Annotated in this window: 84 protein-coding genes and 2 tRNA genes (2 of these 86 cut by a window edge); 53 read left to right on the top strand and 33 right to left on the bottom strand. The window is 39.4% G+C overall.

Annotation, left to right across the window (positions count from 1 at the left end; all coding sequences use genetic code 11):
• A protein-coding gene (nirB, locus tag I6F50_RS00470; protein ID WP_197175020.1) for a nitrite reductase large subunit NirB crosses the window boundary here: on the bottom strand, positions 1–2082 show its 5' portion. The gene continues 492 nt to the left of window position 1, outside the view; the window shows 2082 of its 2574 coding nt (coding positions 1–2082); its start codon is at positions 2080–2082; its stop codon lies beyond the left edge, outside the window.
• A 394-nt stretch (positions 2083–2476) separates the two neighbouring features.
• On the opposite strand from nirB, the gene I6F50_RS00475 reads away from it, so the two are divergent.
• Positions 2477–4630 (top strand): pyridoxamine 5'-phosphate oxidase family protein, encoded by a 2154-nt coding sequence (locus I6F50_RS00475; protein WP_197175021.1) that lies wholly within the window; start codon positions 2477–2479, stop codon positions 4628–4630.
• A 38-nt stretch (positions 4631–4668) separates the two neighbouring features.
• Here the strand turns inward: I6F50_RS00475 and I6F50_RS00480 are convergent, their stop codons facing one another.
• From I6F50_RS00480 to I6F50_RS00490, 3 genes are all read right to left on the bottom strand, one after another.
• On the bottom strand, positions 4669–4839 hold the full coding sequence (locus I6F50_RS00480) for an acetyltransferase (protein ID WP_165727793.1): 171 nt from the start codon (positions 4837–4839) through the stop codon (positions 4669–4671).
• Between the two features lie 279 nt (positions 4840–5118).
• On the bottom strand, positions 5119–5967 hold the full coding sequence (locus I6F50_RS20460; RefSeq protein ID WP_197140232.1) for a DUF2971 domain-containing protein: 849 nt from the start codon (positions 5965–5967) through the stop codon (positions 5119–5121).
• Positions 5968–6182: 215 nt separating this feature from the next.
• The gene (locus I6F50_RS00490) at positions 6183–6806 is read right to left on the bottom strand and encodes a glutathione S-transferase (protein WP_197175022.1); all 624 of its coding nucleotides are present in this window, start codon (positions 6804–6806) and stop codon (positions 6183–6185) included.
• A gap of 116 nt (positions 6807–6922) precedes the next feature.
• Here I6F50_RS00490 and I6F50_RS00495 point away from each other — a divergent pair, with 116 nt between their 5' ends.
• The gene (locus I6F50_RS00495) at positions 6923–7840 is read left to right on the top strand and encodes a LysR family transcriptional regulator (RefSeq protein WP_197175024.1); all 918 of its coding nucleotides are present in this window, start codon (positions 6923–6925) and stop codon (positions 7838–7840) included.
• Between the two features lie 87 nt (positions 7841–7927).
• Here the strand turns inward: I6F50_RS00495 and I6F50_RS00500 are convergent, their stop codons facing one another.
• Positions 7928–8779: a universal stress protein gene (locus I6F50_RS00500; protein WP_197175027.1), complete on the bottom strand. Its 852-nt coding sequence runs from the start codon at positions 8777–8779 to the stop codon at positions 7928–7930.
• Positions 8780–8789: 10 nt separating this feature from the next.
• Positions 8790–10280, bottom strand: coding sequence for a SulP family inorganic anion transporter (locus I6F50_RS00505; protein WP_007585195.1), 1491 nt, complete (start codon positions 10278–10280; stop codon positions 8790–8792).
• Positions 10281–10861: 581 nt separating this feature from the next.
• On the opposite strand from I6F50_RS00505, the gene I6F50_RS00510 reads away from it, so the two are divergent.
• The 15 genes from I6F50_RS00510 to I6F50_RS00580 all read left to right on the top strand — a co-directional run bounded on the left by I6F50_RS00510 (position 10862) and on the right by I6F50_RS00580 (position 34285).
• Positions 10862–11260, top strand: coding sequence for a type IV pilin protein (locus tag I6F50_RS00510; RefSeq protein ID WP_165721814.1), 399 nt, complete (start codon positions 10862–10864; stop codon positions 11258–11260).
• A complete protein-coding gene (locus I6F50_RS00515) occupies positions 11251–11703 on the top strand; it encodes a prepilin-type N-terminal cleavage/methylation domain-containing protein (RefSeq protein ID WP_007585191.1) in 453 nt (150 codons plus the stop codon). The genes I6F50_RS00510 and I6F50_RS00515 overlap by 10 nt, the downstream gene beginning before the upstream one ends.
• Positions 11697–12107 carry a prepilin-type N-terminal cleavage/methylation domain-containing protein gene (locus I6F50_RS00520; protein ID WP_007585189.1) on the top strand — a complete coding sequence of 137 codons (411 nt, stop codon included), beginning with the start codon at positions 11697–11699 and terminating at the stop codon, positions 12105–12107. The genes I6F50_RS00515 and I6F50_RS00520 overlap by 7 nt, the downstream gene beginning before the upstream one ends.
• Positions 12104–12616, top strand: coding sequence for a PilW family protein (locus I6F50_RS00525; protein ID WP_007585188.1), 513 nt, complete (start codon positions 12104–12106; stop codon positions 12614–12616). Before I6F50_RS00520 ends, I6F50_RS00525 begins: the two co-directional genes overlap by 4 nt.
• A complete protein-coding gene (locus tag I6F50_RS00530; protein WP_197159479.1) occupies positions 12617–14539 on the top strand; it encodes a PilX N-terminal domain-containing pilus assembly protein in 1923 nt (640 codons plus the stop codon). It abuts the gene before it with no gap.
• Positions 14540–15263: 724 nt separating this feature from the next.
• Positions 15264–17690, top strand: coding sequence for a glycoside hydrolase family 42 (locus I6F50_RS00535; protein ID WP_197159478.1), 2427 nt, complete (start codon positions 15264–15266; stop codon positions 17688–17690).
• Positions 17691–17763: 73 nt separating this feature from the next.
• A complete protein-coding gene (locus I6F50_RS00540; RefSeq protein WP_197159477.1) occupies positions 17764–18654 on the top strand; it encodes a family 16 glycosylhydrolase in 891 nt (296 codons plus the stop codon).
• Positions 18655–18832: 178 nt separating this feature from the next.
• Positions 18833–20356: a sulfatase-like hydrolase/transferase gene (locus I6F50_RS00545; RefSeq protein ID WP_197118739.1), complete on the top strand. Its 1524-nt coding sequence runs from the start codon at positions 18833–18835 to the stop codon at positions 20354–20356.
• 69 nt (positions 20357–20425) lie between these two features.
• Positions 20426–21868: a sulfatase-like hydrolase/transferase gene (locus I6F50_RS00550; RefSeq protein WP_197118738.1), complete on the top strand. Its 1443-nt coding sequence runs from the start codon at positions 20426–20428 to the stop codon at positions 21866–21868.
• Positions 21869–21893: 25 nt separating this feature from the next.
• Positions 21894–23765, top strand: a complete 1872-nt coding sequence (locus I6F50_RS00555) for a CRTAC1 family protein (RefSeq protein WP_197118737.1) — start codon at positions 21894–21896, stop codon at positions 23763–23765.
• 107 nt (positions 23766–23872) lie between these two features.
• A complete protein-coding gene (locus I6F50_RS00560; protein ID WP_197159475.1) occupies positions 23873–25003 on the top strand; it encodes an SMP-30/gluconolactonase/LRE family protein in 1131 nt (376 codons plus the stop codon).
• Positions 25004–25583: 580 nt separating this feature from the next.
• Positions 25584–29294 carry a TonB-dependent receptor gene (locus I6F50_RS00565; RefSeq protein ID WP_197175029.1) on the top strand — a complete coding sequence of 1237 codons (3711 nt, stop codon included), beginning with the start codon at positions 25584–25586 and terminating at the stop codon, positions 29292–29294.
• Between the two features lie 62 nt (positions 29295–29356).
• Entirely contained in the window at positions 29357–31144 is a 1788-nt protein-coding gene (locus I6F50_RS00570) for an Ig-like domain-containing protein (protein ID WP_165739240.1), read from the top strand.
• A gap of 156 nt (positions 31145–31300) precedes the next feature.
• The gene (locus I6F50_RS00575) at positions 31301–32344 is read left to right on the top strand and encodes a family 16 glycosylhydrolase (protein WP_165739242.1); all 1044 of its coding nucleotides are present in this window, start codon (positions 31301–31303) and stop codon (positions 32342–32344) included.
• A gap of 12 nt (positions 32345–32356) precedes the next feature.
• The gene (locus I6F50_RS00580; RefSeq protein WP_165739244.1) at positions 32357–34285 is read left to right on the top strand and encodes a CRTAC1 family protein; all 1929 of its coding nucleotides are present in this window, start codon (positions 32357–32359) and stop codon (positions 34283–34285) included.
• 70 nt (positions 34286–34355) lie between these two features.
• Here the strand turns inward: I6F50_RS00580 and I6F50_RS00585 are convergent, their stop codons facing one another.
• Positions 34356–36896: a TonB-dependent receptor gene (locus tag I6F50_RS00585; RefSeq protein WP_165739246.1), complete on the bottom strand. Its 2541-nt coding sequence runs from the start codon at positions 36894–36896 to the stop codon at positions 34356–34358.
• Positions 36897–37240: 344 nt separating this feature from the next.
• On the bottom strand, positions 37241–39376 hold the full coding sequence (locus I6F50_RS00590) for a multiheme c-type cytochrome (RefSeq protein WP_197175031.1): 2136 nt from the start codon (positions 39374–39376) through the stop codon (positions 37241–37243).
• Between the two features lie 344 nt (positions 39377–39720).
• On the opposite strand from I6F50_RS00590, the gene I6F50_RS00595 reads away from it, so the two are divergent.
• From I6F50_RS00595 to I6F50_RS00640, 10 genes are all read left to right on the top strand, one after another.
• On the top strand, positions 39721–41142 hold the full coding sequence (locus I6F50_RS00595; protein ID WP_197175033.1) for a sulfatase: 1422 nt from the start codon (positions 39721–39723) through the stop codon (positions 41140–41142).
• A 19-nt stretch (positions 41143–41161) separates the two neighbouring features.
• Entirely contained in the window at positions 41162–42325 is a 1164-nt protein-coding gene (locus I6F50_RS00600; RefSeq protein ID WP_197175035.1) for a mandelate racemase/muconate lactonizing enzyme family protein, read from the top strand.
• A 17-nt stretch (positions 42326–42342) separates the two neighbouring features.
• Positions 42343–43218 carry an SMP-30/gluconolactonase/LRE family protein gene (locus tag I6F50_RS00605; protein WP_165739252.1) on the top strand — a complete coding sequence of 292 codons (876 nt, stop codon included), beginning with the start codon at positions 42343–42345 and terminating at the stop codon, positions 43216–43218.
• Between the two features lie 201 nt (positions 43219–43419).
• The gene (locus I6F50_RS00610; RefSeq protein WP_197175037.1) at positions 43420–44991 is read left to right on the top strand and encodes a sugar porter family MFS transporter; all 1572 of its coding nucleotides are present in this window, start codon (positions 43420–43422) and stop codon (positions 44989–44991) included.
• Between the two features lie 11 nt (positions 44992–45002).
• Positions 45003–45782, top strand: a complete 780-nt coding sequence (locus I6F50_RS00615; protein ID WP_197175038.1) for an SDR family NAD(P)-dependent oxidoreductase — start codon at positions 45003–45005, stop codon at positions 45780–45782.
• 1 nt (position 45783) lies between these two features.
• Complete coding sequence (locus I6F50_RS00620; RefSeq protein ID WP_197175039.1) at positions 45784–46767, top strand: hypothetical protein; 984 nt, start codon at positions 45784–45786, stop codon at positions 46765–46767.
• A 123-nt stretch (positions 46768–46890) separates the two neighbouring features.
• The gene (locus tag I6F50_RS00625) at positions 46891–48318 is read left to right on the top strand and encodes an NAD-dependent succinate-semialdehyde dehydrogenase (protein ID WP_197175040.1); all 1428 of its coding nucleotides are present in this window, start codon (positions 46891–46893) and stop codon (positions 48316–48318) included.
• 10 nt (positions 48319–48328) lie between these two features.
• Positions 48329–49492, top strand: coding sequence for a mandelate racemase/muconate lactonizing enzyme family protein (locus I6F50_RS00630; protein ID WP_024594150.1), 1164 nt, complete (start codon positions 48329–48331; stop codon positions 49490–49492).
• Between the two features lie 18 nt (positions 49493–49510).
• Positions 49511–50518 carry a 2-dehydro-3-deoxygalactonokinase gene (locus I6F50_RS00635; RefSeq protein WP_197175041.1) on the top strand — a complete coding sequence of 336 codons (1008 nt, stop codon included), beginning with the start codon at positions 49511–49513 and terminating at the stop codon, positions 50516–50518.
• Positions 50509–51129 carry a 2-dehydro-3-deoxy-6-phosphogalactonate aldolase gene (locus tag I6F50_RS00640; RefSeq protein WP_197175042.1) on the top strand — a complete coding sequence of 207 codons (621 nt, stop codon included), beginning with the start codon at positions 50509–50511 and terminating at the stop codon, positions 51127–51129. The genes I6F50_RS00635 and I6F50_RS00640 overlap by 10 nt, the downstream gene beginning before the upstream one ends.
• A gap of 102 nt (positions 51130–51231) precedes the next feature.
• Here the strand turns inward: I6F50_RS00640 and I6F50_RS00645 are convergent, their stop codons facing one another.
• The 3 genes from I6F50_RS00645 to I6F50_RS00655 form a co-directional block, all read right to left on the bottom strand.
• Positions 51232–51966, bottom strand: coding sequence for a FadR/GntR family transcriptional regulator (locus I6F50_RS00645; RefSeq protein WP_197175043.1), 735 nt, complete (start codon positions 51964–51966; stop codon positions 51232–51234).
• Between the two features lie 68 nt (positions 51967–52034).
• Complete coding sequence (locus I6F50_RS00650) at positions 52035–52772, bottom strand: FadR/GntR family transcriptional regulator (protein ID WP_149605834.1); 738 nt, start codon at positions 52770–52772, stop codon at positions 52035–52037.
• Between the two features lie 172 nt (positions 52773–52944).
• Positions 52945–55776: a TonB-dependent receptor gene (locus I6F50_RS00655; RefSeq protein WP_166109293.1), complete on the bottom strand. Its 2832-nt coding sequence runs from the start codon at positions 55774–55776 to the stop codon at positions 52945–52947.
• Positions 55777–55965: 189 nt separating this feature from the next.
• Here I6F50_RS00655 and I6F50_RS00660 point away from each other — a divergent pair, with 189 nt between their 5' ends.
• A complete protein-coding gene (locus I6F50_RS00660) occupies positions 55966–56727 on the top strand; it encodes a 2-keto-4-pentenoate hydratase (RefSeq protein ID WP_197175044.1) in 762 nt (253 codons plus the stop codon).
• Positions 56728–56824: 97 nt separating this feature from the next.
• Here the strand turns inward: I6F50_RS00660 and I6F50_RS00665 are convergent, their stop codons facing one another.
• The gene (locus tag I6F50_RS00665) at positions 56825–57553 is read right to left on the bottom strand and encodes an NUDIX domain-containing protein (RefSeq protein ID WP_166419481.1); all 729 of its coding nucleotides are present in this window, start codon (positions 57551–57553) and stop codon (positions 56825–56827) included.
• Between the two features lie 364 nt (positions 57554–57917).
• On the opposite strand from I6F50_RS00665, the gene I6F50_RS00670 reads away from it, so the two are divergent.
• From I6F50_RS00670 to I6F50_RS00710, 9 genes are all read left to right on the top strand, one after another.
• Positions 57918–59273, top strand: coding sequence for an MFS transporter (locus tag I6F50_RS00670; protein WP_197175046.1), 1356 nt, complete (start codon positions 57918–57920; stop codon positions 59271–59273).
• 62 nt (positions 59274–59335) lie between these two features.
• Positions 59336–60403, top strand: coding sequence for a glycoside hydrolase family 43 protein (locus I6F50_RS00675; protein WP_197118762.1), 1068 nt, complete (start codon positions 59336–59338; stop codon positions 60401–60403).
• A gap of 388 nt (positions 60404–60791) precedes the next feature.
• Positions 60792–63821: a TonB-dependent receptor gene (locus I6F50_RS00680; protein ID WP_197175049.1), complete on the top strand. Its 3030-nt coding sequence runs from the start codon at positions 60792–60794 to the stop codon at positions 63819–63821.
• 185 nt (positions 63822–64006) lie between these two features.
• On the top strand, positions 64007–64750 hold the full coding sequence (locus tag I6F50_RS00685; RefSeq protein WP_197118761.1) for a SapC family protein: 744 nt from the start codon (positions 64007–64009) through the stop codon (positions 64748–64750).
• Between the two features lie 10 nt (positions 64751–64760).
• On the top strand, positions 64761–65771 hold the full coding sequence (locus I6F50_RS00690; RefSeq protein WP_197175050.1) for a cupin-like domain-containing protein: 1011 nt from the start codon (positions 64761–64763) through the stop codon (positions 65769–65771).
• A gap of 22 nt (positions 65772–65793) precedes the next feature.
• Complete coding sequence (locus tag I6F50_RS00695) at positions 65794–67278, top strand: tryptophan halogenase family protein (RefSeq protein WP_197175052.1); 1485 nt, start codon at positions 65794–65796, stop codon at positions 67276–67278.
• Positions 67279–67283: 5 nt separating this feature from the next.
• On the top strand, positions 67284–68039 hold the full coding sequence (locus tag I6F50_RS00700; RefSeq protein ID WP_197175054.1) for a DUF6445 family protein: 756 nt from the start codon (positions 67284–67286) through the stop codon (positions 68037–68039).
• Between the two features lie 7 nt (positions 68040–68046).
• On the top strand, positions 68047–68874 hold the full coding sequence (locus I6F50_RS00705) for a ThuA domain-containing protein (protein WP_197175056.1): 828 nt from the start codon (positions 68047–68049) through the stop codon (positions 68872–68874).
• A gap of 212 nt (positions 68875–69086) precedes the next feature.
• Positions 69087–70367: a glycosyl hydrolase family 8 gene (locus I6F50_RS00710; protein ID WP_197175058.1), complete on the top strand. Its 1281-nt coding sequence runs from the start codon at positions 69087–69089 to the stop codon at positions 70365–70367.
• A 167-nt stretch (positions 70368–70534) separates the two neighbouring features.
• On the opposite strand, the gene I6F50_RS00715 is transcribed toward I6F50_RS00710, so the two are convergent.
• The gene (locus tag I6F50_RS00715) at positions 70535–71509 is read right to left on the bottom strand and encodes an SMP-30/gluconolactonase/LRE family protein (RefSeq protein WP_197175060.1); all 975 of its coding nucleotides are present in this window, start codon (positions 71507–71509) and stop codon (positions 70535–70537) included.
• 115 nt (positions 71510–71624) lie between these two features.
• On the opposite strand from I6F50_RS00715, the gene I6F50_RS00720 reads away from it, so the two are divergent.
• The 3 genes from I6F50_RS00720 to I6F50_RS00730 all read left to right on the top strand — a co-directional run bounded on the left by I6F50_RS00720 (position 71625) and on the right by I6F50_RS00730 (position 76893).
• Positions 71625–72776 (top strand): endo-1,4-beta-xylanase, encoded by a 1152-nt coding sequence (locus I6F50_RS00720; RefSeq protein WP_197175061.1) that lies wholly within the window; start codon positions 71625–71627, stop codon positions 72774–72776.
• 572 nt (positions 72777–73348) lie between these two features.
• Positions 73349–75571 carry an endo-1,4-beta-xylanase gene (locus I6F50_RS00725; RefSeq protein ID WP_197175063.1) on the top strand — a complete coding sequence of 741 codons (2223 nt, stop codon included), beginning with the start codon at positions 73349–73351 and terminating at the stop codon, positions 75569–75571.
• A gap of 464 nt (positions 75572–76035) precedes the next feature.
• The gene (locus I6F50_RS00730; protein ID WP_165727813.1) at positions 76036–76893 is read left to right on the top strand and encodes a TIR domain-containing protein; all 858 of its coding nucleotides are present in this window, start codon (positions 76036–76038) and stop codon (positions 76891–76893) included.
• Between the two features lie 122 nt (positions 76894–77015).
• Here I6F50_RS00730 and I6F50_RS00735 read toward each other — a convergent pair whose 3' ends face one another.
• On the bottom strand, positions 77016–77474 hold the full coding sequence (locus tag I6F50_RS00735; RefSeq protein WP_197118752.1) for a cupin domain-containing protein: 459 nt from the start codon (positions 77472–77474) through the stop codon (positions 77016–77018).
• 169 nt (positions 77475–77643) lie between these two features.
• On the opposite strand from I6F50_RS00735, the gene I6F50_RS00740 reads away from it, so the two are divergent.
• The gene (locus I6F50_RS00740) at positions 77644–78792 is read left to right on the top strand and encodes an endo-1,4-beta-xylanase (protein ID WP_197118751.1); all 1149 of its coding nucleotides are present in this window, start codon (positions 77644–77646) and stop codon (positions 78790–78792) included.
• A gap of 96 nt (positions 78793–78888) precedes the next feature.
• On the opposite strand, the gene I6F50_RS00745 is transcribed toward I6F50_RS00740, so the two are convergent.
• The 6 genes from I6F50_RS00745 to xylB form a co-directional block, all read right to left on the bottom strand.
• Complete coding sequence (locus tag I6F50_RS00745; RefSeq protein WP_197175065.1) at positions 78889–79863, bottom strand: aldose epimerase family protein; 975 nt, start codon at positions 79861–79863, stop codon at positions 78889–78891.
• A gap of 13 nt (positions 79864–79876) precedes the next feature.
• Positions 79877–80260 carry a hypothetical protein gene (locus tag I6F50_RS00750; RefSeq protein WP_197118749.1) on the bottom strand — a complete coding sequence of 128 codons (384 nt, stop codon included), beginning with the start codon at positions 80258–80260 and terminating at the stop codon, positions 79877–79879.
• Positions 80261–80359: 99 nt separating this feature from the next.
• On the bottom strand, positions 80360–82378 hold the full coding sequence (gene tkt / locus I6F50_RS00755; protein WP_197175067.1) for a transketolase: 2019 nt from the start codon (positions 82376–82378) through the stop codon (positions 80360–80362).
• A 58-nt stretch (positions 82379–82436) separates the two neighbouring features.
• Positions 82437–83375: a transaldolase gene (gene tal, locus I6F50_RS00760; RefSeq protein WP_197175069.1), complete on the bottom strand. Its 939-nt coding sequence runs from the start codon at positions 83373–83375 to the stop codon at positions 82437–82439.
• A gap of 39 nt (positions 83376–83414) precedes the next feature.
• On the bottom strand, positions 83415–84734 hold the full coding sequence (xylA, locus tag I6F50_RS00765; RefSeq protein WP_007375167.1) for a xylose isomerase: 1320 nt from the start codon (positions 84732–84734) through the stop codon (positions 83415–83417).
• Positions 84735–84764: 30 nt separating this feature from the next.
• Positions 84765–86222: a xylulokinase gene (gene xylB / locus I6F50_RS00770; RefSeq protein WP_197175070.1), complete on the bottom strand. Its 1458-nt coding sequence runs from the start codon at positions 86220–86222 to the stop codon at positions 84765–84767.
• Between the two features lie 162 nt (positions 86223–86384).
• On the opposite strand from xylB, the gene I6F50_RS00775 reads away from it, so the two are divergent.
• Entirely contained in the window at positions 86385–87341 is a 957-nt protein-coding gene (locus I6F50_RS00775) for a Gfo/Idh/MocA family protein (RefSeq protein WP_197175071.1), read from the top strand.
• Positions 87342–87423: 82 nt separating this feature from the next.
• Here the strand turns inward: I6F50_RS00775 and I6F50_RS00780 are convergent, their stop codons facing one another.
• Complete coding sequence (locus I6F50_RS00780) at positions 87424–89034, bottom strand: glycoside hydrolase family 43 protein (protein WP_197175073.1); 1611 nt, start codon at positions 89032–89034, stop codon at positions 87424–87426.
• Between the two features lie 211 nt (positions 89035–89245).
• Here I6F50_RS00780 and I6F50_RS00785 point away from each other — a divergent pair, with 211 nt between their 5' ends.
• The 3 genes from I6F50_RS00785 (at position 89246) to I6F50_RS00795 (ending at position 95093) form a co-directional block, all read left to right on the top strand.
• Entirely contained in the window at positions 89246–90286 is a 1041-nt protein-coding gene (locus tag I6F50_RS00785) for a LacI family DNA-binding transcriptional regulator (protein ID WP_007375163.1), read from the top strand.
• A 61-nt stretch (positions 90287–90347) separates the two neighbouring features.
• Positions 90348–91757: a sugar porter family MFS transporter gene (locus I6F50_RS00790; RefSeq protein ID WP_331458695.1), complete on the top strand. Its 1410-nt coding sequence runs from the start codon at positions 90348–90350 to the stop codon at positions 91755–91757.
• Positions 91758–92336: 579 nt separating this feature from the next.
• Entirely contained in the window at positions 92337–95093 is a 2757-nt protein-coding gene (locus I6F50_RS00795) for a glycosyl hydrolase family 8 (RefSeq protein WP_197175077.1), read from the top strand.
• Positions 95094–95855: 762 nt separating this feature from the next.
• On the opposite strand, the gene I6F50_RS00800 is transcribed toward I6F50_RS00795, so the two are convergent.
• The 4 genes from I6F50_RS00800 to I6F50_RS00815 all read right to left on the bottom strand — a co-directional run bounded on the left by I6F50_RS00800 (position 95856) and on the right by I6F50_RS00815 (position 98955).
• Positions 95856–95932 (bottom strand) — tRNA-Val (locus tag I6F50_RS00800).
• 435 nt (positions 95933–96367) lie between these two features.
• Positions 96368–96444 (bottom strand) — tRNA-Val (locus tag I6F50_RS00805).
• Between the two features lie 113 nt (positions 96445–96557).
• Positions 96558–97604 (bottom strand): DUF3080 family protein, encoded by a 1047-nt coding sequence (locus I6F50_RS00810; protein ID WP_197175287.1) that lies wholly within the window; start codon positions 97602–97604, stop codon positions 96558–96560.
• Entirely contained in the window at positions 97585–98955 is a 1371-nt protein-coding gene (locus tag I6F50_RS00815) for an MATE family efflux transporter (protein WP_197175079.1), read from the bottom strand. The genes I6F50_RS00810 and I6F50_RS00815 overlap by 20 nt, the downstream gene beginning before the upstream one ends.
• A 128-nt stretch (positions 98956–99083) precedes the next feature.
• Here I6F50_RS00815 and I6F50_RS00820 point away from each other — a divergent pair, with 128 nt between their 5' ends.
• The gene (locus tag I6F50_RS00820; protein WP_165739270.1) at positions 99084–99710 is read left to right on the top strand and encodes a riboflavin synthase subunit alpha; all 627 of its coding nucleotides are present in this window, start codon (positions 99084–99086) and stop codon (positions 99708–99710) included.
• A 1-nt stretch (position 99711) separates the two neighbouring features.
• Here I6F50_RS00820 and I6F50_RS00825 read toward each other — a convergent pair whose 3' ends face one another.
• Both I6F50_RS00825 and I6F50_RS00830 read right to left on the bottom strand, forming a co-directional pair.
• Positions 99712–99915, bottom strand: a complete 204-nt coding sequence (locus I6F50_RS00825; protein ID WP_197140288.1) for a CPXCG motif-containing cysteine-rich protein — start codon at positions 99913–99915, stop codon at positions 99712–99714.
• A 140-nt stretch (positions 99916–100055) separates the two neighbouring features.
• A complete protein-coding gene (locus tag I6F50_RS00830) occupies positions 100056–100916 on the bottom strand; it encodes a fructosamine kinase family protein (protein ID WP_197175081.1) in 861 nt (286 codons plus the stop codon).
• A 125-nt stretch (positions 100917–101041) separates the two neighbouring features.
• Here I6F50_RS00830 and I6F50_RS00835 point away from each other — a divergent pair, with 125 nt between their 5' ends.
• From I6F50_RS00835 to I6F50_RS00850, 4 genes are all read left to right on the top strand, one after another.
• Positions 101042–101734: a DUF445 domain-containing protein gene (locus tag I6F50_RS00835; RefSeq protein ID WP_197175089.1), complete on the top strand. Its 693-nt coding sequence runs from the start codon at positions 101042–101044 to the stop codon at positions 101732–101734.
• Positions 101735–101857: 123 nt separating this feature from the next.
• A complete protein-coding gene (locus I6F50_RS00840; RefSeq protein WP_024590332.1) occupies positions 101858–102643 on the top strand; it encodes a hypothetical protein in 786 nt (261 codons plus the stop codon).
• Between the two features lie 100 nt (positions 102644–102743).
• Positions 102744–104126 (top strand): amidohydrolase, encoded by a 1383-nt coding sequence (locus I6F50_RS00845; protein ID WP_197175090.1) that lies wholly within the window; start codon positions 102744–102746, stop codon positions 104124–104126.
• Positions 104127–104138: 12 nt separating this feature from the next.
• Complete coding sequence (locus tag I6F50_RS00850; protein WP_197175093.1) at positions 104139–105380, top strand: amidohydrolase family protein; 1242 nt, start codon at positions 104139–104141, stop codon at positions 105378–105380.
• A gap of 138 nt (positions 105381–105518) precedes the next feature.
• Here I6F50_RS00850 and I6F50_RS00855 read toward each other — a convergent pair whose 3' ends face one another.
• The gene (locus tag I6F50_RS00855; protein WP_197175095.1) at positions 105519–107741 is read right to left on the bottom strand and encodes an NADP-dependent isocitrate dehydrogenase; all 2223 of its coding nucleotides are present in this window, start codon (positions 107739–107741) and stop codon (positions 105519–105521) included.
• Positions 107742–108265: 524 nt separating this feature from the next.
• Positions 108266–108484: a cold shock domain-containing protein CspD gene (cspD, locus tag I6F50_RS00860; RefSeq protein WP_002962500.1), complete on the bottom strand. Its 219-nt coding sequence runs from the start codon at positions 108482–108484 to the stop codon at positions 108266–108268.
• 209 nt (positions 108485–108693) lie between these two features.
• Here cspD and clpS point away from each other — a divergent pair, with 209 nt between their 5' ends.
• Together clpS and clpA are read left to right on the top strand one after the other, a co-directional pair.
• Positions 108694–109002, top strand: a complete 309-nt coding sequence (gene clpS, locus I6F50_RS00865; RefSeq protein ID WP_007585109.1) for an ATP-dependent Clp protease adapter ClpS — start codon at positions 108694–108696, stop codon at positions 109000–109002.
• A gap of 94 nt (positions 109003–109096) precedes the next feature.
• The gene (gene clpA / locus I6F50_RS00870) at positions 109097–111358 is read left to right on the top strand and encodes an ATP-dependent Clp protease ATP-binding subunit ClpA (RefSeq protein WP_197175097.1); all 2262 of its coding nucleotides are present in this window, start codon (positions 109097–109099) and stop codon (positions 111356–111358) included.
• Positions 111359–111571: 213 nt separating this feature from the next.
• Here clpA and infA read toward each other — a convergent pair whose 3' ends face one another.
• From infA to trxB, 4 genes are all read right to left on the bottom strand, one after another.
• Complete coding sequence (gene infA, locus I6F50_RS00875; protein WP_002962494.1) at positions 111572–111790, bottom strand: translation initiation factor IF-1; 219 nt, start codon at positions 111788–111790, stop codon at positions 111572–111574.
• Positions 111791–111880: 90 nt separating this feature from the next.
• Positions 111881–112585, bottom strand: a complete 705-nt coding sequence (locus I6F50_RS00880) for an arginyltransferase (protein WP_197119355.1) — start codon at positions 112583–112585, stop codon at positions 111881–111883.
• Positions 112578–113294: a leucyl/phenylalanyl-tRNA--protein transferase gene (gene aat / locus I6F50_RS00885; RefSeq protein WP_197119315.1), complete on the bottom strand. Its 717-nt coding sequence runs from the start codon at positions 113292–113294 to the stop codon at positions 112578–112580. Before aat ends, I6F50_RS00880 begins: the two co-directional genes overlap by 8 nt.
• A gap of 97 nt (positions 113295–113391) precedes the next feature.
• Positions 113392–114342, bottom strand: a complete 951-nt coding sequence (gene trxB, locus I6F50_RS00890; protein WP_008168643.1) for a thioredoxin-disulfide reductase — start codon at positions 114340–114342, stop codon at positions 113392–113394.
• Between the two features lie 287 nt (positions 114343–114629).
• Between trxB and pssA the strand changes: the two genes are divergently transcribed.
• On the top strand, positions 114630–115343 hold the 5' portion of the coding sequence (pssA, locus tag I6F50_RS00895) for a CDP-diacylglycerol--serine O-phosphatidyltransferase (RefSeq protein WP_024590327.1). It continues 612 nt past the right edge of the window; 714 of the gene's 1326 nt are visible here — the first part of the coding sequence; its start codon is at positions 114630–114632; its stop codon lies off the right edge, out of view.

Here is a 115343-nt window from a genome sequence, read left to right on the forward strand (position 1 = left end):
GGTGGCTATAATGCCAATATCTTTACTTTGTGCTTCGGCGCATTCGCGGGTACAACCCGATACCGCCATTTTAAATTTATGCGGTGCACGCAGTCCTTTATAGCGGTTTTCTATTTCTATTGCGTGTCCAACGCTGTCTTGCACACCATAACGACACCACGTACTACCCACACACGATTTAACCGTCCTAAGAGACTTACCATAAGCATGACCGGTCTCAAATCCGGCTTCGATCAGTCGCTCCCAAATAACAGGAAGCTCTTCTAAGCGTGCACCAAATAAATCAATACGTTGACCACCAGTGACTTTGCAGTATAGGTTAAAGTCTTTGGCTACTTGTCCAATTACAATGAGTTTGTCGGGTGTTATTTCGCCACCAGCAATACGCGGTACAACAGAGTACGAGCCATCTTTTTGCATATTTGCTAAGTAAGTATCGTTAGTGTCTTGCAAGCCAACATGGGCAGGCTCTAAAATAAAGTCATTCCATGTTGAGGCTAAAATAGATCCAATTGCCGGTTTACATATTTCACAGCCATGACCGCTGCCGTGTTTAGTTAGTAAGTCATCAAAGCTTTTAATGCTTTCTACTTTAACCATATGCAGTAGTTCTTGGCGTGAATACGCAAAGTGCTCACATACATGGTTGTTAACTTCAACACCACGGCTTGCTAATTCGTTATCAACAACTGATTTTAATAACGCGGCACAACCGCCACAGCCACTTGCTGCTTTAGTGCATGATTTTACCGAGGCTAAATCGCATGAGCCGCCATCAATTGCACCTACAATGTCGCCTTTACTCACATTGTGACACGAACAAATAGTGGCGGTGTCGGGTAGGGCGCTGCCCGATAACGACGGCGCACCACCGCTGTCTGGCAAAATTAAGCACTCAGGATTTTCGGGTAAGTCTATGTCGTTAAGCATGTACTGTAATAAAGTATCGTAATCGCTGGTGTCGCCAACAAGTACAGCGCCCAGTAATTTATCGCCTTTTTCACTTAGTATGATTTTTTTATAACAGCCGCGAATAGCGTCTTGGTATATAAGTTCTTTACAGTCTGGCGTTTTGGCGTGAGCGTCGCCAATTGAGCCTACTTCTACGCCTAATAACTTAAGTTTTGTGCTCATGTCGGCACCTAAAAACTCAAGCTCGCCACCACTTAATTGGCTCGCTGCAACGCGCGCCATGTTGTAACCTGGTGCTACTAAGCCAAATAGTTTTTTGTCCCACAGGGCACATTCGCCAATAGCTAAAATATCAGGATCTGATGTTTGGCATTGGTTATTAATAATAATACCGCCGCGCTCACCCAGTTCTAAGTCGGCAATTTTGCCAAGCTGGTCGTACGGGCGAATACCGGCAGAGAACAAAATTAGGTCTGTTTCTAAAAATGTCTCGTCCGAAAAATTTAATCTAAAGCGGCTCATTTCGCCTTTTACTATTTCGCTGGTCGCTTTTGATGTATGTACCGTTACGCCGAGTTTTTCTATTTTATTTTTTAGTAGCGTACCGCCTTGCCCATCAAGCTGAACAGCCATAAGCTGCGGCGCAAATTCTACTACGTGGGTATCAAGCCCTAGTTGCTTAATCGCGTTTGCAGCTTCAAGCCCTAACAAACCACCGCCAATAACTACACCGCTTTTACTTACAGCGGCACTGGCTTTTATTTGTTCTAAATCTTCTAATGTGCGATACACCAAGCAATGGGGTTGGTCGTTACCTTTTATAGGCGGCACAAACGGGAACGAACCGGTTGCAAGTATAAGTTTGTCGTACGGGTATTGCTCACCCGTTAGCGTGGTCACTACCTTTGCTGTTCTATCAATGCCTTCAACCCACTGGCTTGTATGCACATTAATATTGAGCTGTTTGTAGTTGTCGTGGGTGGTAAGTGCTAAATCGGCAGCCGTTTTACCATCAAATACACTTGATAAGTACACGCGATCGTATGCAAGATTTGCTTCTCCGCAAAGTACAGTAATGTCTGCGTTGGCATCGCTTTGGCGCATTTGCTCAACAAAGTGGTGTCCGACCATACCATTACCAATAATGAGTATTTTTTGCGAGGTTTGCATAGGGCATTCCTTAAAGTGACGGTTTAAATACAATTAACAAAAAAGCCCGCCACAAATACGCATTATGCATAACTGTGTGCGGGCTTCTTTGCCGATGGTTGCTAATAGCTAGTGTGTTCACAACCTAAATTTTTGCCGTAAGTAAAACAGGCTTGTTAATAGAATGTTTGCAAAAACACAGCCAGTTTTATAACTTATTGTTTAAAAGGCATTTAATGTGTTTTTAGAGTGAGGATAAAACCAGTTTTGTTATATGTTGGTGCGCGCCTGGCACTAATAGGGTGCAAGTATTGTCATTGTTTTGTGCATTATCAGTCAATAAAACACCCATTATCATTTATTGTGTATTGAGTTAAATTTAACCCATAAAATACGCACACAAATTACGAGCGAAATGACTAACACAAACTCAATAGATGCTTCACCTTTTCATGAAGGCGAGCTGGCAATACAAGACAAACTCGGTAAACGAGAAATAATGGCAACATTTGGCAAGCGTGCTGTGCGCTCGTTTATGCCAGAGCAGCATCAAGCATTTTTTGAGCAGTTACCGTTTGTGGTTGCAGGCAGTGTTGATGAAAACGCAGATGTGTGGGTATCTATTGTTTCGGGGCAGTCAGGCTTTTTAAGCGCCCCAACTCCTACGTCGTTATTAATGACCCATGCGGTTGATAAAAACGACCCTCTACATAACACGTTAAAAATTGCCGGCTCGCCAATTGGTTTATTAGGCATTGAGCTAAGCACGCGTAGGCGTAACCGTTTAAATGTGCGTGTAGGTGAGGTAATTAGCGATAATAAGGTGAGTTTTAATGTTGATCAATCCTTTGGTAATTGTCCGCAGTATATTCAAACGCGCGACTTAACGTTTAATAGAGATCCCTTACTTAAAAGTAATACGGTACAAAAAGTTGAATTTAATACACTTGATAACGCAGCAGTTGCGTTAATTGACACCACCGATACATTTTTTGTTTCAAGCTTTATAACTGCTAAAAACAATCCAAAAATTGAAGGGGTTGATGTTTCTCACCGTGGTGGGTTGCCGGGTTTTGTAAAGCGCGAAGGTAATACATTAACGATTCCTGACTACGCAGGTAACAATTTTTTTAATACCATGGGTAACTTTTTATTAAACCCAAAAGCAGGTTTGTTATTTCCTGATTTTGATACGGGTAATGTATTAATGCTTACCGGCAGCGTTGAAATTTTATGGGATGGGCACCCAGAGCTTAAAGGTTTTATTGGTGCAGATCGAGGCTGGAAATTTACCCTCACTAAAGGAATGTGGCTTAAAAATTTACTCCCGTTTAGTGCTAAATTTGATTCTTACTCACCTAACACTAAAATGACGGGTACGTGGCTTGAGGCTGATAAAAACAACCAAGCCGAAAAACTCAAACATACTTGGCAGCCTTTAAAAGTAACTAAAATAATTAAAGAGAGTGATGTAATTACCTCCTTTTATTTAGAAGGGCACAACAATACAACCTTGTTACCGTTTAAAGCTGGGCAGCACTTAACCGTACAAATACCAAGTAAAAATAGCGACAATAACAACAGTAATAGCAAACCTGTTACTAGAACCTACACCGTTTCATCAAGCCCGCATGAACTCTTTTATCGGTTATCGATTAAAAAAGAGCTCAGTGGCGAGGTGTCTAACTACTTTCATAATAACGTAAAAGTAGGCGACGTTATTTTAGCTAAATACCCACAAGGGCAGTTTTTTATTGACCCCACCAGTACCAAACCTGCGGTACTTATTGGTGGTGGAATAGGGATTACACCTATGATCTCAATGGCTAAACACATTGCTCATGAAGGTGTAAGAACCCGCTATACACGCCCTTTGCATATTTTCCACAGTGCTAAAAACGCCCAACAGCGTGCGTTTTACAACGAGCTGAAAACGTTAGCAGATACGAGTGGCGGGGCAATTGATTACTATTCACTTTTATCGCAGCCTGTGCTTGATGAAAAGCAAGGCGGTGGTTTTAACTTAAAAGATGAGAGCTTTAATTTAAAAGACGAAAGCTTTGATTTAAAAGGGCGAATAAATGCTGATGTGTTTAGGTATTATTTACCACTTGATGATTACGAGTTCTTTTTATGCGGACCTGATGCGTTTATGCAGCACGTATATAATGAGCTTTTATTACTCGGTGTGCAGGATAAAAACATATTTGCTGAAGCATTTGGCCCCTCCGCTATTAACCGCAAAGTACTTAACACAAACGAAGCGCCTACTAAAAGCAAAGAAATGAGCGTAGAAGAGGCTGAAAACACCGTAATTAAATTTAGTAAATCGGGCTTTGAACAACGCTGGAATAAAGGCGATAACACTATACTTAATGTAGCCGAAGCCCATGGTTTAGAACCTGAGTTTGGTTGTCGAAACGGCAGCTGCGGCAGTTGTGCAGTTAAAATAAATGCAGGGAGTGTGGTGTATCGCAATAACGTCAGTTACCCGGTAGAGACAGGGCAGGCGCTAATTTGCTGCGCTGTACCGGCTAAAGGCGTTGATGAGCTTGATTTAGAGCTATAAAGCTTACGTTACTTTAGTTTTGAGTCACCTTATCGTCATTACATGCGAGCTAATTTAGTAAATGTTTTTTTATGTGTTTTTAAAGCTAACTTAGCTTCAGATATTACAATTTGCTTACCTGCTTCACCCGATAAATCTAAAGTTTTAGTTGCTTTAATCTTAGGTCTATCAACGGATGAAACGCCGTAAGCTTCTACTTTTTTATTCATTACAACGACCTTTTGATAACGTATTAAGTTAAGTATACGTCTATATTATGAAAGAGAACATGGCGAGGTTGTAGAATAACTCCAACAGCTAAAATTAAGTAAAAAATGAGCTTATGAAATTATCTTTAAGTGCTTTATAAAAAATTAGGTATTGCTATGGAGTTGAATCGTTACCAACGTCAACGTGATGTTTGAGTACGGATCCTTAACCAAAATATTCAATTCAAGAAAAATTTAGGATAGATGTCACGTTTATTCATGAAGTTAAGTTGAATCGAACTAACTATTTAAATTCTTTTTTAATATTTTTTTTGCAACAATTTTATATGATGATTTATCTATTTCTATTAGGTATATTTCAGTATTTGGAAAATATTGGCGAATGATAGCTATAAGTACCTTTCGCTTATTTAAAGGCATTTTAAAACCAATATATACTTTATCAAGGTCATTAGAAGAATAACGGTGCAAACCGCTGGTACCACTTATAAAGCGTAACTCACCTTCATATCTCCACTGCTCGTGCTTAAATCTTACAGCACTGAAATATTGTTCGGTAATGAAAGGAGCATAATCAATTGGATTAACTACATATGACGCGGTTATATAATCAACTTTACAATACCCAATTTTGCTATCGGGGTTTAATTCTTCAATCGAATTTAGAAAATTTGACGCAGAAAACTGCAAACAGAAACCAGTAAAACCCGCTCCATAATGTGACCACATCAGCATATTTTCACTGTGCGGCGAATCGTCTGGTAAATCTAAAGAAGTTGAAAATATATTCAGAGAACCTAACAAAGTCGAATGTTCGTTCTTAACATGTTCGATACCTAATTCAAAGTCTTTACAAAATACTTCAGGATTTTGTTGATAGGCTTTGTTAGCTAGTTCGAAAGCTTCAGCTTTAGAAATATTTAAATTTTTTTCCATATAGATTGCAGTAGCATTTAAGTATTGAACAATTTTATCACATTCTTTTTTAGGAACTTCATATCTGACAGATACTTCAAATGGATCATTCAAAGAATCCAAATCAGAAAACCAGGCAGTTTGATCAGCTAAAGCGGATAATGAATTTTCATTGAATGAAGAGAATTTATACAATCTATCTGTTGGAAACACCATACTTACCTCAAAGAATCTAGCAGGTTTATCAGAGAACCTTTCCTTATTTTTACATGAAAATGTCCTCATATTGTTAATTTATATTAATAGCAAACTCTGTAAGTTATTGCCAATTATAAATATTATGCACTAGCTTTTAGATTCCATTTAAATAAACACACAAAAAAAGAGGCTAAATAGCCTCTTATAAAACAGTGTTTAAAGCTTAAAAACTAAGCCAGTAAACCTGCTTTTGTTTCAGGCATTGCTATAAAGCCATCAAGTTTACGAACGTTGCTTAGCCATTTTAAAATATTTGGGTATTGCTCAAGTGATACGCCGCCCTCTGGTGCGTGTGCTATGTACGAAAAGTTGGCAATGTCGGCAATAGTTGGCTGAGTGCCTACTAAGTATTCGCGGTTTTGTAAGTACGCATCCATGGTTTTAAATAATGTGTGGGCGATGTTTATCGCGTTTTGATGATCAAGCTGCGCGCCAAATACAGTAACTAAACGCGCTGCAGCAGGGCCTGAAGCCACAAGCCCCGCAGCAACACTCAACCAGCGTTGAATGTGCGCTTGAACCGTAACATTTTCAGGGTACCAGGTTCTGTTAGCATCAAATTTTTGTGCCAAGTACACTAAAATAGCGTTTGAATCGTTAATAATATCGTCGTTATTTTTAAGTGCCGGTACTTGTCCAAAAATATTCATTTTTAGAAAGTTAGCTTGCTTTTGTGCGCCGTTTTGCAGTGCCACATCAACCATATTTACATCAAGCTTTAAAAGCGATGTAAATAGCTCTGCGCGGTGTGAATGACCAGATAAAGTAAAACGGTATAGCGTTAGGTTGTTCATGGGTAGTCCTGTTTTTAATTTTGAATAGTGATTTTTAGTAACGCTATTCTTTCATTATTATTAGTTTTGAAAAACCGAGCTAGCAAGGAATTAATGTCAATGCTATATTGACAATCATGGATACTATTATTGGCATTAAAACAATCATCGCGGTTGTTGAAACAGGCTCTTTTACAGCCGCAGGCGACAGACTAGGGCTTTCAAAGGCGTTGGTCAGTAAATACGTGGGCATTGTAGAGCAAGACTTAGGGGTTAGATTATTTAACCGCTCCACGCGCAGAATTTCGATTACCGAGGCGGGGCAAAGTTATTACGCAAGCGTAGTGCCTGTAATTGAAAGCTACAGCGAAATGCTCGATAACTTATCGGGTCAAACAGCGCTTGCTAGCGGCAAGCTTAGGGTGAGTGCGCCGGTGTCGTTTGGCGAATCAAATCTTGCGCCGTTAATGCCTGAGTTACTGAGCCGCTACCCTGATTTAAGTATTGATTTAGTGCTTTCAGACAAAACAATCGATTTGCTAGAAGAGGGGGTTGATTTAGCAATAAGAATTGGCAGTGTGTCTGACTCTAATTTAATTGCGCGGCAAATTACCAGTTACCCTTTAATTTTATGTGCATCAGCCGAATACATTCAGCGCTTTGGCGCACCAGCGAGTGTTGATGAGCTTGAACAACACGCCACAGTGATTGATAGCAACTTTAAAATAGGTCGCCATTGGCCACTTGTTTCACCTACTGGTGAGGCATTAACGGCAAACGTAAACTCGCGTGTTTCGGTTAATAATCCGCAAGCAGTAAAAGAGGTGGTTGTAGCGGGTGGCGGTATTGGCTTAATCCCTGAAATAGTGGTGAGAGACGATATTGCATCGGGTAAGCTTGTACAGGTTATGCAAGGTTATAAAACCTTTGAGTTTGGCTTATTTGCTATTTATCCGCATAGAAAGTTTGTGGCTCAAAAGGTTACGTCGTTTATTCAGTTTTTATTTGAAAAGTTTGAAGCTAAGCCAAAAACAAAAAAGCCTAAAATCAGTTAAGTGATTTTAGGCTTTTTAAAATGGGTCATTAAAATATAATTTAAAACAGTTGCTTACTTAAAAGTTGCGCTTACTTAAAACAACCACTTACTTTAATATAATAACTGGCACATCGTTGTTTTCGAGCATTTTAATGGTATTACTGCCCACAAAAAACTGCCTTAACTTCGAATGCCCAAAAGCCCCCATAACAATCAAATCAATGTTATTTTGCTCTTTGTATTGCATTAACGAGTCAAAAATATTGCCCTCTAAAAAGCTTGCAGACACTTCAAAACCCATACTACTAAGTTTAAATTGAGCGTTAAGAAACTTCTCTTCTAAGTTCTTCTCATTATTATTAATACTCACTAAATGACAATGAAGCCCATGTAATAAACCGCCATCAATAACTTGTTGCAGTGCTTTGTCGGCTGTTTCGCGGCCGTCGTACGCAATCATAAATGATTTAGGCTGCTTAAACTTTCTAGAAATAAGCAATATTGGTTGCGAGGCGCTACGCACGAGCGTTTCGATGTGTGAACCAAGTGCATTTAAATCAACACGATGATCAACACCATTTCGACCAATAACGATTAAGCGAGTATCATCTTTAAAATCAATAATAGCGTCGATTACATCACCGTGACGTTTAATTAATTCATAGTTTTGAATATGAGCAATTTTTGCTTGTACAGCAACCGAGTTGAGTAATTCATCTGCTAGTTTTAAAGAAACTTTACTACGGTGTTCATCGAGTTTTGTCATTTCTTCAAGCAAATCCGATTGGGCACCTAAACCAATTGTACCGGTGTAGTTACCTACATTAGTTTGTTGTATTTTTTCAAGCATATGTATAAATCTAATTGATTTATCTAGCTTTTTTGAAGCCCAAATAGCAGCTTCGGTTACAGCGTGTGTAATGACAGAGCCATCGATACAGGTAATTATTTTTTCCATTACATTCTCCTTAATGACCGCCAAGTAGTTTATCGACTTCTTTAGGGTCGTTATGTACGCCAAACTTATCAACAACTGTTTCGGTTGCGCTATTCATACCAACAATATTAACTGTTGCACCTTCGCGTCTAAATTTAATAACCACCTTATCGAGTGACGATACACCGGTTATATCCCAAAAGTGGGCATGGGTTAAATCTATAACAACATTTGTTACCGCACTTTTAAAATCGAACGAAGCAATAAATTGCTCTGCTGAGGCAAAAAATACCTGACCTACAACTTCATAAGTTACTAGGTTTTTAGTTTCATCGTGCTTAGTTGTAACAACCATAAAGCGACCAATTTTGTTTGCAAAAAACAACGTAGCTAACAACACGCCAACTAAAACGCCAATGGCTAGATTATGCGTGGCAACTACTACAATAACGGTGGAAATCATCACTACGTTTGACGAAAGCGGGTTCTTTTTTAAATCCTTAACTGATGCCCACGAAAACGTACCAATCGATACCATAATCATTACTGCAACTAATGCCGCCATAGGAATTAAACGCAGCCACTCATCTAAAAACACCACCATGATGATTAAAAATAAACCAGCAATAAAGGTTGAAAGTCGTCCACGACCGCCCGATTTAACGTTAATGATTGACTGTCCAATCATGGCGCAACCCGCCATACCACCAAATAAACCTGCGCCAATATTGGCAATACCTTGACCTTTACACTCTTTATTACGATCGCTCGTTGTATCGGTTAAGTCATCAACAATAGTGGCGGTCATCATTGATTCAAGTAAGCCCACAACCGCAAGACCAATTGAATAGGGTAATACAATTTGCAGCGTTTCGAGTGTTAGCGGTACATCTGGCCATAAAAATATAGGCAGGGTGTCTGGCAGTTCGCCCATGTCACCAACGGTTCTTATATCAAGCCCTAAAAACAGTGAAACCAGCGTAATAACAACAATACACACTAAAGGAGAGGGGAGTATTTTGCCAATAGTTGGAATATACGGAAATAAGTAAATAATACCTAGGCCCGCTGCGGTCATCGCATAAACATGCCAAGTAACATTAGTCAGCTCAGGTAATTGCGCCATAAATATTAAAATCGCCAGCGCGTTTACAAACCCTGTTACAACAGAGCGCGATACAAACCGCATTAACTCACCAAGCTTTAAAAAGCCTGCAAATATTTGCAGTACACCGGTAAGTAAGGTAGCAACCAGTAAGTATTCCAGACCATGATCTTTAACCAGCGTTACCATTAACAGCGCCATTGCACCGGTAGCAGCCGATATCATGCCAGGGCGTCCGCCTACAAAGGCAATAATAACCGCAATACAAAATGAGGCGTATAAACCCACTTTAGGATCAACACCCGCAATAATAGAAAAGGCAATAGCTTCCGGTATTAGGGCAAGCGCCACAACAATACCAGCAAGCACATCGCCACGAACATTAGAGAGCCAATCTCTTTTTACGTGATCAAACATGTAATAAACCTAATTAGTTAGTTTCCCAGAGTATAGGGGAGTATTTTATTTAAATAACAATGATTCTCGCACAGATGGCGATTAAGGTTGCACGTAACGTGCTGATGAAAAAGGGAGTGGTTGCCTAGGGCGGCGTAAGTTTCAAGTAAAAAGCTCCTTTTTGATTAATTAATTTACTAGCTACGTGAAAATAACATAAGAAAAAGTTTGTTTCTAGCGAATAGAAAAATAGAAGGTTACGGCTGATGAATAAAAGCCTAGTTACATTTTAGAAACATATACAATAAATAAGTTATTAATTATATAAAATAACTTAGTATATTAACAGTGAGCTATTAAGGTAATTATAATACTATGTTATTTAAAACACTCGTTATTTGCACTGTTTTAGTGCACTCAAACGTTTTTTTATTTAATCTGGTGCGTAACTGGAGTTAAATAAATGCTTCTGTATATTCTAACGTTATATTGTTGACAAGATGTAACTTGTCGCTATTATACATTCTTCAAAAAACTCCAAATTACTTTTTATTTTACGTAAAAATAAAACATGTTTGATATAAATAATGGAAATTAAATAAGTGAAAACGGAGCAATTAAGGATACCTTACGGTTTTACCCTTATTGAATTAATGATAGTAATTGCTATTATCGGGATTTTATATGCAATTGCACTTCCAAGTTATACGAGTTACATACAACAAAGTCGAAGAGCTGATATCCAACAGGTTTTACTACAGCAAACAGCTGTTTTAGAAAGGCAATACACTCGTGTTGGTGGTTACCCAAATACATTTACTTTTCCTACCTCAGATTATTACTCCTTTAGCTATACAACCGATGCAACTACAGGCGCTTCAAATGGGTCTGAATTTACAATACAAGTTACACCTAAAGGTGCTCAGAAAAGTGATGAGTGTGGCAAGTTGTCTGTAAATCAAAGTGGTACTAAGTCAGCAGATAAATCTAAATGCTGGTAAAAAAAAGCCTTGGTTTTACTTTACTCGAAGTTTTAATCACGATGACCATTATTGGTATTTTAACTGCAGTTGCGACTCCTTCGTTTATTACTTTTATAAAGCGGGATAGATTAGTTACAAATTCGAATCAACTGCACAGTGTTTTTAAATTTGCGCGTAGTGAAGCCATTAAAAGAGATCAAAGTGTTTCTATCAAAACGTTGAATAAACAATGGCTAGTAAAAACTGCTATTAATTCGACGCAAACCACGTTAAATATTTTTGAAACTACACATAGCAGCATTTCTGTAGATTTAAAGAATATTAATATTTCAAGTACGGGTGAATTAGGCCAAATGTATCAAATCTTGGTGAGCGATAAGGACAGTACAACTGGCGACTTTACTTTATGTATTTTACAAAGTGGACAAAGTTGGTTAGTTGAGGCCCCAGAGACATGCTAATAAATTACAGCAAAGGATTTTCTCTTTTAGAAGTTATGGTTGCTTTAATTGTCGCGACGGTTGCATTGTTAGGGCTTGCTTCAGGTCAACTAAAATCATTGCAATATATTACAAACAGCTTTAATTATACGGTGTCAATAATTGAGGCTAATAATGTTTTAGAGCGTATTTGGCCTCATTTATGCGAGCTACAACAAACAGATCCAAGTTTGTACAACGATACTGACTTTAGAAATTATTTATCCCCACAAATTGATGCATATACACTCACTCTACCTGCTAACTTTTCAAATGATTTATCGGTTGAAGTAACCTGGCAAGATAAGCGTTTGACTGACAATTTAGAAAATCGCGTTGTAATTACAGGAAGCTTCCCAACACTACCTGATGGTTGCACGCCATGAAACATCTAATAAATAAACATAAAGGCTTTACTTTAATAGAGCTTATGGTTGCACTTGCTGCAGGTATGTTTCTATTAGGCGGTGTGAGTCTGGCTTATTCTTCAATTAATAGCAGTACCAGCACAGCAAAAGATTTAGAAAATGCATTAGATGTAATCCGATTTAGCAGTAAAGTATTTACACGAAGTCTAAAACAAACCAACTCAGTCCCTACTTACACAAATAATATTCTAAGTGTTGAGCAAGAGATGGGGTCATCTGCTTGTACTGGCTTAACTATTAGTGCGCCATTTATCGAAAAATATAGCCATGAAGATGACTCATTATTTTGTGATGTAGGGAATGGAAAAGTAAAAATATTAAAAGGTGTTAATGCAATTAGCTACGTAATTGATAACAACGTAGTGAGTGTCCTTGTAGAACCTACAAACTTACCAAGCCAATTCAATAACAGCTTAGTGATTGATATATCTTTGTCGCAAATGGTAATGAATAAGGCATTTCAATAAATGAAAAATACATCTGGTTTTACACTTGTTACTGTACTTATTTTAACATCTATGGCTTCAATTGTTGTACTTAGTACTCTTAGAGATAGTGTGATCCAGGAGCGCTTGAGTGGTAATTTTCAGAAAAAATTGAACGCAAGGTTGATGTCTGAGAAAGGGGTATTTTCAAGTATTGAAAAACTAGAAACAGCAATGCTTGCAGATCCGACTATAAATATTAACGATTTAATAGCCCATAATAGTGAAGTTTCTGGTACAAGTTCGCTTGAATCTAGTATATACAATGCAACCATTGAGATTGACAGTAATGGCGATATTTTAATTTCTAGCGAAGGTACTCGCTTTGAAGGTGAGAACCAAATGCAAGCTATATTCGAATATGTAGCTGGTGGGGGCGGAACGACCAGCAGTGCCTCAGTTTTTTCTAATGGAATTACAGGGTGTTCTGGTGTTGCAATTAGTGGAAGTGGCTTAATTGATAGCTATGATTCGTCTTTAGGGGATTATAACGACACACTAGCTGATGGTAACAAAAATACATCAGAAGAATCTTTTGTTAATACAGTTAACGACTCTGGTGATATTACGCTCAATGGTAGCGGTACAATTGAAGGTAATGTTCTATCCTCTAGTAATTTATCAATTATTCAAGGCGCTGATATTAAAGGCAATATTCATAGTAATGGAAATTTAATACTCTCTGGTGGCGTGGTCGTTGGAGGGGATGCATCGGCATATCTAAGTTTCACACAAAGTAGTGGTACTGTTTCAGGTAGTATTTCAGCAAACCAATCTATATCAGTAAAGCAAACTCCAGTTGGTGGTGATATTAGTTCATCAGGTCCAATTTCTATTACAGGTAATGCAGTCCAAGGAACAATTCGTTCATATGATTTAGTCGCTCTTAATCAAACAACAATACGGCACGGCGTTTATACCTCCGGGAATTATGAGCAAACAGGGGGAAGTGTATACGGTGGAGTGCGTGTTCAAGGTAATGTGACGCTTAAACAGTGGGGCAGTACTATTGATAGTAAAGACCTTAGATACGCAGGTAATGGCTCTTTTAAGGGCGACACACCAGAGTATGCTTTTTCACCTTATAAAGTATCAAGTCCAGACATATCAATACCAACTATTGAGCCAGTTGAAAAAATAACACCAGAAAGTGAAAATAATAGAGGGTTAACTGCGTGTGATCCACTTGATATTGCAACAGCAATTGATGGTGTGTCAGTCAATACGGCAAGCCCTGATCTTTTTATAAATAATAATAGCAGTGCAGGTGACTTACTCGAATTAGAAACTAATGAGGCTAACTTTTTAGTAGATTTTGGAAGTACTCCAGATGGTGCCATCACTGCTAAAGCTGCAGCTTTTCTTGATTCAGCAACTCAAATATTTTATTTTGATGACGTGAAAATTAAGGGGCGAATGCAGGTAAAAAGCAACCACAATGCGGTTATGTTTGTAGATGGTGATTTTACAATGAATGGCGCAAGTTCGCTAACGATCCCTGATAACAGCAGTTTAACTATAATAATTAAAGGAAAACTTAAGATAGGAAATGGGGCACAAGTTTACGCACCAGATAATGGAGTTACAAATGAAGGCCGACCCGTTTTTAGTATTTATAGTTCATACAGTGGAAGTGACACTGGGATAGAGTTTTCAGGTGGTACACGAGAGCTTTACGCTGTTATATACGCACCACTTACACAAGTTAAAGTTACTTCAGCTGTCGGTTTTAAAGGTTCTATTTTAGGAGATACCGTTATTGTAAGCGGCGCCGGTGGTATTCACTTTGACACGGCATTAAATGAAGCAAGTTTTGGTGGCTCTTCATCTGGTGGTAATGGATCAACAAGCAAATTAGTTTTTAAAGGGTGGCGCTTTACACCCATTGAACAAAGTAATGAATAAAAAATACTGCTAATAAGCTTATTTATATAAGAGAAGCTATTAGGCTTGCTAAATTAATTGCTCTTATTAATATTCTAAAATTTAAAACTCGAACGTAAAACCAAACGCTCTTAATTTTTCATATACGTTTATGTCAAAACGGTAAAAATAGGAGCTCGGGAGCCACGTTTGTTTTTCTTTGCAGTTTCTTAGCAATTTCATGGTGGCAGTGGTGCTACATTTTGGAGCGAATTTGAAACCTACTATACTAGTGGATAGCTAACTTTTTAATTACCGGATTGTTCAATGTAATGCTTATAGACATTAGTTTAGCTGCTTTTGCCGGGTTTGTTTCAGTGATATTTTTATTAAATTTTTTATATGAAACAAAAAGCTTGTACCAATAACAGAGTAAATACTATCCTTTTTAATAAGTGCAAAAACCATAGTAACGGGTTTGGCGCATATTATTAATTTCAAGTCCAATAATATAAATTTAAGATCATTCTCCTTCAATACTTTCATTTTTAAATCCTTATAGTTTTTATCAATTAGGATCGCCATCATAAAGACTAAAAAGCATTCACATTTAAGTTAGATAAGTATGTGGTGCTATCATGAAATATTTCACTTTCCAGAAAGAAAAGGAATTACAAATATAAACATATGATGTATGTTGTCGATATTAAATAATAACAGCAGTGCAAAAACCTGTTAACACATAACGACCTCAACGGGAGAAAATATGAGACAACATCTATTAGGCTTCACACTAGCCCCCTTATTTCTACTTACAACAGCATGCTCGCAGCAAGAAAGCGTAGCTAAAGTTAATAGCACAGAAACACTAAGCGCTTCTCAAAATAGTTACGAGCAATCTGCTCTTTTAAAAATCAGTAAACTTAAAAAGCTGATGGAACAAGCTCAAACAAAACAGATTGATGTGACTCGTGAAGAAAGCGTAGTTTGGTTTGCAGAGCAGTTTTTAAAATTTGCTAACTGGGATGAAAATAATTACGACGCGGTTGTAAAGCTTTTTGGTTACGAGCGCCACTATGCAGCGGACAAGGAAAGGTTAGCAAAAGAGTTACCAAATTTTGAACGCGAAAAAGTAATTCAAATTTTAGATAAAGGTATTGATGACTTGTCTAAAGAGCTTGCAGGCGAAATCAAACGCCGCCCTGTAAATAAGGTTGATTGGCAAAATACTAAAGCACAAGACAATATGTTTGTTAGTAATGGCAAGCCTATTTTTTTATATGACTATTTTTCAAAGAGTGTTGGTCAGCCACTTACAAATAAAGATGTTTATAACGATCATTTAGGCGCGCTCTATCATGGCGGTGAAGATCTATACCCGGTAGATCACGACCGTGCCATTAATTCATTTTTAGTGCGTGAAGATGGCACTTTTGACGAAGAGTTAATGAAAGAGCTAACGCGTATCCCTGATACCAACATTGGTTTTTTAGTTTACTGGTTAATGGGTATTCCAAAGTGGGTTGAAGAGCAAGAGCCAGAAGTTAGAAAAGGCCGTTCGTTATTTACAGGATTCGATATTGATAACCCATTAGCGCGAGATCTTTGGGGTAAAATAATTCGTAAAACGGGTGAGCTTACTAAAGGCAAAAAAGTAACTGAAGTTGGGTTTGTGTTAGCTAACGAGCCGCATTGGTACGCCGAAAAAGGCCATTGGACACAAAAATATGAAGAAATGACCAGCATCTCTTCATACACACTAAATAAGTTTAGAAGTTGGTTAGATAAAAAATACCAAGGTGATATTAACGAGCTAAATGAAAACTGGGGAACGCATTTTAGCCAGTTTACAGATGTAGCTATTGAGATACCTATTGATCCTGCGATTAAAGGCGAGCCTAAGTGGTACGACTGGACGCGTTACAATATGGACAGAAGTACTGACTGGTTTACTTACGTTCAAAACGAACTGCATTCTGTAAATGAAGACGCTGATACCCATATAAAAATTATGCCGCGCATGTTTATGGACGATTCACGCTCTGGCGGTATTGATACCGAAGCTTTAGCTGAGTTAACAACCATGGTAGGGCACGATGCTAAGTCGTTTGGTAGCGAAAATATTCGTCCTGGTAAGTCATCTAAGTGGATTGAAAAATACGCGTATAACTGGGGCATAGTTACTATGTTTCATGACTTTATGGAATCAGTTGCGCCTAATAAAATTAATGTAAATTCAGAGTCTCATTTTTTATCATCTGGTCAGTGGCGAGATTTAGACACACGTACAAGTTATGTACGTAGTGTTTATTGGCTTGCAACTTTACTTGGTATGGATGCCAATATGGGCTGGTTTTGGGCGCGTGATCCAGATGGTTCACCAGAGGATCGTTTAGAAGGCGAACTGGACTTTTTTGACCCAGGTCTTGGCGGTGCATTTGCGGGTTCTAACAATATGCAGCCACATGTAACTAACGAAGTTACCCAAGTAATGTTTGATCTTAATAGTTTTTCTGAGGAAATTGTTGAGCTTAGAGAGCAGCGTCGTCCACTTCGTTTGTTTTACTCTGAAACAACAGCAATTAATACAAACGACTATATGACAAAGGGCTACACACTTTACGAAAATTTATTTTTTGAAGGCTTCCCGCTTGGTTTTGCAACTAAAGATGTAATCGAAAAGCAAGACAATAGCAACTGGGATGCAATACTGGTTTATCGCAATAACTTTGTTACAGATGAAGAGTTTAAAGCGCTTCAAGGGTATTTAAACAAAGGCGGTACCGTTATTTTAGATTCAGCGCAAAGCTTGTCTTTAGACGAGTATGGGCATCCGCGTAAGGCTAAGTTAGTTGCCAGTAAAGGTAAGCTTATTGTTATGCCAAAAGGCGCAGACGTTGAAGCTATTAAACAAACTGCACTTGCAGAGGTTTCGGGTAGTACGCCTGATGTTGTTGTAAAAGTAGATAATGGTGAGTCATTTAAAACCACAACATGGCGTACTGTTAAGCAAGACAATGGTAGTTACCTGGTTAATATTTTAAATTTAGGCCACACAACAGCAACCGTTGATCTGTCGCTTAAAAATGGTAAATCTATTCATGTTAAAAACTTAATGACGAGCAATAAAATGAACACCAGCTTTGATATTCCTTCTGAGGGTGTCTTGCTTGTTGAAGTTGCAGCTCAATAAATAGTTTTTTAGCGAGTACATACCTATGTGCTCGCTTTTCAATTAACACGATACATTAAGTTGTGGATAGCAAATGAAAACAAATAATAAGGTTAAACTAATAGCAATATCGTTGAGCTTAATCCTTGGTAGTGCAGGGGTTAATGCTCAGCCGATGCCTCATATTGCGCAACCAGGCGAAAATTGGGTTTTACAAACCGATCGCTCAGATGAGTTTGATATTAAAGATGCTGAAAAATGGAATTTTCAAACAGAAAACTACGGTGTTTGGTCTTGGAAAGATGAAAATGCCAGTGTTTCTGAAGGCATATTAAAACTAACCACTAAACGAGAAACGCATTTAAGAACGTTTTGGGATGGCTGTAATAAAACAAAAGTGCCTAATTATAGGTTGTTTTACACTTCGGGAGTTGCTAAATCTAGAGCAACAGGGAGTTACGGATATTATGAGGCACGTATAAAGGGTGCGGATAAATTTCCGGGAGTGTCACCTGCATTTTGGATGTACAGCAAAATAGATCGTACTTTAACGAATGAAGGCGATGTGCAATATAGTGAAATAGACGTAGTTGAGTTAACTCAAAAACAGACGCTTCAGGAGTCGGACCACGACCTACATAATATTGTTATAAAAGATGGCGCACCAAAGTGGATGCGACCTGGTAGCTCGCCAGAAACAAATCATAATGGCTATCACTTACCATTTGATCCCAGTGAAGACTTTCATACTTATGGGGTTAATGTAACCAAAGACGACATTACATGGTATGTAGATAACGTTCAGGTTGGCTATAAAAAGAATTTGTACTGGCACCGCGAGATGAACTTAACATTGTCGCAGGGCTTACGCGCACCGCATACACAATGGAAATGTAATCAATTTTATCCTTCAGATAATCAGTCAGCACAAGGTTTTCCAACATCAATGGAAATTGATTACGTGAGAACGTGGTTAAAGCAATAAAAACCTTAAAACCCATTCTAATAAAGTGTAAATATTAGCCAAATTAAATTTATTTGTTGTCAACTTAAACATCATATGTTTATATTATTAAAATCAATTTTATACTTTTATAATAAAGTACAGGCAGATTGCTAAAACACTGACGTAGCAATTTTTAGTTGTTTAAAAGGACACACACATGAACTTATTTAAAATAAAAATGGTGATGCTGTTAGGGTGCTGCACATTATTTGCTCCCAATTTATATGCAAAAGATGCCGAGCTGAAAAACTCTGAAGCCAAAAAGCCAAATGTGCTTATTTTACTGTTTGATGATATGCGCTTTGATACGTTTTCTTATCGTAATGGTCCAGTTTCAACGCCAAATATTGACGCATTAGCAAACGAAGGTACACGTTTTGATCAAGCGATGACATCTACTGGCTTATGTTCTCCTTCGCGCGCGGCTATGTTTACTGGGCGGTGGGGACATAAAACAGGGCTTGACGATAACGTGGGGCTTTATCATTCTCGCCTTTCGGAGTTATCACTTAGTGAAGGCAGCGTAATTAAACGTGCAACAAGCGTAGGTTACGATGTTAGTTATGTAGGTAAATGGCACTTAGGCGCACAAGGCCCAGCACTGCGCGGTGCAAACTTTATGTGGGGGCACGATAAAGATGAAGAGCGTAATGGCCGTCCTTTTACGCCTTATGGAACACAAAAAAATGTTGCCCGTATGAATGCAGGTGAACGCGATAAAAACGGCGAAAAGCACGATTACTACAAAACACTTCCGGGTACATACGCAGATACAGTAACAGCTAAAGAAGTAAACGAAGGCAAATTAATGCTGCAAAATGCGGCCAAATCAGACAAACCATTTTTTGGTATTGTTAGTTTTGAGCAACCTCATCCGCCGTACCGCGTACCAGAACCTTACGCCAGCATGTACGACTACAAAGATATAAAACTTCCTAAAAACTTTGGTATAGAACGTAAACATAAACCAATGGCGCAAGATGATATTTGGTGGCCTTGGCACGATGTAAGCCACATGACTGAAACCGATTGGCGCAAAGCGCATAGTTTTTACTATGGTGCCATTGCCATGATTGACCACGCAGTTGGCGAGCTTATTAATACCGCCAAAGAAGAAGGTTTATACGACGACCTACACATTATTTTAGTAGGCGACCAAGGTAGTATGCTAGGCGAGCATAACCTTTATGACAAAGGCCCATATGCGTATGACGAATTAATGCGTATGCCACTTATTATTCGTGACCCTAGCCTTGAGCCTAAAATAATTAACCGCCAAGTGTCTATGCTAGACATAGCACCAACACTTCGCCAGTGGATGACACTCCCCCTTGATGGCGATGAAGATGGACGTTCACTTTTACCATTGATGAAACAAGGCGATAGTGCCGATGCTGATAAAGATGATATTTCGTTATATGCCTACGAATGGTACAACGGTGGATGGTTTGGTATTAGAGCTATACGTACCCCTGAAATGAAATTTGTATGGAATCCAGGCGACAGCCGCGATGAATTATACGACTTAAAAAATGATCCGTACGAAATCACAAACCAAATAGATAATCCTAAATACAAAAAACAGCTTACTTATTTAGTGCATAAAATGGCAGGAGAGCTTAAGCGTATTGAAGACCCATCATTAACTAAATTTAATCACCACATGAAAGCTTTTTTATAGCCGAGTAATGCCCTTTGGTGGGCCTTAATTGGCCTGCTATTTTTTATTATCAAAATTGAGATTGGCACTATGAAAACACACACAAAATTATTGAGCGCTTTATCATCGCTTGCCTTATTAATTGGCTCTGCGGGCATACACGCAAGTGAACAAAAACCCAATATTATTCTTATTGTTGCAGATGACCTAGGTTATGCAGATGTTGGTTTTAATGGCTCTAAGGATATTATTACCCCAAATATTGATGATCTTGCTAAATCGGGTACTTCCTTTTCAGACGCTTACGTAGCGCACCCGTTTTGTGGCCCAAGCCGAGCGGCATTAATGACCGGTCGATATCCACATAAGATTGGCTCACAATTTAATTTACCGACACGCGGCTCAAACGTAGGCGTGCCTACTGACGCTAAGTTTATTAGTAAACTATTAAACGAAAATAACTACTTTACTGGCGCTCTCGGTAAGTGGCACTTAGGTGATGCGCCGCAGTATCATCCAAATAAACGTGGTTTTGATGAATACTATGGATTTTTAGGCGGTGGGCACAATTATTTTCCTGACCAATATCAACTTCAGTATAAAAAGCAAAAGGCACAAGGCTTAAAAAATATTTTTGAGTACATAACTCCGCTAGAGCACAACGGCAAAGAAGTAAAAGAAACGCAGTACATTACTGATGCACTTTCGCGCGAAGCCGTTAATTTTGTAGACAAAGCAGCGGATAAAAAAAATCCATTCTTTTTATATTTAGCTTACAACGCACCGCATGTGCCATTGCAAGCTAAAGACGAAGATATGGCGATGTTTCCTGATATAAAAAATAAAGACCGTAAAACATACGCAGGTATGGTTTACGCAGTTGACCGCGGCGTGGGCAAACTAGTAGAAACCCTGAAAAAAAATAATCAGTATGATAATACGCTTATCGTATTTATGAGTGATAACGGTGGCAAATTAAGTAAAGGCGCTAATAACTTCCCACTTAAAGCAGGTAAGGGCAGTACACAAGAAGGCGGTTTTAGAGTTCCTATGTTGTTTCATTGGCCTAAACATGTACCTGCGGGCAAGCGTTTTTCGCATCCTGTATCGGCACTTGACTTATACCCAACATTTGCAGCTTTAGCGGGCGCTAAAGTTGAAGAAAACCAACATTTAGATGGTACAAATATGTGGCCTGCATTTATTAAAAATGAAAACCCACATAAAGATGAGCCTATTTATGCACTTCGCCATCGTAAAGGTTATAGCGATGCTGCAATTCGTATGAACCAATGGAAAGCATTAAAAGTTAACCAGCAACCATGGCAGTTATTTAATATCGAAAACGATATTTCTGAAAAACACGATGTAAGTAAATCTAACAAAGCACTGTTAACCGACATGGTTCGCGAAATGGAAAAATGGAGCTGGGATAATCAACAACCAAAATGGTTTCACGAAACGGCTGAAGGTGCGAACTGGCGATTAGATGCCATGCCACGATTCGATAAAACGTTTAAAACAACTAAGTAAGTTTTATCAAATTCATGGAGGCTTTATGAAAGTAAAAACTATTGTATGGCATGTTTCTTTGTTATGCATGGGCGCAAGCTTACTAGGTTGTCAACAAGCGAGTGCTCTAGCGGGTGCTCAGCTAACACCGGGCAAAACATTATTTACTGAGCAGCACCAAGCAATTAAATTAGAAAACAAAAATCGCCGTAAATGGGATAACGCATTAATAAGCGATTTAGACCAAGATGGTTACCCAGATTTATTACTTACCGATCATGGTTATACCATTCGTTTGTATTGGAACAATAAAGGTGTTTACGACAAAGGGCGCGACCTGATTGTGGGTGATATGCACGGTATTGGCGTAGGCGATTACGACAAAGATGGCAAAATGGATATTTTGCTTTCGCGTGGTGGTGGCTCTGGCGATAACGCGCGTAATGCTAAGTTATTTCACTTTAACAAAAGAGAAATTGTTGAAGGCGGTGAGTTTTCACCCAAACTGCCAACGTTGCGTGGGCGCACTAGTAAGTTTTTTGATGCCAATAACAACGGTCATTTAGATTTATTACTAATGGGATTCCCGCAGGCTAATAGCGGTAAACAAACCAGTAATTTTATTTATAAAAACGATGGTAGCGGCAATATAACTCACGCAAGTGATTTACCAAAAACTAATCGAGATGGTCAAAAAGTCCTTATTACAGATTTTAATAACGATAAAATTGACGATTTAGTGATTTACGGCGACGGTGCTTTACGTGTTTTAAAAGGCAATGGCGACTTTACCTTTAGTGACGTAACCGCCAATGTTTTACCTAATAAAATAATGGATGCGACGGGTGTTAGCGAAATCGATTTTGATAATGATGGTGACTTTGATTTATATATAAGTCGTGCTAACCCATTACAAGCAGGCGATACGTTTTTTGATGCTAAAAGCCACACATTTGGTTTTTACACCAAGCGTGGACCATTTAAATATGATGACTTACTTATTGGCGATACGCTTAATTTAGTTAACTACCAGTCACCTTATCCAAACCAAGATGTATTTGTAGGCGAAGGCACTTATAAATATAAATTTGAAGGTGAAAGGCACAGTGGTCAAAACGTCAATATTGTTAGCAGTAATGGCCTAGGCTGGGCCGATACCCAACCTAATAAAGGCTTATATGTTGGTTATATAGGCAATGATAAATGGCGTATGGCGGGTAATACTTTTTCACCTACAACGGGTGTTGTAACCGGTGTTAAACATTATACGGTAAATAAAAAACCAATAGCTCCATCAGATTTGTTACTTAAAAATGAAAGTGGAAAATTTGTAGATGTGAGTGCTAAAGCTGGCATTAAAACAAATTTAAATACGACCGGCGTAAGTGTGGGAGATTTTAACAACAACGGCTACCAAGATTTGTTTGTTGTTAAACAAGGCAACTTGGTAACGCCTACATCGCAAATACTGTATTTAAATAATGGCGATAACACATTTAGCCAAGCGACTCATTCGGGATTAATAACAAACACCTTAGGTACCATTGGCTCAGGCGCAAATGTATTTGATTACAACTTAGACGGCCAGGTCGATATTATTATGAATAACGACAGAGGTCAGTGGCACTTATTTAGTAATCAAGCCAATAACAGTAATCACTATGCATTACTGCGTATAAGTAATTCACTTAAGCATAATGCAAGCCCCATTGGCGCTATAGCGACACTTAAAGGCTGTGGTAAAACCCTTACAAGGCGCGTGTCGCCTGATGCCGCACCTTATACACAATCATTTGATAACGTGGTTCATTTTGGTTTAGGCCAGTGCAACGAAATAGATAACGTAAGTGTGCGTTACAGCAATGGCGAAGTAATCAATAAATCTAAGGTTGGGACAGATCAAGTAATCAATTTTTAATTACAACGTTTGATTACGACAAAGTTAACTATGAGAGGTAAAAAGCAAGGTTTGGTAACAAGCCTTGCTTTTTTTTCGCAAAAAATTAAGAGTAAAAGAGAGCAATAATGAATAAAAATAACATCACTCATCTTAAAAATAAATTAGCGGGTTTAGTGTGCTTATTTACTGTGTTTGGTTGCAGTACCCACACGGCTCAAAGCAATAATAAAAATATAAATAAAGGGGGCGAAAGTGCATCTTTAGCGTCTGTTAAAACGTCTAATACACTGCTTGAGAGTGCGAGTTTATTTGCATCACTCCCTGATTATTGCCCAACCCCAGACGCTTTTGCTGTCTCTCCTTCAGGAGAGCTTACTTTATCGTGTGTTAACTATGCCAATAAAGGGCTACAAGCGGGTGTGCTGGTTAATATTAATAATGATAAAACGTTTACTAAAATAGCCCAGTTATCGGGGCCAAACAATAAAGGGAAGGGCCGTCCTATGGGGCTTGCCTATGCCCCCGATGGTGCGTTATTTATAGCCGATAACCAAGGTGCTGGCAAAGCTCGATTACTTAAACTCACCTTAAAAAATAACAAAGTCATCAATACTCAAATAGTAGCAAAAGGCATGAGTTCGCCAAACGGTGTGCGCTATCAAAATGGCTATATTTACGTAACTCAACTGCGTGTGCCAAGTAAAAATAAGGCCGAGACTCTCAGCGGGATATATCGTTTTAAGGCCACAGATACCAATATATTAGTGACTAACAGTACAGATGATCCGCATTTATTGTTTTTGGCTAAAACAGCTAATAAGCAACGTAAATTTGGACTTGATGGCTTAGTGTTTGATTCACAGGGCAACTTGTTTGTAACCAACCTAGGTGACGACTTAATTTATAAATTAACGTTTGATACAAACAACAACCTGCTTAGCCAAAGTACCTATGCAACACTTACAAAAGGAAGTGGACCTGATGGCTTAACTATAGACCCTCAAGGTAATTTATACGCCGCAGGTTTTTTAAATAATCAAGTTATAAAAATTGATACAAACCAAAATGTAACCGTTATTGCATCGTACCCCGATAACAATTCAGAAAATGGTGAATTAGACCAACCCGCCGATATTATTTATTATAAAGGCTCTTTGCTTATGTCGAATTTTGACTTGCTTACAGGCCCAGGCATTACCAATACTGGGCATGGCAAACCTTATACGGTAAGTGAAATTAAGTTACATAATAAGTAAGGTTTTAATTTAAGTTAAGCGCTTAAATTAGGTTCTTAAATTAAAATCGTGTGTATTGCCGTGTATGTTTGAGCTTTAGATTTATGGGCAATACATTTGGTTTACCGCTTTCAAAACTGCTGATTGGCAGCTTTTGATCGCTGTAAATATTCTAATGAGCATAAGTTAATATTATAAACCCTCGTAAATTTCTTTCTGAACAACTCAATTTTGATCATTTTCAACAACATATTTTATTTATTAATGGGGATTTTGAGTCTCTTTTTTTGTTTTGTATAAAAAATAAAAATATCTACATCACTTTCACTTAAATATTAATGAATTTAAATTGTTTAAAAACAGCGATTTAAATTACTTCGTTTAAAAAAGAAACAAAAATGTAAAAATCAAAGTAAACGACTTGTAAATATAAACATCATATGTTTAACTTGATCGCAAGTTAAGCAACGCTCTGAAACGAAATTAGGATACCAGGACGTTCATTCATTTTATCTGTGGCGCTTAACTAACAATAAAAACAGACGACATCATCACACACTGGCATTGAGAAAAACGATGCCGATAAACAGGAGAGCACACAATGCAGCATAACTTTAGGTTATCAGCAGTCTCTGCAGCTATTATTGCTTCGCTTATTTCATCATCTGCTTTTGCACAAGAAGATGAAGAAAAAGAGAAAATAAAACTACAAAAAGATATCGAAATAATTGAAGTCCAAGGAATCAAAAGTAGCTTACGAAAAGCGGTAAACGCAAAGCGCTTTTCCGACAACGTAAGTGACTCAATTCATGCTGAAGATGTAGGTAAATCAACAGATCAAAACATCGCTGATGCACTATCTAGAGTAACCGGGGTGAGTATTCAAGAAGAGGGCGGTGAAGGAACACGTATATCAATTCGTGGTGCCGGACCTTCTTTAAATCAAATATCAATGAATGGTGTAGCACTTACCGGCGGACTAAGTACCGATGGCTCTAGTGTGGGTGCTACTAACGATAACAGTGTTGATTTAAGCTCTTTTTCGTCAGATATATTGTCATCTATCGATGTAATTAAAACATCTTCTGCTGATAACGATGAAGGCTCACTCGGCGCAAGTGTTGTGCTTAGAACTGTAAAACCGTTAAATTTAAATAAACCACGTCGCTCTTTTACGGTTGAAGGGCGCTACAACGAGTTTTCTGATGAAAGTGACTCACGCATTAATTTTAGCTTTTCTGATAAATACTTCGACGACACCTTTGGCTTTATTATAACGGCCTCTAAAGATACCCAAAAAACACGACAAGATCGTATCAATACCGATTGGGCTAACGGCGCAATTCCTATTGTTGATTTAGATGATGCAACTGGTCGTACAGCACATGACACCGTTACAGGCAAAGCAATCAGGGTACTTGGCAATCAACGTGATGCTGATGGAAATAAGCTTTTTGGTGAAAATGGAGAAGCATTATTAAATCCACTGAGTTCACTTAATAATTACGACCCTGAAACGCAAATATTACATGAAGGTGATTTATTTGTTTTAGCGCGTGAGGTTATTGATTTTACATTGAATAATGACCAACGAGATCGCTTGTCAGTGTCTACAGGTTTTCAATACCAACCAACAGAGTCACTCGATATTCAGCTAGATGTAACTCATACAGAGCAAGATGTGTTAACCGACAGTCAACGACTGCGTTTGAACATGGGGCCTGTAACACCTTTAATTTATGCCGGTGACGATAATACAGCACTAAACGGGGTTGATTTATCGACCAATACCTTGCAGCAATCAAGTAGCCGCTCTACAGGTGGTAACTTTGTTCGCTCCTACGGACTTAGAGAAATTGATACTAATGTAGCGTCACTCGATATTGATTATCAGGTAACCGATTCATTAAATATGAATGTAAGAGCTGGTTTTTCTAAAACGACAGATGAAACACCAAATGATGATGAGAAAGACCGTTACATCTCTATTAGTACAGCTACATGGGGCACGGCAGGTCGTCAAATAGTTGAATCAATGCCCGATGGCAGCCACGAAATGGTTGGCTACGACTGTGGCGGCAATGGAGAATGTAGTTACTCAACAGGTGTTACTCCAGGGGAGTTTGACGCCTTTGATGGTACGTCTAATGCGGTATACAGCCGTTTTAATCCGTATGACATGCAGCACAATCACTTAGGTAGTTTAGTGCTTCGTAAAAATAAATTAGCGGATACAAACAAGTCGCTTTTTGTTGATTTTGACTATGCGCTTGATGGCGACTTTCTTAGATCGCTTGAATTTGGAGTTAAGTGGTCAAATCGTAAAAAAGATGTCTCTATTCAAAATAGAGCAACCACAAATGGCAGTGACTTAATAGATTTAGAAGACCCTGATCAAGCGTTTGAAGTACGTGGGCTTGGTACAATTCGCTTAGCCGATATAGTGGCTGATAGCGCCTATCCTTACGATAATTTTGGTGAAGATATTCAATCAGACCGCTCTGCACAGTTTTTTAATGGCTGGCCGTTACTAGATGCCGAAAAAGCGCTTGAAATTGTTTCAGGTAAAGATGCAGGCGAAGTAGGTATACGCGAAACCATTACAGGCAGTCGTAATATTGAAACCGAAACAAAAGCCGCTTATTTTAAAGCAAACTTTGAGCTGATGGATGGCAAGCTAACAGGTAACTTAGGCCTTAGGTATGTAAAAGATGACACAACAGCAACAGGCGTAGGCGGTATTAACTTTATTCGTAATCCGCAAATGGTTGATGCGTACAATTTGTTAGTTGAACGTGGTTTAGCAAATACAAATTTAGATGCCTGCCCGGCAGCTGTTATGGGGGTCTCTGACACGGGTCAGGCTGATCATCGTTACACACCTACAAACGATGCTGAGCTACAAAACTGTTGGGCATGGCAAATCACTCATGCGTATAACCGCTCAAACCCAGCTACTTTCCCTGTTGATCCGCAAACGGGTCAGTTTGTAATTCCCGGTGCTGATGGCAACACTGGGCTGGGTGTAAATCAGCAAGTGTTTGTAGATGAAAATGGCAACATTATAGCTAACAATGCATTACCTTCTTTAATTTACGACAGCAACGGAAATTTAGTTCCAACGTCAGCTAATGCATGGGCACACTTTGCAAGTAACGGACAAATTTGGCCATTTTTAGACAGAACAACCTCATTTACAGGGCCACAAGGTAGCGGACGTGAAGTACAAGACCGCGTTGCATGGGTTACTAAAAAAGGCGGACATGACGCTTATTTACCTAGCTTAAACTTAAATTATGCAGTTAACGAAGAAATGATTGCACGTTTTGCTGTTAGTAGAACAATGACGCGTCCTCGTTTTGATTCATTAAACCCACGTACACAAATTTTTGAGCAACAATGGGACTCTGCTAATGGCTCAGCAGGTAATGCAAATTTAAAACCGCTTAAATCAACCAATCTCGATTTGTCTTATGAGTGGTACTTTAGCGATTCAGGCTTGCTGTCGGCAGCGTTTTTTTACAAAGATATGAAAGACTTTGAAGAAACGGTGGTTGTTCCGTATCACTACAAAGACGTTAGGACTGAATACGATTTACAAACAGCCGATTTATTACTTGATTACGATGAGAATAGAGCACCAGGTAGCGAAGAAGATTGTATGCCACTTAGGCAAGTTGCGGGATTTTTTGACCAATGGCGCATTGAATGTGACGTTGTAAACGTAACCACAGTAACCAATGGTAAAGGCGCCGATATTAAAGGTGTTGAACTAGGTTACAACCAAAACTATGACTTTTTACCAAGTTATTGGGGTGGCTTAGGTTTAAACATGAACTATACCTACCAAGATTCAGAATCTGATCGTCAGCAGGTAGGTAATACCGATATATTTTTAAAACCACTACCACAACCTTTCACTCCAAAGCATTCCCTAAATACAACACTGTATTGGGAACAAAAAGGGATTCAATTACGTTTAGCGAGTCGCTACACAGGGGATCAATTAGTTAACCGAGGTTTAGTTGGCGGCGCTACATGGCAAGAGGCAACCCATCGTTTGGACTTTAGCTCAAGTTATAAAATTAATAAAAACTTTAGCTTAACTTTTCAGGCACTTAACTTAACTGATGAAACTAACCGAATTTATTACACCAGTTCATTTAGTCGTAATGCGTTTGAAGCTAACTCGCAAGAGGTTGTGCTTGATGAAGGTAATGCAATTGAAGATAGCAGTGTGACTACTTCGCGTACAGCATCAGTTTGGAAAACAGGTCGTCAGTTCCGTGTTGGTCTTCGCGGTACCTTTTAATTGAGAAACTATTAGCAGCGGGCCACGTTAGGCGCGCTGCCTTACAAATCTTGGAGAGTAAGATGAAACATAACTTACTAATAAAAACAGCAATTAGCAGTGTTATATTTTCAGTATTAACAGGGTGCGGTGGAACGGATGAAGGTTACGATCCGCAGTTTAAATCTGATTTAGCACTTGTAATCGATACCGCAGTAATCACGAGCACATTAAATGAAGAGTCCGGAGTTCAAGAAATTGATTTACTGCAAGGCGTAACAATCGACGGTAAACCAGCCTCTGAGTCAGGTGCAACCATAAACGTAAGTGAGTTAGAGTTTGTGGTTAATAATAATTTCACTACCCCACAAACAAGTGCTAATACCATTGCATCACACCGAATTTCACCTTTTACACAATCAAGTGATAGCACTAAATTAGTTATAAATACCGATGCGTTTTCGGCGGCATTAAGACAATGCGACCAAACCGATATAAGAGGCGCTTTAGATGGCGGTGGTAATCCTATTTCTGATGGTAACTTAGATTTTCCGAACCAAGTTATTTATAACATTACATATTCTATCAATAATGGTGCAGCTGTTGAACCGAGCGGCGCACTGCCTACACGTACATTACAATTAACTGTCAATGCGATTGATGATGTTGTAACTGAGGTCAGCGTCTCGCCGATTGAAATTCCTGCTGGTGGTCAAGCAAGTGTATTCGCATCAGCGATACCAAGTTACGCGTGTAACCCCGCACTTATTTATTCAATTGCAGATGAAGATATTGCAACCATTGATGAAAATGGCCTTATTAGCGCTAAAAATACCGGTGAAACAACTATTACAGCCACAAGTGTTGATAACCCCGATGCTTCAGCAAGCGCCACACTTACAGTGACAGGTGCTTTTAGTCTTGCAATAACAAACGACGATAAAAATGAGCTAGGCGCTTCTTCAGGTAACAAGGACGTTCCAATCTGTGTGGCCAGTGGTGTAGAAGTACAGCCGGCTTTACTAAACGCAGAGTTAAGCGGCGAATATACTTTTGATTGGACACTTAACGATGAAGTTTCATTTACGAAAAGCTTAACCGCAAAAAGCGGCTTTGGAGAAGTACTTGCCGTTAAAGCACCTACAACAATAGATAGCTCAAATACGGTAACGGTTGAACTTATTGATGGCGATACAGCAAGTACACCTTTATCACTTATTTCGCAAAAAAGTATTACGGTCAATACCGTTAATAACCAAATGTGTGAGCCGGGTGTGTCTGAACACGAAGCAGGCTTTAACACCGACTTTAACCTCAATGGTGAAGGCGCACCTTATAAAGGCAATGCCACTTATAGCGTATCGGCAACCTCTGTGTCGGGTAATGGTCGTTCGCTTGAAATTACAGCGGGTACTGCAACTCAAGGTGAAGCGAATACACCGTACTCTTTTGCAACTCAGCAAGTTTGGAATAAACAACGTAACTGGTATAGCGCCAACTATGGACGTGGTGCCGAGTCTGTTGATAAAACATACCGTTATGCCGTGTGGGTTAAGTTAAATCAAGTGCCTGTTGAACCCGTTACGTTGCGCCATGTTGTTGTACCGTGGGTTTATGACGGCATACCTGAGGATGCAAATGGATTTACAGGTCGTTACTCAGAAGCGGGCTTATTTAGCGCAGCACTCGCAGCTACTACGCAGTGGCAATACATCGAGTTTGTAGAGGATTCAACTAATAAACGCGACTGGGCTATTCCAGCAACATGGAGCTCAGTAACTGATGTGTTTACCCTTTGGGAAGTGTACGGACTGCCAACGGGTGATTCAATCTTGATTGACGATTACGCCGTTACGCGTACCGATATTTAAGCGAGTACTAGACGCATAACATAATATTAATTAAAGCGGCTTTAAACTAAATAGGTTTAAAGTCGTTTTGTTTGCTTATAAGCCACTAAAAATCTATTTATTTACGTATTAATTTTTAACTTTCACACAAACTTACATACAAAATAATGAGACATCATGAACAACACGCAAAAAAATATAAAAACACATAAATTGACGCTCACAGCAGCATTATTGTCGGTAATAACCATTGGCGGTTGTAGCAGCGATGCGACGACTAACACGCAAAAGCTTCCCCAAACTAAAAATAACTTATTGCCTTTAACAGATCCGCAAAACACCGGTAAATGGGTACTTAACACTCAAGTAAGTGACGAATTTGAAACCAGCACTATCAATGAAGAACGTTGGTACATTGTGGGTAAACTTGAAAACGGTAAACCTGTTTATAAGCATCCAGATAATCCAAATAAAAAAGTATGGAAAGGCCGCGCACCTTCGCAATTTTCGGGTAATAACTATCGCCTAGAAAATGGCAAACTAAAACTTGAGACACGTTGGGAGCCTGACTTTCCTTTTGAACAAAAAATACATAAGCCTGTGTTTGGCGATGCACTTAAATACGAAAACCTCACAACGGCATGCTTTATCGGCAGAAAGTCTTTTCAGTACGGATACATAGAAATTAAAAGCAAAGCCGCTGATGCGCAAGTGAGCAGTGCATTTTGGTCGATGGGCGAAAAGTTAGAAGTTGATTTTTTTGAATTATATGGCGACTCACTTGATCCTAAAAAAGATCACATAGACAGTGAATTATGGTGGTCAATCCGCGATTGGAATAAAAAAGTAAAAGGCAAGCCAACTTATACAGAGCGCAAAGATTTAGGCTTTAGAGTAGCAGATGACTTTCATGTTTATGGAATTGACTGGAGCGCCCAAGGAATTAAATATTATGTTGACGGTAAATTATTTAGCGAAGTATCTGCAGCACAAGCTGATGCCTGGGCAAAAGAGCATCGCGGGGTTGATACAGGCTATGTAGCCACTAAACCACTGTTTTTATGGCTTGATCAGGAGACTTTTCCTTGGCATGGCGTACCAAAAAGTAAAGAAGAGCTTGAACGTAATAGCCCTGAGGGCAAAAAAGATGATGGTGTAGTCGACTTTGAAATTGAATACATCCGTGTGTGGCAGCAAAAACCATTACAGTCAGTTAAGTAAGGAGTGGGTTAAATGAAAAAAAATAGTAAGCCAGCAAACACGTTATTTTGTTTATCACTGATCGCTACAAGTATTCTGCTTTATGGATGTAACACCACTCAAAGGGCAAGCAATGAAACGCTAAGCGACAACAGCAGTAATAAATTAATGTTTAGCGAATCGCACAATATTATACCTTTTGAGCCGCTATCGCGTCGTAAATGGGATAGCGCGCTGATTGCAGACTTTGATAAAGACGGCTATCAAGATGTATTAATTACTGAGCATACCCACGCAGTAAAAATTTTTTGGAATAACAAAAACAATACCTTTTCAGCACCACAGATAATTATTAAAGGCGACACACACGGCGTGGCTGTTGCTGATTACGACTTAGATGGTCGTATGGATTTAATAATAGCCCAAGGCGGTGGTGGAGGCCTAAAACCGCGTTTACCTGTATCGTTTCAAATAAATCATGACCGGACTGTTGAAGGCGGAGAAACGTTTAATAATTTTGAACGTACACGCGGACGTGCGGTTAAATTAATTGATGGCAATAACAGTGGCACTTTAGATTTAATGCTCTCTGCTTTTCCGCTTAAAAAGCAAAAAAAGGGAGCCAACCATATATATAAAAACGAAGGGCATAATCAGTTTAAGTTTGTCGATTACTTACCTACTGCAAAATGGCTTGGATATAAAGCCTTAGTTAGTGATTTTGATAATGACGGGCACAGTGATTTATTTTTTTACGGTGGAGATGACATTGTTGCAGCGCAGAGTAAATCTGATTTAGGTTATAAAAATAAAAGTAAGGCTGTACTAGGAAATAATCGCAATATTAGCCATGTAAGCAGCATGACCGAAATCGATTTTGATAATGACGGTGACTTTGATTTATTTTTAACTCGCGCTAAACACCAATTTGAGCAACACACCTTTTACGATGCTCAATCTCAAAACTTTGCTTTTTTCACTCGTAACGAAGCATTTAAATTTGAAGATTTTAAAATCGAAGGTGACTTTGAAATAGAAAACCTGCAAATGGCTTACCCCCATTTTAATGTGTTTATTGGTAAAAATAGTGCGCCTTTAGCATTACAAGGGCACGGCGGCAGTGAACGTACGGTAAAGGTAACAAAAGAGCAAGCTGCTGGCTGGCCTAAAAAGCTACATAAAAAAGGTTTATATATAGGTTACTTAGGTAACGATACTTGGCGCGTAGCGGGGGATACTAAATCACCTACAGCCGGTGTTATTAAAAGAGTGACTAATTCACCCAAAGTAAAAGGGCTTGAGCCATTACCAGCGGTATTATTAGAAAACCAGCAAGGAAAATTTGTTGATGCAACAGCCAAGCTAAATATTAATCTTAGCGAACCCACAACCAGTGCTGTAGCCGGAGATTTTAACAACGATGGTTGGAGTGACTTATTTGTATTACGTTATGGCAATCCAGCAAAAGCCAACGAGCAGCTACTGTATTTAAATCAGCAAGGTAAAGGCTTTAAGGCTTTACAAAATCATGGTGTTATTTCAACTGAGCTTGGAGCAACAGGGGGCAGCGCACAGGCCTTTGATTATGATAATGACGGCGACCTTGACTTAATTTACTCAAACGAGCGCGGCCGTTGGCATTTATTTACTAATAACACAGCTTTAGATACGCAGCATAATTTTTTAGTCACTAATATTGGTTACTCACCTAACGCTGGTGTGTCGGCATTGGGAGCTACTGCGACTATAAAAGCGTGTGGGCAAACTTATAAACAAGTTGTAGGCGCGACAGGTGCTGGCTTTTCACAAAGCGAAAATAACAAGTTACACGTTGGTTTAGGTACGTGTACACAGATAAATAATGTATCGGTTCGTTGGAGTAATAATGAGCATGTAGATATTAACAATGCAGTTATAAATGACGCTAACGGGGAGTTAGTTGGAAGAAAAGAGCCGCTGTAAGTAATTAAATGCAGATATAAAAATAGCGCTTATTAAGCGCTATTTTTTTGTATTTAGTTTTCGTTATCTATTAAAAGCTATATTGAACGCTTGCACCCACATAACGACTCCAATCTCGAGGGTAGAATGCTTCCCCAAACCCTTCAGAGTTTATACGTTGGCGGGTAGTGTACGACTTATCAAATAAGTTTTTAATGAATACACTAAACTTTAGGTTATCTTTGCTTACGCTTAAATAACCATCCCAAATGCTTGACGATGGGTTAGCTGATTCGCCAAAGGCAAGTTCGTTAATTGATTGCGTGTGGCTGCCATTATAACGCCAAACTGCACGTGTATTAGCATTCCAGCCTGTATCAGCAATTTGTGTATTATATGAAATAGTACTTAAAAATTGTTGCTCAGCATTATTAGGGAAAGATAAACCCGTTTGATCAAAGCTCTGATTGCCTGTTGAATCAGTTGTACAACGAGAAGCAAGTAAACCACCATCACCAGCAGGACAATTGATAGGTGTATCAGCAAAGTCCTCGTAGCGTGCATCAAAATAAGCGTAGTTAAATGACCACTTTAATTTATCTGATATTTTAACCACCACATCGGCTTCAATACCGGTTGAACGTGCTTGTGCTGCGTTTACATAGCCTGCAAAAATAATGTTATTTTCTTCATCTATTACACGGCTGGCACGTACTTGATAATCGTCAACTCTCATATCAAAGTACGTAAAGTTAAACAGTAAATCGTTATTAAAATACGCTGAACGCAGACCTACTTCAAAGTTTGAAGAGTTTTCAGGATCGGTAGGGAAGTTGTCTGCATCGGCAGGGTCGGTATTTGTTGTTACAAAGTAAGATGCCCCTTTATAGCCGGTAGAATAATTTACATAACCGCGAATATCATCAGTAAAGTCATACCCTACAACCGCTTTGTATATAAAGGCGGTGTCTGAGTTATCAAATTTAGTTGGCGCGTCTTGGCGTAAAATAAGCGATGGATCTGTTTGAGCAAGTTCTAATACTTCATTGAATGTTTCCATTCCAACACCTGTAGAAGGTGTTGCCAAATCTGTACGAGCAAAGGTTGCATCACTTTTTTCGTGTAATAATCTAAAACCAAAAGTAGCATCTAATTGCTCAGTTATTTGGTATTCAAGTTGTCCAAAAATAGCGACGTTTTCAAAACCAGTTGTAAAATCACCACTATTTAGTAAGCGAGAAGGCGTTAGTAATGAGCGGTCGTCATCGCCAGTAGTTGCATAGTTAGCTAAAAAAGCATCGGTAGATTGCTTTGAATAACACCCTGTTAATTTGCCGCCTTCAATAAAGCCACGGTTACCTGCAATACAGCCGTCACGTATTTCAGAGCGCTGACCGTCGGTATCATGGTAAAAAAGACCTAATACCCAATCAAATTTTTCATTATTAAATGACGAAATACGAAACTCTTGTTGAAGCACATCTACTGATTCGTTACCACCAAAAGCGGTTCGCTCTACAGGAAAATTAATAGTGAAAAATGCTGAACTGTTATATAAATCAAAATCTCTGTAGCTACCATTATAGCTAAGTGTAATTTCATCATTTAGGTAGTAATCAGCCGATATTGAAAAGCCAAAATTTTCTGTTCTACCAAAGTTACCTTCTGCATTACGCGATGTAACTGGGCCGCCGGCTTCTTCAAAAGTAGACTCAGGATTTACACGGTTATAGGTTGTGCCTTCAATAGTGCCATCATCTTTTACATTAACGATTGGACGAGGGCCAAAATCTGGGTTTATTCCACCTAAACGAGTAAGAGAACAACAATTTGTGTCTGTCTCTGAATATTCTAAGCGAAATAGTACGTTTAGTTCTTGGCCGTTATCGTACAAAAGTTGGCCGCGACCAGCTTTCGTTGTTTTTGCGCCTATGGTGTAATCTTCTTCACCAGGCATGGTGTTTTTTATCCAACCATCAATATCACTGTATTGCGCGTTAAATCGAGCTGCCCAGTTTTCGTTAAGGGGTACATTTACGGTGCCGCTAAAATCAGTGCCATCAAACTCAGTAACTTGTGCTCTAACCGTGCCTGAAACTCGGTCATCTAGTTGCGGCTTTTTAGTTACATAATGCAATAGGCCTGTTGATGTGTTTTGGCCAAATAAAGTCCCTTGTGGGCCGCGCATTGCTTCTACACGCTGTACATCTGAAATAGGTAAGTTAAGCATTGATTGGCGAGGTAATACTTCGCCATCTATAACGACTAGGTTTGAAGACTGTAAGCCAATTGAATTTGTAAAAGTGCCTATACCACGTGTTTTTAATGTTGTAGTTCGTATTTCACTGCTGTCATCAATGCCAAAACCAGGTAAGTAGGTGACTAGATCAAACCCATTATCTATACCAATTTCTTGAATTAAATCACCGCTTAGCACTTCGATTGAAGAGGGAACTTCTTTTAATGCTTGATCGCGTTTTTGTGCGCTCACTAAAATAACTTCAAAATCGTCTGAATTGCTTTTAGCTTGCTTTGCGGTTGTTTCTTCTTGTGCATATGCAGTGTGTGTGAAAGCTGATAAAGAACAACATGCAAGTAATATTGCTGTATGCAATTTACTGTGTTTAAGCATTTTAACCACTCCGTTTCTTCATAATTACTGTGTGTGCAGATAATGCAACGGCAGTATCTGTTATTTAGAATCAGGCTAATTAAACAGCGACTCTTAATTGCGATAAAGCTATAAGCAATCAAGAAGTGTAAATAATCACGAATGATTCATTCTAACAATTTAAACATATGATGTTTGCAAGTGCAATGTGTTGATTACTTGTTTATTAAATGTTGCTTGTAATATTGAGCTTATAACCTTGTATTACCGTTTAAGTAACACAAGATTATTAAGTTAAGTGGTTGAATTTTAATCTCTAATCTAAATTACAAATTTAGAATGAAAAATAATTCAATTTTCAAAAATTATTTTAAACGAGCAAAAAAGTGGTAATTCTCAGCATTTTTAAGCTTTTGAGCAAAGCTCATCCCTAAGTTTTTGAGCTGCTGCGCATTATTATAAGCACCCATTTTGAGCTTTAACTCACCCATGGCCTGCGCTGTTGAGCCAATGCTATCTAGCGCTAAAAAATACAAATAAGCGTATTGCACGTTATTACTCTCAAGTGTCATTGCGTGTTTAAACGAGTTAACCGAAGCGGGTTTGTTACCGCTTCTAATAAGCGCCATACCGTTTGCATAATGTAGCGGCGCAGAGGTAGGTACTGCTTTTAAACCACTATTTAATGTGCTTTGCATTTTTGCTGTTTGACCAAGGCGATAATAAATATCGGCTAAATTTACATAACTTGCATCAAAGTAAGGGTCAACGCTAATGCCTTTTTGTAACGACTTTATAGCACCGTTTATGTCTTGTTTATTAAGCGCGAGCATACTTTGATTTATGTTACCTTCACCGCGCCATGTATTGACAGTATTAGCGTGTGCAAGCTCTATAATTGATTGATTAAGCCCGTTTAACTGCGCTGTTGTTTGGCTTAGGTTTTGCGCAGCAGCAACACGCACCGACTTTAATTTGTCGGTTAATAGTTGCTTATAGCTTTTTAAGCGCTCTGCTTCGGGGAGTAAAAAGCCCACTTTAGCAATCGCTAAGCGAATAAGCGGAAGCGGCGAGTTAACCCAACTTTTTACTGTGGCATCGTTTAGCTCAGCGCCCGAATTACCTAAATAGGCAATTGCACTGGCGCGGTCTATTTCATTTAACGAAAAGTCATTAATTAAGCGCATATGTGCATTTTGCGATATCGCTTTTAATGAGCGCAGTTCAAGCATACTGTGGTCGCTTGCACTTAATGGCGGTGCTTTACCATGCCATTTTTCAAGCGTGCTTGCTGCCCATTCGTTTGTTTGACCGTCGTGGCATTGCACACACGCATTGGGTGTATCGTATTTTATTGATATGTCAGGGCGCGGAATTTTAAAGCTGTGGTCGCGCCTGTCATCAACGCCCATGTATCTGTTGGTTGGCATGTGGCAGCTAACACATTGTGCACCGGTTGATTGTTCTTTATGGCGATGATGCTCGGGTTTGTTGTATTCGCTGGCACTGTGGCACTGTAAGCACAGCCCATTTGTTTTTGTTTTAACTTTCATGGTGTGTTTATCGTGGCAGTCAACACAGTTAACTCCGGCTTTGTACATTTTACTTTGTGTAAAAGAGCCAAACACATACACTTCTTCTTTAATTTGGCCATCGGCGTGATACAAATTTGGTTCTAAAAATGAAGGGCTAAATTGATCCAAAAACGCTTGGCTGTTATTAAAGCCATCGGTTAATGGGCTTCGAAGCGAATGACACGCATAACAGCCTTGCATAAAGCTGTTATCGCGCGGCTCACCTTGCCAGGTAGCAATGGTGTCATCACCGATTATTTTCCACTGCGACATATTGGTAGGGCTTGTTTGAGCTGTCTTTATTATTTTTTTAGTTTTATGTTCATCCGTTATATCGCTGTGGCACGATTTACAGCCCACATTTATGTTTGAAAAGTGCGTATCAAAGCGCTCCTTTTCACTATTGAAATTACGCTTTAAATTATCAGAATGGCAATCGGCGCACATGCCGTTCCAGTTTTGCAGAGGTTGCAGCCAATGGAGACGGTCGCTGGGTTTTACATCTTCGTTAGTGTAGTTGGCATACCAACGCTGACCGCCTAGTGATTTAGCGCGACTATCCCATGCAAAGGGAAATACTTGGTATTTGCCTTTTTCAACTTCAATTAAATACTGTTGCAGTGGGTCAAAGCCAAATACATAACTTACGGTGTACGTTTTTTTTGTACCTTGCTCGGTCAAATCAATTAAAAAGGCCTCTTTTTCTTTATAAAACACGGCTTTTTGAGAAAAGTGGGTCGCGGTTATATTACTAAAATCACCAAGCACGGTACCTTTATTGGCTAAAGCCATTGAACTTGCATGGTCTGACTGCTTCCAATCGTAGGTTTGTTGTTGATGGCAAGACTGGCACTCATCATTTGCAACCGCTGAAAAACAGCTGCATAAAAAAAGAACAACAAAAAGGCTGTTTTTTATATTTATCATTTTAGAATCCACCTTTAATAGCACACTAATGCATACTTAAAACTAAATAACGGGCCGCAGCTAAGTACACAGTAAATAGGCTTTGCCTTTAAACTGACACTGTTATTAGGCTTAAGTAATAGTGAGAAATTGAAAAATTAATTTCAAAATATCATACATCATATGTTTGCAATATTGTTATGTTTTGTTTAGTGTAGCGATATTGTGATTTATAAACGCATTATTTACAACTCAACCATTAAATTAACTAGCCGTAATAGTCTAATATAACCAATATGTTAGCTATGGTGTAATTAATATTTTTTAGCTATGTGCTTAACTATTATATTAAATAGGAAACTGTGATGAATAAGCTACTTGTTCTTCTTTCTGTATGTTTAGGCTTTTGCGTTAGTGCTAATGCAATGGCAAAAGCACAAACAGAAAAACCTAATATTGTTTTAATTTTTGCTGATGACGCAGGTTTTGGTGATTTTGGCTTTCAAGGTAGTACGCAGCTTAAAACACCTAATTTAGATAAACTTGCCCAAAGCGGTGTCCGTTTTACTCAAGGTTACGTAAGTGATTCTACTTGCGGTCCTTCACGTGCAGGTTTAATGACGGGTAAGTACCAGCAACGTTTTGGTTACGAAGAAATTAACGTACCAGGTTTTATGAGCGATAACTCAGCACTTAAAGGTGCAGATATGGGCTTGCCATTAGATCAAAAAACAATGGGCGATTATTTTAAAGAGCAGGGTTATAAAACAGCGGTATTTGGTAAGTGGCATTTAGGGGACGCCGACAGGTTTCATCCTTTAAAACGTGGTTTTGATACCTTTTTAGGGTTTAGAGGTGGCGACAGAAGCTACTTTAACTATTCAGAACAAGAAATGAAAAACGGAAACAAACATTTTTTTGATAAAAAATTAGAACGCGACTTTGGCAATTACGAAGAGCCAAAAGAGTACTTAACCGATGAGTTAGGTAAAGAAGCCGCTAAATACATTGAACAAAACAAAGACGAACCCTTTTTTATCTACCTAGCTTTTAACGCAGTACACACTCCGCTTGAATCAGATCCTAAAGATTTAGCTAAGTTTCCAAACTTAACGGGCAAACGTAAAGAGCTTGCTGCAATGACCCTAGGGTTAGACAGAGCCAGTGGTTATGTAATTGATAAACTTAAAGAGCTAGGCTTGGATGAAAATACTATTGTGGTTTTTTCAAACGACAACGGTGGCCCATCTGATAAAAACGCATCAAATAATGCACCACTTGCAGGGACTAAATCAAACCAGTTAGAAGGGGGCATTCGTGTACCATTTTTAATTAGCTGGCCAAAGCATATTGAACCAGGTTCGACTTACGACTACCCAGTAAGCACACTAGATCTACTGCCTACTTTTTACAGTGCCGCACAAGGTAAGGCGTTAGGTAATGATATTGATGGCGTTGATTTACTCCCTTATATTCAAGGTAAAAACACAGCACGCCCACATAAAGTGATGTACTGGAAAAAAGAAAACAGAGCTGTAATACGCGATAACGATTGGAAACTTATTCGTTACCCAGACCGCCCTGCAGAGCTATACGACCTAAGCACAGACATTAGTGAACAAACAGATTTAGCAGCAAAAAATCCTGAACGTGTTAAAACTATGTTTAAATCATTGTTTGAATGGGAATTAACGTTAGAGCGTCCGCGCTGGTTATTAAAAAGAAAATACGAAAAATACGATATAGACCGCATGGATAAATACCGTTTACCAGCAACTCAACCTTAATAACGCATAGGTAATAATAATGAAAATAGAATCTGTTGAAGCGCTTTTAGGCTGCGTAGGGAAACGTAATCAGCTATTAGTAAAAGTAGTAACCGAATGTGGCATAGTTGGCTGGGGCGAATCGGGCTTATCAAATCGAGAGCAAGCAGTTATTGGCGCGATACATCACTTTGCTGGATTTTTGAAAGGACAAGATCCACGTAAAATTGGCCGTATTTGGCAAGAACTATACCGCAGCCATTACTTTGAAGGGGGCCGTGTAATTACGGCTGCTATTTCAGCGATTGATATTGCTCTTTATGATATTTTAGGTAAGTCACTACAAGTGCCTGTTTATCAGTTGTTAGGGGGCAAACAACGCGAGCACATAGAGTGTTTTGCGTGTTGTTATACAGAGGCCGATCCTGATAAATTTGACGATTTAGTTAAAGAAGTAAAAGCACTTATAGCGCTAGGTTGGACAACAATAAGAGTCATACCGAGTCGTTTTGACGATTTACAGTTTTTTGAACCACAAGAATCTATAACGCGCACAGCTCGCTGCTTAAATGAGCTGCGTAAAGTACTCGGGCCTGATATTACACTTGGTATTGATTACCATCACAGATTAAGCGTGGCTGAGGCAGCTTCGTTTTGCCAACGTTTAAAGCCCGATACACTTGATTTTATTGAAGAACCGATTCGTCATGAATCTCCTGATGCGTATAAAACGCTGCGTACTTTAACGCATATTCCTTTTGCGATTGGTGAAGAGTTTAGTTCTAAATGGGCAGCTAAGCCTTATATAGAACAAGGGCTTACTCAGTATTTACGTGTTGATGTGTGTAACATTGGTGGCTTAACAGAAGCAATGAAAGTGGCTGGTTGGGCTGAGGCACATTATATCGATGTTATGCCACATAACCCGCTTGGCCCTGTGTGTACAGCAGCCACAAATCACTTTGCAGCAGCGCTACCAAATTTAGGCTTAATGGAAACGCACCAAGGCCCGTTTAGTGAGTTTGGCGCCCATGATCCACTTCTTTTTCCTAAGCAGCATGTGTTAACAGGCAATAAGTTTACTATCCCTGAAGTACCTGGTTTAGGTGTTGAAGTGAATGAAGCCGCGTTTAGATTGGCAACCCCTGTAGAAACCGAAGCACCGCATTTATCAAAGCGTGATGGTTCACATACTAACTGGTAACTTGTTTAGAGAATTAAATGAATACAATTACAGCGACTGTTTTTGACAGCACACTAAATTTTGTAGGCGAGGGGCCTTTGTGGCACCCGATCACACAAACGCTTTATTGGGTTGATTTTCCAAACCATATTTTGCACAGCAAAAAAGGCGACCATAAAGTTGAGCAACGCTTAGACAATATGGTTACCGCTCTGGCTTGGGTAAACAATGAAACCCTATTACTAGCAAGTGATAAAGGCCTAAATACCTATAATACCAGCACGCATAAGCAAACTTTTTTGTGCAGCGTTGAAGCAGATAAACCTGACAACCGCAGTAACGATGGGCGTGCCGATCCGTGGGGTGGGTTTTGGATAAGCACAATGCACGGTGATGCTCACGAAAACGAAGGGGCAATATATCGTTTTCACAACGGCGTACTTACTCAAGTTGTTAGTGATTTAACCATACCCAATGGTATTTGTTTTGATAAGTCGCGTGCTAGAGCTTATTACGCAGATTCAAAAACGCAAAAAATTTACCGATTTGACGTCGACTCACTTACGGGTTCGCCAATAGGAGAAAGTGTGTTGTTTTTTGACTATTCAAGCTCAGCTGTATCACCTGATGGCGCTGTAATTGATAGCGAAGGCAACATGTGGATTGCACTTTGGGATGGCGCACGTGTAGATTGCATATCGCCCGAAGCTAAGGTAATTCAAAGCTTAGCGACTCAAACACCTCGCCCTACCTGCCCAGCGTTTGGCGACGATGGTACAACACTTTACGTAACGTCAGCACAATGTGGCCTAGAAGATACCCCATTTAATGCTATACCTCACGGCGCTACGCTTGCATTTAAAAATGCGGTAAAAGGCGTGTTTGAGCCTTGTGTTAAAATAGACGGCTTTTAATTTTACGTATTCACTTTAAATATTAATTTTGTGTTTTTTCCTCTTACATTAATTAGATGTGAGAGGAAAAACACATTGCACATATAAACATCATATGTTTATATTGTTTTTACTAATTCTATCAATGTTATTCTTTTATATGTTGTAGAGCACTCATTACCAACACAGTAAAAGTATAAAAATAAAACTAAGGGTAATACATTGAAAGACACACACACACAATCAACAAAAGCAATTAAGTACTCCCTCATTGCAGCATTTGGCGGATTTGTATTTGGCCTAGACGCGGCCAATATATCGGGGGCGTTACGCTATGTTAGTTCGCAGTTTGAGCTAACCAGTTTACAAACAGGTAATGTAGTGGGTTGCGCCATTGTTGGCGTAATCATCGCATTATTTTTTACAGGTACTTTATGCCAAAAATTTGGTCGTAAAAAGGTACTTATTGGCATTGCTTTAACATATTCACTCTCTACGGTTATTTCTGCTTTTGCGGTAAGTTACCCCATGCTGGTTGTTGGACGCTTTATAGGAGGGGTCGCATTTGCCTCCATAACCGTCTCAGCCATGTATATTGGTGAAATTGCACCCGCTAATAAACGCGGCCAATTTGTATCAGTTAATCAGTTGCTTATAACGTTAGGTAGTTTATTTGCGTTTGTTGTTAATTACTTTTTTGTTAAAAACATGGGCTCAATTGAATGGTTAAATGAAGCCAATATTTGGCGTTATATGCTTGGCTTTGAAATTGTGCCTAATATTATTTGGTTTTCGTTATTAATGACGATTCCTGAATCGCCGCGCTGGTTAATGAGCAAAAAACGTGATGAAGAAGCACGCGCTGTATTCAAAGGTATGGGAATAAATAACGCCGATACCGAAATAGTACTCAATGATATTAAAGCAACCATTCAAGAAGATTCAAAAAACAGTGCACTAGAGCAACTTAAAGTATTGTTTAGTAAGCCTATGCGTTTTGTTGTGCTACTTGCTGTATGTTACGCAGTAGTGCAGGGTGCAACTGGCATGAACGCCGTATTGTTTTATGCACCTACCGTGTTTGAGCAAATAGGTATGAGCGTCGAAAACTCTTTTTTACAAACAATAGTACTTGGTGCGGTATCTGTATTATTTACATTGGTCGCCATATTCTTTGTTGAAAAACTCGGCAGAAGAACATTAACAATTACCGGTTTGCTGCTTATTGCTGTTGCGCATGTATCAATTTGGTATGGTTTTGAAAATGCCACGTACTCACTCAACAGTGAAGCAATAACCAAAGTTGCAGAGCAAAAAGTAGATATTACAAAGCTGCACGTTTTCGAAAATAAAATATACAGCACGGATGTTGCGCTAAAAGCAGATTTAGCCACTATTTACAGTAAAAAAGAGCTACCAGTTGTTACCGGTGCAATTATTAATGCTTCTATAAATATTAGCCCTGCGTATGTTTTATTTGGCTTATTTGCATTTTTAGCCGCCTTTAATATGTCGATAGGGCCAATAATGTGGGTGATATTCTCGGAGATATTTTCAAGCCGAGTACGCAGTGTTGCGCTACCCTTTGCCGCCTTAGTACAGAGTATTTCTAGCTGGAGTATTCAGCAGTTTTTCCCTTGGCAATTAGAGAATATGGGCGCAGCAAATACGTTTTTATATTACGGAGGCGTCGCTATTGTAGGCTGCATTGTTATGGCATTCATACTTCCCGAAACTAAGGGCAAGTCTATTGAGGCCATTGAACGCGATTTGGTCCCTGGGCTCAATAAATAAGGAATATAACTATGTCATCACGATTATTAAACGAAGTTGCTATTGTCACTGGCGCAGCCGATGGAATTGGAAAAACAGTAGCACGCGTATTTTGTGAGCAAGGCGCTAAAGTGTGTGTTGCTGATATAAATAAAGAAATGGGTGAAAGTGTTGTAGCAGAGCTAAAAAGCAAAGGGTTTGATGCTATTTTTGCTCATACCGATATTAGGGACGAAGCGGCTATAAAAAACATGGTTGAAAAAGTAGTTAATGAGCTCGGCAAGCCCAGTATTTTAGTTAATAACGCCGCTTTAATTAGCCCCGGGCGAAACGTAGATGACGTTACTCCACAAATGTGGCGTGATAGCTTTGCAGTTAATGTTGAAGGTATGTGGCAGTGTGCTGTAGCCGTACTTGAGCATATGAAAGAGTTAGGCCGAGGTAGTATTATAAATGTAGGTTCTGTGCATTCTTATAAAATTGTACCGGGATATTTTCCGTATGCGGTAACTAAGCATGCGGTTATAGGGTTAACTAAAAACTTGGCCGTTGAATACGCAAAGCACAACATACGAGTAAACGCACTGTGCCCAGGCATGATAGAAACACCTATGGCGTTTAAGTCGTGGGAGCAAACAGACGATCCGCAAGCTTCACGCAAAGCAATGGGCGATGTACATCCTCTAAAACGAAATGGAACAACAGAAGAAATTGCTTACCCAGCCGTGTTTTTAGCCAGTTCAGATTCGAGTTTTATGACAGGGCAAAGCTTAATCATTGATGGTGGCCGTTCTGTAATTTATCACGATTAAAGTGCTTAACTTAACACACTGTAAGGCTCATGGTTTTGAGGCTATTTTGCTAAAAAATAGTGAGCTTGCTATTACAGTCATTCCTCAGTTGGGTGCAAAAGTCATCTCTATTGTAAGCTTAAAACACAATAGAGAGTGGCTTGCTCACGATAAACAAATCACTTTAAAACCTGCAAAAAACAATGATTTCTCTGAGCATGATAGCGGTGGTTGGGATGAATGTTTTCCGGGTATTTCTCCTCAGCTGTACGAACATATCCCCAATAAAACGCATTTTTCACATGATCATGGTGAGTTGTGGTGCCAAGCATGGCAAATAACTAATACCCATATTAGCGATGAAGAAATAATACTTAGCTTACAAGCTGAGGTTTTTGACTCTACTTTTACATTTATAAGAACGTTTACCTTAAAAAAACACAGTAAGCGGCTGCTTGTTGATTACTACGTAAAAAATAACACAACTCACAATCTCCCTTTTGTTTGGTCAGCGCATCCTATTTTTGCCATAAAACCAGAGATGCGTATTTTAATAAATAACAAACATATGGAGTTTAAAGTTGATGAAGGGCTAAGTCATTTTTATAACGTTAATAGTGCCTTTATTAACTGGAGTGAGTGCTCAACTAAAGTCCCGCCGCTAAATAAGGTTATGCCCTATAACAGTGGTTTTGCAAGTAAGGTTTTTAGCAAACACCTAAATACGGGCACTCATAAAGATCTAAATATAATTGTAAAACTGGTTGATGATAAAGCTCAGCAAAGCTGCGGGTTTGAATTTTCATCAACAAACATAAGTCACTTGGGGCTTTGGTTTAATTACAACGGTTGGTCTGCCAATGAGCAGCTACCCCCTTTTGTACTTGGGATAGAACCTTGTATAGGCAATAGCGATTCTTTACACAAAGCCATGGCGAGTGAAGAGGAAGGGTTAATTAAAGGCAATGCTCATAAATCTTGGCATATGAGTTTTTTTGTTAACTAAATGTATTTTGTGTTTGCTCAATCAAACATCATATGTTTAAATAGTTATTATGTATTAAGGCCTGTGTGTCTTACTTTAGTCATTTAGCCCTTAGGGTGTTGTAGATAATAATGGAGCGACAAAATGCTTTCTAAACAACTGTATATCGGTGGAAAATTAATAACGAGTGACGCAACGACCGAAATTATCAATCCTGCAACACTTGAAGTTGTAGGCGAAATTTCGGCTGCAGGTATTAATGAAGCAAACATGGCCTTAGAGTCTGCGCAAGAAGCATTTTCAAGTTGGTCAACAACGCCTGCAACAGAGCGTGCTCAATGGATGCTTAAACTGCGAGATGCAGTAATTGCAAACGAGCAACACTTACGTGAATGCGTGCATTTAGAAATGGCTAAACCATGGCAGTCAACCGCTGACGACTTTCAAATGTTAGTTGATAGCCTTAATTTTTACGCTGATGCCATTGTTAATATCGCCGATGAAGAATTAAAAGATAATGAAGGTACACATAGCCACGTTCTTTCGCGTGAGCCTGTTGGTGTGGCTGCAGCATTTTTAGCATGGAATTTTCCATTATTAAATTTGGCTTATAAATTAGGCCCAGCAATGGCTGCGGGTTGTCCGCTTGTAGTAAAACCGTCAAGTAAAACGCCTTTGTCTGCTTATGCTGTAGGCGAATTATGTGAACAAATCGGCTTGCCAGCAGGTGTGGTTAACATACTTTCGGGCACAGATAGCACCGTAGGCGATGCCATTTCAGCGTCAACTATTCCCTCTGTACTTACTTTAATTGGTTCTACTAATGTGGGTAAGCATGTAATTGCAACAGGTGCTACGTCAATCAAGCGTTATTCAATGGAGCTTGGTGGTAATGCACCTGCCATTGTATGTAGCGATGCAAATTTAGATAACGCAGCCGATGTGATTTGTGGCGTTAAGTTTGCCAACGCAGGGCAAATTTGTGTTACCCCAAATCGTGTATTTGTACACGAAAGCGTTGCTGATGAATTTATTGAAAAAGTACTTACTCGTGCAAAAGCAGTAAAAGTTGGTTTTGATAAAAACGAGGCTATTGATATGGGCCCCGTTATGGATGCTAACTCATGGCAACGTATTGATGAGCTAGTTAAAGATGCACAGCAAAAAGGCGCTAAATTACAATTAGGTGGTAAAAAACCTACAGGCGTTAATGGGTATTTTTACGAACCAACCGTACTTACAAATGTAGATTCGAGCATGAATCTATACAAAGACGAAATATTTGGCCCTGTTATTAGTATTATTATATTTAGTGATAACGAACAGGTGCTTAGCGATGCAAATGACACGGACGCTGGTTTGAGTTCATTTATTTTTAGTAGTAACGAAGACACTATTTCTTACTTTGCAAAACATTTACGCTTTGGCGAAGTACAAGTAAACGGCATTAAATACAGCATTAATTTACCTCATTTTGGTATTAAGCAATCGGGCGTGGGTGTTGATTGTTCGTTGTTAGCTTTAGATGACTACCTTGCATATAAACGTGTTTCTCGCGCGTTAAAGGTTTAAGGAACAGACTATGAAAATCACACAAATTATTAGCCACGTTTTACAGTACGACCTAGAAGAAGAACTTGGTTATTCGCAGCAGTATTACGCTAAACGTACCGCACATTTAGTTGAAGTTCGTACCGATATAGGTATTACAGGTTGGGGCGAATGTTTTGGCGGTGGCGGCGTTGCGTTTGCCAATAAAACAATTGTTGAGCATGTGATTCAGCCTATGATTTTGGGCATGGATCCACTCGACAGAGAAGTGATTTGGCATAAAGTTTATAACTTACTGCGCGATCATGGCCAAAAAGGCATGCCTATTCAGTCTTTATCTGGTGTAGATATTGCTCTGTGGGACATTGCAGGTAAATTTTTAGATCAACCCGTTTATAAGTTACTAGGGGGTGCTTTTAGAGACCGCATTCCGGCTTATGGTTACGGTATGATGCTACAAAAGTTTCCAAACCTGGAAGAGCGCTTTACCGAAGAAAGCCAGCGTATTAAAGAAATGGGCTTTACGGCCATGAAAATGAAAATAGGCCTTTCGCCAGACCGCGATATAAAGCTTGTTGAAGCTGTACGTAAAGGTATTGGCCGCGATATGCGCCTAATGGTTGACGCTAACCATGCATATACAGCGCGCGAAGCTATTCCGCTAGGTCGAGAGCTGCAAAATTTAGGCGTGTACTGGTTTGAAGAACCGGTTGCACCAGAGGATCATCAAGGCTATCGCGATTTATGTGAAGCACTTGATATGAGCATTGCCGGTGGCGAAGCCGAATTTACCCGCTGGGGCTTTAGAGACTTAATTAAAAACCGCTGCGTTGATTTACTCCAGCCAGAAGTGTGTGCGCTCGGTGGTATTACCGAATATCAAAAAGTATTAGCTATGGCACACGCGCATTTTGTGCCTGTAATAAACCATGTATGGGGCTCGGCTATTGCGGTAGGTACTAATCTACATTTATTAGCTGCGTTACCTGATTTACCAGGTGCTGCACACCCAGTACAACCTATGCTTGAGTACGATACAACGCCAAACTTATTTAGAGAGCAGTTATTGCAAGAGTCTCTAAACATTAACGAGCAAGTTAAAAATAACAACGGAACAGTTGCGCTACCACAAGGTCCAGGCCTTGGTATTGAGCCCGACCTTGATTTTATTAAACATTACGAAGTATCAATTTAATAAATAAGGGCAAGGCTTATGAGCGATAACAAAAGCAACTTTCCAGCATTAATTGTTGTTGATTGGGGAAGCTCTAACTTTAGAGCTTTTTTAGTCGATGGCAAAGGCTGCATTTTAGATACTGTTAATGGTGAGCAGGGCGTACTTTGTATTAAAAACGACTGTTTAGAAACCGTATTACTTAGTTATATATCAGGCTGGTTATCAAAACATAAAACGCCGATTATTATGGCAGGTATGGTAGGCGGTGCTATAGGTTGGCAAGATACAGGCTATGTAAATGCGCCAGCTAATCTCGGTAGTATGAGCGTAAACCTTTGTAAAGCAAATAATAAAGCAGGCTTACAAATTAGTATTGTGCCGGGTGTTAAATACGTTATGGAAAATAATGTATGCGATGTAATGCGCGGTGAAGAAGTACAAGTATTTGGCGCTGTATTAGATGTAGAGCAAACAGCGGGTGAGCTAAGTAATCAAACCTTAAGTGAGACTATGTTTTGCTTACCCGGCACCCACTCTAAATGGGTTCAAGTTGCAAAAGATATTCAACGTAAAACGGTTATTACGAGCCTTAGTACGTTCATGACCGGTGAAATGTTTGATTTATTGACTAAACAAAGCATTTTAGGTGAAGGATTAGAGGCACTAGGTAAAACACCAACAGATATGCCAAGCTTTTTAAAAGGCGTTGGTGTTAGTCAAGTTCAAAGCAGTTTATTAAGTGCATTATTTAGTGCGCGTACTTTAAAGCTAGATAAACAATTAACGCTGCAAAACGTACCTAGTTACTTATCTGGTTTACTTATTGGCGCTGAGCTTGCGGGTATTAAAAGTAAGCTAAACGACATTAAGCATGTTTATTTAATTGGTAACTCAAGTTTAAACACTCTGTATTGTGAAGCATTAAAAGAACTCGGCTTTACTTCTTCTATTTTAAGCAGTGCAACTGCATCTACTAAAGGCATGTTTACACTAGCTGTACAGGCCGGTTTAGTCACTGAAAAGGAAACTCAATTATGTCATTAATTTCGTTAACTCATGCTATGAAGCAACTACCATTGGTTGCCATTTTACGCGGCATTACACCAAGTGAAGTGCTTGATTATGCAAAGGTACTTATTAATATTGGTTACCGCGTTATAGAGGTGCCACTTAACTCTCCTGATGCATTAAAAAGTATTAAGTTATTAAGTGATAAATACGCAGATATAGCCATTATTGGTGCGGGAACGGTTGTTACTAAAGACGAAGTTGATCAGGTAATTAAAGCGGGCGGTCGTATTATTATATCTCCGCATAGCGATGTAGAGCTGATCCGTTTTAGTAAATTAAAAGGACTGTACTGCGTACCAGGATTTTATACACCCACTGAAGGGTTTGCTGCATTGCATGCCGGTGCAGACGCGCTTAAGTTTTTTCCAGCAGATACAGCAGGTCCAAAAGGCTTAAAAGCAATTACAACGGTGCTTTCGGGTATTGATATTTACCCTGTGGGCGGTGTATCGCCTCAAAACCAGGATGAATTTGTTAATGCAGGGGCATCGGGTTTTGGTTTAGGAAGCGGCTTGTATAAAGCCGGAATGGGTTTAGAAGAATTTACGACTAATGCTAAAAATTATGCTGAATATTATCTTTAATTAATTTTTAATTAAATTGCGATAAAACGTTGTTGTGCTTGCATCGCTACTCATCATTCCTCTCACATTAAATGATGAGTTAGCGGTGCTATTTAAAATAAATTAAATATCCATTAACTTAGCTAAATTGGCTTTAGCATCTGCTAAAAGCTTTTCTGTAAGGGCTTGTGCTTTTTCGCTATTACCGGTGGCAATAGCATCAAATACTTCTCTGTGAAACGGAATAGAAGCATGATTACTTTGTGCACTTTGGTTTGTTACTTTAATACTCACAAGCAACGCTGAAAAAATAACGCATTCCATCGAAATAAATAGCTCATTATGAGAAGCGCGTAAAATAGCGCCATGAAAATGCGCATCAGCAATAACAAACTTATCTAAATCGCTTACCGAGCTTTGCATTTCATTTAATGCATCTTCAATGGCTTTAATATCTTCAGGCTCTGCGCGAAGCGCTGCAACACTGGCTGCTTTGGGCTCAAATGCTAAACGAAATTCCATTAATTGAGTTAAAAACTCAGGATTAAGTGGGGCGCTTAAATGCCACGCAAGAACATCATCGTCAAGCAACGCCCAGTTATCACGGGTTTTTACACGAGTGCCAATGCCTCTGCGTACATCTAAAAGCCCTTTACCAACAAGAATTTTTACTGCATCACGAACAACAACTCGACTTACTTGAAAACGTTCAGCTAAACGGTTTTCATCATCAATCAGTGTGCCAGGAGTATATGTGCCAGCAACAATTCTACGGCCTAATTCTTTAGCTACCTGTACCGGTAAGCTAGGTGACATGGCACTGCTGCGTCTTAGATCGTAGTATGTTAATTCGCTCATAGTATCTTAGTGTCCGTATTATTTATTTATACGTACTATTTATATGAATTTGCGACAATAAACAATGGCTATTTGTTATTTACTGTCGCAGAAAGACGAAAGCTGGCATCTTTTAGGAGTTTTTCGGTGAGAAATTCGGCTTTATCGCCATCTTTTGCAGCAATGGCTTCGTACACTTCACGATGAAACGGAATAGATGCACCGTTATCGCGCGGGTCTTTATTTGTTACTTTAATACTAACTAAAAGTGCAGAATAAATAACGCCTTCCATAGAAGCTAAAAAGCTATTTTGCGCTGCTTTTATAATGGCCTTATGAAATAAAGAATCAGCAATAATAAAATCTTCTGCGCTGTTATCTGTTTTAGCCATGCGCTCGCATGCGGCTGCAATTTCAATTAAATCCTCAGGGCGCGCACGTTCAGCTGCCCAACGTGCTGCTTTTGGCTCAAAGGCTAGGCGCACGTCCATTAATTGCTCTAAAAATTTACGATTAGGTGGTGCTGATAAATGCCATGCTAATACGTCATCGTCTAGCATATTCCATCTATCACGAGGTAGTACACGCGTACCAATACCTCTGCGTACATCAAGTAGGCCTTTGCTTACTAAGATTTTTACCGCGTCGCGTACTACTACGCGGCTTACTTGGTAGCGTTTAGCGAGTGCATCTTCATCATCAATTAAACTGCCGGCTTCAAATGATCCAGACACAATGCGTCTGCCAATTTCTTTAGCCACTTGAACAGAAAGGCTTGCTGCCATTCCTGATGTTTGTTTTAGGTCGTAATATATAAGTTCGCTCATATCTTTAATATAAACATATTATGTTTGACTGGTCAATGTAATGTGCACAAAATAGGGGGAGTGGTAACTAATTTTAATCGCTGCTTATATGTTTAAAAGTGACATAGTGGGAATATAATAAAGATCGCTGATGAGCGATCTTTATAGCAATTTGGGTTATTTCAATAAAGCGTTAAAACTTAGCGCGTATACCTATACGGTAACGCGGACCAGTATATTGGGTATTAATAACGCGCTCTTTTACATCGGCATATTGATAGGTACGTTCATCAGTTATATTTATTGCTTCGCCTGTTAGCGTAAAGTTATCGTTAACCGCATAAGACATACTAAAGTCGAGCTGACCATAAGCCGCAGTATGCTCTGGTAATCCACCACTGCGTATACCAGCTCGGCTACTTAAAAAGTCATCTCGCCAGTTGTAGGCTAAACGCGCTTGAAATGCATTTTTGTCGTAGTAGGCAACAATGTTATAAGAGTTTTCGGCAAATCCCTCTAATTTATCACCTGGGTCGGTCACACCTGGAAGCTCTATTTTTTGTGTGTTTTTATTTGTAGTATCAGCCCATGTATAGTTTGCTTGCACACCTAAGCCATTTAAAAAGCTCGGTAAATAATCCATATTATGTTGTACAGCAAGTTCTACTCCAGTAATTGAGCCGCCTGATTGGTTTTGTTTAGTATTAATAGTTTCGTTTACATTGCCGTATCCATCAATACTTACTGATGAATCAACGTATTGCGACCCATCCCAAATATCAGGCGTATTATCTAAATAAGTTATTTGTGCAATTGTGCTAGATATATCCTTTTTGAAAAAGTTAACCGCGTAAGAATCGCCGCTATCACTATAATATTCAAAAGATAAATCGTATTGATTAGCCTTATAGGGTGCTAAATAAGGATTGCCACCTGTTTGAGAAAAGCTACCTGCTTGCATATCGGTATACGTTGTTTGTACGCCAATGTCGTCAATGGCAGGGCGCGACATAACTTTAGCCGCTGCGGCTCTTACCAATAAGTTATCACTTAAATTAATACTAAAATTAGCGCTAGGTAGCCAGTTAGTGTAACTATTTTTTGCTTTAAGGCTTCCTGAGTCTGTGTAATCAACAACTAATAAAGGTTGGCCATTATCAAGCTCGCCCGTATAACCTAGGCGCCTTTTTCCGTAACCACTTGAGCTTGTATCCGTTTTTACATAACGGACTCCCACATTACCGCGCCAATCGTAATCACCAATTAAGCCGCTGAGATTAAACTGCGAATAAGCACTTATTTTCTCTTCGGTGACGCTTGATGATGCGATTTCGTTATATTGCTCGTTTGGCCAATTTGGATTTTTGGTCATATCACGAATAGCGCTATGGTATTTATTTATATCAGCAAACAAAAAGTCACGCGGAAAATTACCTGGCTCACTACTTAAAAAATCTGAATAGGGACTTGCTGAAAAGATGTCATCAGGCATATCTCTAAGTTCGCCACAAATATCGGCATTCGGTGCCACTAAACCACAGTTATCTTCATGGAATGTTTCAAAGCGATCTCTTACTTTTTCGCGATCTGAATACGCAATACCAAAATCGATTGAATCTAAGGTTAGACTTTCAGCGAACTCTAAATCGAGTAGGTATTTCCCTTTTGTTTGCAGCTCCGTAATCGTGTCTTCTAATTCGTAATGTGAAACTTGATTCCAATGTGCTCTCACGCTTGTCGGCGAAGCATAATCAATGGTTGTGTCTAAATTAACGGTATCAGTGTTTCTAAAATCAAAATTTAAACTATCGTTTCGCTCCGGTGAAATATAATTAGGAACTAATAAGTCGCTACGTGGCGTTGATTTTGATGTTGAATGGCTTATATCAAACTCAAGCGTTAATACATCAAATTCTTTTATAGAATTAAACCCAAATGCCTGTGTTTTTGATTTTGACTCCAGCTCTTGAAATAAACCATCAATTCTAAAATCAACATTTTCACCAGTTCCGCCCAGTGTTTTACCCGAAAACTTAGTGCCTGATAAAATAGTACCGTTGTCTGATACAACCACATTTCGCCAATTAGGATACTGTAAGCCGGCTTGCAAACCTTGAGTTTGAGTTTCTACTGAGAGATCCGTATACATGTAATCAAAGGTATTGGTAAAGCTTGAATCTGGTGCCCACTGAAAACTGGTATTAATGCCAGTACGTTCGCGATGCTCTTGCCCTAATGCGTATTCAATTCGCCCGGCATGGCGAAGCATAGTTGGCGTAACCACATTGCCATCTAAATTATGAATGTCGCCTTCAATCACACCCGGCTCATTATTAAGTAATAACCAACGGGTTGTGCCCATTGAATCGTATCGGTTATCACTTTTTTGTTGTGAAAGGGCAATATTAAAACCAAATGTTTCATCAGCAAACGTATTGCTAAATAACGCAGAGTATTCAGGACTCGTCTCGCCAGAAAGTTCACTGTATTTGGCATTTATAGAGCCAAGTACATGTAATCCGGGGTTATCTAATGGGCGTGCAGTTTTAACGTTAACATAAGCACCAATGCTCCCTTCAGGTGTTTTAGCCGTAGGCGACTTAACGACATCAGCACCCGATATTAGCTCAGCTGCTAATACTTGAAAATCAAACGAGCGACCAATTTCAGAAGTAGCTAATGTGCGCCCGTTTAATGTAACAACGTTAAATTCTGGGCCAAAACCACGAACGGTTATTTTTGAGCCCTCACCATTTACACGGTTAATTGAAACGCCAGGAACACGTTGTAAAGACTCAGCCACATTTTGATCGGGAAACTTACCAATATCCTCAGCAACAATACTATCTTGAACACTATCGCTGTAACGTTTTAGAGATGATGCGGCCTCGAGACTTGAACGAACACCCGTTACAACAATGACTTCAGTATCGTCTTTTACTTTATCGTTTGTAGCAGCTTGAGCAAATGAACAGCTTGAGAGAGCGGCTAAAACACCGAGTGCAATTTTTTTCTTTGAACGCATAGTGATCTCCATATATTTGTGTGTCGTGTCGTCAGATAAAGTTCAACCTTTGAGAGTTTACTCACTTAACAAGAAGTAAATTCGCAAAAGAATAACGTTCGACAAATCTAAACATCATATGTTTAATTGTCAAGAACACTGTTATTATTGCTATGCAAATTACTTTCAATAGCAAAAAAAGGAACTACAGTGGATAACTCAATCTTGCTTGAACATATCGCTAAGCATTTACTAAATAAAAGAGAGCAAGGCATTGCGATACCTGACTTATCATCAGATATAACGCTTAATTCTATAGACGACGTTTTAGCAGTTCAGAAGTTGATGATTAAGCTAAATAACCAAAAAGTGTATGGTTGGAAATGTATGCTTCCATCAGGTGATGGCACGATTACTCTCGCGCCACTTTTGCATGCACCGGTTAAATCTATGGGACGTTGTGCTCTTTTCACAAAAAATAATAAAGCGCTCATTGAGCCAGAAATTGCATTTGTGCTAAACAAAGACCTAGCAAGCTATGAAGAATATAAAAATGAGGATATAGATAATGCCATTGGTAGTGCCCATTTAGCGTTGGAGCTTATTCAAAACAGATTTCCAGAGGGTTATCAAGCAACACACTATGAAAAATTGGCCGATGGATTATCTAATCAAGGTGTATATTTAGGCCCTAAAGTAGACGTTAAAAAAGCATATGAGAGCAGTGATATAAATATTGATGTTAAACAGGGCGAAGATTTACAAAGCTATGCGGGGACGCATCCTGCAGGTTTGCCGCAACTTCCTTTATATTGGGCTATTAACTTTTTAACGGAAAATGGGTTTGAATTAAAAGCAGGCCATATTTTTATTACAGGCTCTTATAACGGTCTAATGCAATTAGACATAAATAAAAAAACATCAATAAAGTACGAAGGTTTAGGAGAGATTACAGTCGAATTTTCATGTTGATACATTGAGGTTCTGTAGGTTAGCAAACGCTTTTAAATTACGTTGTACAGCTAACCTACACGTGTATTTGATTTTACGGTAAAAAAAATTAAATTATTTAAAACTCGAATGTAAAACCAAACTCTCTTAATTTTTCATATACGTTTATGTCAAAACGGTACAAAGTAGCAGCTCTGTGGGCTACGTTGGTTTGTTTTTCTTTGCAGTTTATTAATAAGTTCATTTTTTGAAACTTACGTCTGAAGTTAGGCTTATCGAGTGACTTATTTAAAATCGACTCGTAAATTCCTTGTAGCTCAAGCAGGGTGAATTTTTCTGGGAGTAAGCTAAAACCGATAGGCTCGTGCCTTACTTTATAACGTAAGTAATCAAGGCCACTTTTTAAAATGTCGGCGTGGTCAAACATTAAACTAGGGACGTTATTTACATCAAACCATTCACACTCTACAGCGTTATCGCCACTCACAAGATTGGTTTCTTCAAAGCGCACGAGCGAGTAGTAAACAATAGTAATAATACGCCTAGCGGGGTAGCGGTCTACGTTACCAAATGCACCTAACTGATCTAAATAAAGGTTTTCAACACCGGTGGTACTTTTAACAACACGCAGAGCTGCAAGGTCTAAGTTTTCGTCTTTACGAACCCAATGACCAATTAAACCCCATTGGCTTGTTGCAAGACCGCGATTATATTTAACCAGCAGCACTTTTAACTTACCTTCATGAATAGCAAATACAATATTATCTACGGTTAGATTACTAATGCAGTCATCAGGAATCGATTCTTCGTCAATATTGTTAGAAATATTTGATGTTTTATGGTGCATAAATTACTCAGCCAATGCTATACATACATATTGTTATAAAGACTATTAAGAGTATATAAAAGGCGCTTAAAGCGCAAATAAAAAACATTTATAAATCCTATCTAAAACAATCACATCTATTTAATTAACTGCTATTTCTGCTGTACCTAATTTAATGTATCAACACACATTTTTTATTTTGGCCAAGTAGTGGTTTTTTATTGAACGGCTAATGCCTTTGTATGTTAGTAAATTTAACGCCAAATTAGCGTCATGTATTAAATAAATTACCAGTTGATTAAAAATGTAACATAAATGTTTACATGCGCTAAAAATGCATATAGTATTTTTGACTATATCGATTTACATTGAAAATTGAGCACACATGAACAACACAAAACACACACTCACAATTAAAGAAAAAATAGGGTACGGCCTAGGTGATACAGCCAGTAATATTGTATTTCAAATGGTCGCTAACTTTATGTTGATATTTTATACCGATGTTTACGGTTTATCTGCAGCTGCTGCGGGTACGCTACTTTTAGCGGTTCGTTTATTTGATGGTATTACCGACCCAATAATGGGCAGCATTGCCGATAGAACGCGCAGCCGTTGGGGTTCTTACCGTCCTTACATATTATTTTTAGCTGTTCCGTACGGTGTGTTTGCTTGCTTAGCATTTATAACCCCAGATTTTGATTCTACGGGCAAGCTTATATATGCCTACTTAACTTACGGGCTATTAATGACGTGTTATACCGCCATTAATATACCGTACGGTGCACTTGGCGCAGTAATGACAAACGATCCTAAAGAGCGCGCATCGCTACAGTCATACCGATTTGCAATGGCAATGGCAGCACTGCTTGTAATTGTATGGGCACTGCCTAAGCTGGTTGCCTTTTTTGGCGACGGCAACGATGTAGTAGGTTACCCGCTAGCAATGGTGTTTTTAGGCGGACTTGCCGCAGCGTGTTTTTTACTGTGTTTTAAAATGACCAAAGAAACCAAACAAGTTAAACCCGCGCAAAGTAAAAAGAATGCCTTTCTTGAGTTTTCAAGCCTATTTAAAAACGATCAATGGGTTGTTATAGCCGTTATAAGCCTAGCAACTTTAATCTTAATTGGCGTTAGAGCCTCAGTAGCGCCGCATTATATTAAATACTACGTAGGGGAAGCCTCGCTTACTTCTAACTTTTTAACACTCTCAGCAATTGGCTCAGTATTGGGCGCTATATCTACCAACTTTTTAACCAAATTTATTGAAAAGAAAACACTTTTCATTGTCGCTTTAGTGGTCGTAATTATTTCTCACAGCATGTTTTACGTACTTGAGAGCGACGCAATCGTAACCATTTTTATTGTGTACTTTATTGCTAACTTTGCCCACATGATTATTACCCCAATTATGTTTTCGATGGTGGCAGATACGGTTGACTACGGCGCATTAAAAATTGGCCGCAGATTAACGGCAGTTACGTTTTCGGGTCATTTATTAGCAATAAAACTAGGCTTTGCAATTGGCGGTGCTATTGCAGGCTGGATATTATCAGGGTACGCCTACGTACCAAATCAAGAGCAATCAGAACACACGTTATCAGGCATTTTACTCGCCTTTGCTGGTATTCCAGTAATTTGTACCGTGGCATGTTTAATTTTTATAACACGTTACAAACTTACCGAGCCTGAAGTAAAGCGCATTCAAACGAAGCTGGCTGATAACAAAACCATAAACTAATTTAGCAGTCCATTTTTCACCTTTTAAAAGTGTAAATTGGGCAGGCAATACTAGGAGTAAAAATGCAAAATACAGCGCAAGCAGCACCCCCATCTAATGGATTAAGTGACGCTGAACTTAAACAGTTAAAAGACTTACAACGAGCCAACTCGTTAATACAAAATCACAATGTATTAGTTGATCACATGTATACCGCCGATCCGTCTGCGCATGTGTTTAACGGCACTGTGTATATTTACCCGTCGCACGACATTGAATCAAAAAATGAAATTAATGATAACGGCGACCACTTTGCAATGCGCGACTACCATGTGTTTTCGCTGGACGAAAGCACAGGCAAAGCCATAGACCATGGCGTAGCACTTTGTGTAGACGACGTAAAATGGGCAAGCAAGCAAATGTGGGCACCCGATGCAGCGCATAAACTTGGTCAGTATTACCTTTATTTTCCGGCACGCGATCAGCAAGGTATTTTCAGAATTGGCGTTGCAAAAAGTGACAGCCCAACAGGGCCCTTTAAAGCAGAAGACGATTACATTCAAGGCACGTTTAGTATCGATCCAGCTGTATTTGAAGACGACGACTCAAGCTATTATTTATATTTTGGTGGCTTGTGGGGCGGCCAATTACAAAATTGGCAAACAAGCGAATTTAACAAAGAAAGTACATATCCAAAAAATGGTGAAGCTGCAATTCCAGCACGCGTAGCAAAATTATCTGAAGATATGATAAGCCTAAGCGAAGACGTAAAAGAGGTTGTTGTACTTGATGAGAGCGGCTTACCAATTACAGTATGCGATAACAACCGCCGCTTTTTTGAAGGCCCTTGGGTACACAAACACAACGGTGTTTATTATTTTTCGTATTCAACGGGTGATACACATAAAATTGTCTATGCAACGGGCGATAATCCGTACGGACCATTTACCTATCAGGGCGTTATTTTAAACCCAGTACTGGGTTGGACCACGCACCACTCAATTGTTAAGCACAATGGTGATTGGTTTTTATTTTATCACGACAGTACGTTATCTAGCGGGCAAACCCATTTACGCAGTATGAAAATGGCTAAGCTTGAGCACGACGAAAACGGAAAAATCCAAACAATAAGCCCATATGAACACGCTTAATAAAAATAGTTATAAACAATGCAAATTATCTGCGTGAGCACTGCAACGCCTTTTATTTGCATAAAAAAGATATAGTCAATATGACCATTAATTTATTTGTAAATGGTCGATTTAAGAGGAAGCTGAGGACATATGACAAAATGAAAATATTTTAAAGTAAAAAATTAGCACAAAGAATTAGCATAAACTTGCTGATATTTAATGTTTTTTTAGTTAAGTAGCACAGGTTTAAAACTGGTTGTGGTCTTTGTAAAACGTTTAAAACATACACACACAATAATTATTTATTGACCGTAAAATGAAACAAATAGTTTACAATTATGTTTCGAGTAATTCTTAAAGTCTTGCAGTACGTCAATAATAATTAAATAAGAAAAAGGGCATCATGATGTTTAAGAAAAAGATAATTTCAACAGCCATACTCGCTGCAATAGGGTCGGTTACGCTTCCTCACCAAAGCTACGCTGCAGAAACCGTTGTCGATGAAGATGTAGAAATAATACAAGTAACCGGCATTAGAGGTTCATTGCAACGCTCTATGGATGTTAAACGCGATTCTTCTGGTATTGTCGATGCAATTTCGGCTGAGGATATGGGGAAATTTCCTGATACCAATCTTGCTGAATCGCTACAACGTATTACCGGCGTATCAATTGATAGAGCCGGCGGTGAAGGTAGCCGCGTAACAGTCCGTGGATTTGGACCTGCTAATAACTTAATTACTATTAATGGTCGTCAGCTTCCTAATACAACAGGTGACCGCACATTTGATTTTGCAAATGTCGCATCTGAAAGCGTATCGGGTGTGCAAGTTTATAAAACATCAGACGCAAGTGTTACCTCAGGTGGCATTGGCGCAACTATAAACTTAACAACAAACAGACCCTTAAATAGCCCAGGTATAAAAGCATCGTTTGGCGTAAAAGCCGTAGACGATCAATCAACCGATGAGGGCAGCATTACACCAGAGGTAAGCGGTTTATATTCGCAAACATTTGGGGATGACAAGTTTGGTATCTCGATATCGGGTAGTTACCAAGACCGTGAAAGCGGTATGCAACAGTTTATTCAAGATCAAGGTTACAGAGCATCTGATTACACAAATACAGGATGGGGCGGCGTACCTGCAGGAGCAGAAGGCGGAACAAACAGACCTACATCAGGTATTTATTCAAACCCGCAACAACCACGTTATGTGTTTGAAGAGCGCCAACGTGAGCGTATAAATGGGCAGCTAGTTTTTCAATATCAGCCTGTTGAAAACATTACAGTAACCCTTGATTACACTGGCTTTAAAACAACTATTGAAGAGCAGCATACGGACGCCTCAGTTTGGTTTAACTACGCTGGCGATAGAAGTGAATCTGTTTGGGCGGGAGAGCCTAACGCGTATCCACTTATTTACTCAGAAATTTATGACATCCAAAGTGATGCCGACTACCGCGATACGTCGCTTACTGTAGGTTCTTGGGGCCGCGAAGAAAAAACAGATTCATTAGGCTTTAACCTAGAGTGGGCAGTGTCGGATCAACTTAACCTAGAGTTTGATCATCACAGTTCAAAAGCCTCTATGAAAGCAACCGATCCACGCCACGGTACGCGTAACAATATTCAGTTGCCTTCGTACACACGTACGCGCTCTGGGCTTGATTTAACTGGCGATTTACCCGGTATTGCAATTGGTAACATCGAAAACTTTAACCCAAGCACTATGCGCTTATCGGGTAGCTGGTTTGCAAATGATAAATACGATTCAGAAATCGATCAAACACAAATCTCAGGTGACTACTACATTGACGACAACCTAAGCATCGACTTTGGTGTTGCGGTTAACAAAGTAAATAACCATTATCGTCATACCCAAGTACAACGCCCAGATTGGGGTGGTGTTGGTGTTGAGGGCGACTTTGCTGATATTGATTGGCGCCAAGATACTATTTTAGATAAGTTTCAAGCTAAAGCGGGTAACTTTGAAGGCACTGCAACACAAGGCGAATACGATTTATTTAATACAATCTTTTTTGCCGACTTTGATGCGATTGTAAATGCTGCCGAGTTTGCTGACCCTGTTGCTAACGTAGATAACCTTTACGGTGATTGTAAAGCAGCGGCTGGCGCAGCGGCAGGTCCAAATGGCGAAGGACAATTTTGTGCTTCAACCGATTGGGATGCAGCAACAAACCGCTTTACTGAAGAAAAAACGCAGTCTGCTTTTGCACAAGTAAATTATAAAGGCGAATTGAGCGGCATGTTCTTCGACCTACAAATTGGCTTACGCTACGAAAAAACAGACGTATTTTCTAAAGCAACAGCACCCGGTTATAGCAGCGTAGAATGGAACGAAGATACAGCCACATCAGTAACGGGTGTTACCGGTATTGAAACGCTAAGCCAATCGGCAGACTACAGCCAGTTTCTGCCAAATATTAACTTTAATATTGAAGTAGTTGAAGATGTAATGATCCGCGCAGCGGCGAGCAAAACTATTTCAAGAGCGGGTTATGGTCAGCTACAAGGCGGAACAACTATTAATACCGGCGGTAGTTTAAGTGGTTATTCGGGTGGCTCTGGTAATCCAGGACTCAAACCACTTGAATCAATTAACTACGACTTATCAAGTGAATGGTATTACGGCGAAGGTAGCTATATTTCGTTTGGTTACTTTAAAAAAGACGTAACCAATTGGATCACAACAGGCACAATAGATTCGGATATTTTTAATCTTGCCGATCCTTTAAACGGTGAGAAGTTCAAAGCAGCACAAAGTGCACTTGGTGCTGATGCTTCTAACTTAGCTATTCGAACATATATTTTTGAAAACTTTGCTGATGATCCAAATGTACAGCCTAATTTTGATGAAAATGGCGAGTTAGACGGCGGCACAATTGTTGGTGACCCAGCAACAGATGAACCTGTAAACTTTAGAATAAACGTGCCTGTAAATGGCGACCAAGAATACACCATTGATGGCTTTGAATTTAATATTCAGCACTTATTTGGTGAGTCAGGCTTTGGCGGTATTTTTAACTACACCATGGTTGACTCAGGACTTGAATACGACAACGACTCATTAGAGGATACAGAAGCACTTGTAGGGTTAAGTGATACGGCAAACGTGGTGTTCTTTTACGATAAAGAAGGCTTACAAGCACGTATTGCATATAACTGGCGCGACTCGTTTTTAAATGAGCGCCGTGTAAATGGCGATTTAACTGCGCCAATTTATACCGATGAATATTACCAAATAGACTTTAACGTAAGTTACGAAGTACCCGCAGTAGAAGGGCTTACCGTATTTATTGAAGGTATAAATATTACTGACGAGTACGTAACATCGTACGGGCGCAAGCAAGAGCTGATTTATAACATCACTCAAACAGGCTCTCGCTACGGTTTAGGTGTTCGTTATAATTTTTAATAAATATTATCTACCTATTTAAAGCCGCATTATGCGGCTTTTTTTTGCTCTTTTTAATCTAGTAATAATAATACCCACCTGTTATAGTCAATGTGAATTTAACTTATTTGTTACATTCACTTCACAGCAGTAGGTATGCGTAGTAGTAAGTAAAGGCACATAACAATAATTGGAGCACACAATCCATGGCCAATCATGCATTATTAAATAATGTTGAGCATCAGCATTTAAAAATAAACCCTGCACGCGGCACACACTTAGGTGACGGGGTTTGGTACAGCGAAACATTTGTAAGCGAATTTAGAGTCGCTCAAGCACATTACCCAATATTTTTTACCAAAGATGACGCAACAAATACATTTTCGCCGGTGTGTTTATACGGTATAAACAAAGACGAAAACTTATTTTTAGTAAACCAACAATGGCAAGCACACTACATTCCGCTCAGCATGCAGCGACTGCCTTTTGCTATTGCGACTCAAAATACAATGCAAAACGGTGTAGCAACGCAAGAGCGCATGCTTAGTATTGATTTAGACTCACCAAAAGTGTCAACAAAGCAGGGTATTAGCCTCTTTTTAGAACACGGCGGAAATAGTGATTACCTCGAAAATATAATAAACGTGCTCGACAGCCTTCATCATGGCCTTCAAGAAAATCAGCCTTTTATTAAAACCTTAATTAAACATAGTTTGCTTGAGTCGGTATCGCTAGAACTTGATTTAGTAAACGGGCTTAAACATAACTTACTCGGTTTTTATACCATAAACGAAGACTCGCTAAACCAGCTAGGTAGCGAGGCAATTGCAGAGCTTCACTCACAAGGGTATTTAGCGTGTATATATATGGTCATTGCATCGCAAGTACATGTACGTGATTTAGTGGCGCTTAAAAACGAGCAACTTATGCTACAAAAGCAAGCGATGTAAGTGCTTAACTATGGCAAATTTAGTAAATAAAATTCAATCGCTCAGTGGTTTAACTCCCAGTACGTTACCAAGGGAGCTTTTAAACTCGCCTGTGCCTATTGTACTAAAAGGGTTTGTAAGCGAATGGCCCCTAGTTATTGCTGCTAAAAAATCTGATGCTGCAGCAATTGATTATTTAACGCCGTTTTACGAAGGTTTTTTAGTTAATACCTGCACAATAGCCGCCAGTCAAAATTGGGTTGTAGGGTATAACCACGATATGAGTGGTTTTAACTTTACTAATCAGCAAGCGCCATTTATTAACGCGCTTGAGCAAATAACGCAAACTGCAAATAACCCACACGCAGATACGCTATACATTGGCTCTACTAGCATTGCACAATGCTTACCTTCTTTGGTTGATCACTGCCACGTTAATGCGTTAAGCGAAGGCTGTTTATTTAATGTGTGGGCAGGCGGTAAGGTTACCGTGCCAGCACATTACGACGTAGCGCAAAATTTAGCGTGTTGCGTTGCAGGTAAAAGGCGTTTTACTTTATTTCCCCCCGATCAAATCGATAATTTATATGTAGGCCCGCTTGATAAAGCACCAGGTGGTCAGCCTATAAGTTTAACCACCACAACTGCACCTAACTTTAAGCAGTTTCCTAAGTTTGAACAGGCAATAAAAGCGGCAATTACCGTTGACTTAGAGGCGGGCGATGCACTTATTTTACCCAGTATGTGGTGGCACCAAGTAGAGGGGCTTGGCAGTTTAAATATTCTGTTTAATTATTGGTTTAAAAATACGCCAGCGGTTTATGGTCAACCGACTAATGCATTGCACCTTGCTATTTTAAACATACGTAATTTACCAAAGCATGAGCGCGCAGCATGGCAACGTTTGTTTAATTACTACGTATTTGACGATAACGAATTTACCCACATATCAACGCCTGCACAGTCTATTTTAGCAAAGCCAATGGATGAGCTAACAGCGCGTAAATTAAGAGCCGAATTACAAAATAAATTAAGACGCTAAGCGTACTTGTAAGGTTTGAAATATGAATCAAAATGCAATTAAAAAAATCGTAATAGCAGGTGGCGGCACCGCCGGTTGGATGTGCAGCGCTGCAATGGCAAAGCTGCTAGGTAAAAATATTGAAGTGTGCTTAGTTGAATCTGATTTAATACCGACCGTAGGAGTCGGTGAGTCAACTATCCCTACGCTGCATATATTTCATGATTTACTAAAAATTAGTGAATCAGAATTTATGGCAGCCACCAACGCCACCTTTAAATTAGGCATATCGTTTGAGGGCTGGAAACAAAACCAACAAAGCTACTTTCACTCGTTTGGTTATGTGGGGCAAGGCTGTTGGGCTGCGGGTTTTCAGCATTTTTGGCTTAAAGGCATGCAGCAAGGTGTAGCAGCCGATATTGGCGACTATTGCACAGAGCACGTAGCAAGCCGTTTAGGTAAATTTGCCGTAGTGCCGAATCAAGACCGTAATCATGCTTATCAGTTAGATGCAGGTTTGTACGCTAAGTTTTTACGAAAGTTTGCACAGCAAAACGGCGCTAAACGTATAGAAGGCATGATAAGCAAAGTTAACTTAGAGCCCTCTAATGGCTTTATAAAATCGCTTACTTTGGGTGATGGGCAAATTATTGAGGGCGATTTATTTATAGATTGCACCGGCTTTAAAGGCTTATTAATAGAGCAAGCGCTACACACCGGATACGAAGATTGGAGCCATTGGCTGCCGTGCGACAGCGCAGTAGCAGTACAAACTGAATTAGTAAGTCCAATAGTGCCATACACACGCGCCATGGCGCATAAATGTGGTTGGCAGTGGCAAATACCACTGCAAAGCCGCCGTGGTAATGGCTTAGTATTTTGTAGTAAATACATGAGCGATGAAGAGGCAAAAGCAGCGCTCCTTAATAACGTAGAAGGCAAACCCATTAATGAGCCGCGCGTTATAAAATATCGCACCGGTACACGACGTAAACATTGGAACAAAAACTGTGTGGCTATTGGCTTAGCCAGTGGTTTTATAGAGCCGCTTGAATCAACCAGTATTCATTTAATTCAGCAAAGCATTATTAGATTAATGCAAAACATGCCAACCAAAGCAATTGAGTCGTGCTATCAAGATGACTTTAATAACAAAATGCGCTTTGAGGCGGAAAATATCCGCGACTTTATTGTGCTGCATTACCATGTAACACAGCGCACCGACAGCGACTTTTGGCGTTACTGTAAAAACATGCCAATACCAGAGTCGCTTGCTAAACGCCTTGAGCTATTTAAGCAAAGTGGGCATGTTTATAAAGCAGAGCAAGAGCTATTTGGCGAAGCATCGTGGTTACAAGTGATGTTAGGGCAAGGGATAGTGCCGCAAAATTATCACCCCATTGTAGATAGCATGAGCGATGATGAGTTAAAACGCTTTTTAGAATCAATAAAAAATCATGTAGCTAAAAAGGCTAACAGCTTACCGAGTCACATTGATTTTATTAATCATTATTGCAAGGCTAAGTAAGTTTTATGCTAACACTTGGCAATAACTTACAGCCGCAATATGAGTTTATAGGGCAGGAGCAAACGCCAATTATTATAATTGACGACTACCTTAGTGAGCCGCAAAAACTTATAAACTTAGCACAAAGTGCTGATGAAAGTGATGCCCTAAGTGATGAAAATCATGCGCAAAATCATGCGCAAAATCAGGGCGAATTTAAGCCCGACGAACTCACTCAATACCCAGGTTTACGCATGCCGTTGCCAAAGCAATGCGTGGTTGATTACTTAAAGCCTCTTATACAGGGGTTTTATAACGTATTTAATATTGGGCAAACACTTACCCCATACCCAAAAGATAATACCTTATCGTTAATTACTAAAACGGAGCAGCAGCTATCACCAATACAAACCTTGCCACACTTTGATACAAACGATCCTAACTTAATTGCGATTATTCATTACCTTGGGGAGGGAGCGCACGGCGGCACTGGGTTTTTTAGGCATAAAAAAACAGGGTTTGAAACAATAAGCACAAAGCGCAAAAACACGTATTTAACGCATGCTCAACACATCCTTGAGTGCAGTAACACAAAACCTAGTTATTGCACCCCACAGCACAGTGAGTTTGAATGCTATAAGCACATAGAATATAAGCCAAATAGGCTTATTGTGTTTCCTGGGTATTTGCTGCATACAAGTTTGCTTAATACGGCTACCGATATTTCACCGTGTCCACAAACAGGGCGGCTAACGGCCAATATGTTTGTTCATTTTAAATAGGAATACTATGTTTTTTTCTTTACCTAGATTCGCATATAAAGGTTGGCTATTAAGCTTTTTTGTATTGGCGCTGAGTACGGCAACAGTGCAAAAAAGTCATGCTACAGGGTTTGATACTCTCCCTAAAAAGCAATTTAATGTACTGCTATTTACAAAAACTGCAGGGTGGCACCATAAGTCGCAAACCGAAGGCGTTAAAGCGCTAGAACGCTTAGCCGATAAGCACTTTTTTAATTTAATTTGGCACGAAGAAAGCCATTATTTTAACGACGACTACTTAAAAAATGTTGATGTAGTAGTGTTTTTATCAACCACAGGCGATATTTTAAACCCAAAAGAGCAAGCCGCGCTTGAGCGATTTGTAAAAGCAGGTAAAGGCTTTGTGGGTATTCATAGCGCATCAGACACCGAATACGATTGGCCGTGGTATCAAAAGCTGGTGGGGCGCACCTTTAACATTCATCCTGTTATTCAAACCGGTGTATTAAGCAAAGTGCCTAATACTAACTTTATAGGCTTAAACCATATGCCGCAGGAAATGCTTTGGACTGACGAGTGGTACGAGTTTGGGCCAGAGCTCACTAAATTAAACTACTTACTCACTGTTGATGAGCAAAGTTATAACCCAACTGCCGATTGGGGTAATAACAAAACAGGCTCAGGCATGGGATCGTTTCATCCTATTTCGTGGTATCACAATTACGATGGCGGCCGCTCATTTTATACCGCTCTTGGGCATACTAATGCGGTGTATAACAGTGAGTTTTTAACCGAGCATATTTATGGCGGTATTTATTGGGCTGCAACAGGTAAAGGGTTAAAAAGCAGTAATTAATGAATAACTCATAAATGTACTTTTTAATATTATTTACATCACTAAGGCCGCTTTTTTAAGCGGCCTTTTGCATTTTAGGCACTGTGTAAACACCTCACTCATTTAACTTAGTTTATAAAATAAACAAATAGCTTTGAGAATTGCTTGATCAAATGGTCAAAAAGACTATGTTTAATTTGCACGCTGATATAATTCAAATAAAGAGGATAAACATGAAAGTATTTTTTAAAATAACAACTTTACTGTTAACACTAATAAGCTACCAAACAATTGCTGCATTTAACAATAATCCATCGAGTGCAGGCGCCGACAGCTCGGGCGCTTACCGAAACCTCGCACAAGAAATGGGCAAAACAAATATACAACAAAAGGTAAATAGTACTTTTAACAATATGTTTGGAAGTAATAATACCCAGCAATTGTATTACCCATACTCAGAAAATGGCGTTTATAAAGCACACTACATAAAAGCAATTAACCCAGGCGAAGGTGATGATATAAGAACAGAAGGGCAATCATGGGGGATGACTGCTGCTGTTATGCTCTACAAGCAAGAAGAATTTGATAACTTATGGCGCTTTGCTAAAGCGTATCAAAAAAATCCAGACAATCACCCTGATGTAAAAAAACAAGGTGTTTACGCGTGGAAACTAAAGCTTAATCAAAACGGTTTTGTTTATAAAGTAGATGAAGGCCCGGCACCTGATGGCGAAGAGTACTTTGCTTTTGCACTACTTAATGCGTCAGCTCGTTGGGGTAATTCGGGCGAATTTGATTATTATGCTGATGCCATTACTATGTTAAACACAATTAAAAACAAGCTGATGCAAAACCAAATAATCCGTTTTTCACCTTACATTGATAACCTAACAGACCCTTCTTATCATATACCTGCGTTTTACGACTACTTTGCAAATAACGTGACTAATCAAGCCGACAAAAATTACTGGCGACAAGTGGCTACAAAAAGTAGAACCTTACTTAAAAACCATTTTACAAAAGTGAATGATAATCCGCATTGGAACTTACCTACATTTTTATCGCGCTTAGATGGCAGCCCTGTTATTGGTTACATTTTTAACGGCCAAGCAAACCCAGGTCAATGGTATGAGTTTGATGCATGGCGCGTAATTATGAATGTTGGCTTAGACGCGCACTTAATGGGTGCTCAGGCGTGGCATAAAAATGCAGTTAATAAAGCACTTGGCTTTTTAAGTTATGCAAAAACAAACAACAGTAAAAACTGTTACGAGCAAGTGTATTCGTACGGTGGAGCGCAAAACAAAGGCTGCGCAGGCGAAGGACAAAAAGCCGCGAATGCAGTAGCGTTACTTGCTTCAACAAACACTGGGCAAGCAAATGAGTTTTTTAACGACTTTTGGTCTTTATCGCAACCAACGGGTGACTACCGTTACTATAATGGTTCGTTATATATGTTAGCTATGCTGCATGTATCGGGTAACTTTAAGTTTTACAACAACACGTTTAATTAAAATAACAATACCTAAGCAGCAAAAGCCTAAGTAGCAAAAACTAAGTAGTAAAAGCTTAGGCAGCAAAACCTAGATAATAAAAAACCGGTGTAACCAAGTTACACCGGTTTTTTATGTATAACGAGTAAGCTAACTTTTATCTTTAATAAGTTGCTTAACTAATTTAGCTAATTAGCCAAACCCGCTACTTTTACATCAAGCGTAAACAAGCCCTTGGCGGTAGTTATTAATAATGTTTTGCGGTCTTTACCACCAAACGCAAGGTTGGTTACATTAGGGCCAAGTTCAATTTTATCGATAAACGCGCCACTTGGCGTGTAAATATTAATAACGCCTTTTTTGTGACTGCTTACGTAAATATTGCCAGCGGAGTCTACTTTTATACCATCTGGCGAGGTTACTTTAATAAAGTCTTCGCGCGGTGAAATCTCACCGTTTTTATCAATAGTGTATTTGCTTACACGGTTGCTAAAGTCGCCAATATAAAGGGTACGTTGATCGGGCGAGAGCGCAACACCGTTGGGCTTTTCAAGAGTAGCGTCAATTAAACTAAGTACGCCTGTATTGCTTAACTTATACACACCAGTATAAGGCATTTGCTGAGTGCGTTCGCCTATTTGCCAATTAGGATCGGTAAAAAATATATCGCCATTTTTATGCATAGTCATATCGTTTGGCGAGCTAAAGCTTAGCCCATCAAATTCATTAACTACCACGGTATTAGTTTTACTTTTTATATTAATTTTAGAAAGCGACTGCGTACTGTGGTTAAGCGTATAGAGGCTCTCTCCTTTGGCATACAAACCGTTTGTACCACTGTGTTTTAAATAAGTGGTAAGGATATTGGGCAGCACTAATTTATAAATGGTCGAATCGGGGCCGAGTGCTTGCGAGCTTGCAAAGTTCATTTCTGAAAAATAAAACGCATTGTCTTGGCTTGACCACGTAGGCCCTTCTAAAAACAAAAGCTCGTCACTAACAAGTGTGGGCTTAACGCCTTTTATTAATGGTGACTGCTCATTGCTTTGGCTGTTTACAGCGTTTAACAAAGGTGTATTTTCAAGTTGTTGTGCCAGCGCTGCTTTATTAAAGCAGAGCATTAATACAACTAAGCTTAGCGTTTTTTTGTGTGTTTTTAGCATGGACGTTTACTCAGGTTTGTTTAATTTATAATTAATGGTCATTTTGACTATATCATTTATTTTTTTCGTTGTATGATATTTATTGAAAATAATAACGATTCAACGGAGCACACACATGCATAAAAAACACACACTCGGCCTGCTTTTACTTGCAGGGTCTTTAAGCGTAAATGCTGCACAAGGCCAAGATCCAGCCCCAGTCCCAGCCCTTAAAAACACCTTTGCAGACTCATTTAAAATGGGGGTTGCTGTAAACCAAGATATAGTGACAGGCAAAAACGCAGCCGCGCAGTCAATTATTGCTAAGCAATTTAATACAGTCACCCTAGAAAACGCCATGAAAGCAGAAGTAATTTATCCGCAAAAAGGTAAGGTTGATTTTAGTGGTGCAGATGCGTTTATAGATTTTGCCAAGCAAAATAACATGTTTACCGTAGCTCACACCTTAGTGTGGCATAACCAAACGCCTGACTGGTTTTTTACAAATAGCAAAAATGAGCCAAATACCCCAGCAGAGCAGTTAGAGCAAATGCGCAAACACATAGAGCTGGTAGCAGGGCGCTATAAAAACAAAGTAGATGCGTGGGATGTAGTAAACGAAGTAATTGCTGATGACGGCTCTTATCGCCCAACTGTGTGGGTTAACCGCGTAGGTGATGGCGATACCATGGTAAAAGCCGCATTTAAATACGCCCAGCAGTATTCACCTAATACTGAGCTTTACTACAACGACTTTAATGCGTGGCGACCAGAAAAAAGAGACGGTATTATACGTATGATCAAAATGTTGCAAAAAGAAGGTATCCGAATCGACGGCATTGGCATACAAGCGCATTGGGGGCTTAACTTTCCTAAAATGCAATATATTGAACAAGCCATTGACGCCTACGCTGCGCTGGGTATAAAAGTGATGATCACTGAGCTTGATATAGACGTGCTGCCTTTAACAAAAGAAGGGCAGATTACCGGCACCGATATGATGAAACCACAGTTTCAGTTAGAAGAGTTTGAAACCTACCTCGACCCATACAAAAATGGCTTGCCAAGCGACGTAGAAGCGCAACTAAACGCCCGTTATAAAGCCTTGTTTGAACTGTTTTATGCAAAACGCGATAAAATAGACCGCGTAACCTTTTGGGGGTTACACGATGGTATGTCGTGGAAAAACGACTACCCAATCCCAAACAGAACAAACTACCCATTACTATGGGATCGTAATTTAAACCCTAAGCCAGTTATTAAAACCATTGCTGAAGTAGTTCAGTAAATCGCATTGTGTAGTCAAAGCCGATTATTTTTAAATACTCGGCTTTTTTTGTTTGGAAATTTCCACATAGGGGCAAATAAAAGTCACTTTACTAAGCGATGAGTTGGCAAACCTTGATCTTACCTAAGTAATACAAGCGCAAGTATCACTTACACCTTCTATTTAATTATTTTTTCATACTCAAAGAAAACGCAATATGAAGCGGGTTAAATTTTAACCTTGATCCTTATTGTTAAATAGACTATAACAATGTTGGTTTTAGGTTAATTTAATGATTGTATATTCACACACACGATATAGAACAATAAAAATTTAATTTAAGCCTTAACTATAACTCGATGATTTTAAGCTTATATATGTACCCTTGTACAAGGTAAATATTAACGTTTGAAGAGATATTAAAATAATAAACATAAATGACTGTTTGTTTTTCTAATTAGTTGTAGTCATATTGAATAATAGTTTTTGATAATGCAGTAGAAATACTCTTATCATATTTTATTCACTCAAATGGCTTTACTGCACCTAATTTAAAAGCGACTCATTTATTGCTTTAGTCTAAGGAATAAAAAATGAATAAATCGATTTTTCGTAACACCGGATTAGTGACCTTAGTGTCACTTTTAATGGCGTGCGGGGGGAATAATAAAGATACACCGGTGCCTGAACCCATACCGGAAGTAGTAGCCCCTGATACTCCAGAGCCTGAAGCGCCAATAGCAGCTGAAATAACAAATGGCGGGTTTGAAGAAGACACTGCAGGGCAAACAACCCCCGTCGGAAATTGGGTATTTAGGCCAACACAAGAATCAAGCGCGACTTCTACTATAGAAGTAATAGAATCCGAAGAAGGCGTTAATACTTACCAAGGCACAAAAGCAGTTGAGGTTAACGTTAATACACTGGGTGACAACCCGTGGGGTATTGAAATAGCTTATGAAGACCTTCCTATCACCGGTGGTAAAAATTACGAGTTTAGTGTTTGGGCCAAAGGTGAAGAGGGAACCAGTGCCGATTTTTGGATTCAAACGCCCGCACCAGATTACGGTCAACTTAGCCTAGTAAAAGAAACACTCACAGGCGAGTGGCAAAAAATTACATTAACAGCCGCAACAGCCGAAGCTGACTCTTTAATTAGGCTGGCAATTCACTTTTCAAAAGAAGAGAATATTAACAAGTCTATATACCTAGACGAATTTTCAGGCTTTATTTTAGACGATGTACCAGCACAAGAAATACCTGATGTTCAATATAGCGAAGTAACAGCGCAAAGTTTAAAAGCATTGGCACCTAATTTTAATATTGGTGTGGCTGTGCCAGCGGGTGGTTTTGGTAACAGCATAATAGACAGACCAGAGATTAAAACGATTATTGAACAACACTTTAATCAGCTCTCTGCTGAAAATATTATGAAGCCTACCTATTTACAACCAACCCAAGGCGAATTTTTTTACGATAATTCTGATGAGCTAGTTAACTACGCCAAAGACAACTCACTCACCGTGCATGGCCATGTTTTTGTGTGGCACTCGCAAATTGCGCCTTGGATGCAAAGTTTTCAAGGTGATAAAGCCGCGTGGATAACCATGATGGAAAATCACATCACTCAAGTTGCCACTCATTTTGAAGAAGAAGGCGATAACGATACCGTCGTTAGCTGGGATGTAGTTAACGAAGCGTTTATGGAAAATGGTAAATACCGTGGTGAAAAAACCACTGACGACAGCGCCGACGAATCTGTATGGTTTGAAAATATAGGAGCCGAATTTTTACCATTAGCCTATAAAGCAGCAAGAGCGGCCGACCCCGATGCCGACTTATACTACAATGATTACAACCTGATTTGGAATGCCGACAAATTAGATGCCGTTATATCTATGGTTAACGATTTTCAAAACAACGGCGTGCCTATTGATGGTATAGGGTTTCAATCTCATATTTCACTTAACAGCCCTGACATTTCAACCATTCAGGCACATCTTCAAAAAGTGGTCGATATTCGCCCTAAAATTAAAGTAAAAATTACCGAGCTAGATGTTCGTATGAACAACGAAGGCGGCATTCCTCTAACTTACCTAACCAGTGAAAGAGCGGATGAGCAAAAGCAGTACTACTACGATATTGTTAAAACATACCTAGAAACTGTACCTGAAGATCAACGCGGTGGCATAACTATTTGGGGCGTAATTGACGAGGATAGCTGGCTACAAAACTGGCCAGAGCCGACAACAGAATGGCCACTGTTATTTTTTAATGACTTTACTGCAAAGCCTGCCTTACAAGGATTTGCTAATGCATTAAAAGAGCTAATTGAAGTTGTACAACCAGCACCTTCATCAGAGCTGTTAACTAATGGCGACTTTGAAGCCGGACTTGATTCATGGCAAGCGCGTGGCAGTGCAAGCATAACCTTAGAGTCAACCCAAGCCCACAGTGGCAATAATAGCGCTTTAGTACAAGGGCGAACTGAAACGTGGAATGGGTTACAAAAGGATGTAAAAGGCTTATTTACAGCAGATAAAACCTATAACGTATCTGCATGGGTTAAGTTATCTGACGATACCAGTACCGTTTCACCAGATATAAAACTCACGCTACAAATAGAGCACACTAGCACTGAGTACCTAGAGCTTACACCTGTTACAACAGTTGCAGCAGGCGACTGGGTACAGTTATCAGGTACTTACACACATTCAATTACAACGCAGGAAAGCGCGGCTTTACTTTATGTTGAGTCAAGTGAACTCACTGCAGACTTTTATGTGGATGATGTATCGGTAACCTTGGTCGAATAATAAGTTTAACTAAAAGTAATTAACCCCAGATTAAATAGTCTGTATTTTTATACAGACTATTTTTTTGCGTGTGCTTTAATTGTTTTACTCAAAATGAAGCAAGTTAAGTAGCGTTGCCTATTGTGGTTGTTTGATGACGTTTTAATAAAACGATTGCATATGAAGTTAAGCAAAGTGTAATCAAAGCTGGATATTTTTAAATACTCGGCTTTTTTTAGAAAATTTTCACGAAGAGAAGAAAATGAGAAGTGCCCGACGAGTTCAAAGCATCATGATAAGAAAAAATAACTTAAAGCTTATAACTAGCAATACGTTATAGTACTTTGTACTAATATAAGAATAAATAGCAGGATTTATTTATATCTTAAATGAGATAGATAAGTTCTGTATGAATAGCTATACGAATCATCAAAATTAAGTATCTGTATAGCGTGATATAAATTATTTAAAATGGTTGTATTAACATGGAAAAACCTCGTCTATTTATTGGTTCATCGTCGGAAAGCTATGATGTGGCTAGTGCATGTAATGTTTGTCTTGACCGCAAAGTTGAAGTAACAATTTGGGATAAGATATTTAACTCAGGTGGAGATACTCTTACATCACTTACCGATAAAGCAAAAAATGTTGATTTTGCGCTTTTTATATTTTGCCCTGAAGATCTAACTGTAATGAGAAGTAATCCTAAACCTACAGTCCGAGACAACGTAATATTTGAGTTGGGATTATTTATTGGAGCCTTAGGCAAAGAGCGCTGTTTTATTCTTAAGCCTAGGCATGAAGAGCTTTATATGCCGACGGATTTATTGGGTGTAAACATCAACGACTATGATCCTATTCGCAGAGATAATGATTTAGAATCGGCAGTAAATTCAGCATGTACCAGGTTTTTAAAGCAAATAGATAAGTTAGGTAGTTTCCATAGCCAATTTAAAGACGATCTACGTCAATCAGCTGGTACAACTGAATACAAAAAATCTCTCCCTCAACACGTTGTAACAGAGTCTATGCTCATTATTCTTTGCAACTTACTTTCAACAGCAACAGACAACGACAGTATTTCAGCTTTCAGTTTGTCTAATAGTTCAGAGCCACATAAAAGTACTATAGCTTTAATAAAACTAGAACGAATGCGTTTAATTGAGAAAGTACTTGATTCAGATTTTAATGGTAATGAGTGGTATGGCTATAAATTAACGCAAGATGGGGTTGAATACGTGTTAGAAAATGAAACTAGAATAGATAAACTCTTAACGCCAATTCAACAACCGCAGTACAGACAGTCAACTCCAGAAGTAAAAGATGACGATATTTCGTTTTAATTAAAAAATAGCCTGATCTTATATCAGGCTATTTTTTCCTCTAAAAGCGAAGCGTCTCTTAACCTCTTTGTGCATAATTCACTTAATCTATTTCACTAAAAACTGAAAAAAGCCATCCAAAATTACTTAGCCTGATACCTCACTATCACAAACTTAAGTGGCACATCGCCGTTGTTATAAATGCCGTGTAGGTCATTAGGGGCTGCAAATAAAATATCCCCGGTGAGTGCTGGTTGGCTTTTACCATTAAGTGTCCAGGTGCCTGAGCCCTCAAGAATCATTAAGTATTCTTCATCAGGATGCTGGTGGGCAGGGTGTATTTCGTTATTAGGTTTAATAACCGCGACGCCGGTAATAGCGCCTTTGGTGAGTGATGTATCGCCATAAAAGTAGGTATGAAAATCACCGCCTTCGTAGTGAGTGATGTGCGCGTCTTTTTGGCTCACTATAGATGAGGTAAGTTGCTTGGGTTTATCTGCTGCGCTAACAGGTGATGCAGAAGTTAATGCAGCAGTTAATGCGACCGTTAATGCAAAAATGGCTGCGGCTTTTAGTGATAAGGTGTTTGTTGTGTTTTTCATGTGTGTCCTTGCTAATTTATTTACTAGTTATCTTGCTAGTTAGGTATGCAATTAAGGAATGTGTACTGTGTTATTTTTGTTCAGTCTATTTTAATAAAACGTTGTTGTCAAAAAGACTATATGGTGTTAAGTTTACCTTGCACACTAAAAAACACACAACAGGTACATCATGCATAAAAATAAACTAACGATTGCTATTTTATTAGGAATGTCGAGCCTTGCACTTGGCTGTAATGGCTCAGCAGAGCAAAGTAAACCGACACTAAAAGCACAAAAAGCGCCGGAGCAATTAACGCTTAAAGCGCAATTTAAAGATCATTTTAAAATTGGTACAGCAATTAGCCGCGACCAAGTATTAGGAGCTTTGCCTGAAGATTTAAACGTAGCTAAAGCGCAATTTAATACCTTTACGCCAGAAAATTCTATGAAGTGGGAGCGTATACACCCAGAGCTTGAAACGTATGATTTTGAAGCCGCTGATGCGTTAGTTAAGTACGCACAAGAGAACAACCAAGAGTTAGTTGGGCATACATTAGTGTGGCATTCGCAAACGCCTGATTGGGTTTTTGAAGACGAGCAGGGCGAACCGCTTACCCGCGACGCATTACTTAAGCGTATGCAAAACCATATTAATGCTGTTGCAGGGCGTTATAAAAACCGTATTTTTGCATGGGACGTTGTAAACGAAGCACTTAACGAAGACGGCACACTGCGTGAATCTAAATGGAGCACCATTATTGGTGACGACTTTATAGAATACGCGTTTAAATACGCTAAGCAGGCAGCGCCTAATGCCAAGCTGTATTACAACGACTACAACTTGTATAAGCCAGAAAAAAGAGCCGGTGCAATTGCGCTTATTAAAAATTTACAAAGCAAAGGCATTGAAATAGATGGTATTGGTATGCAAGCGCATTATTCGCTTGATAACCCAGAGCTTTCGTTAATGGAAGACTCTATTGTGGCATACGCAGCAACAGGTATTGATGTAATGATAACCGAGCTTGATATTTCGGTTTTACCGTTCCCTGAAGGTGAAGAACAAGGCGCTGACATTTCGTTAGATATTGCCTTGCAAGAGCGCTTTAATCCATACCCGAATGGTTTACCGAGTGAAGTAAATACCCAGTTGGGCGAGCGTTATAAAGCCGTATTTAACATACTTAAAAAGCATGACGATAAAGTAAGCCGCGTAACATTTTGGGGTATAAGCGATGCAGGCACTTGGCGTAACGATTGGCCAATGCAAGGGCGCACCGATTACCCATTATTAATTGACCGTGAGTTAAAACTTAAAAGCTTTGTAAGCGATTTATAATAGTAAAAAACATTTAATCTCCCGTAAAGGATCGCTTAATAGCGATCCTTTTTTGGTTTTAAGCGCTTAAAATAGCTATTTTTGATAGGTTTATTATTAAGATTTCAAGTTAGTTAAGCAGTAACTAATATGCGTTTGCAAAGGCACTTGTGGTGTTAAATAGCTAAATGGGAAGTGTGGGGTATTTGGGCTGTCGGGGCAAAATTGCGGCTCTAGGCAAATACCGTCATGTGCATTAAAAGGACTTTTTAAATGCTGCCCTGTATACACCTGAATGGCAGGGTAGTTAGAAAGCACACTCAGCATTACCTTTTCATCAGCACTTGTAAGCTCAGCGTGTTGCTTATTGGTTTGCAGGTTAAGTGTTTGTTCGGTTACAAAGTTATGATCGAGTTTATCGGTTTTATTAAGCACTCGCGCATTTGTATAGTCAAAAGGCGTATTGGCTACAGGGGCTATTAAGCCTGTGGGAATTGCGTGCGAATTTATGGGCGTATAATGCGCTGCGGCCAATTTTAATATATGCCCTTGTGCGCTGTTAGTAATGCCATTTAAATTAAAATATGGGTGCGCTGTTGGCCCTGCAATGGTTTTTTTATTACTGGTAATTGTAAATTTAATATCAAGATTACTCTGGTTTTTACTGTTAGTGGTAAAGCTGTACAGCACATTAAATGTGGTTTTACCTGGGTAGCCGTTGTAACCATCGGGTAGGGTAATACTTAAACTTAATGCATTTTTGTGATGATAATCGAGCTGCCAAAACAAGTCGCTTAATGCTTTTTGACCGCCGTGGAGTTGGTTTACTCCTTCGTTTTTATTAAGCGCATAGGCTTTATCATCAATGTGTACTTGTGCGTTACTTAGCCTGTTTGCATAAGGACCGGCTACCGCGCCTAAGTAAAACGTATCGTTTAAATAGTCATTAATATTAGAATAGCCAAGTATAATATTTCGTTTTTTATTATCAACATGGGTAACCCAGCTGGTAAGCCGGGCACCGTAGTTAATAATAGAAATAGTATCGTTTGTTTCATTACTTAGTGTGTATGGAACAAGTGAAGTTGTCATGGTGGTTACTCTTTTAATTGTTCATTCTGGCTTTTTTAATTTCTTCTTTTACGATTGGATACAGATCGTAAGTTGGGTAAAACTCAGTGCTGTAGGCTTTCCAACCATAGCGCTCAATCGATAAATTTACTTTTGGTAATAACGCTGCTGGAAAGCGCAAGGTAACAACTTGGCCTATGCCCATCATTACTTTCCAAGATTCTACCGTTGCACCCTCTGGCGGAAAATGTTTGTAAAAGTTAGCGTTGTTGAGTATTTCTTTTATTTCAGAGAGGCTTTTTGATTGGTCGTGCTTTAAAAAAATCGTTAGCATTAGTTCATCATTTTGAGCGTCATTTGCCCATGCGTTAAAACTAGTGCTTGCACTAAAAAGCATAATTAATAGTAAGTATTTCATCATATTCCTTAAATTTAAAAATGCGCTAAGCATTGGGATACTTAGCGCATTAATTGGATAAAGTTTGGATTATTTAGCGCATTACGCGTACTAAATATATTAAGCGTTGGCTTTAATTAACGCGTGCGCGGTGCTAACTAGGTTTTTGGTTGTAAAGCCAAAGTGCGCTAATAGCACGTTACCTGGCGCCGATTCACCAAAGGTGCTCATACCAATTACTTTGCCTTGTAAGCCAACATATTTAAGCCAGTAATCTTGGTGTGAGGTTTCGATTGCAATGCGCTTTACAACCGAGTTTGGTAATACACTTTGCTTGTAATCGTCTGATTGCAGGTCGAACAATGTGGTGCTTGGCATAGATACCACACGCACGGCAACGCCTTGTGCTGTAAGCTCTTTAGCGGCTTGCATTGCTAAATCAACCTCAGAGCCTGTTGCAATTAAAATAAGCTCAGGCGTTTTACTGCTATCGCTAAGAATGTAGCCGCCTTTTTCTATGTCGTTAATTTGCTGCGCGCTACGTGGCTGGTGGTTTAGCCCTTGGCGACTAAAAATAAGCGCAGTAGGTTGATGCTGATTTTGTATTGCGTTTTTCCACGATACTGCAGTTTCTACTGCATCACATGGGCGCCATGTTACTAGGTTTGGCGTCATACGTAGGTTGGCTAGTTGCTCAATAGGTTGGTGAGTTGGACCGTCTTCACCTTGGCCAATAGAGTCGTGGGTATACACAAATATATTTTGAATACCCATAAGTGCCGACATTCTTACTGCGTTACGGGCGTATTCCATAAACATTAAAAACGTAGCACCGTAATTAATAAAACCACTGTGCAGTGATATGCCATTCATAATGCCGCTCATACCAAACTCGCGCACGCCATAAAACAGGTAATTACCGCTGGCGTCATCTGCGCTTATGCCTTTGGAGCCAGACCACAGCGTTAAGTTAGAACCGGCTAAATCGGCAGAGCCACCCAGTAACTCTGGTAAATGCGGGGCAAAGGCTTCAATGGTGTTTTGCGAGGCTTTTCGGCTGGCAATGTTAGCGGCGTCATTGTTGCACTGTGCAATATAGTTGTTTGCAATAGCTTCAAAGTTGTCAGGCAGGGTGCGTTTAATTACGCGTCGCTCAAATTCTTTAGCAAGCTCTGGGTGGCTTTTGGTGTAGTCGCTAAACAGTTGTTGCCATTGTTTTTGTTTTTTATCACCGCTTTGTTTAGCGTCCCAATGGGCGTAAATATCATCACTGATACTAAATGCTTTATTTGGGAGGTTTAAAAATTTGCGTGCAGCAGTTATTTCGTCATTGCCTAATGGCGAGCCATGGCAGTCGTGCGAGCCTGATTTATTTGGCGAGCCAAAACCAATCACGGTTTTACAACAAAGTAGGGTAGGTTTATCGCTCACTAGTTTGGCTTGTGCAATGGCGCTGGCAATTTGTTCTGGGTCGTGGCCGTCTATATCTTTTATTACATGCCAGCCGTAAGCGTCAAAGCGTTTAGCGGTGTCGTCGGTAAACCAGCCCTCAACGTGTCCGTCGATAGATATACCGTTATCATCCCAAAAAGCAATAAGTTTACCCAGGCCTAATGTGCCTGCAAGCGAACATGCTTCGTGCGATATGCCTTCCATTAAACAGCCATCACCCATAAAACAGTAAGTGTAATGATCAACAATATCAAAACTCTCTTTGTTAAATTGTGCTGCTAGGGCTTTTTCGGCAATAGCCATACCTACGGCATTTGATAAACCTGCGCCAAGCGGACCTGTGGTTGTTTCAACACCTGGGGTATAACCGTATTCAGGGTGACCTGGGGTTTTTGAATGCATTTGTCTAAATTGTTTAAGCTCGCTAAGTGGTAGTTCGTACCCGCTTAAATGCAATAAAGAATAAATAAGCATAGATCCGTGACCGTTACTGAGTACAAAGCGGTCTCGGTTTGGCCAATTTGGATCGGTTGGATTGTGGTTTAAAAAATCGTTCCACAGTACTTCGGCTATATCGGCCATACCCATAGGTGCGCCCGGATGCCCTGAATTTGCTTGCTGTACCGCATCCATACTGAGTGCGCGAATGGCATTAGCAAAAGGCGCACGAGAAGAAAGCTGAGTCATGTATTACCTCAAATAAAATTAAAAAAGCCCGCACGTAATGTGGCAGGCTTGAGGGAAATTAGTTTAGTAAGTCTTCAACCAATTTAGCCAAAACACGCTGATCTTTGGCAAAGTTACGAATACCTTCACCGAGCTTTTCGCTGGCCATTGGATCTTCGTTGTGCTGCCATAAAAATTGCTCATGGGTGAGTGCGGTTAAGTCACTTTGCGGTGCTTTGGCAATATTTGCAGCGTCAAGCTTAGTAAGCAGTTCACCTTCTTGGCTTTGTAAATCATTGAGCAGTGCGGGCGAGATAGTCAGTAAATCGCAGCCAGCAAGCTCGATTATTTCTTGAATGTTTCTAAAGCTTGCGCCCATTACCACGGTTTTATAATCGTACTTTTTATAGTACTTATAAATACTGGTAACCGACTGCACACCAGGATCTTCGCTTGGGGTGTATTCTTTATTATCGCGGGCTTTGTACCAATCAAGAATACGCCCAACAAACGGAGATATAAGCGTTACGTTAGCTTGTGCGCACGCAATGGCTTGAGCCATCGAAAAAAGCAGTGTTAAGTTACACTTAATGCCTTCTTTTTCTAACTGCTCGGCGGCTTTAATGCCTTCCCACGTTGAAGCAAGTTTAATGAGTACGCGGTCTTTTGAAATACCGGCTTGCTCGTAAAGTGAAATAAGCTTACGCCCTTTGGCAATACTTGCTTGGGTGTCAAACGATAAACGCGCATCTACTTCGCTTGATATACGCCCAGGTATTACTTTTAGTATTTCACAGCCAAAGTTAACAATAAGTTGGTCGCAAATAGCGTCAACGTCATTGCCAGCTTTGCTTATAGCATCACTAATTAAATGTTTATACTGAGGTAATTTTGCAGCTTGTAAAATTAACGAAGGGTTGGTTGTTGCATCAACCGGTTGTAGAGCTTTGATTGACTCTACATCACCACTGTCGGCAACGACCGTGGTTACTTTTTTGAGTTGTTCTAACAAGTTCATAATGATGTACGCCTCGGCTTTAAAACCGAGGCGATGTCCTTATACGTAGCGGTTAACAATATTCTCAAGCAGTTCTTGGCGACCAGAAACTTGCTTAGGATCGATGTTGTTCTCGTGTACTAAGGCTGAAAGGCTCTCAAGTGATTGCTCACCATTTAGAATGCTTTGGCCTAGGTCTTCTTTCCAACCAGCGTAACGTTTTTCAACAAAATCAGTCAGCTCGCCACCTTCAATCATTGCTGCTGCATTGAGTAATGCTTTAGCCATCGTATCCATACCGCCAATGTGACCAATGAATAAGTCATCACGCTCACACGATTGACGACGAAGTTTAGTGTCAAAGTTAAAGCCACCGGTTGTAAAACCACCCATTTTTAAAATTTCGTAAACAACAAGTGTGCACTCAGCTACGTCGTTAGGGAATTGGTCAGTATCCCAACCGTTTTGCATGTCGCCACGGTTAGCATCAATACTACCCATGATGCCTTCTGCGCAAGCAACTGCAATTTCGTGGTGGAAACTATGACCCGCAAGTGTTGCGTGGTTTGCTTCAATGTTTACTTTAATTTCGTCTTGTAAGCCGTGCTTGTATAAAAAGCCTGCAACCGTTGCTGTATCGTAATCGTACTGGTGCTTAGTTGGCTCTTGTGGTTTTGGCTCAATTAATAATGTGCCTTTAAAACCAATTTTTTTCTTGTGCTCTACAACCATTTTCAAAAAGCGTGCATACTGTTCGCTTTCTTGTGCAAGGTCTGTATTTAGTAGTGTGTCGTAACCTTCACGACCACCCCAAAGTACGTAGTTTTCGCCGCCTAAACGATGCGTAATTTCCATTGCATGTTTAACTTGTGCTGCTGCATATGCATACGTATTAGGATTAGGGTTTGTTGCACCACCGGCACAAAAACGCTGATTTGAGAATAAGTTAGCAGTACCCCACAGTAGTTTTACACCTGTACGCTGCATTTCTTTTTCGATAATGTTAGCTATGTGCGTTACGTTATCGTGGCTTTCTTGTAGTGTTTTGCCTTCAGGGGCAATATCAACATCATGAAAACAAAAGTAAGGAACGCCTAATTTTTCATAAAATTCAAAGGCTACTTTTACTTTTTGTTCAGCAAGTTCTAATTGATTCCCTACAGGTTGGATCCAAGGACGATCAAATGTACCTTCACCAAAAATATCAAACCCTGTAGAACAAAAGTTATGCCAGTAACAGGCTGCAAAACGTAAATGTTCTTTCATTGTTTTGCCAAGCACTACTTGGTTTTCGTCGTAGTAACGAAATGCAAATGGGTTTTTAGAGTTTTCACCCTCAAATTTGATTTTTTCAACGTTTGTAAAAAATTGTTCGCTCATAATGTGCTCCATTAATTTTATAATAGTGTATTAAAAGTATGTTTTTACACTTTGGTAAAGTGCTTTGTATGTTGTGTATTGCTGTGCGTAAAAGTCTTGCATGACTGGGTCTGGCTCAATTGTTTGCGTTACTTTGCCGTTAACACACACTTGTTGTGCAGGGAGTTGTGTTACTGCTATTCGGGCAAGCCTTGCTGCGCCAAATGCGGGGCCAACTTCTGAGCCTTCTCGGTAAATTAGGGGGCGGTTGAGTACACTTGCGATGATTTTTCCCCACAGTGGGCTTTTAGCGCCACCACCAATAACGGTTACATCGTCAATTTGTGCGCCAGCATCAAGCAGTACTTGTTGGCCATCGGCAAAAGCAAAAGCAACGCCCTCTAGTACTGCGCGGCCAAGGGCTGCTGCATCGGTATCGCTATCTAAACCAAAAAATACGCCTTTGGCATCGGGGTTATTATGCGGCGTACGCTCGCCAGTTAAATAAGGTAAAAATATCACTGAGCTTGGTTTGCTAAAATCGCATTTACTTACTTGTTCAAGCAATGCGCTTTCGTTTTTAAAACCGGTTAATTTAGTGACCCAGGTTAAACAGCTTGCTGCGCTTAACACCACTGACATTTGGTGCCAGGTGTTTTCAATGCAATGACAAAAAGTATGTACAGCACCTTCTGGGTTAGGCAGGTATTTATCGTTAGCAACAAAGTAAACGCCCGAAGTACCTAATGATAAAAACGCTTGTTTAGGCCTTACTACGCCAACACCGGCAGCGCCTGCGGCATTATCGCCACCACCTGCAACAACAGGCACTTGCTCCATACCCCATTTAGTAGCAACTTGGGCTGTTAATTTTCCAGTAATTTGTGTGCCCTCAAAAAGAGTAGGCATGTGTTGCTCTGTTAAGTCGCAAGCGCGAAGCATTTTTTGCGACCATGCTCTTTTTTCTACGTCTAGCCACAGTGTGCCTGCTGAGTCAGACATGTCTGATGCAAAATCACCGGTCATTAAAAGGCGTAGGTAGTCTTTTGGTAATAATACTTTGGCTACTTTTGCAAAGTTTTCTGGTTCAAACTCTTTTAACCACACCAATTTAGGTGCAGTAAAACCAGGCATTGCTATGTTGCCGGTAATATTACGAGAATTTGGTTCGCGTTTTTCAAGCTCTACACATTGTGCTGCGCTGCGCCCGTCGTTCCATAAAATGGCGGGGCGAATAATACTATTGTTTTTATCAAGCAGTGTTGCGCCATGCATTTGCCCAGAAAGGCCCACAGCCTTTACCGATTTTAGTAATGCAGGGTGAGTATTTTTAAGCTTCTCGATTGCACTACAGGTAGCAAGCCACCAATCTGTAGGGTTTTGCTCAGAAAAAAGGGGGGCCGGGCGTGAAACGCTCAAAGATCCGCTCGCTTGAGCAAGCAATTGGTCTTGCTCGTCTAAAATAATTACTTTTACACCTGAAGTGCCTAAATCGATACCAAGGAACATAAATGTGATGCTTAATGTTGTTTTAGTGTTAGCGCTAACATTAATGATTTGATATTGTTAAGTCAAGCTAGTTTTAAACTATGTTTAACAATTAATTTGCAAGTTTATTGCTTGGTTGTTGGAGTTCACTTAAATTTCTTTTTAAGATCATAAGGAAACACTATGAAAAAAATAAACTGGGGTATCGTTGGTTGTGGCCGAATTGCTACACAATTTTGTGAAGACTTAGCACATACCAATAATGGTGTTGCGTACGCGGTTGCAGCAAGAAATGGAGATGATGCAACCGCTTTTGCGAGCAAGTATGGTGCGGCCAATGCCTACGAAGGGTATCAAGCATTATTTGACGATAAAAACGTTGATGTGGTTTACATTGCGACCCCGCATAACTTTCACTTTAAAAATGCCAGCGATGCTATTAAAGCAGGTAAGCATGTATTGTGTGAAAAGCCCATTACGGTTTCGGCTGAAGAGTGTAAGCAGTTGTCTTTACTGGCTAAAAAGCACGACGTATTTTTAATGGAAGCCATGTGGACGTACTTTTTACCAGCAATACAAAAAGCTAAACAATGGGTAGAAGAAGGACGAATAGGCACTATTAAGCATGTTAAAGCCGACTTTGGCTACCCCGTGCCTTTTAATCCCGACGGGCGTGAATACAACCCCGATTTGGCGGGCGGTTGTTTACTTGATATGGGAATTTATCCGCTAGCTATTGCCAATTACTTTTTAAATAACGACCTGGAAAACTTATACGTAAGAGCAAATATTCGCTACAAAGGCGTAGAGGACGATGTACTTATTACGGCTAATTGTGGCGATGTAATGGTGAGCTTAGCAACGTCATTTCAATGTCGGTTAGGTAATGGCGCGTATATTATTGGCAACAAAGGCTATATAAAAATACCCGATGCATTTAGAGCTTATGAGTGCTCTTTGTATGAGCTTGATGATTTAATTGAGCATTTTGAAGATGGCAGGCAGTCACAAGGTTACAGCTTTGAAGCCCAAGAAGTAGGGCGCTTACTGAGCGAAAATAAACGAGAGAGTGACATTATGAGCCACTCTCAGAGTTTACTTTTACAATCGCAAATGGAGCGTATTAAAGCCCTGTTCTAAAATAGTTTTAAGAGAACTTTAAAAAGCTTTAAAAATTTTTATATCAGCTTTAAATCAACTAATAAACTTAACTGGCGGCGATTTATTCGCCGCTAGGTTCGTCATAATCAAAAAATGAAAAGTGAGCTTCTTTATTTTGCCCCGATAAGTCTTGGCACGCCATACCAACAAAAGCACCGGTAAAACACGGGCGATACCCTTGCGGTGATTGCTGCACGTAATCATCAGATAAAATACTGCCATCAAGCACTGGACCAAACTTTATCCAGCAGCTTTTTTCGGTGGCGTAGTAAAACTGCAGCTGAGCGCCATTAAAATCAGCTTTTAAGTAAACAGGTTTGTTTGTTTTAAGCAAAAGCGGTGCAACAGGCGTGCTTGTTTGGTATTTATCGCAGCTTATTATATTTAAATAACGTGGTGTGGTTTCATCGCCTACATCGCCGCCGCTTATATGCAAATAGTAGTAATGCGCGGTGTTGTAATAACATACTAGCCCCGCCATTTGCTGAAAACTGCTCGGCGCAAAATCAACGCATGTGCTGCTAACAGTATGATGAGCCTGTACACGCCTGGCAATAAAACTTTGCTGATGCAATGAGCTTAAAGACTCTTTTCCCACTAGGGTGAGCGATGCTTTTTGGGCATTTTTATAGACCCAGCTTTTGCACATGGGTATACGCAATGACTGAAAATCAACAGTCAGATCATCGTTACTAAAATTAATATTTGTTGATGGTTGCGGCTGTGGATTTAGCATTAAACCTTCAACGGGTACGTGTATTCTGGGGGCTTTATTTGTGTGTTTGGCATAAGGCCAGCCATCGTCTTTCCAGATTATTTGCTCAATCCCTGTTTCACGCCCTGTAATGCAGCGGCCACGCTCAGTCAGTGGTCTAGATGTTAAAAATACCGTGTACCAATCACCGGCTTGCGTTTGAAAAAAATCTCCATGGCCACATTTTTGTAGCGTATTACTCGGCTCATGAATTGCTGTTATTACGGGGTTGTGCGGGTGTACTTGGTAAGGGCCAAATACGTTTTTAGCACGCGCTACACTAATGCAGTGTTCATACCCAGTGCCACCTTCAGCGGTAATTAAATAGTAGTAAGCGCCGCGTTTTAAAATATGTGGGCCTTCAGTGCAACCAAGTTTTGTGCCTGAAAATATAGGTTTAACATCGCCTATTAATTTATTGGTTTTTAGGCAAAGCTCTTGCATTACTATGCCACCAAATAGTGCGTTGTTGCGGTGATCAACCAGCATGTTTAGCAAATAGCTTTTACCGTTATCATCGTGAAAAATAGACGGATCAAAACCGCTAGAGTTTAAGTAAGTCGCTTGTGACCAGTTACCGGTAATATCAGTGGTTGATACAAAATAGTTTGGTGTGTCTTTCCAAGGACCATCAAAGCTTTTTACATTGGTATATACCAAATAAAAACGGCCATTATTGTAACTAAGTTGCGGTGCCCATACGCCGCAAGAGTCGGGCACTCCTCGCATATCGAGTTGCTCTACGGTGTTAAGTGCTTGGCCTATAACTCGCCAATTTACTAAATCGGTAGAGTGGTGAATTTGCACACCGCCAAACCATTCAAATGTTGAAGTGGCTATGTAGTAGTCGTTATTAACTCTGACAATGTTTGGGTCTGGGTTAAAGCCTCTTAGAATTGGGTTTTGCAGGATGCTCATAATATAGGCCTTTTTAAGTTTTTTATATTATTGGGTGTGAATATTATAAAATTGTTGTTAGCGCTAACATTTTCAGTGTAGTATAAGACTTTGTCAATAAGTAATCATTTAAAACGCGCTGTAAACAATATCAAGCTTTACAATTATGTATAATGAAAATTAAGAAAGTTAATTATAACAATCCACTGATTGTGAGTAGGTAATAACAGTAATGGCCGATCCTAAAAGAGCAAGAATACAAGATGTAGCCGAGCAGGCTGGTGTATCAATGATGACAGTTTCGCGCGTGCTCAACCAAGACAAAAAAGTAAGCGACAAAACCCGCGAAAAAGTAATGGCTGTTGTTGAGCAATTAAATTACAGGCCAAATGTGTCTGCTAGGCGCCTTGCTAGTACTAAGTCATTCTTTTTAGGGCTTTTATACGATAACCCAAGTGACTCTTACATAAGCCAATTTTTATTGGCAGCGCTTAAAAAATGCCGCGCATTGGGCTACCACCTTGTTGTTGACGAAGCGCATACCGATATTGACAAAACAATTGAATCGGTAAAGCAACTTATTGATGTTACACAGGTTGATGGCATGATTTTACTGCCACCTATGTGCGACAACGAACAGGTTTTAGATGTTCTTACTAAAGCAAATATTCCGTTTGTAAGAATAACGCCAGATACAAAATTAAATCGCTCCCCTTATATATGCATGGACGATTACCAAGCAGCGTTTGATGTTACAGAACATTTAATAAATCAAGGGCATAGCAAAATTGCACATATTATTGGCGACACTAAACAAGGTGTTAGCCGTTTGCGTTACCAAGGCTATTTAGATGCGCTGCGCTCTAATAAAATAATAACGCCACCTGAGTATATAGAGCAGGGCAGTTTTACCTATCAATCGGGTATGGAAGCGGCAATAAAATTACTTTCGCTTGATGATAAACCAACGGCTATTTTTGCAGCTAACGATGATATGGCTGCCGCTGTAATCTCAATAGCTCAAAAACAAGGTATTAATATTCCAAGCGAACTGTCGGTTGTTGGCTTTGATGACACGCAACTTGCAACCATAGTTTGGCCAAATATTTCTACGGTAAAACAGCCCATTAATGAAATGGCTGAGCTTGCGATTACTTTACTTGCATCGGGTCAGTATAACGATTTAAGCAATGTAAAAAGCTTAGACTTAAGACATATTTTAGATTTTGAATTAATAGAAAGAGAATCAAGCTCAACCAATAAAAACAACTAAATAAGCGAATACGCACACCCTTTTGAGCTTCAAAATCTATATAAAATAACAACAACACACAATATGGATACTTATGAACGAGAAAGAAAATGTACTTTTAATAGTACTGGTTTGCTTTGTTGCGACCATTGGCGGGTTTTTATTTGGTTTTGACAGCGGCGTAATTAACGGCACTGTTGATGGATTACAAACGGCGTTTGGCTCCAGTAGTGCGGGTACGGGATTTAACGTATCGAGCATGCTAATTGGTTGTGCCATTGGTGCGTTTTGCGCAGGTCGATTGGCTGATAAATTTGGTCGGCGTCCAATTTTACTTTTTGCCGCTGCTTTATTTATTATAAGTGCTTGGGGCTCGGGTGTGTCAGTCACATCGTTTGAATTTGTGATTTATCGCATTTTAGGTGGCTTAGCGGTAGGGGCTGCATCGGTTATGACCCCCGCATATATTAGCGAGATTGCCCCCGCACGATACAGAGGTACGCTCTCTACACTTCAACAAGTGGCTATTATTTTTGGTTTGTTTAGCGCATTTGTGAGTAACTACTTTTTAGCAAATACTGCTGGCGGTTCTACGGCTATATTTTGGCTCGACTTTGAAACATGGCGTTGGATGTTTTGGGTTGAATTATTACCTGCATGCTTGTTTTTAATCGCTTTATTCTTTATCCCCGAAAGCCCTCGATACTTAATTATGGCTGGTAAAAAAGACGCTGCTGCACGGGTGTTATCGTCATTATATGGTGATAAAACTGCCGCTCATAAATTGAATGAAATAGCACAGTCGCTTGCTGACGATAAGCACCAACCTAAATTATCTGATCTTATTGATAAACCTAAAAAACGTTTACGCCCCATTATTTGGATAGGAATTGGCTTAGCGACATTTCAGCAATTAGTAGGCATTAACGTTGTTTTTTACTACGGTGCGGTACTTTGGCAAGCCGCAGGCTTTACTGAATCTGACGCGTTACTCATTAATATAATAAGCGGCTTTGTAAGTATTTTAGCAGTGTTTATTACCATGTATTTTATAGACAAAATTGGCAGAAAACCTTTTTTGTTAACCGGCTCAATTGGTATGACAGTGACGCTTTCGGTTATTGTTTATGCCTTTTTAAATGCAGATATTGGCCCAACCGGTAACTTAGAATTAGGTGAGCAGGGCATAGTTGCTTTAATTGCAGCTAATGCGTACGTGTTCTTTTTTAACCTATCGTGGGGCCCTGTAATGTGGGTTATGTTAGGTGAAATGTTCCCTAACCAAATTCGCGGCTCTGGCCTTGCAGTTACCGGCTTTGCCCAGTGGATAGCTAACTTTTTAATTACTTGGTCGTTCCCAGTAATGCTCACCGGTATTGGTTTAGCAGGTGCGTATGGTTTTTACGCATTTTGCGCGTTTGTTTCAGTTATATTTGTATTTAAGTTTTTACACGAAACCAAAGGCAAAGAGCTTGAACAAATGAAAGGGTAAATATTATTCCTTTAATAAGCGCCAAAACTAAAGCAATAGAACTAGAATAATAGAACTAAAGCAATAGTTTTGGCGTTGTTATACTGCTTCACTCGTTAAGCTTTTTTACTAAACCAACACGTTATAAACTTGCAGTAACTACCTAATTTCTCAATAGTTAAATTATCAATGAATTTAATTAAAGTGTGAGTCGCTTGTTCAATATCACGATTTGCAATAACGTTTAACATCATTTTTCAATTTTTATTATTCCTTATTTAATCTGCTTGCATCGCCGTCGGCCCCTTAATTGTTAATATTTGATGACAAAATATTATTTATTTAATATCTTATTGTCAAAATGACATTAACATCTATAATCATCTGTGCATTGATGGTTAATTATTCAAAAAAACAGCATAAAAAAACTAGATGATATGTGAAATCTGGTTTTGCTGGTTGTGATATTTGAGTTGATTGTTGTACGCAGTGTTTTACGAGTTTATTACAAGTGTTTAGCAAGTAGCTCTACATTCATGTATTTCTAAATAATAAAAAACATGGATCGTAAAGTAATCAAATATTAAAAATAGGATTGTTATGAAAATTAATAAATTATTATTACCGATTTTAGGTATAAGTACATTAACAACAAGTGCTTACGCTCAACAATTGGCAAGTGGTGAATTAGAAGGCGGTACATTACTACCTGGTTATTCTAGTGTTATAGATACTCCTTTTAACGGTGTCGCGGCATTTGCTAACAATGATGGCGTGGAAGTAAATACCCAAGTGAGTGGCATACCGGGGAAATTTCGTTTAGATATTCGTGGTGCAAGTACCGATAACAGCGCTGCCGGTATTAGTGTATACCTTGGCGATAAAAAAGTGGGCGCAACCAGCTTTAGTGGTTCATCTGCTAGCGTATCGAGCATCGATTTTAAATTATCGAGTCAACCCAGTAATACAAAACTTAAGTTTGTTTTAGAATCTGATAATGGTGGCAATGACACCTTTTTAGATTTTTATGAATTACACCGTGTTGGCGACATTCCGGCAGCGCCTGCAGCGCCTACGTTACCAAGCCAAGGAGCATTCGACTCTGGTCAATATCGTAGTATGTTCCAAGAGTTTGGTTATTCTTCGTCAGAAGTAACAGCGCGTTTAAATAAAGTTTATGACCAATTATTCCATTCTACCGATACAGCTAATAAAGCGATTTTCATTCCTACTGGTAATGATATGGCTTACATTTGGGATGTGGGTAATAACGATGTACGCTCCGAAGGTATGTCATACGGTATGATGGCGGCTGTTCAAATGGATCGCCAAGATGACTTTAATAAATTATGGAAATGGGCCAATACTTATTCTTTAAATAAATCAGGCAACAATAAAGGTTATTTTGCATGGAAAGTAAGTACAAGTGGCCAAGTGCAAGATGCTGCGCCGGCGCCTGATGGTGAAGAGTACTTTGTAACAGCACTATTTTTTGCTGCTAACCGATGGGGTAATGGCTCAGGTATTTATAACTATGAAGCACACGCAAACCAAATATTAAAAGACATGGTTGGTAATGGTGAAACACGTTATAACAATCAAGGGCAGTTAGAACAATATACCTTAATTGATAAAGCGAACAAACAAATCGTATTCTCGCCATCTACCCCTACTGACCGTAACTGGACCGACCCTTCATATCATTTACCTGCATTTTATGAATTGTGGGCTCGATGGGCTGATAATAATAATGACTTATGGGCTGAAATGGCGGTTGAAAGTCGTAAATTTTTCAAGACAACTGCAAATTCTAGTACCGGCTTATCACCTGATTATGCCAACTTTGACGGTAGTCCACATGGCAGTTTCCAAAAATGGAAAGAAACTTTTCAATATGATGCATGGCGTACTATTAGCAATGCCGCAATGGATTATTCGTGGTTTAAAAAAGATGAGTGGCAAGTTACGTGGGCAACACGTTTACAATCTTTCTTTAAAGGCAAGGGAATTGATACCTACGCAGGTTTATATAACCTAAATGGTTCATTATATGATCCAAATAATACCGATCATTCACCCGGTTTAGTTGCTATGAACGCGATAGCAAGTTTAGCGTCTAATAAGTCAGATGCTTGGGAGTTTGTTGATGCATTTTGGAATACACCTGTGCCGGAGGGAAAGTATCGTTATTATGACGGAACTCTATATATGTTCGGTATGTTAGCGATGAGTGGTAATTACCGAATCTATTGTCCAAATAACGGCTGTGAAGGTAGCGTAATTGATCCAGGACCTGGAGACGGTGGTAATAATGCACCTGTAGCCAACAACGACTCAGTTTCAACAACCAAAAATACCAATGTATCTAAAAATGTGATTTCAAATGATAGTGATGCAGATGGTGATTCAATCAGTATTACTACTTACTCACAAGCGGGTAATGGCTCTGTTAGCCAAAATGGTAATAGTTTAGTTTATATGCCAAATACTGGATATACCGGTACTGATAGCTTTACCTATGCAATAACCGATGGTACAACAACAAGTAACAACGCAACCGTAACGGTTAGTGTTACTGATGATGGTGGTGGCACTACACCAACAGATCGCCTTTCTATTCCAGGAACTGTTCAAGCTGAAGCGTTTGTACGTGAAAGTGGTACGAAAACTGAAGATACTGGTGATTCAGGTGGTGGTTTAAATGTCGGCTATATTCAAAATGGTGATTATTTAGACTTTGCTGTTAATGTTGCAGAGGCGAGTACTTATACCGTTGAAGCGCGTGTAGCATCTGATTCTAATGGTGGTACATTAACGTATTTACTAAATGGAACAAACAGTATTGGTTCTATTAACGTATCAAACACTGGCGGATGGCAGACCTATCAAACGGTTTCTACAACAGTTGATTTAGCTGCGGGTAATCAAACTATTCGGACTAATTTTACGGGTAGCGGTTACTTATTTAATGTGAATTACTTTAAGTTCATTAAAAATGGTGGTGGTACTACACCTAATCCAGATCCTACACCAGCTCCAAGCAACAGTGTGACTTGTGAATTTGTATTGGGGGATGATTGGGATTCAGGTTTTTCAGGTAATATTAAAGTAACCAATAATGGTGATACTGCTGTATCAGGCAACTGGTCTGTTACCTGGTCATATCCTTCAGGGTACGGTCTTACTAATAGCTGGAATGGAACGGTTACAGGTTCAAATCCATATACAGCAACACCTAATAGCTGGAATAGCACGATACAACCAGGACAATCTATTGAGTTTGGTACACAGAACTCTAAGTCTACGAGTGGTTCAGCAGTTCCAGTAATAAATGTTACGGGCACAATTTGTAATTAAAGAAAGGTTTATTATCTAGTTTGTAATTTGAAAAATATAAGGCGTTAGTAATCAAGTTGCTAACGCCTTTTTAATACTTACCATTAAATCGCTTCACGTTGTTTAACAAACGCATAAATTACTTCTAATATTCAGAGCAAACGCAAACGCAGAAGCAGAGCACAATGTGGAGTGCTTTTTCTTTGGATTTATTATTACTTTGAAGTGGTACAACTGAGTGGGTTTGAACTGCTGGCCATTGGGCCGGGAGATCAAGAGTGGGTAGTGCTTTTTCTTTGGATTTATTATTACTTTGAAGTGGTACGACTGAGTGGATTTGAACTACCGACCTTTGGACCGGGTGATCAAGAGTGGGTAGTGCTTTTTCTTTGGTTTTTTATTACTTTGAAGTGGTACGACTGAGTGGATTCGAACTGCTGGCCATTGGACAGGGTGATCAAGAGTAGGTAGTGCTTTTTCTTAGGTTTTTTTTATTACTTTGAAGTGGTACGACTGAGTGGATTCGAACTGCTGACCGTTGGATCGGGTGATCAAGAGTGGGTGGTACTTTTTCTTTGGTTTTTTTATTACTTTGAATTGGTACGACTGAGTGGATTCGAACTGCTGGCCATTGGACCGGGTGATCAAGAGTGGGTAGTGCTTTTTCTTTGGTTTTTTATTACTTTGAATTGGTAAGACTGAGTGGGTTTGAATCACTGACCTTTGGACCGGATGATTAAGAGTGGGTAGTGCTTTTTCTTAGGTTTTTTCATTACTTTGAATTGGTACGACTGAGTGGATTCGAACCACCGACCCCTACCATGTCAAGGTAGTGCTCTAACCAACTGAGCTACAGTCGTACAATTTTTGAATTCTTAAATAAATTTATTCTGTGATATTAGAATAAATTTTGGTACGACTGAGTGGATTCGAACTACTGACCCTTGGACCGGGTGATCAAGAGTAGGTAGTGCTTTTTCCTTCAGTGATACTTTTTACTTAAATATTGGTACGACTGAGTGGATTCGAACTACTGACCCTTGGACCGGGTGATCAAGAGTAGGTAGTGCTTTTTCCTTCAGTGATACTTTTTACTTAAATATTGGTACGACTGAGTGGATTCGAACTACTGACCCTTGGACCGGGTGATCAAGAGTAGGTAGTGCTTTTTCCTTCAGTGATACTTTTTTCTTAAATTTTGGTACGACTGAGTGGATTCGAACTACTGACCCTTGGACCGGGTGATCAAGAGTAGGTAGTGCTTTTTCCTTCAGTGATACTTTTTTCTTAAATTTTGGTACGACTGAGTGGATTCGAACCACCGACCCCTACCATGTCAAGGTAGTGCTCTAACCAACTGAGCTACAGTCGTATTACTTTATTTAAGTAGGTGTTAATTGCTTAACAACGGCGGCTAATATATAGCGTGGCGGTTGGTGAATCAAGCAAGTTTGTTGTTTTTGAGTTTATTTGCCGTTTTTTTATTCATATTGGGCTTATTTCACACGTTTTATAAAATACTTGCCACCAAACCACATGTTTTTTAGCTGAGCTTTTTAGTAAGTTCAGTAAGTTACTAGTCGAGCCCGTTTTTACTAAGTTATTAATTTGAGGACTTGAGATACTTTCGTTAAACCAAAGCTCGTTATAAAGCGGTTGTAGTACTTCTAAATAACCAGTTAACTGCGCTTGATAGGGCTGAATTTGTTTTAGGTAAAACTTTTGAAATACGTTACTTATAATTTTTGCGTTTTTATTGTTTTTACCCTCAGGGCATAGGGTATTAAAGTTTAGTGTTTTTACAAGCTGTGTGGCGTTGTTGTTTAACACTATCTGTTTACGGGCTGACTGAATTAAAGCTTGGTTAAATTGATATTTATTAAGCTGTTCGAGTGCACTAAAAATAGAATCGCTATTAATTTCACTAAATTCTTTAGCGTTTATTTGCTGCTTAATGAGTACAAGTTGCTTTAGTGCAAATACGGTATCGCTAAAACCAGCGGGTTCAGTAGTAAGCTCGTTTGAAGTGAGTTGCCAGGTACGATTTAGCTCAGGCTCTTTAAATAACATGGTGTTAAAAAAGTGCATTAGGTGTGTTTCTTTGTAGTTTTTGGCTGCGAGTATTTTTGTGTAACTAGGACTATTTTTATCAAGCGTGTTTAAGCAAACCTGCGCACTTTTAATAAAGTTTATTTGATATTTTAACTGCCCAGCAGCGCTGGCGGTTTTTCCTAATTGGTTATTGTGCTCACTTATAAGTACGTTAAGCTTACATTGGCTAATGCCTGCAAGCTCAACAATGCTCAGTGTTAAGTCACTTTGTGCTATTGGGGTAGGCTGCAGTAAGGGGAGTTGCTTGAGTGGCGCAGGCTGTGTTGTATTTACATTAACGGTGCTACTTAAGCGCTCAACATAAGTTGCGTTTACACTACTGGGTGCTTTACTACAGCCGGTAAGTACAAAAACGAACATTACCAGCATTGTAGCTGGTAATATTTTAAGGCTGAGTTTATTAGTTTTGATTAAGTGCATCAATTTTAAGAAATTCATATTTTAGACGTTTTTTTACCGTTAGCATTAATAAAATAGCAGCGACACTAAGACCTACTATTATTCCAACCCAAAAGCCATGAGGCCCCATGGCTGGCACAATTATGTCTGTTCTTGCCAATACGTAACCTAAACAAAAGCCGATTAACCAATACGATATAAACGTAATATACGATATAGGCGTAGTGTATTTTAACCCTCGAAGTATGCCATTGGCTGCAACTTGCAATGCATCCGGTAATTGATAAATACACGCTAAAATCATAATTGATGAAGCCAATGCCATTACGGCAGGGCTGTCGGTATAAAGTTGGCTAATTAAATCACGGCCGAGGAATGTTATGAGTGCTAAAAATAATGCAATCGCAATTGCTAAAATATAGCTAGTAGATACCGCAACTTTAAGTTCGGTCATTTTATTTTGGCCAAATAAATTGCCTATACGAATACTTATAGCGATAGATAAGCTTAACGGCATCATAAATAACAAAGTAGTAACGCTTGCTGCTATTTGATGACCAGAGACTGCAACTGCACCTAAATGCGCGATAAACAGCGGTATACACGCAAATAAAGTAACTTCAAAAAAAGTGGCGAGTGAGATTGGTATCCCTAATTTTGTAATTATACCAATAGTGGTTAGGTTAGGTTTTTTAAATGATGAAAGCAGGCCTTTGGCATCTACCTTTTTACTTGTGTGGCAATAGGTAACTTGTGCTATTGCCATAACAGTTAAAACAATGGCTGTTGCTATACCACACCCTGCGCCGCCATAAGCGGGTAAGCCAAATAAGCCGTTTATAAAAATATAATTTACCGGAATATTTACAGCTAAACCTAGCAGGCTTATATAAAACGCGGGCTTGGTCATACCCATGCCTTCGGTAACGTTTCTGTATACGGTAAAAGTTAAAAAACCAAAAATGCCCCATTTAACAAAGTGAATGTAATCATACGCAAGATTTGCAATTGCTGGGCTGGTGTCTAGTTTAAAAATAATGGTGTCGGCTAAATAGGTAATAGAAAAGCCTACGCAGCATAAAATAGCCGTTAAATAGAGAGCTTGTTGAAAATAATGACTAATACCTTTGCGATCATCGCCACCTGAAAACTGCGCAATAATACCAGTAAGCGCTAATAAAATACCTTGAAGGCCAAGTAAAAGAGGGTTCCAAATACCAGTAGCAATAGAAAGTGCGGCCAAGTCGGTAGGGCTTACTTGTCCGGCCATAATTGTGTCGACGACCGACATTAAAATAAGAGTTACTTGCGCTAAAAAAACAGGTAAAGCGAGGGAAAGTAAACGCTTAGCTTCCCAATTACAAAAGGTCATAAAAACAGCTATTTGATAAAACAGGCGGCAATTGTAATCTATTGTGTTTCAAATAAAAATCACAGGAGTGAATGATTTTATGAGTTGATACGTTAAACTAGCACTTTGTAATAATTTAAAGTGATTTTATGTTTACAGGAATAGTGCAAACGCAAGCTACGGTGGTCTCTAAAACTCAAACAGACGGTGTTTTACGCTTAGTTGTATCGGTGAGCGATGAGTACGTTAAGCATTTAGATTTAGGCGCAAGTATTGCTATTAATGGCTGTTGTTTAACCGTTGTGCAAGTTGAGCTAAGTAATCATGATGTGGTGGCGCAAGTGCATTTTGATGTAATTGACGAAACCCTAAAGTTAACTAATTTAGGTTTGCTTGAGCTAGGCAGTTTAGTTAATTATGAGCGCTCTGTTACGTTTGGTACTGAGCTTGGCGGGCATATAGTGTCTGGGCATATTCATTGTACGTCACAAATTTCTCAAATAGTGAAGCTTGAGAATAACTGCAAAATTCAATTAAGCTTACCAAAAGAGTGGCAAAAGTATGTGCTATATAAAGGCTTTGTTGCGGTAAATGGCGCAAGCTTAACCGTAGGCGAAGTTGACGAACAAGGCTTTTGGTTACACCTAATTCCAGAAACGCTCGCCATTACAAACATTGGTGCAGCGCAAGTGGGTGACAAGTTTAATATTGAAGTTGATCAGCAAACTTACACTATTGTAAATACGGTAGAAAACTACTTACGCCATCAGGCTTAAGTTAAAATATTTGTTCGTCGTCACTGTCTACGTGTAGCTCTAATTTATTGTTAGCATGATCTATATGCATATTTAAATGAATTGGGTTACAACAGGCAGTGCATTCCTCAACGTAGTCTTGATCGCCCATGCTTGCGTCTAAGTCTAAATGTATGTGGTGTCCGCAGTGTGGGCAGGCAATTCGTTGTGATAAATAGTTTTTCATAATCACTCCAGTTATAAATAATTAAGTAATTGCGTATATGCTAGCAACTACTTAATGGCTCAAAGCTGAACTCCTTACTTACGGATTAAATATAGTTCTTAATAGCCTATTATGACATTTATTTTACGCATAAAATTGTATTAACTGAGCAGCTTTTCTATATGTTGTTTAGCTTCAGTAAGATAGTGCCCAGCAAATATATTAGCGTGATTTAAAATAGGGTATAACTGGTATATTAACTTACGTTTTTCGTAATTTGGCGATAACGGATAGTGCTGGTTATAGGCGCTATAAAAGTCTTTTGGCAGTGGGGCAAATAATTCACTCATTGCAATATCCACTTCCCGATCACCATAATAACAAGCCGGATTAAATACCGTTGGCTCTGCTTTTAAAAAGCCCATATTTCCTCGCCAAAAATCACCATGTAATAATGAAGGTTCTACTTGGTGACTATGAAGTTGCTCTTTTGTGGCATTAATTAAGCGCTCGGGCTCAACAAAGTTAATGCCTTTTTCAGCGAGTAACTGTAATTGCCAACCTATACGTTCCTCGGCGTAAAATACATCCCACTTTTTATGCCAGCGGTTAGGTTGTATGGTAGTAGCTATGTAGTTGTCTACATCAAAACCAAACATAGCTTGGTCGTGTTTTTGATGCATTTCAGCAAGGCTGCTTCCCATAGTTGCCCACGTGTTGTGGGGTTGTTTATCTAAAACAAGCCACTGTAAAACAATAAATGAAAATTCAATATTAGCGCCGGTTACAATACATTCAGAGACTTTAAAGTGACTATTTTGCGCTAGCAGCCTTAAGCCAATAAATTCACTTTCTAAACGTTCAAGTTCGCTTTTTAGGGCTATTTTAACCAAGTAGTTATGCGTACCATTGGTAACATGAAATAGTTTATCGGTATTTGTACTTTGTAATTGGCGTTTATAGGTGTGTTTAAAGTCAAAATTAATGGCTTGGCTGATGTGCTCATTTACTGTTTTCCACATAACAATTGCTCGCCTTTTAAACAGATACTTAAACTATGGCAAAAAGGTATTAATTTAACAATCTAAACGTTGTAAAATTAACGACTATATTGCATAAAAATTACACTTACTGTAATGGAGTAAAAATGAACAAAAGTTTAATAACCAATTTGCTAGCGGGTTTATGTGTTGTTGTCGGTTTTATGTTTAACCAAGCAATTGTGTTATCTGTTGGTTTATTTGCGCTTTCAGGTGCGGTAACTAATTTATTAGCGATTCATATGTTGTTCGAAAAAGTCCCGTTTTTATATGGCTCAGGCGTTATAGCGCTTAAGTTTGAAAGTTTTAAAATCGCAATTCGTAATTTAATATTAACGGAGTTTTTTTCAGAGCAAAAAATTAATAATTTACTCAATAAAGCGCAGCCAAATATCGATTTTGAGCCAATAATTAGTAATGTTGATTTAAACCCTGCGTTCGACAATTTACTTGTCGTTATTGAAGAGTCACAGTTTGGTAGTATGCTTGGTATGTTTGGTGGCACAGCGGCAATAGAGCCAATGCGTGAAAAGTTTATTGAAAAAATGCAACACTCACTTGGTGAAATTTCTCAAACTGATGACTTTAAAGTATTAGTAAGCCAAACACTTTCACAAGGTAATAGCGCAGAGAGCTTACATAAAACAGTGCTTAAACTAGTTGATGAGCGCCTTGATGAGCTTACTCCTAAAATGGTTAAAGAGATTATTCAAACCATGATCCGCGAGCACTTAGGTTGGCTTGTAGTGTGGGGTGGTGTGTTTGGTGGTTTATTTGGTTTAATTGCAGCGCTTATTTAAGCGCTGTTTTGTGTTAAGTGATATCTGTAAAATAATTAAATTAAATGCTTTTTTGCGGCTGACTTATTTTTTCAGGCTGTTATTATCGCCCCCATAATTTTGTCGTGTTTTTTAGGAGCACCAGTGAGCAAAACGTTAGCCAGTTATTATCAGCAAGCATACGCTTGCGATCAGCAGCATTTTAACCAGTGTTTTTATTGTGGCTGTGAAGCGACAGAGCGCGACCATTGTCCGCCGCTGCATATGCTACAAAGCATTGTTGATTTAGGTGAAGAAGCTGACTTTATATCTATTGCGGCTTGTTATGAGTGCCACGCACTTTTACATAACGAAAGGCTGATGACGATTGATGAGCGCTTTACTAAAATGAAAAAAAAACTTGCCACTAAATATGCAAAACCACTGCGTGTTTATAACATGTGGGAAGAAAACGAACTTGGCGATATGAGCGATGAGTTTGCCCATAGTATTCAAGCGGGTATGAAATTAGGAAAAGAAGCCGCTGAGCGTTTAGCGTTTACTGGTTTTAGCTATGCCACAGAAGATGCCAAAGTAGCAGTACGTGAAAAAACGAAAGAGTTTGATGTAGAAGGCATGATATTTACCGACTTTAAAGAGGCGTTAAATTACTGCATTAATGACTTAAACGTACAAAAAAGTGACTTTTATAAAATATTGGTTGAAGACTACCAAGGTGATTTTAATAAAGCATTAAGTCAGTATCGTCACCGTCATGACAAAGTAACTGCAGCTAAAGATGGTAATACAATTATTAAAGATTTTTCAAAGCTACATAAGCAAAACTCTGATTTTGTAACCCGTACGGTTAAGCACTTTATAAGCAAAGATCCATCGCTTACAACCGAAGGTGCGCTTGAAAAGTTGTATAACAATTATATAAAGAAATAATTACAGAAATTCATCTTAATTAACTGCGTTTTCACCTGTTTTTTTGGCTTTATTCCTTAGCTTTCGCTAAAGTAGCAAAAAAACAGGAGATCCAAACAACATGCAAAAATTTGCACCATCTTTATTAGCAGTTGGCTTAGCTGCTGCACTTGTAGGTTGCCAAGAAAACGGTCCGCAAGACGATAAAATAACAATCAACAAAAATCCTTACCCAAGCACTTATCAGCCCGTAGCTACATCAAGCACACTTATTACAAATGCAACAGTACTTACCGGTACTGGTGAGCGTTTAGAAGATGCTGACGTATTACTTGTTGACGGCAAAGTACAACAAGTTGGTAAAGACTTAACTGCTACTGCTGATATTACAATTGATGCACAAGGCAAATGGGTAACACCGGGTATTATTGACGTGCATTCGCATTTAGGTGCCTACCCAAGCCCGTCGGTTGAGTCGCATCAAGATGGTAACGAAATGACCAGCCCTAACACTGCAGAAGTGTGGGTTGAGCATTCTGTTTGGCCACAAGATCCAGGCTTTAACCGTGCTCGCGAAGGCGGTATTACTTCTCTGCAAATCTTACCAGGCTCAGCTAACTTATTTGGTGGACGCGGTGTTACGCTTAAAAACGTACCTGCACACACTATGCAAGGTATGAAATTTCCTGATGCGCCGTATGGTTTAAAAATGGCGTGTGGTGAAAACCCTAAACGTGTTTATGGTCGTCAAGGTGTATTGCCTTCAACCCGTATGGGTAATATGGCAGGTTATCGTATGGCGTGGGCTGAAGCCGCTGAGTACAAACGTGCATGGGATAAATACGATGCCGATTATGAAGCAGGCTTAAACCCAGAAGCACCAGTACGTGATATTAAACACGATACGCTTCGTGGTGTGCTTGAAGGCGAAGTACGTATTCATAATCATTGTTATAAAGCTGAAGAAATGGCAATGATGATTGACCTGTCAAAAGAATTTAATTACGACGCGGGTACGTTCCATCACGGTGTAGAAGCATATAAAATTGCTGACTTACTTGCTGAGAATGGTTCGTGTGCTGCACTTTGGCCAGACTGGTGGGGCTTTAAAATGGAAGCCTACGACATGGTTCAAGAGAACGTGGCTATTGTTGATGCAGTTAAAAATTCATGTGCGGTTGTTCACTCAGATTCAGATACAACAATTCAGCGCTTAAACCAAGAAGCGGGCAAGGTTATGTACCGCGCTAACGAAAATGGTTTTGATATATCTGAGCAGCACGCTATTAAATGGATCACGGCTAACGCGGCTAAATCACTTGGTATTGATGACAAAACAGGTTCACTAGAAGCGGGTAAGCAGGGCGATGTGGTTATTTGGAATCAAAGCCCATTTAGTGTTTATGCTAAAGCTGAGCAAGTGTTTGTTGATGGTGCAAAAGTTTACGATAGAAACGACAGCGCGTATCAAGCAACAAGTGATTTTATGTTAGGTCAACAATAAGGAGCACCCAGAATGAAAAATTTATCACGTTCGTTTTCGCTTTCTCTGGTTGCTGCAGGATTATTAGCATCTGGTGCTGTAAGTGCACAATCGCTAGCAATTATTAATGCAACATTGCATACGTCATCAGATCAAGGCGTATTAGAAGCGGCAAGCATTGTAATGAAAGATGGTAAAATCACAGCGATTAACCCAACTGAAATTAAAGCCGATCAAATTATTGATGCAAAGGGCCAAATTGTAACTCCGGGCTTTATTGCAAGTATTAATCAACTTGGTTTAGTTGAAGTAAGTGCAGTTGCGGGCTCTCGCGATGCAGGCGAGGAAAAAGCCGGTATTGATTTTGATGTAAGCCTTGCTTACAACGCACATTCGAGCTTAATTCCTTATGCGCGTAAAGGCGGCGTAACACGCGATGTAATTACTCCTCATGGTGGCGATAGTATTTTTTCGGGCCTTGCTAGTATTGTTGATTTAAGTGGTAGTTTTGACAGCAACATGCAAAAACAAGCGGCTTTAATTGTTTACTTAGGTGAGCGTAGTAAAGGTTCTCGTGCTTTTACTTTGCAAACACTTATTAATAAGCTTGATGAGCACAAAACTAAAGCCGGTAAAAAAGCTAAAAAAGATGACGACAAGCCAAGTACTGAAGACAAAGTAATGGCAAAAGTTCTCAGTGGCGAAATGCCATTAGTGGTTGGCGTATCGCGTGCGGCAGATATTATTGAGCTTATTAAAGTAAAAGAGCAATTTGGTATTAACTTAGTACTTAACGGTGCGCAAGACGCTGTTGTAGTTAAAGAGCGCGTTGCTAAAGCAAATATCCCAGTAATTATTAGTGCAATGGATAGCTTACCAGCAAGTTTTGATTCGCTTCATGCGAGTTTAGATAATGCAGGCGTGCTTGAAAAAGCAGGCGTAAAAGTATTATTAACGGTAGGCGGCGATGCAAGCCACAATATTTACCAGCTGCGTTTTGACGCTGGTAATGCAGTATCGTATGGTATGAGCCAAGAAGGCGCGTTAAAAGCGGTTACATCAAACGTTGCTGATGTATTTGGTATTAATGCAGGTAGCCTTGAAGTAGGTAAAGCCGCTGACGTAGTTATGTGGAGTAATGACCCGTTTGAACTCAGCAGCCACGTGAATAAAATGTTTATTAATGGCGTTGAGGTTTCTACACAATCTCGCCAAGATAAACTACGTGACCGTTATACAACTGATTCAAAAATGCCACGGGCTTATACCAAGTAATTAATATACTAAATAATTAAATAAGTTTAATTATTTTAAAGGCCGCTATTTTATAAATAGCGGCCTTTTTTATAAAATTTAGACACAAAAAAGCCGCTTACTTTTACAAGTAAGCGGCTTTTTAATTCAAACTAATATTTATACTAATTTAGCAAGAATATCGTTAAATGTAGTGCTTGGACGCATTGCTTTAAACGCTGCATCGTCATTAGGTAGGAAGTATCCACCTAAATCAACTGCAGGGCCTTGCGCATCGTTAAGTTCACTTACGATTTTATCTTTATTAGACTCAAGGTCGCTAGCGATTTGAGTAAACTGTGCTTTAAGTTCACTGTCGTCATTTTGCTTAGCAAGTTCTTGTGCCCAGAATAAAGATAGGAAGAAATGAGAACCACGGTTATCAATTTCTTTCACTTTACGTGAAGGAGACTTGTTTTCTGCTAAGAAAGTACCTGTTGCTTTATCTAGTGTATCAGCAAGTACTTGTGCCTTGTTGTTACCCGTCGTTACGCTCAAGTGCTCAAGAGAAGCAGCAAGTGCTAAAAATTCACCTAAAGAATCCCAACGTAAGTGGTTTTCTTTTTCGAATTGTTGAACATGCTTAGGTGCAGAACCACCCGCGCCAGTTTCAAATAAGCCACCACCGTTCATAAGTGGAACAATTGAAAGCATTTTAGCACTTGTACCTAGCTCTAAAATTGGGAATAAATCTGTTAGGTAATCACGTAAAACGTTACCTGTTACAGAAATAGTGTCTTTCCCTTCTTTAATACGCGCTAATGAGAACAATGTTGCTTCAAGCGGTGCTAAAATTTGAATATCTAAACCAGCTGTATCGTGATCTGGTAGGTATTTATTTACTTTTTTGATTAGCTCAGCATCGTGTGCGCGGTTTTCGTCTAACCAGAAAATAGCTGGAACGCCCGTTGCGCGTGCACGGCTTACTGCAAGTTTAACCCAATCTTGGATTGGTGCATCTTTAGCCTGACACATGCGCCAAATATCGCCTTGCTCAACACTGTGCTCAAGTAATGTAGTACCGTTTGCATCAACAACACGGATAGAACCATCTGCTTTAGCTTCAAACGTTTTATCGTGTGAACCATATTCTTCAGCTTTTTGAGCCATAAGGCCAACGTTTGGAACGCTACCCATAGTCGTTGGATCAAACGCGCCATTTTCTTTACAAAAATCAATAGTTGCTTGGTAAATACCTGAGTAACAACGATCTGGAATTACAAAGCTTGTGTCTTGTAATTTACCATCGTTATTCCACATTTGACCGCTTGAACGGATTGCAGCAGGCATAGACGCATCGATGATCACGTCACTTGGTACGTGCAGGTTTGTAACACCCTTATCAGAGTCAACCATAGCAATAGCAGGGCGGTTAGCGTAAACAGCTTGAATGTCTGCTTCAATTTCTTCGCGTTTAGCATCGTCTAATGTTTGAATTTTAGAATATACATCGCCTAAACCATTATTTACATCAACACCTAGCTCTTCAAAAAGCTCACCGTGTTTAGCAAAAACATCTTTGTAGAATACTTTTACAGCGTGACCAAAGATGATTGGATCTGATACTTTCATCATTGTCGCTTTCATGTGAAGCGAGAATAAAACACCCTTTTCTTTAGCAGCATCAATTTCTGCAGCTAAGAAAGCTTGAAGCTTAGAAGCGCTGATGCTTGATGCATCAATAACTTCGCCAGCTAAAAGCGGCGTGCTTTGTTTAAGTACTGTCACGTCGCCGTTAGTTGCAACATGTTCAATACGTACATCAGTGGCTGCATCAACAGTGACTGACTTTTCTGAACCAAAGAAGTCGCCTTCGCTCATGCTTGCAACGTAAGACTCTGAATCTTTGCTCCACGCACCCATTGAATGTGGGTTGTTACGTGCATATTCTTTTACAGAACCTGGTGCGCGACGATCTGAGTTACCTTCACGTAGTACTGGGTTTACTGCACTGCCTTTAATTTTGTCGTAAGCAGCTTGAATTGCTTTTTCTTCATCATTTTTAGGTTCAACAGGGTAATCTGGAAGTGCATAACCTTGTGCTTGAAGCTCTTTAATTACAGCGCGAAGCTGTGGTACAGATGCACTGATGTTTGGTAATTTGATGATGTTTGCTTCTGGTGTTTTAGCAAGCTCGCCAAGTTCAGCTAGTGCATCACCAATGCGTTGTTCTGGTGTTAAATAATCAGGGAAGCTAGCAATTACACGACCTGCTAATGAGATATCGCGAGTTTCAACTTCAACACCGGCCGCATTTGTATATGCTTGGATGATCGGTAGCAACGAATAAGTTGCTAGTGCCGGAGCTTCGTCCGTTTTTGTATAGATAATTTTTGATGTCATCATCATTCCTAGATAGTAGACCGATAAGGTCTTATTCAACAATGCAAAGAAAATCATTACTGATGAGTGAGTACATATTATTAAACGAGTTAATGCACACGTACGCTCGTAATGAATAGTTTGTTAGGTGTTGGTACTCAGCGTTGCTCTTTTATAAAAGCAGAATAGTCACACCTGACGAACTGGAATTGTATTTATAGCTAAAAAATTAACTAAAATAAATCAGCCTTTAGCCTAGTACATTATAAGAGGCGACAAGTTGGATTAGTTGCTGCGTTAATACGCAATTTTTAGCACTAAGAGTGTAACAAGCTTAAATAAAAAGGGCTAGAGTTTGAGCATGCCCAATAAGCAGTTAAACAATCAACTCTTAGAACATTGGGGTATATAAAATAAATTCAAGGAAAAGGGTTGAATTTGAATGAAAAGAGGCAATAAATAGGGGAGAAGAGATAAGTTAGTATGCTTAAGGAATTAAGCGAGGATCTTAAAAGGTCACTCGCTTTAGTCGAACAAAACAATAGTCACTCAATAATGTCACCATCTGGGGCAATATTTTTAGCGTGTAGACCTTTAGGTCCTTGTTCTAATTCGAATGTTACATCTTGACCAGCTTTAAGCGTTTTATAACCGTCCATTACAATTGTTGAGTAATGAGCGAAAATATCATTCTCGCAGCCGTCTTCTACGATGAAACCAAAACCTTTAGCGTTGTTGAACCATTTAACTTTACCGCAAGCCATACTTCTACATCCTTCAATAAGTTGACTAATTTAGTTATTCTAAATTGTATTATTTGCTAGACTGACTAAGGTTTAATCAATCTACGTTTGACTGTAGTTTATTTAGCCAACCAGTCAAGTGTTTTGAGTTATTTTTTTAACATTTTATTTATTTTTTATTCAAGTTTGCTTGAGTTACAAAGACAAGACTATATTTAATTATGAGTGGTATGAAAGATTCAGGTGTTATCGACACAGTTCGCGACAGTGAAAAGCAAAAGCTACAGCCGCCGCGAAAATATAAAGTTGTTTTAAATAACGACGACTACACGCCGATGGACTTTGTAATAGAAGTTTTAACGACGTTTTTTAATATGGATAGCGATAGAGCGACCGACGTGATGCTGCAAGTTCATGAAAAAGGTAAGGGTATTTGCGGTGTTTACAGCGCCGATGTAGCCCATACCAAAGCTGAACAAGTTAACCGCTACGCGCGTGATAACGAGCATCCACTGCTTTGTAGTTGTGAGCAGGAATAAATACCAATTTAATGCAATTGGTATAAATACCAATTAGGGTGATCAAACATCCGATTGTTGTGGTATAAATTATTATCTCAGTAAGGGGTTGCCAATGCTAAACAAAGACTTAGAACTCACATTAAATGCCGCGTTTCGTGAAGCGCGCACTCGCCGTCATGAGTTTATGACCGTAGAGCACCTTTTACTTGCGCTGTTAGATAATCCTTCTGCAGGAGAAGCCCTAAACGCGTGTGGTGTTAATATTTCTGGTTTAAAAACAGAATTATTAGAATTTATTGACGAAACAACACCCGTCATTCCAGATTTAGAAGAAGAGCGTGAAACCCAGCCAACACTTGGCTTTCAACGTGTATTACAACGCGCTGTGTTCCATGTGCAATCGTCAGGTAAAAATGAAGTCACTGGCGTAAATGTGCTAGTTGCTATTTTTTCTGAGCAAGAAAGCCAAGCTGTATATTTACTTAAAAAGCACGATGTATCGCGTTTAGACATCGTTAACTTTATTTCGCATGGTATTTCTAAAGCCGATGATGAATTGGGTAACGACAGCGACGATATTCATGATGAAGTGCAAGAAGTTCAAAGCGAAGAAGCAAGCAAGCTAGACAGCTTTACAACAAACTTAAACGTTCAAGCACGTGAGGGTAACATTGACCCACTGATCGGACGCGACAGCGAAGTAGAGCGCACGGTACAAGTATTGTGTCGTCGTAAAAAGAATAACCCATTACTTGTTGGTGAAGCGGGCGTTGGTAAAACAGCCATTGCTGAAGGCTTAGCGTATCGTATTGTTAATAAGCAAGTACCAGAAGTAATTGCAGATGCTGTTGTGTACTCGCTAGATATGGGGGCATTGCTTGCGGGTACTAAATACCGTGGCGACTTTGAAAAGCGTTTTAAAAGCTTACTAAAAGAGCTACAAGCCGAGCCAGGCTCTATTTTATTTATTGATGAAATACATACTATTATTGGTGCCGGCGCGGCGTCTGGTGGTGTTATGGACGCATCAAACTTGCTTAAACCACTGCTTTCTAGTGGTAAGCTACGTTGTATGGGTTCAACAACTTACAACGAGTATAAAAATATTTTTGAGAAAGACCGTGCATTAGTACGTCGCTTCCAAAAAATTGATGTACTTGAGCCAAGTGTTGCCGATACCACTAAAATATTAAATGGTTTAAAAGAGCGTTACGAAGAGCACCATGGTATTCGTTACACTCAAAAAGCATTAAAAGCAGCCGCTGAGCTTAGTGCTAAATATATTAATGAGCGCCACTTGCCAGATAAAGCCATTGATGTGATTGACGAAGCGGGTGCAAGCCAGCGCTTGCAACCGAGTTCTAAACGTAAAAAAACCATTGGCGTGGCAGATATAGAGCTAATTATATCTAAAATGGCACGTATTCCTGCGCAAAGTGTATCGTCAACAGATAAAGAAACACTTAAAAACCTAGACCGTAATCTTAAAATGCTTGTGTTTGGGCAAGATCAATCTATTGATGCGCTTACATCAGCTATTCGTTTATCTCGCTCTGGTTTATCGAGCGAAGAAAAACCAGTGGGGTCGTTCTTATTTGCAGGCCCAACCGGTGTGGGTAAAACAGAAGTAACTAAACAACTAGCTAAGTGTATGGGTGTTGAGTTTATTCGTTTTGATATGTCGGAATATGTAGAGCGCCACGCAATAAGCCGATTAATTGGTGCACCACCAGGGTATGTTGGTTTTGAGCAAGGTGGTTTATTAACAGAAGCTGTTATTAAAAACCCACATGCTGTTGTACTTTTAGATGAGATTGAAAAAGCGCATCCAGACATTTACAACATTTTGCTACAAGTAATGGATCACGGTACGTTAACCGATAATAACGGTCGTAAAGCTGATTTTAGAAACGTAGTGGTTGTAATGACTACCAATGCGGGCGTACAAGAAACTACGCGTAAGTCGATTGGTTTTACAGAGCAAGATCATACGCACGATGCAATGGGTGCAATTAATAAAGTATTTTCACCAGAATTTAGAAACCGTTTAGATAACATCATTTGGTTTAATCACCTTGAACGTGAAGTTATTCTACTGGTGGTTGATAAATTTATTGTGGAACTGCAAGCGCAGCTCGATAAAAAATCGGTTAATCTTGAGCTTACGTCTAAAGCACGTGAGTGGTTGGCAGATAAAGGCTACGATAAAGCAATGGGTGCACGTCCAATGGCACGTGTTATTCAAGAAGAGCTTAAAAAGCAATTAGCTAACGAAATACTGTTTGGTGAACTTGTTGATGGCGGTACGGTTAAAGTATCAGTTAAAGACAAGAAGATTCGCTTTGATTACGAGAGTAATTTAACACCAGCGTAAAACGTTAATTAAATAATCTAGTTAAATAAAATGGCCCGCTACATAATAGCGGGCCATTTTTTTGCCCTTTTTATAGGCAACAAAAAACCCAGCAAAAACTGGGCTTTTTGTTTATTAAATGTAATTGCTAGTCAATGTCTATCAATTACATTTAATAAACGCTTAAAGCTAGTAAAACACTAGCCAAAAACTAAATCTCGTTTACGCACTTACTTAGCGAGCACGGAATACGATACGACCCTTTGATAAATCGTAAGGAGTCATTTCTACCGTTACTTTATCGCCGGTTAAAATACGGATATAGTTTTTGCGCATTTTGCCTGAAATATGAGCCACAACTACGTGACCATTTTCTAGCTCAACTCGGAACATTGTATTTGGTAAAGTATCAAGGACTGTCCCTTGCATTTCGATTACGTCTTCTTTCGCCATGTTTAGCGTAACACCTCTTTAATAGTTAAACGCTGCAGATTTTGCCCAAAATACTCCAATAAGTAAAGGCGCAGGGGCTATATTTGCAAATTAAATAGCCACCCACTCATCATTGAGCTGTTTTTGAGCAGGTAAAAACTGAGTTTTGTACTTCATTTTGTCGCATTCATCAATTTGATAGCCCAAGTACACGTATTGCTTATTTTGCTCTTTAGCAAACTTTAGCTGCTCTAATATCATCACAGAGCCTAAGCTATAATGTTCAAAGTCGGGATCAAAAAAAGTATAGATTGCTGAAATAGCGCTATTCATACAATCAGTTACGGCAACCGCGACTAAAGTATCTTGGTGCCACAGTTCAATAAATGTGATCTTGAGCCAACTACAAAGCAAAAAACTTTGAAACTGTTCTTTTTCAGGAGGATACATACTTCCGTCTTGATGACGCATCGTTATGTACTTGCTATAAAGTGGATAGTACTCAGGTCGCTCTTGCGTTGAATATTTTACCTCAAACTGTATTTTTGCTTTGTTTAGTTTACGTTTTTGCGATTTTGAGGGCATAAAGTCTTGTGCTAATACACGTACAGAACTACATGCGCTGCATATTGGGCAGTGTGGACGGTATATTTGGTTACCACTGCGACGAAACCCTAAGCCCAATAAAGACTCAAATTTGTCGGTGCTGTAGCAACTGGGATCAAGAATAACTAAAAGTTGCTCTTGTCTGTTGGGTAAATAACTACAGTCAAACTCTTGGGTTAAACCAACACGTGCAGGAAGTTGCTCATTCATAGATTGCGTCAAGTTCTTGTGGCTCCCACATAATAGGGTTAACAGTATAGTTATGTGCAGCTTTTAGTTTAGTCAAAAATGTGGAACGGGGGATTACTTGTGCACCTAGAGTCATTAAATAAGGGTTTTCTAACTGGCAATCAATAAAATGTGCATTATGGCGTTTAAGCCAATTTACCAGTGCCCACATAGCAAGCTTAGAGCAATTGGTTTGATGATGAAACATAGACTCGCCACAAAAAACACCATTTTGCATAATGCCGTATAAGCCACCTGCAAGCTCTCCGTTACTCCACACCTCTAAACTATGTGCAATGCCAGCATTGTGTGCATTAACGTAAGCTTCGAGCATGTCAGAGGTGATCCAGGTGCCATCGGTATCAAGGCGTTGATCGCGACAGGCTTCTATCACCTCTTCAAAGGCATTATTAATGGTTACTCTTACAGGGTGCTTTTTTAAATGCTTACGCAGGCTCTTACTTATATGAAAATCATTAAGCTCAAAAATGCCTCGCTCGCTGGGAGACCACCACATAATAGGCTCATCTTCACTAAACCAAGGGAATACTCCGCTTTTGTAGGCATTACTTAGGCGAGGTAAACTCAAATCTCCGCCAATTGCTAACAAGCCATCAGGGGATTCTAATGCGTATTCCGGATTGGGGAATGCTATATCGTTTTCGCTTAATTGGTATAGCTGATTTCTCATACAGTACTTATTTTATAATTGATCTTAAAAGTGTAACTATATTTTAGGCATAAAAAAAGGGCTGAATAATCAGCCCTATAATAATTTATTTAATTGCTTATAAATTATCTAAGAAACGTTCAGCATCAAGGGCAGCCATACAGCCTGTACCCGCAGATGTGATTGCTTGACGGTAAATGTGGTCTGACACATCACCTGCAGCAAAAACGCCTTCTACGCTTGTTTGAGTCGCGTTACCGTGAAGACCAGACTCTACAACTAAGTAGCCATCTTTCATTTCTAGTTGACCAACAAACATATCAGTATTTGGCTTGTGGCCAATAGCAATAAATACGCCTGCTAAATCTAGCTCTTCAGTTGCATCAGAGTGTGCATCTTTAATACGAACGCCGGTTACGCCCATTTGGTCGCCTAATACTTCGTCAAGCGTGCGGTTGTAATGCATTACAACGTTACCGTTTGCTGCTTTTTCAGCAAGGCGATCAGCAAGTATTTTTTCACTGCGGAAACTATCACGACGATGAATAACATGTACTTCGTCAGCAATGTTAGATAAGTAAAGCGCTTCTTCAACCGCTGTATTACCACCACCAACAACCGCTACTTTTTGACCTTTATAGAAAAAGCCGTCACACGTAGCACATGCCGAAACACCACGGCCTTGGAAGTTAGTTTCAGACTCTAGGCCTAAGTATTTAGCAGAAGCACCCGTTGCAATGATTAATGCATCACATGTGTAAGTACCTTGGTCGCCAGTTAGTGTGAAAGGGCGCTTAGATACATCTACTTTATTGATGTGATCGAATATGATTTCAGTTTCAAAGCGCTCAGCGTGCTCTTTCATACGATCCATTAACGCAGGACCTGTTAAACCGTGTGCATCACCAGGCCAGTTTTCAACTTCAGTTGTGGTTGTTAATTGGCCACCTTGTTGAATGCCTGTAATTAAAACAGGGTTTAAATTTGCACGTGCTGCATATACTGCGGCAGTATAACCAGCTGGGCCAGAGCCTAAAATTAGTAGCTTACAATGTTTTGCTTCAGTCATTATTTTTTCCTAAACGTTTAATACGGTCTTTAATGCGCTCGATTCTAAGAAAAACAAGGCAGATGTAAACAAAATCCGTGATTATTTTTTTTATCAAATCGAAAAGCTGTGCAGTATTGTGTACTAGAGCTCTGTGCTTTTACAGTTAAAATGCCTAAGTAGCTCAATAAATAGACTAACAGGCAACAAAACAGCGTTATTTCATGACCCCTTTGATTTTTTTTGTTATGTTTTACCTAATTTTATTTGTCACTGATAGATTATGTGACCTAAGCAAATAGGCAACTATGTTATTTTGGCAGGAAAAACCCGCATTCGGGTTGACTTCAAAAGACGTTAACGTCTTAACCAATGCGCAAGATTACCGAACGCAATTGCTACGCTTGATAGCGAACGCAAAAAAACGAATTTATATTACGGCGTTGTATTTACAAGATGACGAAGCAGGTCGCGAAATTTTAGAAGCGCTGCATCGTGTGTCATTGGCAAACCCGGCACTTGAGGTAAAAGTGCTGGTGGATTTTCATCGTGCGCAACGTGGTTTAATTGGCGCAGATAAATCAGACGGCAACGCAAGCTTATACTGTGACGATTTAGAAAAGTTTAAATCGAATGTACAAGTGTATGGCGTACCTGTAAAAGCTAAAGAGCTTTTTGGTGTACTGCATTTAAAAGGTTTTGTAATTGACGACACATTACTTTACAGCGGTGCAAGCTTAAACAACGTGTACTTGCAATACAACGAGCGCTACAGGCTCGATCGTTACTTTTTAATAACGCAGAGCGAACTGTGTGACTCAGTGGTTGATTTTATTGAAACAAAGCTGCTTAGTTCAGTGGCTGTGCCGCGTATAGACACGCGACCGCTTAAGCGTTTGCACGACTTTAAGCTTGATCAAAAGCAGTTAATGCGCGATTTAAAAGTCGCAAGTTATAACGCAGCAGAGCAGCTAAATACGCAAGCATTAGGTATTCGCTTATTTTTAGGGCTTGGGCGTCGC

This window comes from Pseudoalteromonas sp. NZS127_1, from assembly GCF_015864295.1.
Classification (GTDB): domain Bacteria; phylum Pseudomonadota; class Gammaproteobacteria; order Enterobacterales; family Alteromonadaceae; genus Pseudoalteromonas; species Pseudoalteromonas arctica.

What these genes read in the sequence shown, in the direction of transcription:
- I6F50_RS00815 (WP_197175079.1), bottom strand. Translation starts at nt 98,955, where the DNA reads ATGACCTTTTGTAATTGGGAAGCTAAGCGTTTACTTTCCCTCGCTTTA.
- I6F50_RS00600 (WP_197175035.1), top strand. Translation starts at nt 41,162, where the DNA reads ATGAAAATAGAATCTGTTGAAGCGCTTTTAGGCTGCGTAGGGAAACGT.
- I6F50_RS00475 (WP_197175021.1), top strand. Translation starts at nt 2,477, where the DNA reads ATGACTAACACAAACTCAATAGATGCTTCACCTTTTCATGAAGGCGAG.
- I6F50_RS00585 (WP_165739246.1), bottom strand. Translation starts at nt 36,896, where the DNA reads ATGCTTAAACACAGTAAATTGCATACAGCAATATTACTTGCATGTTGT.
- I6F50_RS00750 (WP_197118749.1), bottom strand. Translation starts at nt 80,260, where the DNA reads ATGAAATACTTACTATTAATTATGCTTTTTAGTGCAAGCACTAGTTTT.
- I6F50_RS00640 (WP_197175042.1), top strand. Translation starts at nt 50,509, where the DNA reads ATGTCATTAATTTCGTTAACTCATGCTATGAAGCAACTACCATTGGTT.
- I6F50_RS00740 (WP_197118751.1), top strand. Translation starts at nt 77,644, where the DNA reads ATGCATAAAAATAAACTAACGATTGCTATTTTATTAGGAATGTCGAGC.
- I6F50_RS00675 (WP_197118762.1), top strand. Translation starts at nt 59,336, where the DNA reads ATGCAAAATACAGCGCAAGCAGCACCCCCATCTAATGGATTAAGTGAC.
- I6F50_RS00550 (WP_197118738.1), top strand. Translation starts at nt 20,426, where the DNA reads ATGAAAACACACACAAAATTATTGAGCGCTTTATCATCGCTTGCCTTA.
- I6F50_RS00795 (WP_197175077.1), top strand. Translation starts at nt 92,337, where the DNA reads ATGAAAATTAATAAATTATTATTACCGATTTTAGGTATAAGTACATTA.
- I6F50_RS00535 (WP_197159478.1), top strand. Translation starts at nt 15,264, where the DNA reads ATGAGACAACATCTATTAGGCTTCACACTAGCCCCCTTATTTCTACTT.
- I6F50_RS00720 (WP_197175061.1), top strand. Translation starts at nt 71,625, where the DNA reads ATGCATAAAAAACACACACTCGGCCTGCTTTTACTTGCAGGGTCTTTA.
- I6F50_RS00745 (WP_197175065.1), bottom strand. Translation starts at nt 79,863, where the DNA reads ATGACAACTTCACTTGTTCCATACACACTAAGTAATGAAACAAACGAT.
- I6F50_RS00710 (WP_197175058.1), top strand. Translation starts at nt 69,087, where the DNA reads ATGAAAGTATTTTTTAAAATAACAACTTTACTGTTAACACTAATAAGC.
- I6F50_RS00515 (WP_007585191.1), top strand. Translation starts at nt 11,251, where the DNA reads ATGCTGGTAAAAAAAAGCCTTGGTTTTACTTTACTCGAAGTTTTAATC.
- I6F50_RS00555 (WP_197118737.1), top strand. Translation starts at nt 21,894, where the DNA reads ATGAAAGTAAAAACTATTGTATGGCATGTTTCTTTGTTATGCATGGGC.
- I6F50_RS00825 (WP_197140288.1), bottom strand. Translation starts at nt 99,915, where the DNA reads ATGAAAAACTATTTATCACAACGAATTGCCTGCCCACACTGCGGACAC.
- I6F50_RS00735 (WP_197118752.1), bottom strand. Translation starts at nt 77,474, where the DNA reads ATGAAAAACACAACAAACACCTTATCACTAAAAGCCGCAGCCATTTTT.
- xylA (WP_007375167.1), bottom strand. Translation starts at nt 84,734, where the DNA reads ATGAGCGAACAATTTTTTACAAACGTTGAAAAAATCAAATTTGAGGGT.
- I6F50_RS00690 (WP_197175050.1), top strand. Translation starts at nt 64,761, where the DNA reads ATGGCAAATTTAGTAAATAAAATTCAATCGCTCAGTGGTTTAACTCCC.
- I6F50_RS00670 (WP_197175046.1), top strand. Translation starts at nt 57,918, where the DNA reads ATGAACAACACAAAACACACACTCACAATTAAAGAAAAAATAGGGTAC.
- I6F50_RS00545 (WP_197118739.1), top strand. Translation starts at nt 18,833, where the DNA reads ATGAACTTATTTAAAATAAAAATGGTGATGCTGTTAGGGTGCTGCACA.
- I6F50_RS00605 (WP_165739252.1), top strand. Translation starts at nt 42,343, where the DNA reads ATGAATACAATTACAGCGACTGTTTTTGACAGCACACTAAATTTTGTA.
- I6F50_RS00880 (WP_197119355.1), bottom strand. Translation starts at nt 112,585, where the DNA reads ATGAATGAGCAACTTCCTGCACGTGTTGGTTTAACCCAAGAGTTTGAC.
- I6F50_RS00730 (WP_165727813.1), top strand. Translation starts at nt 76,036, where the DNA reads ATGGAAAAACCTCGTCTATTTATTGGTTCATCGTCGGAAAGCTATGAT.
- I6F50_RS00525 (WP_007585188.1), top strand. Translation starts at nt 12,104, where the DNA reads ATGAAACATCTAATAAATAAACATAAAGGCTTTACTTTAATAGAGCTT.
- aat (WP_197119315.1), bottom strand. Translation starts at nt 113,294, where the DNA reads ATGAGAAATCAGCTATACCAATTAAGCGAAAACGATATAGCATTCCCC.
- I6F50_RS00625 (WP_197175040.1), top strand. Translation starts at nt 46,891, where the DNA reads ATGCTTTCTAAACAACTGTATATCGGTGGAAAATTAATAACGAGTGAC.
- I6F50_RS00590 (WP_197175031.1), bottom strand. Translation starts at nt 39,376, where the DNA reads ATGATAAATATAAAAAACAGCCTTTTTGTTGTTCTTTTTTTATGCAGC.
- I6F50_RS00520 (WP_007585189.1), top strand. Translation starts at nt 11,697, where the DNA reads ATGCTAATAAATTACAGCAAAGGATTTTCTCTTTTAGAAGTTATGGTT.
- trxB (WP_008168643.1), bottom strand. Translation starts at nt 114,342, where the DNA reads ATGACTGAAGCAAAACATTGTAAGCTACTAATTTTAGGCTCTGGCCCA.
- tal (WP_197175069.1), bottom strand. Translation starts at nt 83,375, where the DNA reads ATGAACTTGTTAGAACAACTCAAAAAAGTAACCACGGTCGTTGCCGAC.
- I6F50_RS00820 (WP_165739270.1), top strand. Translation starts at nt 99,084, where the DNA reads ATGTTTACAGGAATAGTGCAAACGCAAGCTACGGTGGTCTCTAAAACT.
- I6F50_RS00695 (WP_197175052.1), top strand. Translation starts at nt 65,794, where the DNA reads ATGAATCAAAATGCAATTAAAAAAATCGTAATAGCAGGTGGCGGCACC.
- I6F50_RS00810 (WP_197175287.1), bottom strand. Translation starts at nt 97,604, where the DNA reads ATGCACTTAATCAAAACTAATAAACTCAGCCTTAAAATATTACCAGCT.
- I6F50_RS00780 (WP_197175073.1), bottom strand. Translation starts at nt 89,034, where the DNA reads ATGAGCATCCTGCAAAACCCAATTCTAAGAGGCTTTAACCCAGACCCA.
- I6F50_RS00505 (WP_007585195.1), bottom strand. Translation starts at nt 10,280, where the DNA reads ATGTTTGATCACGTAAAAAGAGATTGGCTCTCTAATGTTCGTGGCGAT.
- I6F50_RS00595 (WP_197175033.1), top strand. Translation starts at nt 39,721, where the DNA reads ATGAATAAGCTACTTGTTCTTCTTTCTGTATGTTTAGGCTTTTGCGTT.
- I6F50_RS00480 (WP_165727793.1), bottom strand. Translation starts at nt 4,839, where the DNA reads ATGAATAAAAAAGTAGAAGCTTACGGCGTTTCATCCGTTGATAGACCT.
- I6F50_RS00650 (WP_149605834.1), bottom strand. Translation starts at nt 52,772, where the DNA reads ATGAGCGAACTTATATATTACGACCTAAAACAAACATCAGGAATGGCA.
- I6F50_RS00565 (WP_197175029.1), top strand. Translation starts at nt 25,584, where the DNA reads ATGCAGCATAACTTTAGGTTATCAGCAGTCTCTGCAGCTATTATTGCT.
- I6F50_RS00570 (WP_165739240.1), top strand. Translation starts at nt 29,357, where the DNA reads ATGAAACATAACTTACTAATAAAAACAGCAATTAGCAGTGTTATATTT.
- I6F50_RS00685 (WP_197118761.1), top strand. Translation starts at nt 64,007, where the DNA reads ATGGCCAATCATGCATTATTAAATAATGTTGAGCATCAGCATTTAAAA.
- I6F50_RS00665 (WP_166419481.1), bottom strand. Translation starts at nt 57,553, where the DNA reads ATGCACCATAAAACATCAAATATTTCTAACAATATTGACGAAGAATCG.
- I6F50_RS00490 (WP_197175022.1), bottom strand. Translation starts at nt 6,806, where the DNA reads ATGAACAACCTAACGCTATACCGTTTTACTTTATCTGGTCATTCACAC.
- tkt (WP_197175067.1), bottom strand. Translation starts at nt 82,378, where the DNA reads ATGACTCAGCTTTCTTCTCGTGCGCCTTTTGCTAATGCCATTCGCGCA.
- I6F50_RS00615 (WP_197175038.1), top strand. Translation starts at nt 45,003, where the DNA reads ATGTCATCACGATTATTAAACGAAGTTGCTATTGTCACTGGCGCAGCC.
- clpS (WP_007585109.1), top strand. Translation starts at nt 108,694, where the DNA reads ATGAAAGATTCAGGTGTTATCGACACAGTTCGCGACAGTGAAAAGCAA.
- clpA (WP_197175097.1), top strand. Translation starts at nt 109,097, where the DNA reads ATGCTAAACAAAGACTTAGAACTCACATTAAATGCCGCGTTTCGTGAA.
- I6F50_RS00540 (WP_197159477.1), top strand. Translation starts at nt 17,764, where the DNA reads ATGAAAACAAATAATAAGGTTAAACTAATAGCAATATCGTTGAGCTTA.
- I6F50_RS00645 (WP_197175043.1), bottom strand. Translation starts at nt 51,966, where the DNA reads ATGAGCGAATTAACATACTACGATCTAAGACGCAGCAGTGCCATGTCA.
- I6F50_RS00785 (WP_007375163.1), top strand. Translation starts at nt 89,246, where the DNA reads ATGGCCGATCCTAAAAGAGCAAGAATACAAGATGTAGCCGAGCAGGCT.
- I6F50_RS00530 (WP_197159479.1), top strand. Translation starts at nt 12,617, where the DNA reads ATGAAAAATACATCTGGTTTTACACTTGTTACTGTACTTATTTTAACA.
- I6F50_RS00835 (WP_197175089.1), top strand. Translation starts at nt 101,042, where the DNA reads ATGAACAAAAGTTTAATAACCAATTTGCTAGCGGGTTTATGTGTTGTT.
- I6F50_RS00680 (WP_197175049.1), top strand. Translation starts at nt 60,792, where the DNA reads ATGTTTAAGAAAAAGATAATTTCAACAGCCATACTCGCTGCAATAGGG.
- cspD (WP_002962500.1), bottom strand. Translation starts at nt 108,484, where the DNA reads ATGGCTTGCGGTAAAGTTAAATGGTTCAACAACGCTAAAGGTTTTGGT.
- I6F50_RS00635 (WP_197175041.1), top strand. Translation starts at nt 49,511, where the DNA reads ATGAGCGATAACAAAAGCAACTTTCCAGCATTAATTGTTGTTGATTGG.
- infA (WP_002962494.1), bottom strand. Translation starts at nt 111,790, where the DNA reads ATGGCGAAAGAAGACGTAATCGAAATGCAAGGGACAGTCCTTGATACT.
- I6F50_RS00700 (WP_197175054.1), top strand. Translation starts at nt 67,284, where the DNA reads ATGCTAACACTTGGCAATAACTTACAGCCGCAATATGAGTTTATAGGG.
- I6F50_RS00575 (WP_165739242.1), top strand. Translation starts at nt 31,301, where the DNA reads ATGAACAACACGCAAAAAAATATAAAAACACATAAATTGACGCTCACA.
- I6F50_RS00715 (WP_197175060.1), bottom strand. Translation starts at nt 71,509, where the DNA reads ATGCTAAAAACACACAAAAAAACGCTAAGCTTAGTTGTATTAATGCTC.
- I6F50_RS00775 (WP_197175071.1), top strand. Translation starts at nt 86,385, where the DNA reads ATGAAAAAAATAAACTGGGGTATCGTTGGTTGTGGCCGAATTGCTACA.
- I6F50_RS00630 (WP_024594150.1), top strand. Translation starts at nt 48,329, where the DNA reads ATGAAAATCACACAAATTATTAGCCACGTTTTACAGTACGACCTAGAA.
- I6F50_RS00845 (WP_197175090.1), top strand. Translation starts at nt 102,744, where the DNA reads ATGCAAAAATTTGCACCATCTTTATTAGCAGTTGGCTTAGCTGCTGCA.
- I6F50_RS00560 (WP_197159475.1), top strand. Translation starts at nt 23,873, where the DNA reads ATGAATAAAAATAACATCACTCATCTTAAAAATAAATTAGCGGGTTTA.
- I6F50_RS00500 (WP_197175027.1), bottom strand. Translation starts at nt 8,779, where the DNA reads ATGGAAAAAATAATTACCTGTATCGATGGCTCTGTCATTACACACGCT.
- I6F50_RS00655 (WP_166109293.1), bottom strand. Translation starts at nt 55,776, where the DNA reads ATGCGTTCAAAGAAAAAAATTGCACTCGGTGTTTTAGCCGCTCTCTCA.
- I6F50_RS00850 (WP_197175093.1), top strand. Translation starts at nt 104,139, where the DNA reads ATGAAAAATTTATCACGTTCGTTTTCGCTTTCTCTGGTTGCTGCAGGA.
- I6F50_RS00725 (WP_197175063.1), top strand. Translation starts at nt 73,349, where the DNA reads ATGAATAAATCGATTTTTCGTAACACCGGATTAGTGACCTTAGTGTCA.
- I6F50_RS00705 (WP_197175056.1), top strand. Translation starts at nt 68,047, where the DNA reads ATGTTTTTTTCTTTACCTAGATTCGCATATAAAGGTTGGCTATTAAGC.
- I6F50_RS00830 (WP_197175081.1), bottom strand. Translation starts at nt 100,916, where the DNA reads ATGTGGAAAACAGTAAATGAGCACATCAGCCAAGCCATTAATTTTGAC.
- I6F50_RS00580 (WP_165739244.1), top strand. Translation starts at nt 32,357, where the DNA reads ATGAAAAAAAATAGTAAGCCAGCAAACACGTTATTTTGTTTATCACTG.
- I6F50_RS00495 (WP_197175024.1), top strand. Translation starts at nt 6,923, where the DNA reads ATGGATACTATTATTGGCATTAAAACAATCATCGCGGTTGTTGAAACA.
- xylB (WP_197175070.1), bottom strand. Translation starts at nt 86,222, where the DNA reads ATGTTCCTTGGTATCGATTTAGGCACTTCAGGTGTAAAAGTAATTATT.
- I6F50_RS00855 (WP_197175095.1), bottom strand. Translation starts at nt 107,741, where the DNA reads ATGACATCAAAAATTATCTATACAAAAACGGACGAAGCTCCGGCACTA.